Below are 110,020 nucleotides of genomic sequence, written 5' to 3'. Positions count from 1 at the left end.
GCGAGGTCTGGGGCGGGGCGGTCGATCGGCCGGGCTGGAGCATTCCCGCCGGGCTGCGGGCCTCGGCGATCCCGGTTGTTCTGGTCTGTGGCCCACCGGCGGCCGACAAGACAACCTACGTGCAGGACCGGGCCCGGCCCGGCGATGTCGTCGTCGATCTCGACCGATCCCTTGAGGCGGTCGGCGGTCGGGCATGGGAGCACGACGCAGCGAAGGTGAAGGCAGCGTTTCGTCTGCGCGACGAGGCGCTGCGGTCACTGTGCTGCAAGGCCGGTGGCACGGCATGGGTGATCGTCATGGCGCCGTCGCGCGCCGAGCGCCTGGCGTGGTGCGGCGCGCTCGGGGCGCGGACCTCGGTTGTCGTCCTCGATGTCGATGCCGGGACCTGCAAGGCGCGGATCGAGGCGGATCCCGGACGGAGACATGCGCGGGACGCGATGCGCGCGGCTGTGGATCGGTGGTGGCGCGCATTCGACACCTGATCCGCCCCCCCGGGGGGTGGTCGGTTTTTGGGGGCTCGTGCCGGGACACCGGGGGCGGGATCCGTTCTGTTGCGCCGCTGGAATTGGCAAAAAAAGCCCACTTCGAATGGGTGATGGGAGGTTCCCGGATGCGCGGAAGCAAGCCGAGGCTCGATAACGTGATCCCGATGAAGGGGGACATGACGGCGCCGGTGCCGGACCCGATGTCGGAGATGAGCGCGGAGGGGCGGGCGGTCTGGGAGCGCGTCGTTCCGCATGTGGTGCAGAAGGGGCATTGGGATGACAGCTTCGCCGACATGTTCGCGGTCTATTGCGAGGCGGCGGCCGACTTCCTGAAGTTCACCGGCGAGATCGCGGCCTTCGGCGCCTGGTATGAGGTGCAGACCCGGAACGGGATGCAGCAGAAGAAGCGGGCGGTCTGGGGGCTCCGTCAGGATGCGGTCACCACCATGAACCAGCTGGCCGCACGCTTCGGCCTGACGCCCGTCGACGCTGCCCGGCTGAAGTCTGGCGGGCAGCTCGACCTGTTCGACGACCTGATGCGGCAGCTCGATGGAACCGATTGATCACCCGGTGTCGCGCTATGCGCTCGCGGTGGTCGAGGGCCGGGAGATCGCGGGCGAGCTGGTGACGCTCGCCTGCCGGCGCCACCTGCTCGATCTGGAGACGGGGCGTGATCGCGGGCTCCGGTTCGACTGCAAGGCGGCGAGCCGGATCATCAACTTCGCGAAGATGATCAAGCACACGACCGGGCCGAAGGCAGGCCAGCCACTGGCGCTTGAGCCGTGGCAGGCGTTCCGGCACGGCTCGGTGTTTGGCTGGAAGAAGGAGGACGGCCTGCGGCGCTTTCGCTCGACCTATCACCAGGTGGCGAAGAAGAACGGCAAGACCACCGACACGGCGGTGCCGATGCTGTTCACCCAGCTCTTCGACGGTGAGGCCGCACCGCAGGGCTATTGCACGGCGACGACGCGCGACCAGGCGCGTCTGCTGTTCGACGAGCTGCGGCGGATGATCAAGGCCGCGCCGGTGCTGGCGGAGTTCATGGACACGCGCAACAAGCATCTGATCCAGACCGGCCCGACCTCGGGGTTCGTGAAGCCGCTGAGCCGTGACGGCAACGCGGCGGACGGGATCAACCCGCATTTCGTGGCGCGCGACGAGGTGCACCGCTGGACCGACCGCGAGCTTGCCGAGGTGGTGGTGAACTCGATGATCGCGCGGTCGCAGCCGATCGACTGGGCGATCACCACGGCCGGCGCCGACATGGCGACGATCTGCGGCGAGTTGCGGGACTACTCGGCGATGGTGCTGCGCGGCGACATCGAGGATGACACCTTCTTCGCCTATGTGGCGGAGCCGCCGCAGGATTGCGACATCGACGATCCGCGGATCTGGAAGATGGCGAACCCGAACCTCGGTGTGGCGATCGGGGAAGACCGCTTCCGCGAGATGCTGAACGAGGCGCGGGCGATCGCTGGCAAGATGCCGAACTTCCGCCGCCTGCACCTGAACCTGTGGACCGAGGGGGCGCAGAGCTGGATCGAGCGCGACGTCTGGGACAAGGGGGCGGAACCGTTCAATCCCGAGATGCTCTATGGCCTGCCGGCCTGGGTCGGGCTCGACCTGTCGCGGACGACGGACCTCACCTCGATCTGCGTCGCGGTGCCGAAGGACGGGCTGATCTATCTGCTGAGCTACAGCTTCCTGCCGTCGGGACCGAAGGGCTTCATCGCGCGGGCGCAGAAGGAGAAGCGCGAATACATCGCGTGGAACCAGACCGGCTGGCTCGAGGTGCACCGCGGCGGGGTGATCGACGAGGATCAGGTCATCGAGCGGCTGGAATGGATCCGGGCGAAGTTCGATCTGCAGGAGCTGGCCTATGACCGCTGGGGCATGAAGTACGTGGCACGCGAACTCGAGAAGCGCCGCTTCACGCTGGTCGAGCACGGGCAGGGCTATGCCTCGATGTCCTCGCCGATGAAGCGCTTCGAGCAGGCGGCGGCGCAGGTGCGCCTGCGCCACAATGGCAATCCGGTGCTGGCCTGGGCCGTGGGCAACGTCCATCGCGACGAGGACGCGGCCGAGAACGTCAAGCCGAACAAGGCGAAATCGACGAACCGGATCGACCCGGCCGTGGCCGCGATCATGGCTGTCGGGCGGGCCGAGGCGGCCGAGCGCAAGCGCAAGTCGAGGGAGATCGAAACGGTATGAGCCTGATCAGACGTATCTTCGGCGGCGCGGCGGCGGGGCCGGCGCTCGCGCCGCTGCCTGCCGCGCGGACCGAGCCGCCGGTGACGGCAGTTGCCTCGCTTGAGCCGTCCGGCACGGTCGAGCCGCGGGCCTGGCTTTCCGAGCTGGGCTGGTCGGCGCCGAGCCGGGTGAAGGGGCTGCCGCGGGTCTCGGCGGTTCTGGCGGAGCGCCACGCCACGGTGTCGGCATGCTGCAACGTCATCGCCGGGGACGTCTCCAAGGTGCCGCTGAAGATCTGGCGCAAGCACCCGGACGGGCGCGAGGAGCGGATCCGCGGGCATCGGCTGGCCTATCTGCTCAATGTCGAGGCCTCGCCCGGCGTTCCTGCATCGGTCCTGCGCTATGCGCTCGCCTATGCCTTCGCGTTGCGGGGGAACGCTTTCGCCTTTGCGCCGCGCGAGGGTGGCGGCGAGGTCGAGCTGATCGAGACAGTGGCCGAGGAGGGGGTCGCGCGGCTGCGCAACGGCCGGAGCCGGTTCTATGACTTCGAGGACGGCGCCGGGATGCGGCGGCGGGTGTCGTCGCGCGCGATGGTGCATCTGCGGCACATGTCGAAGGACGGCTGGAGCGGGCGGTCGCCGATCGAGGTCGCGGCCGAGAGCATGGGGCTTGCACTCGCCGGGCAGGAGTCGGCGGGGCGGATCCTGACCGGCTCGACGATGCGGGCAGTGATCAAGATGGAAGACGTCTATGACGATGACGAGGCGTGGCGGCGCAATGCGCGCCGGATCCGCAACGCGATCGTCGATCCCGAGGCGAACGGCTTCCCGATCCTCGGGGCGCAGGACGCGGTCGAGGTGCTCGACCTCAAGGCCGGCGATCAGGAGCTGCTCGCCAGCCGGAAGATGGACCGCGAGCAGATCTGCGCGATCTACCGGGTGCCGCCCGCCAAGGTCGGCATTCTCGAAGGCGGGCTGAAGGCCAACGTCGAGCAGGCGGCGATCGACTACCTGACCGACTGCCTGATGTATTGGGCCGGCATGGTCGAGACGCAGATGGCGCTGGCGCTGCTGACCGACGCCGAGCGCGAGGCGGGCATGGTGCTGCGGCACGATTTCGGGGCACTGCTGCGGCCGACGACGAAGGAGCGCTACGAGGCGCTGAAGTCGGCCGTCGGCGGGCCCTTCATGACGCCGAACGAGGCGCGGCAGAAGGAAGGGCTCGCGCCTCAGGCTGACGGCGACCGGCTCAACCCGGCTGCCAACATGACGCGCAAGGATGGCGCGCCGGATCGCACAAGCAAGGAAGGAGGCGGCGCATGAGCGTGCCGAGGATTGCCGGTCTGATCGACGGGCAGATGATGGCGCTTTCGGACCGGCATGCGGCGGTGCTGCTGGCACAGGCGATGCCGGGCGAGGCGGTGCCGCAGGCGGCGCAGCCCGAGCGGTTCGTGATCCAGCGCGGCATTGCGGTGGTGCCGGTCCGGGGGATGCTGACGCCGAACAGCGTGCTGCTCGAATACTATCTCGGCTGGACCACCTATCTCGGGCTCGCCGAGACCCTGCGCGAACTCACCGCGAATGCCGACGTTGCGGCGATCGTGCTCGACGTCGACAGCCCCGGCGGCTTTGTCGTCGGTCTCGAAGGGGCGGCGGAGGCGGTGCGCCGGGCGGCAAAGGCAAAGCCGGTGCATGCACTGGCAAGCCCGCTTGCCGCGTCGGCCGCCTATTGGCTGGCGTGCCAGGCGCGCGACCTGACGGTCACGCCGGGCGGCGTCGTCGGCTCGATCGGCATCGCGCTGAGCGCGAGTGCCTCGGTGGCGCCGGGCACGAACGGGCGTCAGCAGGTCGACATGACCTCGACCAACGCCCGCGCGAAGCGGCCCGACCCGATGACCGACGAGGGCCGGGCAGAGCTGCAGCGGTATCTCGACGCCGGGGAGGCGCAGTTTCACGCGGCGGTGGCGGCGGGGCGGAAGATCCCGCTGGCCGATCTGCCGGGGCGGCTGTCGGTGACCGACGATCCGCGCGACGGCGGGGCGGTATTCTCGCCTGAGGAAGCGGTCGCGCGCGGCCTCGCCGACCGGGTGGAGACGCGCGACGATTTCTACATCCGGGTGCAGGGCGCCTATGCGCCGCGCCCACGCGCGCAATCGCGTGCCTTCGCCGCCCGGGCCCGGGCGGCCGCTGCCCTGGCGCACTGCGCCTGAGCTTTCCCTTCAACCTCTGCACCCAAACCCCGGCGCATGGCGCGTTCACGGGGCACGAACGGCTGCGCGGGTGCCGCAGCACACAGGAGAACACGACATGCCGAAGAACATTGCCGATCTGCGCCGCGCCCGGAAGGCTGCCGCTGACACCATGCAGGCAGCCGCAGACCGGATCGCTGCACTCGAGGAACAGGACGGCGCGCCCGCGCCCGAGGCCATGGCGGCGGCGACCGCGGACTTCGAGGCGGCACAGGCGAGCTTCACGACCGCACAGGCGGCAGTGCAGCGCGCCGAGGCGGTCGAGGCCGCGCAGGCGGCCGCGGCGATCGGCGATGGTGGCGCCGGTTCGATGGCGGGCGGCACGGTTCCCGCCCCGCTGTCGGGGGTGCCGGCGGCGGCGCAGGACCCGGCGTTGAAGGGCGTGGGCTTCGGCTTCGCGGTGCAGGCCCTCGCGCGCAACCGCGGTGATCGCGAACGCGCTGTGGCCGATCTCGACCGGGCCGGTCACAGCGCGATCTCGGCCGCGCTTTCGGGCGCCTCGGAAGCGGCCGGTGGCGTGACGGTGCCGCAGCCGCTTGCGACCGAGGTCATCGACCTGCTGCGGGCGCGCTCGGTGGTGCGGGCGGCGGGCACGCGCACCTTCCCGATGCCGGCGGGCGAGATGCGCCGCGCGAAGCTCCTCGCTTCGGCCACGGCGAGCTATGGCGCCGAGAACGCGGTGATCGCCGCGAGCGAGCCGAGCTTCGGGGCGCTCGACCAGAGCTTCAAGAAGCTGACGGCGTTGGTGCCGATCGGCAACTCGCTGCTGCGCCATTCCGGCGTCGGCATCGCGCAGGTGGTGCGCGACGACATGCTGTCGGTGATGGCGCTGCGCGAGGATCTGGCGTTTCTGCGGGGGCCGGGCGGGGCCACCTCGCCGAAGGGGCTGCGCTACTGGATCCCGGCGGCGCACTGGTCGGAGGGGGTCGCGGCGACCGCGGCCGCGTCGGAGCTGGCGCTGCGCCGCCTGGTCTCGCGCGTCGAGGATGCAGACGTGCCGATGGTGGCGCCGCGCTGGATCATGCGCGCGAGCGCGAAGAACTGGCTTGCCTCGCTCAAGGACGGGGTGGGGCTGGTGCTGTTCCCGTCGATCCAGGCGAACGGCACCCTCTTCGGCTATCCGATCTCGACCACCTCGCAGATCCCCGACAACCTCGGGGCCGGCGGCAACGAGACCGAGATCTACTTCGGCGATTTCAACGAGGCGATGATCGGCGACAGCATGGTGCTGACGATCGGGGTCTCGTCCGAGGCCGCCTATGTCAACGACGTCGGTGATCTCGTCTCCGCCTTCGCCAACGATCTCACGCTGATGCGCGCGATTTCCGAGCACGATTTCGCGCCGGCCCACGACGAGGCCTTCGCGGGCTTCAGCGCGGCCGGCTGGTCGATCTGATCCGGCGCGGGCGCTCCCGGACGGGGGCGCCCGCCGCAACCGATGCCACAAACGAGGATACCGAGATGAAAACCATCGTCACCTTCACGCGCCATTGGGGGCGCTACAATGCCGGCGACACCGCGGGCTTCGAGGCGAAACGCGCGGCCGAGCTGGTGCGCTCCGGCGTCGCCGTCGAAGGGGCCGGGCGGGCGAAGACCGGGAGCGTCACGCTCGACATCGACGTCGCCAATCTTCCCGAGATGCAGGAAGCGATTGCCGGGATCGCGGCGCAGGCCGAGGTGCTGGCGGCGCGGGAAGCCGAGCTTGCGAAGCGGGAGGCCGATCTCGTGGCCCGCGAGGTGGCGCTCGCGGAAACCGAGGCGCCGATCGAACTGGTCGATCCCGAGACCGGCGAGGTCACGGCGGCGCCCCCGCCGGCGGCCGCCCCGACCGAGAAGGGGGCGCCGCCGGCGCAGGGCAAGGCCGCGAAGGGGTAATCCATGCGGATCGTGCCGGATACGGGCTGGTATCAGCCGATCAGCACCGAGGCCTTCGAGGCTGCGCTGCATCTGGACGACCCGGACGATCCGGCGGCTCTGGCTGAGCTCTTCGCGGCGGCGGTCGAGATGGTCGAGCGGGGCGCGCGGCGCAGCATCGGCCCGCGCGAGGTCGAGTTCGTGGTGCCGTTCGCGGCCTGGGGGCGCTGGTGGTTCCCGGTAGCGCCGGTGCAGGCGGTCCTCTCGGTCGAGGTGGAGGACGAGGAGGGGGAGCGGGTTGCGCTTCCCGCCTCGGCCTGGCGGCTGGTGCGGGGCCATGACGAGCCGCAGTTGCTGCGGCTGGGGCCATGGCCTGCCGCGACGCAGGCGATCGTGGTGCGGGCGCGGGTCGGCTTCGACGAGGCGGGCCGGTCGCTGACGCTGCGCCGCGCCGCGATCCTGCTGGCCAAGGAATGGCTTGATGCCGGGACCTCGGCCGAGAGCGGGATCGCGGCGCCGAAAATCAGCTTCGGGGTCGAACGTTTGATCCGGCAGGTGCGCTACTGCCGGCCGAAGGAGGTGGCGTGATGGGGGGATCGACACAGGCGCGGATCCGGTTCGAGCGCGCAACCCGCAGTCCGGACGGGGCAGGCGGGGCGCGCAGGGTCTGGGCTGCGCTCGACCGGCGGCCCGAGGTCTGGGCGCGGGTGCGGGCCGGGAGCGGTGGCGAGAGCTTCGAGGGCGGCCGGGTCAATGCCACGGCGATGGTGGTCTTTCGCCTGCGCCGGCGCTCCGACCTGACGCCGCTCGACCGCATCCTCTGGCAGGGGGTGGCCTACAATATCCGCACCCTGCTGCCGGCGGCGGGCAGCTTCATGGAGATCGAGGCAGAGCGGGGGGTGCCTTCGTGAGTGTGACGATCAAGGGGCTCGATCAGGTCTCGCAGGTTCTGTCCGAGCTGCTGCCGTCGGAGGCGCGTGCCCTGACGCGCGCGACCGTTCAGCAGGTTGCGGCCGATATCGCGAAGGAGGCGACCGAGCTTGCCCCGACGCATGACGGAACGTTGAAGCGCTCGATCAAGGCGCGGCGGCGCAACCCGCGGGGGCGCAACATGTTCGAGTCCGTCGTCTACGTGATGCGGCAGGCCTTCTACTGGCGCTTTCTCGAATACGGGCAGGGGCCGGACGGGGTGGAGCATGCCTTCATGCTGCGGGCCTGGAACGACTACCGGGCGAACGCCTCGGCCCGCTATCTCGATGCGTTCCGCAAGACGCTGTCACGGCGGGTGCAGCGGGCCTTGCGGCGGGGCTGAGCGATGGCGGAGCTTGCAGTTCAGAAAGGGCTTTTCGAGGCCCTGAGCGGGATCGGTCCGCCGGTTTACGACGCCTTGCCCCAGCGGGCGGATGGCGGCGATGCGGCGGAGTATCCCTGCATCGCCGTCGGGGCAGTGGTCCTCGCCCCCTGGGACACCAAGGACAACACGGGCTTCGACTTCGTGGCCCGGGTGCACAGCTGGTCGCGCGATGCTGCGATGAGCGAGGTCAAGGGCCTCCAGCGCAAGATCTATGAGCGGCTCCACCGCGGCGTGATCGCGGTGGAGGGGTATCGGCTGATCGACCTCGGGCGGCGCAGCAGCACCGTGCTGGAAGATCAGGACGGAACATTCCACGGGGTCTGCGAATACCGCGGGCTCATCGAAACCATCAGGACAGGAGACGAGACATGAGCAAGATGGCTGGTCGCAAGATCAAGCTCTATTCGGGAAGCGGTTCCACCAAGGCGCTGGTTGCCGGCGGGCGCGAGCACGGGATCACGATCAACAACGAGCCGATCGATGTGACCGACAAGGGCGACGACGGCTGGCGCGCGCTGCTCGCCGATCCCTCGGTGCGCTCCGTCGATATCAAGTTCGACGGGCTGATGGACGGCGTGGCGCTGGTCGAGCTGTCCCTGGCGGAAGGGACCACGGCGCTGCTCGCGGGCTATACCGTCGAGATCGAGGGCATGGGGTCGATCAGCGGCACCTTCCACCTGTCGAGCATCGAGATCGGGTCGCCGCATGACGATGCGGCCGAGATCTCGGGCACGCTCGCGAGCTCGGGCGCGGTGACCTTCGCCGGGACGGGTGCGTGATGGCGGAGATCCGGATCGACTGGGATGGCAAGACCTGGACCATCCCGGAGACGAAGGCGTTCCAGATCGGCGAGCGGGTGGAAGAGATCGCGCCGCTTGGCGAGATCCTGTCCTGGATGAAGGCGCCGCGCTTCTTCCGCATGGCGCGGTGCCTCGGCGAGATGCTGCGCTTCGCCGGCTGCAAGGTCAGCGATGCCGAGGTGCATCAGCAGCTGGTGTCCTCTCTCGGGGGGCCCGAGGGGACCGGGTATGCGGGGGCGGTCTTTGCCCTCGTCGACCTGCTCATGGGCGATGCGCCGCGCGCCGGCAGCGGGGATGGCGCATCGCCGGGAAAGTCCGATCCTTCGTGAAGGACGCCTACCAGATCGCGGTGCGCGAGTTCCGGCTCCAGCCGAGCGAGTTCTGGAGCATGGCGCCGCGGCATTTCTGGTGGCTGATGGAAACCCTCGGCCCGCGCAGGCGGGGTTCCGGCCTTTCCGAAGATGACAAGCGCGAGATCCTCGGCTGGCTCCGGGGCAATGACAGGGAGGGGTTCTGATGTCCGGAACCGGAGGCGATATCGTCATCACCGTCAGCGGGGACACGAACCCGCTGACGGATGCTGTCACCCGCGCCGAGCGTGTGCTCGGGCGGCTGAATTCGGCGACCGAGCAGTCCGACCGCAAGTTCCGCTCGCTCGCCGGCACGACGACCGAGATCCAGTCCCGGATCGACGGTCTGGTCGGGATGACGGACAAGCTCGCGAAGTCGGCGAAGAACTCGGCGCAGTCCTTTGCCGAGTTCGACGAGGCGAAATCGCGGGTGGATCGGCTGCGGGCCTCGTTCGATCCGCTGTTCTCGGCCTCGAAGCGCTACGAGGCGGCGATGGAAGACCTCGATGCGGCGCAGGCGCGGGGGGTGATCACGCAGCGCGAATACGCCGATCTGGCGCAGCGCTCGGCGAAGGCCTACCTCGGCGCGGCAAACGATGTCAGCGGCAGCTCCTCGCGGCTCGCCTCGCAGGTGCAGAATGCGTCCTATCAGGTCGGCGACTTCTTCGTGCAGATCGCGAGCGGGACGAGTGCCACCAGGGCCTTTGCCCAGCAGTTTCCCCAGCTGATTGGCGGTTTTGGCGCTTGGGGGGCGGCGGTCGGTGCCGCGGTGGCCATCGGCGCGGCAGTTGTGCCGATGCTGATGGGCCAGGAAAAGGAGGCGAAGAAACTCTCCGAACAGATCGACGATCTGGCGTCGAGGACATCCGATTACAAGAACGCGGTGGACAAGGCCCTGCAAAGCCTGCCGGACCTATGGACACAGTTCGGCGCGGGCGCCGCCCGGGCGAAGGAGGTCTACGCTGCCCTGCTTCAGATCGAGAAGCTCGAATACCTCAAGTCGATGCAGGACACGACGACCTCGATCTCGACGACGCTTTCCGGTCTCAAGTCGCAGCTCGATGCGATCAACCGAACCACTCTGCTGCCGGACGAGATCGCGACCGAAAGGGCGGTGGCGCTGAAGGAGCAGATCGCCACTCTTGGCAAGGAGTTCGGCGTCACGACGGTCGAGGCCCAGGGCGTTGTCGACGCCATGAATGCGCTGGATGCGGCAAAGGACAAAGGACCGGCCGCGGTCGCGGCTGCGGCCAGGGTTCTTGCCGATCGCCTGATGGCGGCGCAAGACGCTGCCGATGACATTCCCACTACCGTGATGGATGCCGCGAAGGCGGCGTATCAGCTTTCCGTCGACGCGGGCGAGATTGCGCCCTTGATGGGGGACTCCGCCGCGGCTGCCGAGGATGCCCGATCCAGAACCGACGCCTGGGCAAGCGCGATGAGCGATGTGAAGTCCGAGGTTCTGGGAATCGGGTCTGCGCTTTCATCCATTGGCGGCGGAATGATTTCCAATGCCGCCAAATACGTCGAGCTGAACGCCCGCAGGGCCGGGGCATCTGCCGCAGAAGCCGTGCGTGCGCGCAAGGAATGGGAGATCGACGCTGCCGCGAATGCCGCCAGCATCGGCGGCAGCTGGTATGACAAGTTCCTCGCCGGTGTGAAGGCTGAAGTCGAGAAGAAGGGCCTCGATATCGACGCCGAACTGGCGGCACTCAATGCGTCGGATCGGAAAGACAAGAAGGGCGGCGGTGAAACGAAGGATCCGCTGATGCAAAAGCTGGAGAGCGTGCGCAATGCGCTGGCAAGCCAGGCGGAGCTGGAGCTGGCGGCCTATGCGGCGCAGCAGAAGACGCTCGAGGAAGCGTTGGAGAAACGCAAGCTCACCCAGATCGAATACAACGACATGACCGAGAAGGCGCAGCAGCTGCATGCCGAGAAGATGGCGCAGATCGACGCCTATCGTTACGGCGACGGGTTGCAGAAGACCGGCGCCTTCTTCGGTGACATGGCCTCGGCCATGGCGAGCGGCAACGAGAAGATGCAGAAGATCGCGCAGAAGTTCGCCGCGGTCGAGGCGCTGATCAATGCCTGGCGGGCCTATAACCAGACCCTCGCCGATCCGTCCTTGCCGTTCTTCGCGAAGTTCGCGGCGGCGGCGAGCGTGCTCGCCTCGGGCCTGAATGCGGTGCAGACGATCAAGGGCTCAAGCGGGTCCGGCGGCTCGAAAGGCTCCTCGGCCGCCTCGTCCGCTGCCGCCTCGGCGGCGACGGTCTCGCCGACGCAGGTTGCGAACTACCGGATCACCGGGGACGTGATCGGCCGGCAGACCGGGGCGGAGCTGGTGTCCGCGATCAATGCCGCGATCAAGGACGGGTATCAGATCAATCTGGAGTGGGCCTGATGGCGGTCATCATCGCACCGGGGCATGTCCCGGAACAGCCGCTGACGCATGCGCGCGTCCTGTGGCAGGCGCTGGCGGGGGCGGTCAGCGCGACCTCGGCGGCGGGCGGCTATCCGGCCGAGCGGGCGGCCGCAGTCGACACCGCGAGCTGGTGGCTGCCGGCGGCGGCTCCGGCGAGCTGGAGCATCCGCTATGACGCGGTGCAGACCGTCGATGCCGTCGGCATCGCGGCGCATGAGCTGGCCGGGGCCGAGGTGCGCATCGCGGCGCTGCTGGCGGGCGTCTGGCAGGATCTGGCGACACTGACGCCGGCGGACAACGGCGCGATCCTCGTGCTGCTGCCGCGGGTCGAGACGAGCTCGGTCCGGGTCTCGATCGACAGGGTCGCGCCGGTCGGGGTGATCTACACCGGCCGGGTGCTGGCCCTGCCGGTGCCGGAATACACCGCGCTGCCGATGCTCGACCTGTGCCGGCAGGCGACGCTGACGAGCTATGTCAGCGAGGGCGGTCAGCTGCTCGCCCGCTTCGTGCAGCGCCAGGGCCGCGCCGGCACCTGTGCCTGGCGCCACCTGCCCGAAGACTGGTATCGCGCAACCTTCGACCCGTTCGCGCGCGCGGCGCTGACCGAACCCTTCTTCCTTGCCGCGCGGCCCGGGGGATACCCCGAGGATTGCGTCTATGGCTGGGTCGATGCGCCGATCGTTCCCTCCCGCATGGGGGTGAAGACCTTCCTGTCCGTGAGCTTCGAGGTGCAGGCACATGCCCCGTCAGACTGAGGCGGCTGCCTGTTGCCGGGCGGCCTGCTCGACGGCCTCGGGGTTGATCTCGATCACCGACAGCAGCAGGCGCGCCGCGGGGTCCGGCTTGCGGCGGCCCTGTTCCCAGTTGCTGACCGTGGATGCCGGGATGCCGAAGCGTTTCTCGAATGCCGCGGCGGAGCGGGCCACCTTCTTGCGGATCGCCTTGATCCGTGCGGGCGGCATCGGGTCGACGTTGCGGGTTTCCAGCGCGATCTCGCCGCGCTTCCACGCCAGGGCCTCGCGGAGGCCTTCCTCGATGCCGAGGCCAATGTCGGTGCGTTTGTCAGTCATCGGATAGCTCCTTCAGCACGGCGAGAATGGCCTTTCTGTCGGCGGGTGTCAGGTCGGACTTCTCGTTCTTCGCATAGGCGGTCAGCAGGATCGCCAGATCATCGCCGATCATCAGCAGGTAGATCGCCCGCCCGCCGCCGCTCTTGCCCTTGTTGCGCAACGCGAAGCGGATCTTGCGGACGCCGCGCAGGCCTTCGATCACATCCCCCGCCTCGGGCATGGCGGCGATCGCCTGGTCGATTGCGTCGGCTTCGGCCTCGGTCGCCCGGATGCGTTTGAGATCCTTCAGGTAGCGCTTGGTGCGGACGATTTTCATGGGCTGATATATACGCCAATGGCGTATGAGTTGCAATCCTGATTTGCGCCATTGGCGCAATTCTCTTCTCCTTCGTCGAGCAGGCCGCGGCGCAACCGCGTCCTTCCAGACCCCCCCCCAGAACTTCCGAGGTGCAGGCACATGCCCCGTCAGACTGAACCTGTCCAGATCGTCGAGCTGATCCAGCCCCGCTGCGCGCGGCGGTTCGGGGATGCGATCGAGCCCTATGGCCCGCCGGCTCTGACGAAGGCCAATCTGGATGCGATCGCCGCCGGGGAACTCGATCGGGCGGCGAGCGTGCTCTTTCATGCGCAGGTCGGCTTCCCGGCGCCGTGGAGCGCGGCCGATGGCGTCATCTGGGAACAGGGCGGCGCGGGCGATGGGGCCTATCTCGGCGTGACCGATGGCGCTCTGGTCTTCCGTGCGGGGAACGGGTCGACCGCGGCAGGGACGGAGAAGACGGCCATGGTGTCGGTCGACGGTTCGGCCCTCGCCGGGCTGACGGTTCGGATCCGCGCCGAGATCTCGGTCGGCGCCGGCTCGGTGACGCTGTCCGTGTTCCGCCTCGACGGCCGCCGCCTCCTCGAGGCCCGGCACGTTGCCGCCGCGGGCTTCACCCTTTGGGCGGGCACCGATGGCGGCGCCATCGGCCGCAGCTCGTCGCCGAGCGGCGTTCCGGTCGGGGTGAGCCACGAGACCTTCACCGGGACCATCGGGGAGGTCCATTTCTACGCGGGCGACTTCTCCGGGGGGTGCACCGCCACGACGGCAATGGGGCCGCGGTGCTACAACACCTGGGGCACCTGCCTGGCGCGCAAGGCCTATGACGGCAGCGGCGAAATCGCCTGGCGCTTCGCGAAGCCCGGGCAGGCGCTGCCGCGGCTCTACCGGCACACGGGCGAGACGGTCGGGACCGACCCGCTGCCGCTGCTGAGCTCGGTCTCGGTGCGCTCCTCGAAGATCAACGTCGCGGCGATCCGCAACGGCGAGAAGCCGCTCGGCGTCACCGGCGGCTGCACGGTCACGCTGAGCGATGCTGCCTTCGACGATTACGTCGGCGACTGGTACGTCGCGGAGCGCCGCCGGCGCGACGGCAGCTTCTGGACGAAATGGACCGCGCGCAACCCGTTCTTCGGCACCATGCGGCTGCGGATCCATGAGGGCTTTGCAGGCCAGCCGCTCGAGGAGATGTCGGCGCGGCTCTACCTGCTCGACAGTGTCGACGGGCCCGACAGCGACGGCCGGGTGACGCTGAGCGGCGTGGATCCGCTGCGGCTGACCGACAGCAAGCGGGCGAGCTTCCCGCGCGAGACCGAGATCACGCTCAAGGCGGATCTCGATGCGACCGGCACGGTGGTGCGGGTGGTGGCGCGCGACAGCGCGGATCTTGCGGACAGCTTCGGCAATACCGCGCGGCGCTACATCACCCTCGGTTCCGAGATCATCGGCTATGACGGCTATGCCGACGAGGGCAATGGCATCTACCTGCTGAGCGGCGTCGGGCGCGGCGAGCTTGGCACCGAGGCCGGAACGCATGACGCCGACGACGCCTGCCAGCGCGCCGGTCGCTACGAGCAGATGGACGCCTGGGCGATCGCGCATGACCTCATTGTCGGGCACACGGCGATCCCGGCAGAGTTCGTCGATGCTGCCGCCTGGGAGGCCGAGGCCGGGGTCTATCTGCAGGGCTACCGTTTCTCGCGCACGGTCTCGAAGCCGGTGGCGGTCAATGTGCTGCTCGGCGAGCTGATGCGGGATGGCACCTTCTACCTGTGGTGGGACGAGCGCGCGCAGACCATCCCGCTCAAGGCGGTGCGCCCCGAGGTGGGGACGGCGGTGCTGACCGACGCGACCGACTTCGTCGCCGGCTCGCTGAAGATGGAGCGCGTGCCGGACGAGCGGATCAGCCGGGTGTTCGTCTATTACAACCCGATCGACCCGACCGCCTCGGACGATGCGACGAACTTCCGCCACCTGCGCGGCCGGATCGACGCGGAGGCGGAGCTGGAAGACGCCGGGGCCGAGGTGCTGACGAAGACGATCTACTCGCGCTGGATCGTGGCCGACACCCATGCCGACGAGATGCTGCAGCGCCTGCTGGCGCGGTTCTCGGCGGTGCCGCGCTATCTGACGGCAACGCTGGTCGGGGACGATCACCGCATTGGCGCGGTGGTCGACGTGACCACGCGGCTCGATGTCGACAGCGAGGGCGCCGAGCGCACCCGGCGCTGGCAGATCATCTCGGCGCAGCAGGTCAGGGCGGGGGAGACCACGCAATACCGGCTGCAGGAGTTCATCTATCAGGGCAGCCGCTATGGCGGCTGGATGGCGGATGAAGCCGCCGACTACAGCTCGGAAGTGGCGGCCGAAAGCCTCGTCGTCGGCTGGTGGTCGGATGAGGACGGCCTGATGGCCGATGGCGCCGAGGGGTATAACTGGCAATGAAAGAGGAGATGAGGGCATGACGGCCTGGACCGATATTCCGGACAGCATGATCCAGCAGGGCAAGCCGATCCGTGCCACGGACGGCCGGGCGCTGCGCGACAATCCGGCGGCGATTGCCGCCGGGGCGGACGGCGCCCCCCGGGTTCAGGGCATCGCGCTTGGCGGCGTGTATCTCGGCAGTTTCACCCAGGACGGGAAGAGACCGCAGGCGCTGGTCGGGCTGGACAAGGTCGGGCTGTTGGTGGCCGACGTCATCACCGTAGGTAGCCTTTCTGGCGGGATCGTGCAGATTGCCCTCTCGGGGAATGGTGGGGCGAGTTACGGCGGCTGGATCACCCTCTACACCGAGCCCAGTACGACCGGGGAACATGCCGTCGGGAGGCTGCACATCGACCTCGCGACGGGAGCCTGGCGCGTCAGGCTCCTGTCCTCGGATGGGAGCACGCGGATCACCGAAGGGACGCTGACCCTCCCGCCCGGTGTGAATGCCATCCGGCTGACGAAGGCGAATGATTACGCGGTGACGGTCTACGACTGGTTCGTGCTCGGCGCCCGCAGCTGACACCGTGGCGCGCACAGCCCGGCATACCGCCCGCCTCTGGCGGGCTTTTCTGTTTCTGGAGAACCGCATGCCTTGCATCGTGAGCGGCCCCGTGCGGGCCATCAACGGCGCCATCCTGCCTGGCACCACCGTCGTCGTGGAGCGCCGCGGCGTCTACGGGCAGGACGGCGCCATGGTCCTGCCGGCGCGTCAGGGGGCAATCGTCGGCGCGGACGGCACCCTCTCGGTCGAGCTCTATCCCGGGCCCTACATCGGTCTGGTGCGGCTCGGGCGGGAGCTGTGGGAGTTCCGCCTCAGCGTCCCCGAGGCCGCGCGCGCGGCGCTCGCCGACTGCCTCGATCAGATGCCGGTGCTGACGCCGCTGCTGGTCGTGCAGACCCGGGAGGCCGCCGCCGCAGCCACCGGGGCCGCACAGATGGCAAAGGCGGACGCAGTGGCAACGGCGCAGGACCGGGAGGCCGTGAACGCCACCGCCGCCCGGGTCGCGACCGACACCGCCTCGGCTGCCGCCAGCGCAGCGGCTGCGGACGCGAGCGCCCGGGCGGCAGAGACCGCCGCCGGCGTTGCGGCGGCAAAAGCGGTGGCCGCCGCGGCGGATGCGCTGGCGGCGGCGCAGGACCGGGAGGCCGTGGACGCCGCCGCTGCCCGGGTCGCGACCGACACCGCCTCGGCCGCCGCGAGCGCGTCGGCTGCGGATGCGAGTGCCCAGTCGGCGGAGACCGCCGCCGGGATCGCCAGATCGCCAGCAGCATCGCTCTATGGCGCCTGTGGCGGATCGGCGAATGCGATCACCGTCACCACGGGCCTGTCGGGCATTGCCATCGGCACCGAGATCCGCTTCCGCGCCATCGCGGCGAATACCGGGCCTGCGACGCTCACTGTCGACGGCACCGGCGCAATCCCCTGCCGCACCATCACCGGGGCTGTGCTGCCGGCGGGTTACATCCGCACCACCGTCGATACGGTGGCCCGTTACGACGGCACCTATTGGGTGCTGGGGCGCGAGATCGAGCGCGGCAGCAACGGGGCCGGCGAGTACGAACGCAGGGCCGACGGCGCGCAGATCTGCACCTATTCTGCGGTCGGCGCGGCGGGGCCGATCATGACGGCCGAAGGCGCGATCTGGCGCTCGACGGAATACTCCTGGACCTTCCCGGCAAGCTTCACCGCAACCGGCAATCTTGCGGTGAACGGGTCTTTGCGCACCGGCGCGGCGGCCTGGAACAAGGTCCGGGTGACCGGCATCTCATCGGCGAGCGTGATGCTGTTTGCCGCAAACTCCAACGTCAACAACTTCACCGTCGATTTCAACGCCATCGGCCGCTGGTACTGACCCGAAGGGAGCCCGACATGTTTCTGATCACCCTGAGCCCGATGCGCCGCGACGACACGCTGACGGTCTCTGTCGCCGGCGATGTTCTGGTGCTGAACGGCGAGGCGCTCGATCTCGGCCGGCTCGCCCCGGGCGAGAGCCTGCCCGCCGAGACGCTGGGCAGTGACTGGATCGCCTCGGACATTCTCCGGCACGAGAGCGGCGAGATCGCGCTGACGCTGATCCTGCCGCACGGCGAAAGCGCCCCCGAGGCGACGCGCTTCCCGCAGCCGATCACGGTGACGGCGGACGGCCCGGTGCAGCTGCCGCTGCACGATGATCGGGAGATCTGAAATGATCCCCATGATGTTGAATTTCGTGCCGGCGGACCAAGCTCCGCTCGATTGGAAGGATGGAGGGAAGCTGTTGTCGATCGACCGCCGCGGCGAATGGAATATCGTCTGGTGGTACTCCGGCTGGGCGGGCCCAAATCGGTGGGTTTGCGGCGATGATGGGTGGGGGAGCGACGATCGTGACCTGGAGACGGTGGTGCCGAAATACCTCGCCGAGATCCCGGACATGCCGGACACATGACGGTTCAAAAAATCACACAGACCGACCCGCCTCTGGCGGGTTTTTTTTGTTGCCGGAAAGGGGCATGACGTGAACGACAAGCTGGATCAAATCGCGACGCGGGCGGGCTGGGGGACGATCCCGGGGGCGGTGACGTTCCCGGTGTGGTGGCCCTCGCTCGAGAGCGCCTCGACCCTCGCCTCACAGCTGGTGCCGATCGTGGGCCTGCTGATCGCGGTGGTGAACCTCCTGCTCCTGATCCGCAAATGGCGCCGGGGTCGGGCCTTCTGCACCGACGAGAGCGGCGCCGTCGGCCGGCGCACGGCGGCGGGGCTCGGCGCCGTGCTGGCGCTTGCGGCGGCGGTGATCGCGCCTTTCGAGGGGCGCGAGCTGCGCGCCTACCGCGATATCGTCGGCGTCTGGACGATCTGCGACGGCGACACGCAGCGGGTGCGGCCGGGGCAGGAGGCGACGCCGGCCGAATGCGACAGCCGCCTTGCCGCCCGCGTGGCCGCCTTCGAGCGCGAGATCCGGCCGTGCCTGCCCGCCGGGCTGCCGGCCGAGACCCGGGCGGCGTTCATCTCGGCCGCCTATAACATCGGCAGCCCGGCGTTCTGCAGCTCGAGCATGGCGCGCCGGGCCCGGGCCGGCGATCTGCGTGGCGCCTGCGAGGCGCTGCGGCTGTGGACGAAGGCGGGCGGGCAGGTGGTGCGCGGCCTCGTGCGACGGCGGGAGGCAGAGCGCGCATTGTGCCTGAGCGGGCTGTGAGCCGGGCAGGGGGCGCGCTCGCGCTCTGCCTTGTGCTTGCCGCCTGCGGCGCGCTGCCCGGGAGGGTTATGCTTTCCGCTCGGTGTTGTCAGTTGTCGGGGGCGGCCGGCTTTCCAAAGTACTGTTCAGTCAGCGACGGCTCCTTGTTGTCCGCCTTGTCTGTCGGCCGATCATAATAGTCGAATTTCGTGTCAGTCTTGGGGCGTGGAGCATCCGTCAATTCTCTGCCGATGAGCAGAAGGACCCATCCGAGAACGGACATAAATACAAGCGCAACGTAGATGATCGGTGAGACATGATAATCGCTCACCGATCTGGACGAATAGTGACTGGTTGCGGAGACAGCCCCTCCAATTGACCATGATGCGACACCGATCGCGATCGTCGGTGCCATGACGGCGAGCACCGCACCAACTTTTCCGCCAGCCGTTAATGTCTGTCGATAGATGGCCATCAAATTCACCTCTCAAAAAGCCTCGTAGCGCGAAACGCTATGGGGCTTTTCCCATAGCAACAAAGGAAATGCCATGGTCCAAGTTGGAGGTCTTCGGGCAGGGGGCGCGTTGGCGCTCTGCCTCACGCTTACGGCCTGTGGCGCGCTGCCCGGGCTGCTGAGCGGCCCGAAGGTTGCCGCGAACGGGCAGGCGGCGCGCACCGCGGCGCAGACGCTGGGCACCAGCACGCAGCGCGATCAGGCGATCCGCGCCGCCAGCGCCGGCCGCGATGTCGTACAATCGGCCGACGCCAACACCCTGCGCGCGGGCAGCGTCGGGCGCGTGGTGGTCGAGGGCAACAGCCCGCCCTGGCTGATCCTCGCCTTCGCCGTCGCGCTCCTCCTCGACAGCCCCTTGCGCTGGCCCGAGCAGATCGCGCGGGCGGTCAGGGGGGCGACGGGCGACGCGAGCCTCCTGAGCATCACGCGGCGCCGACCAGCTCGCGCCGGGCGCAATCTCGACGGCGCCTTCATCATCTCGATCAACGACACGCCCGAGATCCGAGAGAACTTCGCCGGGCACCGTGGCACTCGGCCCGTTGCCGTCGGTCGAACATGCGCTCATGCCGCGGCGCAGCTTCCCCGAACCGGTCGGTCGTGGCATTATGCAGCGAAATCCGGGGCGAATGTTGCTGATGCGGGACAAACCGGACACTGATCGCCTTGGAGAGCCCAATGAAATACCTGATGCTGCTTCCCCCGCTCATCTTTTGTACAATCGGGCTGATGCTGGCCTTTCAGATGGTTCCACCCAACGCAACGACAGGTTTCCGCACTGGTAGAACCTTGAGCAATGAGGCGGCATGGTATGCTGTGAATGCGAATGTGGGGTGGAGTTTGGTGCTGTCAGGACTCGTGTCCGCAGTGGTCATCTCGTACGTATTTGCCCTCGACCTCAACCTCTCTGTGAAGTGCTTGATCGCCACCGCAACGCTGGTCTGCGCCGCTATTCTGACTGTGATTGTTGGAACCATGAGCTAAAGCAACCGGCGGCGGTCATGCGGCGGCGCAGCGTCCTGTCCTGTTGAGCAGCGCCTGAAGATCAACCTGGACGGCCCAAGCCGGTCGTTGGCCCGAACCAACGAATGCTGCACTGGCAGCCCGCATTGCGGACATTCGAGCGCTTGCGCCATGCGCTCATTAGGTATTTAAAATAGACTGGGGCGAAGTAGTTGGCTTTGGCCATGGAAGGTGCGGAATGGTCACTCGAATCGAGAAAATCGAAGGCGGAAAAATAGTCCAAACAGCTGAACCAGACAAAGATGGCTACTACCACTGTTACCCGGAAGGCCAGACTATGGCCAAATATATGACCCGCTGTTCAAACTTGGATGAAGCCGCTGAGTTTCTTACCACGAACAAGAGAGGTCGTATTAGAATGAACCCGGACTGGTCCTTGATCGTCGACAACATTCACATTGATGGAAAACCGCGCGAAAGCCTCTGACTTTTCGGCCCCTCACGTTCGTTATGGCACCGTCGACATATTCGGCCCAGAGTGGCCTTCCGACCTCACAATTGGCAACGACCGCTTCGCGCCCTAATCCCAGTTCACGGCGCGCGGGCTCGAAGGCACCATCCGCCCCATCGCGTTCCATCAAAAAACACCTTGGTCGCCGATCACGACGCCGGTGCGTAGAACTGGGCGGTCACCGCCTCGCCAATTAAAACCTACAAACTCAAAATCATCAATCCCAGCGCTTGGCTGACGGCCATGCCCTAGGCAATTGTCAACGACCAAGAATGAATCCCGGATCGGCGACCGCCTGCCATAGAACTACGACTAGGCAGTGTGATCGGCGCGCCGTATACCATGCATCAGGTAATTACAGATCTGAAATCTCTTGCCAGAGCGGATCTTCACTTGAGGAGAGCTCATCAAGGATTGCACTCATCCGGCCTGCCATTTCAGATCGATTGGGAGAATATACCCACCCGTCATCACCCTTAAATCTTGTCAGGATACTTTCGCGAAGCATAATATTCAGAACCTTGTCATACACCTTCCTTCCAGGAAGGCGCCCCAAACCGCGTACAAGAGCCTCCTCCTTTCTCCCAGAACCCTTCTGAAAAAAGGTCTTCTTGACGATTGTTATGAATATCTCTTGTGGCGGGGTCAGGCCGATCTCCCGTATCTTGGATACGTTCACGACCTCCTCAAACCGAGCCCCCTCGAGAAGTGAAATCCCATCGGGCAAAGCGTTCGCTGATGAGATCCCGAACACGCGATCTGCGTATCCGTTAACTACCTTTATACTGCTGTCTTTCGTCGGTGGGAGCATTACATTTCCGAACATGCAATCTACCATAGAAAGCCCCTTGACGTCAGTCTCGGTAAACGAGATTTCGTCGAACACAAGATCTTTCATTTCTACCCCGCCGAAGTCACTATCGCCTGCTTCACGCCTGCAAAGCGCCGAAATCAAATCAGAGAGCAAAACCTTGTTTGACGACCCGCGATTCTCTCTGATGTAGGTAATCAAGTTGCCAGACGTCACCGATGCGTCCCGTGCGAGCAGTCGCTGACCCAACTCCCTCAGGCTATTCTGCCAGGCCTCAGACGCCATCGCGATCCGCTCTTCATTGGTGGAAGCCAGTGACCTTGAAAGGTCAACAGCGCGAAACCCGTCAAGTATATACATATCGACGAATTGAACGTCAGGACTGTCGTTGTCGACGCGCCCTAGGCTTGGAAGGCGTTGAAGCATGACAGCCGCTTGTTCGCTCGGCTTGGAGCCAACCACTGCCTCGAACGCAGCCTCCAAATCGTCCAAGGTGACAGGCCCAACATTACCAGGTTTCGCTCGAGACGCTCTCGCAAGTTTGAGATACACGCCATAAATCGTCTCCGGTGAGAATGAAATGTGGATGCGCGCGTCCCGCATGCAAAGCTGGTCTATAAAGTACTTCCAAAAGTCAAGCTGGTCACTAGACGACGAGAACATCTCGTCGCGTACCGCCTCATCCAACGACGAAATAGTTTGGCAGATCAGAGGCCGCCGCGGAAGCCAGCGCGGAAGGTCTACATCTACTTCGATGTTCTGGAAGTACTCGGCGACTTCGCTCTCTGAGAACTCAGGTCTACTTCGGATAATGATCGCCTCCTTCGGATTCATCCCAAGAGCGGAGAACATTTCTGCCTTGGACGCAAAATAGTGTTCTCTGCCCGCCACTAGTACTCCTCCGGCGCTATCTCGCACAGCCTCACGCACTCCGGACATTGCTTCGTGCCGCATTTCGGATAGTTTCTTTGGATCACTCGTCCACGCCTGAGAGCCGAGTTCATCGAAACCATCCATCAGAACAATAAATGCCTTGGCGTTATACGCTTTTATTGCATCCCCTTCCATTTCTGGAAGCCCGAGATCTGAGAAATGGCGCCGGATCATCTCGCGGGTCTTCTTCAATCCCCAGCTATCGCGCAGATCGATTGACAGTGGGAAAGTGAGCTCATCACTGTTTTTCGATAACTCAAGAAACACCTGCTCAACACAACGACTTTTCCCGCTACCGAATTCTCCGATCAATACAACATTTTTTCTAGCTTTCAGAAGATTAGAAATCTGTTCAATTCCGACTTCTCGCTCGTTTGTTTCATCGTAGTACTTGACGTGCACGAATTGCGTTGTGTCTCGTTCTCCGGTTGCTGGATTGACCGCACTGCCAAATGCGGAAATGCTCCGAGCGATTTGATAGCGCGAATGGTCGAAAAAGATCTTTGCCAAGCTTTCGACTGATACAACGGAAGCGAAGTTATCCTTCCCGATGTCCTTCATGCCTTCGGTTGGTTCTTTACTTAGAACGTTAACCAACTGCGCAAAGATGCCCTTTGCCATCAAGGTGTGCTTTGCTGGCACCAGCTTTGTTGTAACGTCACGGCGGACTTTCTCCAGATTTCGCTCTTCCGTGATTTCGACTAGGATCCAATAATCTGGTCGAACTTTTACGACGCCATCAATATTGATCCCGCCGATACGCTCAGGTCTACATTCTCTGCCGTATGCGTAGCCCGCGATCGCTCTCACTCGCTCTTCAAAGGACGCCCAGGTCTTCTTTTTGTCCACGATTCCCGCCTCTTTACACTGGAGTGCCGCTTTCGCCAGCGTAGCACTCGGGATACCTCATAGTGCAACGTCTTTTTCATGGCGCAAGTGTTCGATCGTAGGCAGGCTATTTGTCGGGGTAGAGGAATTCGTTGAGGACGAACGACAGCGGTCTGTGCGACGGCCCTCCAGTCGGCTTGAGCCGTCCACTACACTCTGCCGAGGTCGTTTTCAGCGCATCACGGTCATATGTGAAGCGAGCAGCGAAAGTCCGCTTTCGCCCTCAGCTGCCGGGGCAGGAGCTCAGGCAGCGAATGGCCGCTCCCCGCCCTCGGCTGCCGGTGGGCCTCAGGCCATGACGGGCCGCCCTCGCTGGCCGCCAGCCCCGCTGAACTGCTGCCGCTCCTAAGTCGTCCTGCCGTGGCCCACGCCATCAGTCGTCGATTGCCTCAATCAGCTCGGGCCCGTCATCGTGCATCGAAAAAGATCGGACGGGGTGATGCACGAGCCTGGCCCCGTCGCCAAGGCCCGCGCCATCGGAATTGCCAAGCCAAGCTTCGCGCTCGTCTGCGTTCAGGATCACCGGCATCCGGTCGTGCAGTCCTGCCATCGCATCAGTCGCGGCGCGGGTCATGATCGTGCAGGTCAACAGGTCGTGCCAGCGGCTTGCCAGCCCGGCAAGGAACAGGTCCTCCTCATTTCCGGCCGAGCGAAAGAAGTGCGGCTGGCGGTGCCCCTTCGGACCGGTCCATTCGTAAAACCCACCCACGGGGACCAGGCAGCGCCCGTGGCGCCAGACCTGCCGAAAGGTCGGCTTGTGCTCCGCGTCCTCGATCCGCGCATTGAAAGTGGTCGCCTTCCAGTCTTTCGGGTCGTTGCCGGCAAACCAGGACGGGATCAGGCCCCAGCGTGCAGTGAGCGCCGTCAGCGGGTGCTTTGCAAGGATCACCACCTCGTCAGTCGGCTTGACGTTGTAGCGCCGGGGGAACGGGGCGATCTTGATCTGCGACATCTCGGCCTCGGTGTTCCGTAGGTTCGGATCGACGAAACGCCCGCACATTTCACTGCTCCCTCTGTTGGCAATCAGCCGCCGGGCAGGCGGCGCGCATCGCGGCGCAGACCCTCGGCACCAGCGCGCAGCGCGATCAGGCGATCCGCGCCGCCAGTGCCGGCCGCGATGTCGGGCAATCGGTCGACGCCAATGCCGTGCGCGCGGGGCAGCGTCGAGCGCGTGGTGGTGCCTGGGCCCTGTGTCCAGATGGCCGAGGTAACTGTTACAGGTAACAGATTGAGCTGTATATGGCGCGTTTGAAGTGGAACGAAACCGGGTATAAAACATCAACAAAACATGAACAATAGCACAAAAGCCGCCCTCCGAAGGCAGAGGCCACAGGTTCGAATCCTGTCGGGTGCACCAAATTTTCCCTTGAAGGCTCTTTTGGCGAACGGGTTTCCGCCCATAACCCGATATTCCCACCTGCAAATTTTACCGGGGTAATTTTTCCGTTGAAGGTCCCCGTGACCGCCTTCCTGCGCGCCAAGATGCCAAGACGCGGAGGTCAGGTCACTGAACCACTTTCATCTTTCATAGGAGACAGCATACGTCCCGTTTGCTGTTCGCACGATATGTCCGAAAGCGGATTCACCCAGATGCATTCCCGCGATCAGCAGGTTTTCCGAACTGGCAATGTCCAGCAGCCTCGTTCGTGTTTCGGCGGCGAGATGCGCATCCTGATCGAACGCAATCGACACGTCAGGGCGCGGAATCTGAATCTCCGGGAAATGGACGATATCTCCCCAGACCAGCAGATTCTGGCCGCCGGATTCGAGACGGTAGCCGGTGTGCCCGGCGGTGTGCCCCGGAAGCGGAACCGCCGTCATACCGGCAAACACCTCGCCGCCCTCGAAGGTGCGCAGCCTGTCGCGATAGCCGTCGAGCGCCTGACGGACCACGAGGAAGTTGCCACGGGCGCGCTCGGGTGCGCGGTTCAGATTGCCGTCATCCTGCCAGAACGCGACTTCGAGGTGGTGGGCGACAAGCTCGGCGTTCGGGAAGACGGCTTCGCCTGACGCGTCCATCAGCCCCCCGACATGATCGGGATGGGCGTGCGTCAAAAGGATCGCGTCGATCTCGGAAGGGTGGATGCCCGCATGCAGCAGATTGGCTTTTAATCGGCCGCCCCACTGCTTGAACCCGCCTGCTCCGGCGTCAATCAGCACCGTGCGACCGCCTCCACGCACCAGGTAGCAGTTGATATGGATCGAGGTGTGATCCGTTATCCCCGCATTTGCCTGCATGCGGGCGGCATCGGCCGGGTCGATATTCGCGAGGAAATCGAAACTGGCGTGGAGATGGCCATCGCTGACGGCGGTGATCGTTAAGTCACCGACGTTTCGGGTCGGTAATGTAAGCTTAGACATCGTGTTCTCCAGTCATCAGCTTAGTTTCGCGCGTGAATGTTCGACGCTTCATAGCCAAAGCAACGGATGCGCGCGGTGAGGCCGGTGTTGCGCCTTATGGCGTCGTCCAGTCCCGCCATGAACTGCGCCATGACTGGCGGCGTCCGAAATGGCTCAAGGCGGTATTGGATTTCCGCGAAAGCGGGGTGGCCCCGGCCATGCCGGACAGCGACATAGACAATATGCACGTTCGCCAATGCGGCCCGGAGAATGCCGGTGCAAAGTTCGGTGCATTGCTCCGTGAGATCTGCGAGCGCTGCGTCCGGCGGCATCCTGTCTGCGGGAATATAGATCGTGACATTCGGCATCGCGATCTACCGTGCCTTCCCCGCAGCAGCGTCACCGTCGCTCGTCAACTGCGCCGTCATCGGCACATAGACATGGGCGCCTTCCGGCAGATGCTCGATGTCAGGCATGTTGCCGCGCTCGATCTTGGCGAGCCAGCGGTGTTCCGGGAACCTCTCCATAGCGATCGCCTGCATCGCATAGGGGGTGAGGCCCAGCCGGATCAGAGGTGCGGGGCCTGTGGCGCTCAACGCCAGATATTCGCCCTCACCAATACCCGGCGCGCGGTCGACGCCGTCATAGAGGTTCCGGTGCCAGTCGGTGATGTGCTGTTGCCAGCGTGCGAAATTGCCGCCGCCCTTCTGGCGGTATTCCGCACCCGTCAGGATGTCGAGGCCGCCGATCGAATGAAGGGCGAGATAGACCGGGCAGCCACCGCTCAGCGCCTTGAACCGCTGCGAGGTGTGGAAGCCGCTCACCGAAATGAGGGCTGGCAGCTTGTCCAGGCTGTAAAAATCGTTCCATTCCGCCTCGCTGCCGGGATCGGCAAAGCTGCATTCCACCGTGTAGATCATTATTCCACCTTCGACCGGAGGATTGTCCTTCCGGTCTTGTTTATCGTTGATATTTTTTCATGATAGACTGCCAATCCATACCGATATATCGACAATGGATCATGCTTCAGTGACCTAATATCAAGGTGACGGCAGATCGATTGCCGAGTCCCCCCTCAGGAACCGCTATGCGCCGCAAGATTCCCAGCAATTCCGCACTCATGGCATTCGAAGCGGCGGCGCGTCATGGCAGCTTCGCCCGCGCAGCCGACGAACTGGCCCTGACCGAAGGGGCGATCAGTCGGCAGATCGGCCGGCTGGAAGCCTTCCTCGGCGTCACGCTGTTCGAGAGAGCCGGCAATCGCGTCCGGCTTTTGCCGAATGGAGAGCGTTATGCGGCTCAGGTCCGCGAGACACTCGACCGGCTGGAGCGTGACAGCCAATATCTGATGGGGCAGCCCGGCGATGGCGCGAGCCTTGACATCGCAATCCTGCCGACCTTCGCCACGCGTTGGCTCATCCCGCGTCTGAAGCCGTTCCAGGAGCGGCATCCGCATATCACCCTGCATCTTGCGGAACGGATGGAGCCATTCGTTCTCGCCGGCAGCGGGTTCGATGCTGCCATCCATTTTGAGCATCCTGCGTGGACGGGCATGCGGACGCACCGCTTGCTGCATGAGGTGCTGGTTCCGGTCTGCCATCCGGCGCTGATCGGGGGCCGGGACCCTGCGGCAGCCCTCGATGCGCTGCCGCGACTCCATCGCCGCCAGAATCCGGACGCCTGGCAACGCTATGCACAGCAAACCGGGATCGCGCTCACCAATCCCGCAGTTGGTGCCCGTTATGATCTTCACTCCATGCAAATCGAAGCCGCGTTGGCCGGTCTCGGCGTCGCGCTTGTGCCGCGCCTCTATGTCGAACCCGAATTGGCGGAAGGTCGCCTGGTTGCGCCCTGGCCCGATGGCATATTGATCGCCAAAACCTTCTGCCTCATCTTGCCGGAGCCGATACGATTGAGCGAAGGGCCTCTCCAGATGTTCGCGAACTGGCTGATCCAGGAAGCACGCCGCCACAGTCCAAGCTTCGATTGACACGGGGCGGCCGAATACTTCGAAGATTCGAGCCAAGCTTAAGGGAGCGCTATGGCGTAGATATGGTTCCCATCTTCACCCGGCGCGGTGCACCGTCTCAAATCTCTCTGAAATGTCTGCCCCCTGTCGCGCCTGTGGTGGGGCGCGCCGATCGACTGTCGATCCGCGGCATGGGCAGGGGTGCGGCAGGCGGTCGCCGGAGGATGCCCTTTGGGATCGTCCACGGTCGTCCATCCGCCTGTCGGCGGAGAAGCCGTGCCGGGCGCCGGGCGCGGCAGCCTTCCAGATGTTGACATGCCTGCTGATAATCTGTCTAGATCGTGTTGTCTTGGTGCCCGCGACTCGTCGCGGGTGAAAAGGGAAGCCGGTGCGAGACCGGCGCTGCCCCCGCAACTGTGAGCGGTGAGCCGACCCCGTTGATCCACTGGCGCATTGCGCCGGGAAGGAGGGGGAGGCGATCGAACCGCGAGCCAGGAGACCTGCCAGGACGCAAGAGACGAACCGGTCGGTGGGCCCGGAGGCGTTGTGCAATGCGGCGCGTCCGCATCTGCCCGCGTCCCTGATCCTGCCGCGCCCCATGGCACAGACAAGGGACCCGAGATGAGCATCACCGTCTATTCGAAACCGGCCTGCGTGCAATGCACCGCCACCACCCGTGCGCTGGCCGCCCGCGGCCTTGCCTTCGACCTCGTCGATCTGACCGAGGATGCCGAGGCGCTCGCCCGGGTCACCGAGCTCGGCTATCGGCAGGCGCCGGTGGTGATGACGGCCGACGATCACTGGGCGGGGTTCCGTCCGGACAAGATCGCGGCGCTGGTCTGAGCCCCGGGGCCGATCGGATGGGCGGGCTTGTCTATTTCTCCTCGCGCTCGGGCAATACCGCGCGTTTCATCCGCGCGCTCGGCCTGCCCGCCGACCGGATCCCGGTCGCGGCCGAGGCGCCGATGCCCGCCCCCCGCGTGCCCTTCGTTCTGGTAACGCCGACCTATGCCGACGGGGCCGGGCGCGGCGCCGTCCCGAGGCAGGTGATCCGGTTTCTGAACGACCCGGAGACCCGCGCGCAGCTGCGCGGCGTGATCGCCAGCGGCAACCGCAATTTCGGCGCGCTCTTCGCGCTTGCCGGCGATGTCGTGGCGCAGAAATGCGCGGTGCCCGTGCTCTATCGCTTCGAGCTGGCCGGCACCCCCACCGATATCGCCCGTGTCACAGAAGGACTGGACAGGTTTTGGAAGACGCAATTCTCGACCGCGATCTGAGCGACGCCGCCCCGGCGCAGGCAGTGCCCGCCGAATGGCAGGGGCTCGACTATCACGCACTGAACGCGATGCTGAACCTTTACGACGACGCGGGCCGGATCCGCTTCGAGGCCGACCGCATGGCGGCGCGGCAGTATTTCCTGAGCCACGTGAACCAGAACACCGTGTTCTTCCACTCGCTCGAGGAAAAGCTGCGCTATCTGGTCGAGGAGGGCTATTACGAGGCCGATGTCCTCGAGCAATATGATGCCGCCTTCATCCCGCGGATCTGGGACGCCGCCTTCCGGGTCAAGTTCCGCTTCCCGACCTTCCTCGGCGCGTTCAAGTATTACACCAGCTATACGCTGAAGACCCGCGACGGGAAGCGCTACCTCGAACGCTTCGAGGACCGGGTGGTGATGGTCGCGCTGACGCTCGCCCGCGGCGACGAGGCACTGGCGCTGCGGCTGATGCACGAAATGCTGGCGGGCCGGTTCCAGCCGGCGACGCCCACCTTCCTCAATGCCGGCAAGGCGCAGCGTGGCGAGCTGATCTCGTGCTTCCTGCTGCGCATCGAGGACAACATGGAAAGCATCGGCCGCGCGATCAATTCGGCGCTGCAGCTGTCGAAACGCGGCGGCGGCGTGGCCTTGATGCTGACCAACATCCGCGAGCAGGGCGCCGCGATCAAGGGGATCGAGAACCAGTCCTCGGGCGTCATCCCGGTGATGAAGCTGCTCGAGGACAGTTTCAGCTATGCCAACCAGCTCGGCGCCCGACAGGGCGCGGGGGCGGTCTATCTGAACGCCCATCACCCCGACATCCTGCGCTTTCTCGACACCAAGCGCGAGAATGCCGACGAGAAGATCCGGATCAAGACGCTGTCCCTTGGCGTCGTCATCCCCGACATCACCTTCGAACTCGCGAAGCGCAACGAGGAGATGTATCTGTTCTCGCCGCATGACGTGGAGAAGGTCTATGGCAAGCCCTTCTCGGAGATCTCGGTGACCGAGCGCTACCGCGAGATGGTCGACAATCCGAAGATCCGCAAGCGCAAGATCAACGCGCGCGCCTTCTTCCAGACGCTCGCCGAGATCCAGTTCGAAAGCGGCTACCCCTATCTCATGTTCGAGGACACGGTGAACCGGGCGAACCCAGTGGCGGGGCGGATCACCATGTCGAACCTGTGTTCCGAGATCTTGCAGGTGAACGAGGCGTCGGCGTTCAACGACGACCTGAGCTATCGCCACCTCGGCACCGATATCTCGTGCAACCTCGGCTCGCTCAACATCGCCAGGGCGATGGATGGCGGTGATCTGGGCGCCACGGTCGAGACCGCGGTGCGGGCGCTGAACGCGGTCTCCGAGATGTCGGCGATCGACTCGGTGCCCTCGATCCGGCGCGGCAACGACGAGAGCCATGCGATCGGTCTGGGGCAGATGAACCTGCACGGCTTTCTTGCCCGCGAGCGCATCCATTACGGCAGCCCCGAGGGCATCGACTTCACCAATATCTATTTCGCGACAGTGCTTTATCATTGCCTGCGCGCCTCGAATGCGCTGGCGCGCGAACGCGGACGCAGCTTCGCGGGCTTCGAGAAATCGAAATATGCCGATGGCAGTTTCTTCGGGAAATATGTGATCCGCGACTGGCTGCCCGAGACCGAGACCGTCGCCGCGCTTTTCGCGCGCTTCGGTGTTGCGGTGCCCACCCGCGCGGACTGGGGGCGCCTGCGCGATGCGGTGATGGCGGACGGGCTTTACAACCGCAACCTGCAGGCAGTGCCGCCCACCGGCTCGATCAGCTACATCAACAACGCCACCTCCTCGATCCATCCGATCACCGCGAAGATCGAGATCCGCAAGGAGGGCAAGATCGGCCGGGTCTATTACCCGGCCGCCTACATGACGAACGAGACCCTCGAGTTCTATCGCGACGCCTACGAGATCGGGCCCGAGGCGATCATCGACACCTATGCGGCGGCCACGCAGCATGTCGATCAGGGGCTGTCGCTGACGCTGTTCTTCAAGGACACGGCCTCGACGCGCGACATCAACCGCGCGCAGATCCATGCCTGGAAGGCGGGGATCAAGACGATCTATTACATCCGCCTGCGGCAGATGGCCCTCGAGGGGACCGAGGTGCAGGGCTGTGTGTCCTGCGCGTTGTGACGGGCGGTCGTGACCGGTGCCGGCCGGGGGCGCTGCCCCCGGACCCCCGGAGTATTTGCGCCAAGAAAAAGGGGCCGAGACAATGAAGGATTTTGCGGGGCGGCCGGTGCCGCGAGCGATCAACTGGAACCGGGTTCAGGACGACAAGGATCTGGAGATCTGGAACCGGCTGACGGTGAATTTCTGGCTGCCCGAGAAGGTGCCGCTGTCGAATGACATCCAGAGCTGGTCGCAGCTGACCGGGGACGAGCAGCGGCTGACGATCCGGGTGTTCACCGGGCTGACGCTTCTGGACACGATCCAGAACACCGTGGGCGCGCCCGCGCTGATGCCCGATGCGGTCACCCCGCATGAGGAGGCGGTGCTGACCAACATCGCCTTCATGGAGGCGGTGCATGCGCGCTCCTATTCCTCGATCTTCTCGACGCTGTGCTCGACCCCCGAGGTCGACGAGGCCTTCCGCTGGTCCGAGGAGAACCCGCATCTGCAGCAGAAGGCGCGGCTGATCCTCGACGAATACGATGCCGCCTCGCAGCCGCTGAAGAAGAAGGTGGCGAGCGTCTTTCTGGAAAGTTTCCTGTTCTACTCGGGCTTCTACCTGCCGATGCACTGGTCGAGCCGGGCGCGGCTGACCAATACTGCCGATCTGATCCGCCTCATCATCCGCGACGAGGCGGTGCATGGCTATTACATCGGCTACAAGTTCCAGCGCGGGCTGGAGCGGCTGAGCGCGGCCGAGCGGCAGGAGATCAAGGATTTCGCCTTCGCGCTGATCTTCGACCTTTATGCGATCGAGTGCCGCTATACCGAGACGCTCTATGACCCGCTCGGGCTGAGCGAAGACGTGAAGGCCTTCCTGCATTACAACGCGAACAAGGCGCTGCAGAACCTCGGCTTCGAGACCCTCTTCCCCGACGAGCTGTGCCGGGTGAACCCGGCGATCCTTGCCGCGCTGAGCCCGAATGCCGACGAGAATCACGATTTCTTCTCGGGCTCGGGCTCGTCCTATGTGATCGGCAAGGCGGTCGCGACGGAGGATGCGGACTGGGATTTCTGAGACCCGGCGGCCCCCGGAAAGGGGGGCTCAGTCGCTCGAATAGGGGGGGAAGCGCGAGCGGTCCGGGTCGGGGCGCAGCGGGCGCCCGGTCATCGGAAAGGCGCGCTGCGGGCAGGCGGGGCGGTCGCAGACCTTGCAGCCCGCGCCGATCGGTGTCGCGCGGGCGGGGCTGCGCAGCTCGACGCCCTGCGCATAGACCAGCCGCTCGGCATGGGCGAGGTCGCAGCCGAGCGCCACGGCGAAGCGTTTCACAGGCGCGCCATAGCCGCCCGCGCCGTGGCTCACCGTGCGCGCCACCCACAGGTAGGACCGGCCGTCGGGCATCTGCGCCACCTGCGTCAGAACCTCGCCCGGGCGCGAGAACGCCTCGTAGACGTTCCACAGCGGGCAGGAGCCGCCGATCCGCGAGAAATGGAAATCGGTCGCCGATTGCCGCTTCGAGATGTTGCCGGCGCGGTCGACCCGGATGAAGAAGAACGGCACGCCACGCGCCTGCGGCCGCTGCAGCGTCGAGAGCCGGTGGCAGGTGGTCTCGAAGCCGACGCCGAAGCGGCGCGCGAGCAGCTCGATGTCATAGCGCTCGGCCTCGGCCGCCTCGATGAAGGCGCCATAGGGCAGGATCAGCGCGCCGGCGAAGTAATTCGCCAGGCCGATGCGCAACAGGCCGCGCGCCTCGTCGCTTTCCATGCCGGCCTCGGCGGTGAGCCGGTCGATCTCGGCACCCTGTTCGAGAAAGGCGATCTGCGTCGCGATCTGGAAGGCGCGCTGACCGGGGCGTAACCGGGCGGACAGGTGCAGCACCCGCGCCGCCGGGTCGTGGCGACGCAGCGCGGGCGCGTCTTCATCAAGCGTGACGCGGATGCCGTGCCGCCCGGCGAGCCGGTCGGTCAGCCCCTCGGCCATCCGCCCGGGGCGCAGGCCGCGGCCGATCGCCTCGGCCGCCTCGTCGAGGCTCGGGATGTAATTGCGCTGCACATAGAACCAGTCGCGCACCGCCTCGAACGGGGCGGGCGTTCCGCCGAGCCCGCCGATGATGCGCCCGTTCATCAGGTCGATTCGCTCGGCGTTCTCGCGCAGCCGCGCCTGCATCGCGATGATCGTGCGGGCAACGCCGGGCATGTTGGCGGCGAGCTCGCGCAGCTCGACCATCGAGGCGCCGGCGCCCTGATCGGCGAGGGCCGCGCGCAGATCGGGGATCAGCCGCGCCTCGTCGGATTCGGAGAAGAGCTGCACATCGAGCCCGAAGACCGCGTTCAGCTTCAGCAGCACCGGCACCGTCAGCGGGCGCTGGTTCTTCTCCATCTGGTTCAGATAGCTCGGGCTGAGTTCAAGCGCGCGCGCCAGCGCGACCTGGGTCATGCCGTGGTCCTCGCGCAGCCGGCGCAGCCGCACCCCCATGAAGGGTTTCTTCATCTTTCGATCCTTCGCAACATTCGCAAAACCCGCAGAAATCTTTCGCAAACATAAGCATTTTCAGTAGTTTAAACGAAGTGCTCAGGTGTGAAAAGGTCTTCCTGCCGATCCAGAGGAAAGCGGCAAAGGAGCCCCGCATGACCCATGTTCCCGACGCCCCGGCGGTGATGGTCGAGATCATCTTCCCCGAGCAGGCAAACCATTACGGCACGTTGTTCGGCGGCAATGCGCTCGCGCTGATGGCGAAGGCGGCCTTCGTCGTCGCGATCCGGCGGGCCCGCGGTGCGGTGGTCATGGCGCGCTCGGACCGGGTGGATTTCGCCACGCCGATCCGGGTCGGCGAACTTCTGGAGCTGCGCTCCGAGGTGATCCGCGTCGGGCGCAGCTCGATGAGCGTTTCGGTCGCGGGCGTGGCCGAGGACCTTGGCACCGGCGCGCGGCGCGCGGTTCTCGCGGGGCGGTTCGAGATGGTGGCGGTGGACGGGGCCGGGCGGCCGCGGGCGATCGCCGAAGACAGTCAGAGGAAGGAGACAAGGGCATGAAAATGCATGAGGTGCGGCGCTATCGCTCCGCCGAACATCTGGCGCGCGAGGACCAGCTGGCGTGGAAGATCGCCGAGGTGGCGGCCGATCCGGTGGCGGTCGAGGCCGATGTGGTCGAGATGATCGTCAACCGGGTGATCGACAATGCGGCGGTCGCTGCGGCGTCGGTCGCGCGCCGGCCGGTGGCCTCGGCCCGGGCGCAGGCGCTGTGCCACCCCTATGCGCCGGGCGCCACGGTCTTCGGCATGGCCGCGGGCACCCGGGTCAGCCCCGAATGGGCGGCCTGGGCGAACGGCACGGCGGTGCGCGAGCTTGATTTCCACGACACCTTCCTGGCCGCCGAATACTCGCACCCGGGCGACAACATCCCGCCGATCCTCGCGGTCGCGCAGCATTGCGGGCTGTCGGGGGCGGACCTCATCCGCGGTCTTGCCACCGGCTACGAGATCCAGGTCGACCTGGTGAAGGGGATCTGCCTGCACGAGCACAAGATCGACCACATCGCCCATCTCGGCCCCTCGGCGGCGGCCGGCATCGGCACGGCGCTGAACCTGCCCGTCGAGGTGATTTATCAGGCGATCCAGCAGGCGCTGCACGTCACCACCACCACCCGGCAAAGCCGCAAGGGCGAGATTTCCAGCTGGAAGGCCTATGCCCCCGCCTTCGCCGGCAAGATGGCGATCGAGGCGGTCGACCGGGTGATGCGCGGCGAGGGCGCGCCGAGCCCCGCCTGGGAGGGCGAGGACGGCTTCATCGCCTGGATGCTCGGTGGGCCCGAGGCGGTCTATCACGTGCCGCTGCCCGAAAAGGGCGAGGCGAAGCGCGCGATCCTCGATACCTATACGAAGGAGCATTCGGCCGAATACCAGTCGCAGGCCTTGATCGACCTCGCACGCCGGATGGGGCCGAAGATCGGCGATCTGTCGCGGGTGCGCTCGATCCTGATCGAGACCTCGCATCACACCCACAACGTCATCGGCACCGGCGCGAACGACCCGCAGAAGATGGACCCGAAGGCCTCGCGCGAGACGCTCGACCATTCGATCATGTACATCTTCGCCGTCGCGCTGGAGGACGGCGGCTGGCATCACGTGGCGAGCTATGCCCCCGAGCGCGCGCAGCGGCCCTCGACGGTGGCGCTGTGGCACAAGATCTCGACCGCCGAGGACCCGGAATGGACGCGCCGCTATCATGCCCGCGACCCGAAGGAGAAGGCCTTTGGCGGGCGGGTCACGGTGACGCTCGACGACGGCTCGAAGATCGTCGACGAACTCGCGCTCGCCGATGCGCACCCGGACGGCGCGCGCCCCTTCGTGCGCAGCAATTACATCCACAAGTTCCTGACCCTGTCCGAGGGCGTGCTGAGCGCGGCCGAGCAGAGGCGTTTCCTCGAGGCAGCCGAGGGGCTGGCAGAGCTGAAGCCGGGCGATCTCGGCCAGCTCAATTTCGCGGTGGAGGCCGACCGGCTCGGCGCGGCCCGGCCCCATGGCATCTTCGACTGGAGGGCGAAATGAGCGGCGAGGTGAGAAAGCCGAAGAAGTCGGTGGCGCTCTCGGGCGTGGTGGCGGGCAATACCGCGCTGTGCTCGGTCGGTCAAAGTGGCAACGATCTGCATTACCGCGGCTATGACATCCTCGATATCGCCGAGACCTGCGAGTACGAGGAAATCGCGCATCTGCTCATTCACGGCAGCCTGCCGACCGAGGCGGAACTGACCGCCTACAAAGCGAAGCTGCGCGCGCTGCGCGGCCTGCCGCAGGCGGTGCGCGCGACGCTCGAGGCGATCCCGGCCGCCGCGCATCCGATGGACGTGCTGCGCTCGGGCGTCTCGGCGATGGGCTGCGCGCTGCCCGAGGCTGCCGATCACAACACACCGGGCGCGCGCGACATCGCCGACCGGCTGATCGCGGCGCAGGGCTCGATGCTGCTCTACTGGTATCACTTCGCGCAGAACGGGCGGCGGATCGAGGTCGAGACCGGGGACGAGTCCATCGCCGGCCATTTCCTGCACCTGCTGCATGGAGGACCGCCCACGCCCGAGCATGTGCGGGCGATGCACACGACGCTGATCCTTTACGCCGAGCACGAGTTCAACGCCTCGACCTTCACCGCGCGCACGATCGCGGGGACGGGGTCGGACGTCTATTCGGCGGTGGCGGGCGCGATTGGTGCGCTGCGCGGGCCGAAGCACGGCGGCGCGAACGAGGTCGCCTTCGAGATCCAGAAGCGCTACCCGAGCCCCGACGCGGCCGAGGCCGACATCCGCGCCCGCGTCGCGGCGAAGGAGGTGGTGATCGGCTTCGGTCACCCGGTCTATACCGTGGCCGACCCGCGCAACGTCGTCATCAAGCGCGTCGCGCGCAGCCTGGCCGAGGAAGCCGGCTCGATGAAGATGTTCTCGGTCGCGGAGCGGATCGAGCAGGTGATGTGGGAGGCGAAGGCGATGTTCCCGAACCTCGACTGGTATTCGGCCGTCTCCTATCACCTGCTGGGCGTGCCGACGGCGATGTTCACGCCGATCTTCGTCATCGCCCGCACCGCGGGCTGGGGCGCGCATGTGGTCGAGCAGCGGCTTGATAACAAGATCATCCGCCCCTCGGCCAACTACACCGGCCCCGAGGACCGCAAGTTCCTGCCGATCGCGCAGCGCGGCGGCCTGCTGACCGCCTATCCGGAGTGAGACCATGCCCTATCTGATCGCAGATGACCTGCCCGGCGACAGCGCCGGGCGCCGCTTCCGCCGCGCGCTCGATGCGCCCGGCATCCTGCGCCTGCCCGGCGCGCACAACGGCCAGGCTGCCTTGCAGGCGAAGGCCGCGGGATTTGACGCGCTCTATCTCTCGGGGGCGGCGATGACCGCCTCGATGGGGCTGCCGGACCTTGGCATCATCACCGTCGACGAGGTCGCCTTCTTCATCCGACAGATCGCGCGGGCCTCGGGGCTGCCGCTTCTCGTCGATGGCGACACCGGCTATGGCGAGGCGCTGAACGTCATGCACATGGTGCGCGTCTTCGAGGAGGCCGGCGCCGGTGCCGTGCATCTGGAAGATCAGCTCTTGCCGAAGAAATGCGGCCATCTGAACGACAAGAAGCTGGCCGCCGCCGCCGACATGGCGGCGAAGGTGGCGGCGGCGGCGCGGGCGGCGCGCGATCTCGTCATCATCGCGCGCACCGATGCGGCGGCGTCCGAGGGGCTCGAGGGGGCGATCGCGCGCGCGAAGCTTTACGTCGAGGCGGGGGCGGACGCGATCTTCCCCGAGGCGCTGACCTCGGTCGAGATGTTCCGCGAGGTCCGTGCCGCGCTGCCCGGGGTGAAGCTGCTCGCTAACATGACCGAGTTCGGCCGCACGCCGGCGCTGAGCGCGGCCGAGTTCGAGGCGCTCGGCTATGACATGGTGATCTGGCCGGTGTCCTCGCTGCGGGTCGCGAACAGGGCACAGGAGCGGCTCTATGCGGCGATCGCCCGCGATGGCGCGACCACCGCGATGATCCCCGAGATGCAGACCCGGCACGAGCTTTACGACATCATCGGGCTCAATGCCTTCGAGGCGCTTGACCGCAGCATCGCGGCCTCGGTCGCGCCTGACTGGAACGCCTGAGCCCCGGCGCGGATGACAGACGGCAAGGCCCGCACTGTGCGGGCCTTGCCCCGGCCCCCGGGGAAAGGGGCGTGCGCTCAGCCGAAGCGCGCAAGCCCGCGCCGCACCGCCAGGCTGATGCCGGCATGGAAGGCGAGGGCGAGCGCCGTCACCACCGTGAGCGCGGCAAAGCTGAGGTCGATCCGCATCCGGCCATTGGCATGGATCATCACCGCCCCGAGCCCTTCCGACCCGCCGACCCATTCGCCGATCACCGCGCCGACCGGCGCATAGATCGCGGCGAGCTTCAGCCCGCTGCCGAGCAGCGGCAGCGCCATCGGGATGCGCAGGTGCCACATCTCGCGCGCTGGGCCCGCGCCCATCGTGCGGGCGAGGTCGCGGCAGGCCGGCGAGGTGCGTTCGAGCCCGTCGAGGAAGGCCGAGGCTACCGGGAAGAAGCAGATCAGCGCCGTCACCACGATCTTCGGCGCCATGCCATAGCCGAGCCAGAGCGTCAGGATCGGCGCCAGCGCGAAGGTCGGGATCACCTGCGAGATCAGCAGCGCCGGTCGCAGCGTGGCGGCAAGCCGTGGCCAGGCCGCCATCGCGACGGCGAGCATGGCGCCGCTGCCGGCCCCCAGCGCGAAGCCTGCCAGCACCTCGGCTAGGGTGCGCAGGGCGGCCCCGGTCAGCACCTCGCGCTGGGCGATCAGCGCTGCGGCGACGGCGCCCGGCCCGGGCAGCAGGAAGGGCGGCAGGCCGGTGGCAAGGATCAGCCCCTGCCACAGCAGCACGAAACCCGCCGCGATTGCGGACGGGGCGAGAAACCGGGTCAGGCGCATGCCGGGGCCTCCGTCAGCCGGGTCAGGAGCGCGCCCTGACAGGCAAGCACCGCCGGGTCGGCGGGCGGGCGCGGGGCAGGGCATGCCGGGGCGGCCTCCTCTGTCAGCCCGGTTTCCGTCATCAGGAAGATGCGATCGGCCAGCCGTGCGGCCTCGGCCGGGTCATGGGTGACGATCAGCACCGTCCGGCCGCGCAGCAGCTCGGCCGCAAGATCCTGCATCGCCAGCCGCATCCGTGCATCGAGCGCCGAGAACGGCTCGTCGAGCAGTACGAGCGCGCGGTCCTCCATCAGCGTGCGGGCCAGCGCCACGCGCTGCCGCTGCCCGCCCGAAAGCGCTGCCGGGTGTTTGTCGCCGTGATCGGCAAGGCCGGTGCGGCGCAAGACCGCGGCGAGCCGGTCGCGGTCCGCCGCCTCGCCGCGCAGCCGCGCCCCGAGCGCCGCATTCTGCCGCGCCGTCAGCCACGGCAGCAGCGCCGGGTCCTGCGCCATCAGCGCGACCGGGGGGCGGTTCTCGACCCGTCCCTCGAAGGTGCCGCCGATCGGCAGGCCGGCGAGCAGCCGCAGCAGCGTCGATTTGCCGACGCCCGAGGGGCCGAGCAGCGCCGTCCAGCGCCCGGGCGCAAGCTCGAGCCGCAGCGGCGGGAAGAGCGTGCGCGCGCCCATCCGCACCGTGCCCGAAAGGAGAACCGGCGCGGCGCTCATGCCCGTCCGAGGCCCCAGAACGCCGCCTCGAGCCGGGTTGCGGTGCCGAAGCGGGCGGCCAGCCCCCGCCAGCGCGGCACGCGCTCGGGGGCGGGGCCGAGGCGGTCGGCCAGCGCGCGGTCGATCAGTGCGCCGGTGTCGCGGCACAGCTGCTGATACTCCGCCCCGCCATAGGCCTCGATCCAGTCGCGATAGGGTGTGTCACCGGCCCCGGCGAGGAGCCGGGCGCCGATCTCGCCATAGCCGAAGACGCAGGGCGCGAGCGCCGCCAGCAGGTCGAGGAAATCGCCCGAATAGCCCGCTTCCAGCACATAGCGGGTATAGGCGAGGTTCTCGGGCGCCTCCTCGGTTGCCTCGATCGCGGCGCGGTCAATGCCGGCCTCGGCGCAGATCCCGACATGCAGCGCCATCTCGGAATGCAGCAGCGCATGCACCGTCGCGCTGATCGCCTGCATCTCGGCAAGGCTCTCTGCCTTGACCACGGCCAGCGACCAGGCACGGGCATAGTGGATCAGATAGAGATAGTCCTGCCGCAGATAGGTCAGGAAGGCGGCGCGCGGCAGCGTGCCGTCTCCCAGCCCCTCGACGAAGGAGTGACGGGTATAGGCGGCCCAGGGGGCGGGGCAGGAGGCGCGCCACAGCGCGAAGGACCGGCCGTAATCGGGGTGGGTTGCGGGCAGGGTCATTGCGGCGCCCCCGGGTCGAGCGCCAGCTGCGACACCGGCAGCACGCTGTCGATCAGCCCGGCGTCCTTCAGGAACATCTCGAAGCCGGCATAGCGGCCGTAATCGAGCGCCGCCGGGCTGTGCGAGAAGCGCGGCAGGGTATCGGCCCAGGCCCGGGTGTTCAGCGCATCGGCAAGGTCGGGGGCACTGGCAGAGAAGGCGGCGAAGGCCTCGGCAGGATGGTTCAGCATGTATTCCGTGCCGCGCTGCACCGCCGCCAGGAAGCGGCGGATGCGGTCGCGGTCGAGCGTCTTCGCATTGGCGACGAAGATCAGCTCGTCATAGCCCGGCACGCCCGCCTCCTCGGGGTAGAAGCAGCGCCCCTCGGTGCCGGCAAGGCGCATCTGGGTCAGCTCGAAATTGCGATAGGCCCCGATCACCGCATCGACCTGGCCGGTCAGCACGGCGGGGGTGAGCGACCAGTTCACATTCACCATCTCGACGTCGGTCAGGTTCAGCCCGGCCGAGTGCAGCATCATCGCGACGGTCGCCTCCTCGACGCCGGAGACCGAGTAGCCGATCTTGCGGCCCTTCAGGTCGGCGAGGCTCTGCACCGGGCCGTCGGCCTTGACCATCAGGCAGTTCAGCGGCGTCGCAATCAGCGTGCCGACGCGCAGCAGCGGCAGCCCCGCGTGCACCTGAAGGTGAAGTTGCGGCTGATAGCTGATCGCCAGATCGGCCTTGCCGGCGGCAACGAGCTTCGGCGGGTCGGCCGGATCGGCCGGCGCGACGATCTCGACCTCGAGCCCCTCGTCGGCGAAGAAGCCCTTCTGCTGGGCGACGATGATCGGCGCATGGTCGGGGTTCACGAACCAGTCGAGGATCAGTGTCATCTTGTCCTGCGCGCAGGCGGGCGCGGCAAGGATCAGGCCGAGCGACAGGGCGGCGGCGAAACGGAAGGATGGCATCATCTGTCTCCTTGGGGGGATGGATCGGCAAGCAGGGCGATCTCGCCCGGCCAATGCGGACGGAGCCGGTCGGCGGCGCGCCAGGCGCGCAGGCCGGTGCGGCAGGCGAAGACGGCGCGCTGGCCCGGCGCGGGGCGCGGGCCGTCCGGGCCGAAATCCTCGACCCGCCGGCGGCGGGCGAAGGCGGCGACGGGGCGGGGGGCCTCGTCGGGATCGCGCAGCTCGATCAGGAAATCGCTTTCGCGCAGCTGCTGCGGCGCGATGAAGCGGTGCGGCGGGCTGTCCGGCTCGGAGGCGGCGTCGAAGCGGAAGGCGGTGCTGTGGAAGCGGTGCAGATCGTGGCGCAGGAAAAGCCCGAGCGGCGAGGGGGAGAGGCGCAGCAACACCGCGAGCGCCATCTGCGCCTGAAGCGCGCCGAGCATCCCCACCACCGGGCCGAGCACTCCGGCGCTGGCGCAGGTGGCAAGGGTCTCGGGCAGGTCGGGAAACAGCGCCCGCAGGCTTGGCGCGCCGCCGCAAAAGCCGCCGACATAGCCCGCAAGCCCGAGCGCGGAGGCCGAGATCAGCGGCCGGCCCGCAGCCAGGCAGCAATCCGACAGGGTATAGCTTGCGGCGAAACTGTCGGCGCAATCGAGCACCAGATCCGCCGCGCCGACCAGGCCGGGCGCGGTTGCTGGATCGAGCCAGCCGCACAGCGGCACGACCTCGGTTGCAGGGTTCAGCGCGCGCGCGACGGCCGCGGCGGCCTCGGCCTTGGGGGTGCCGAGGAAGGGGCCGTAGATCGGCTGGCGGTGGAGGTTTGTTTCCTCCACCCGGTCGGGGTCGATCAGGGTGATCCGGCCGAGGCCTGCGCCAACGAGATATTGCACCACCGGCACGCCGAGCCCGCCCGCACCGACCACCAGCACCTGCGCCGCGGCGAGCCGCGCCTGGCCAGCGATGCCGACCTCGGGCAGCCGGATCTGCCGGGCGTAGCGGTTCATGCCGTCCCCCGCAGCCAGTCGCGCAGCCGCGCCTCGGGATCGGCGTCGAGGGTGATGTCGGTCACCACCGAGACCACATCGGCGCCGGCGGCAAAGGCTTCGGGCGCGCGCGCGACGCTCAGCCCGCCGATCGCGACAAGCGGGATTTCCCCGATCCGCGCCTTCCACTCGCTCAGCTTCCCGACACCCTGACGGTGCCATTTCATCTGCTTCAGCCGCGTCGGCCAGATCGGCCCGAGCGCGACATAGTCGGGGGCGAAGGTCAGGGCGCGGGCGAGCTCGGCCTCGTCATGGGTCGACAGGCCGAGCTTCAGCCCCGCGCCGCGGATCGCGGCGAGATCGGCGCTGTCCAGATCCTCCTGGCCGAGGTGGAGCCAGTCGCAGCCCTCCTCGATCGCGATCTGCCAATGATCGTTGACGACGAGGATCGCGCCGGCGTCGCGGCACAGGTCGCGGGCGCGGCGGATCTCGGCGCGGGTCTCGCCCGGGCTGCGGTCCTTCACGCGCAGCTGCACCAGCTTCACGCCCAAGGGCAGCATCCGGGCGAGCCAGTCGGCGCTTTCGAAGATCGGATAGAACCGCGGCAGTTTTCCGGTCCGGGTCATGCGAGGAAGGCCTTTCCGATGACGGGGGTGGAGGGGGCGGCCATGTCGCGCGGCTCCATCGGATCGGCGCGGCAGGCGGCGCGACCGGCCTCGACCGCCAGCGCCATCGCCCGCGCCATGGCCACGGGATCGCCGGCCTTCGCCACCGCGGTGTTCAGCAACACGGCATCAAAGCCGAGCTCCATCGCCTGCGCGGCATGGGAGGGCAGGCCGATCCCGGCATCGACGACGAGCGGCACCTCGGGGAAATGCGCGCGCAGCGCCCGCAGCCCCCAGAGGTTGTTGAGCCCGCGCCCCGAGCCGATCGGCGCGCCCCAGGGCATCAGCACCGCGCAGCCGGCATCGAGCAGCCGGCCGCAGACGGTCAGATCCTCGGTGCAATAGGGGAAGACCTCGAAGCCCTCGTCGGTCAGGATCCGCGCCGCCTCGAGCAGCGCGAAGACATCGGGCTGCAGCGTGTCGGTGTGGCCGATGACCTCGAGCTTGATCCAGCGCGTGTCGAAAAGCTCGCGTGCCATATGGGCGGTGGTGACCGACTCCTTCACCGTGTGGCAGCCGGCGGTATTGGGCAGCAGGCGGGCGCCGAGCCCGGCGACCAGCGCCCAGAAATCCTGCCCGCCGCCCTGTTCGCGGCGCAGCGACACCGTGGCGATCCCCGCCCGGGAGGCGCGGAACGCCTCGGCGAGGATCGCGGGAGAGGGGTATTGCGCGGTGCCGAGCATCAGCGCGCTCTCGACCTCGGTTCCGTAGAAGACCGGCATCTCAGCCCCCCTGCATCGGCGCGACGACCTCGATCTGGTCGCCCTCCGCCAGCGTGGTCGTGGCGCGCCGCGCGGCGGGCACGAAATCGCCGTTGCGGGCGGTGGCAACCTTGCCGCCAAGGCCCTGTTCGTCGAGAAGTGCTGCAAGCGTGGCGGCGCGGGTCTGCCGCGGCGTGCCGTTCAGCGTGATGTTCATTGCGAAACCTCGTCCATGAACTCGGGAAGAATGCCGGTTTCCAGATGATCGGCGGCCATCGTGGCGACCGCGGGCGAGAGCAGGAAACCGTGACGATAAAGCCCGTTGGCGAACAGCGTTGCGCCGCGGCGCCGCAATCTGGGCAGGTTGTCGGGGAAGGCCGGGCGGGCGTCGGCGCCGGTTTCCAGCACCTCGGCCTCGCCGAAGGCCGGATGCAGCGCATAGGCGGCCGACAGCAGCTCGAGCAGCGAGCGGGCGGTGACGACGCCGCGCCGGTCGCTCTCGATCATCGTTGCGCCGAGCATGAAGATGCCGTCGCCGCGCGGCACGACATAAAGCGGGATGCGCGGATGCAGCAGCCGCACCGGGCGGGAGAGCGACACCTCGGGGCAGCGCAGCACCAGCATCTCGCCGCGCACGCCGCGCAGGTCGGGCAGGGCGTCGCGCGCCGCAAGGCCGCGGGCGTCGATGCTCAGCTCCGGCGTGGGTGCGGGCGGCGTGAGGTGGAAGGCGACGCCACGCGCCACAAGCCGGCGGCGCAGCTCGCTCAGCGCGGCGCGGGGCGAAAGATGGGCCTCGTCGGGATAGAAGAGGCCGGTGGTGAAGCGACCGCCAAGATCGGGCTCGAGGGCGGCGATCGCGGCGCCATCCACCGCCTGATGCCCACGCGAGCGGCGGGCGAAGCGGGTCAGCTCGCCGCGGTCGCGCGACAACGTCAGCACCAGCGTGCCGGTGTGGCTGACGCAGCCGGTGTGGCGGTGCCACCAGTCGATCGCGGCGAGGCCATGGCGCTCCACCGGCTCCTCGGCCGATTCCCGCTCGCAATAGGGGGCAAGCATGCCGCCCGCCCACCAGGAACAGGCATGCGGGCCGGGCGCGGGCTGCGGGTCGACCAGTTCGACCGCATGTCCGCGGGTGCTGAGTTCGGTCGCGATGGCGAGCCCCATGACCCCGGCGCCAAGGATGCGGATCGTCATGCCTGCCACCATTCGTGGAAGTGATGCACCGGGCCGTGGCCGGAGCCGATCTGCAGCCGGTCCGCGGCGGCGATGGCGCCGTGCAGCCAGCGATGCGCGCGGGCGACCGCCTCGGGCACGGCCAGCCCCTGTGCCATCCCCGCGGCGATCGCGGCCGAGAGCGAGCAGCCGGTGCCATGGGTGTTGCGGGTGGCGATGCGCGGCGCGCTCAACAGGTGGCGCTCCGGCCCGAGCAGCAGATCGGCACAGGTGGGGCCGTCGGCATGGCCGCCCTTCATCAGCACCCAGCCGGGCCCGAGTGCGCCAAGGGCGCGGCCCTGCGCTTCGCGGGTCTCGAGATCGGGGGCGGGGGCGGTGCCCAGCAGCTCGGCCGCTTCGGGCAGGTTCGGGGTGAGCACGGTGGCAAGCGGCAGAAGCTCGCTCCGCAGCGCCGCGATCGCGTCGGCCGCAAGCAGCCGGTCCCCGGATTTCGCCACCATCACCGGGTCGACCACCACGGCAAGGTCGCGCCCGCGCAGCCCCTCGGCGACGGTGCGGATCAGCTGCGGATCGCCGAGCATGCCGATCTTCACCGCGCGCACCTCGAGATCGTCGAAGACCGCGGCGATCTGCGCGCGCACGATCTCGGGCGAGAGCGGTTCGACCAAGGTGACGGCGCGGGTGTTCTGCGCGGTGATCGCGGTCAGCACGCTGGCGCCATAGACGCCAAGCGCCGAAAAGGCCTTCAGATCGGCCTGGATCCCGGCGCCGCCGCCGCTGTCGGACCCTGCGATGGTCAATGCGATAGCCGTCATGGCCTCCCCCCAAGATGCCCGACGGACGGATAAGGGGGGCATGCGTGCGGCCAGATCCGGCCGTCACGCTGTCAGCTACCCGTTCCCTCCGCCGGTATGAACCGGATCAGGTTCGATGGGTTAGCTTTCGCCTCTCAGCCCCGGTTGCCCGGCGCACCCCAACGAGTAAGTGCAGCTGTTGTATTGGGCAAAGGGCCGTTCGGCAACCGGTCTTGTGAAATTTCATCGCGGGCGGCGCCGCGCGTCGTGGTCTGCCGGGGGGGCAGACGGGCCGGGCCGCTTCCGCGGGCCGGCCCGAGGCAGTCTCAGAAGGACATGTTGACGCCGAGCTTCAGGGCGTGATGCTCGGGGGTTGCCTTGGTGGCCATACCCGCGTCATCGCGCAGCACCGCCTTGCCGAACTGACGGAATTCCCATTCGCCGAAGACCGACACGCGCTGGCTGAGCTTGTGCTCGACGCCGAGGCCCGCGGTCCAGGCGGTGTTGCGGAAGCTGCCGTCGAAGGCCATGCCGTCGCCCTGGACGGTATAGCCGAACTTGCCGCGTGCCGCGCCGAGCGTGCCATAGACAAGGGTGTTGCGGCTCGCATTCAGCACGCCGGCCTTGACGCGCAGCGACCAGAGCTGATCGAGATTGCTCGCACCGCGGCCGCCGGCCCAGGACAGGTCGGCATCGGCCGAGCTGTCCTCGTAGGAAATCTCCGGCCCGATCACCACCTCGCGGCCAAGCAGGCGGCTTTGCCAGCGATAGCCGAGCTGCACCGCGCCGCCGGGGCCGGCGATGTCGAGCTGGCCCGGGGCCGCGATCTGGCGGCCGGCCGGGTTGGCGATGCCCAGCCGGTCATCGGCACCGAAGACATTGACGAGCGACAGGCCGAGGTAAGGGCCGGTCCAGTCGGTCGCTGCCGGGGCCGCGGCGGGGGCGGGAACCGGGGCCTCGGTCACCGGCGCCGTGAAGCCTCCGGCGAGGGTCTGGGCGGCGGGAAGGAGGGCGCAGAACGCGGCGCCGGCGAGACGGAGTCTTTGATACATGACGGGCTCTTCACTGGTGACAGAAACAAAAACGGGGGTCCGTGGCCGGACGGGTCTGCCTCGCCGCCCGCGTCGGCATGGCGGGGGGAGGTCAGGCGAGGGCGCGCCGGCCGGTCGTAGCGGGCTCACAGCCGCTCGTGCTCCCAAGCCCGGTGTCGCGCTGCATGCGCTCGAACCAGGCGGTTTCCGCAACCGGCGGCGGGCCGGGTGGCGCGGGGATATTCTCGGTGGCGGCGGGGCGCTGCACGATCCAATCGGTCTCGGCGGGCTCGGCCGCGAGCCAGGCCTCGAGCGAGTCGGCGCTCTCGAGCACGAGCGCGATCCCCTCCGCGGCGGCGCGCCGGCTGATCCGGTCGAGCAGGCCGCGTGCCAGCCGGTGGCGGAATTGCGGCCCCTGCTCGTCGTTCAGCAAGATCACGCGCAGCCGCACGAAGCCTTCGTGCCGCAGGCGTCCGGCCAGGCGTTCAAGCGGCGAGGCGCCCGCGGCCCCCTCGATCTCGGCGGGCAGCCCGGAGGCTTGCCGGGCGGGGGACAGGAACAGCACCGCGTCGGAAAGCTGGATGGGGCCGGTCATGCCGGTGCCTGTGCGGGCTGCCAGTGGCACAGAGGCGGTGCTGCGCTCGCCGCTCCCGGCTGCGCCGACAGGACGGCCTGCGGTGATCCTGATTGCATATTTCATCCTCCGAGACTGGTGATCTGATCGACGGGCTGGGTGAAGCCGAGCAACGCGCGCACCGCGCGACCGGCACGCGAGACCGCGACTTCGCTGACATAGACCACGTCGCCATCCTCGAGCGCGAAGGCGTCGGCGGCGAAGATGCCTTCGGGCTGGGTCATGTCGAACGCATAGATCTCGGGTTTCTCAGAGCCGGTCGCGGCATTGGTGCTGCGCAGCACGAAAAGCCCTTTGGCATCGCCCGAATTCGCACTCAATCCGCCCGCCCGGGCCAGCGCCGCAGCCAGCGTCTCGCCGGCGTGCTCAAGCGGCACCGCGCCCTGAGATGAAGAGGCGCCGAGCATCGCGACGCGGGGTTTCTCGGTCGTCACGGTGATCGCGTCGCCCGGGCGCAGGGCGATGTCCTGCCCCGGCACGGTCTGGATCTGATCGAGCCGGGCCCGCCCGCGCTTGCCGGCGCGCATCACCTCGACGGTGACGAGAGCCGGGTCGCCTTGCGCCCCGCCGACCATCGCCAGCGCCGCGCGCAGGCTGCGCTGGCCGTAGTTCAGCGGCACCACACCGCCCCCCGAGGCATTGCCGGAAACCGTCACCGAAAAGCCGCTGCCGGATTCGCGGGTCACGATCACCTGCGGGTTCGGGGTCTGCTCCGCGAGACGCGTCTCGAGATCGCCGCGCAGGTCCTCGAGCCGGCGCCCGTTCGCCTGGATGCGTCCGGCATAGGGCAGGCTGACCGCGCCATCGCCGCCGACCTCGATCGGGCCGATCAGCGTCGGCGCGCGCCCGGTCGAGCCCAGCAGGCCGGCATCGACGGTCTCGAAGATCTGGAATTTGAGCTGATCGCCGGGATGGATGCGGTCGGCATCGACGATGCCGGCGCGGGTGAACTCGGCACCGAAGCGTGCGGGCGTGCGCTGTGACAGCCGCTTTGCCAGGGCGCGGTCCACCGCAACCACCGGGTATTCCGTGCTCCGTTCGACGGCACCGCGCATCGGCGTCGCCGCGGGCAGGCTGCAGCCGGCAATAAAAATCGTCAGGGCGACCGCCCCGAGCCCCGGGCCCTTCCTTCGTTCGTTGTGCATCAGTTTGCGGCACCCGTCGACGCGGCGGATTCGGGGAAACCGGCAGCCTTCCAGAGCACCTCGAGCTCGGGCTCGGCGATCTCGCCCCAGGATTGCACGCGGATCTGGAAACCGTCCGGTGCCACCTGCGTCGCCCGCACGTCGCAGGGCAGGGGCTGCACCAGATGCAGGCTCACCGCCGGCGGCTCGCAGAACGGCAGGCGAAACGGCACCCAGAGCAGGAGCTGCACCTGCGTGCGCCCGACACCGCGCTCGGAGAAGGCCGAATGCGGCTGCGTTCGCAACGTGTCGTGACCGCGCAGCACGAGGGCCTCGGGGCCGGCGTGAAGAACCTCCTGCGCGGCGACCGACTGCTGGGCCGCCGCCTGCCCGGCAAAACAGTCGCGGGCGAGCCAGATCTTGCGCACATGCGCCGGAACGGCATCCTGTGCAGGACGTTTGAGGGGTTGCCAGAAACGCAATTCCATTCCGCACTTCCTTCCTTGATCGCACCTGCCGGCGCGGGAGTGGCGCCTCCGGCGCCGGAAGGCGCCGGAGCGGGCCGATCACAGCCCGAGACGCTGAACGCGATAGCCTTCCTGGCGGCAGATGTTGTCGGCATCCTTCACCGACATCGTGGCGGGGCGATCGGTCGAGCGGTCCCAGTAGACCTGGCTGTGGGTGTAGAGCTGGCAGGTCACGGGCCCCTGCGAGGTTTTCACCGTCACCGGCGGGGTCTCCATCTCCTGCGGCGAGCAGGCCGCAAGCGCCCCCGCAACCGCCAGGAGTGCAAGGCCGCCCCGGATCATCTGCTTGTTCATCTGTGATACTCCTTCGTCTGTTAAAGCTCATGCAAATTCAGAGGGTTGATCTGCCGGTCTCGGGCGGACGGCGGCAGGGAATCTGGGTCCGGCCGAAGGCGCTGTCTGGCGCCTCGGGGACAGGAAAACGCAGGTCGGAGGCGAGGGCTGGCTGTGCTGCTGTTGCCGCCGCGTACTGGGATACGTGCCCTCGTCCCCCGACCTGGTGCTCCCTCCGGGGGGCTTTGTGGAGGGAGGCAATCGAACCATGACACCACTTACGAACCGCACCGCCGTGCCGGAGAGATCCTCGCTACCGGCCATCCCCCAGGGCGCGGCAACAAGCATTCTTTGGGGCTCCGGGCGCTGCCTGCCCGACAACATGCGGGGCAGCTCCGGGTCCGACAGGGCGGCGACCGCCTGCCGAGGCAGACGATACCTGTAGAGCCTAGGTGTCGTTGGAAGGGCGCGGAACTTCGCTAATCGGCGTCGCCGCTGTCGCACCGGAGCGTCGCAGCGCGCAGCTGGCCTGCGCCCCGGTGGCGTGCGTGTTGCCGGGGCGGCGCGGAGGCCGCGGGAGCGTGGTTTTCAGCAGGTGTTCCACCGATCCCGCATAATGATGCGCGAGTCGGGTCTCCACGTGATCGAGCTCGGGCCGGGGCAGGCGGTGCGGAAACGGCACCACCCGATCGCCGACGACCGGCGCGGGCGAGGCCAGCCAAAGCGCGACACCGGCATAGATGAAATCCGGCCGGTCGAGATGCAGCGCATAATAGGGCCTGTCCTCGGCGGCAACAGCGGTCACTGCAGGATCGGACAGAAGGCTGCCGGCGGGCACCATCGCTTCGGTCATGCCGTACAGCAGCTCGCTCCAGGGGGTCGCGGTCAGCAGCCGCGAGCCTGCCGTCAGGCGCAATTCCTCCTGACCGGGGAAAACCAGCGCCAGCGGCCGCAGGGCCTGCACCCGCGAGGCGGGCAGCACCGATATCGCACGGATGGCCTGCACCCCGCGGCAATAGGTGACCACGCGCTGCCCCGGCTCGAGCCGGTCCAGCGGACAAGGGCCGGTTTCCGTCTGTACCGGCGTATTCCCCGCCAGATAGGCGGAGATCCCGAGGGGAAATTCGACAGGGTCAGGCATCGGTTCTGCTCCGTCACCGTTTCGATCCGACAGGTTGGCCTGCCGGCGGGCGCATCACCGCACCAAAGGGGCGGGGCTCGGGCCGGCAAGAGGGGGCTTTCGCAATGCACCTGCGCGGGCACCACCGATGGATCGGAATCCGGTGCCTTCCCGGCCGGGCATCTGCTGCGCCTGCGGGAGGATGACAAATTCCGGCACGCCGGCATATTTCGCTCTGTCGACGCAATGCCGGCGCTGCTTCGCGAAGGGGCAGGCGTTGACTGCAGCGTCTTTCCCGATCTCTGCCTGCAGCGGGCGCGGCGGGCTCATAATTGTAGAATTAATAAAATTGCAGAAATCAGAAAGAAGTCTGGATTCCCTAACGTCAGGGATACAAGGATGGGGGCAGGGAACCCAAAGGGGACATGATGCTCGGAATCGCCGGTCTTGTGTTGGGGGTCGTGGCGTTGCTGCATCTCGGATATGCGCTGTCGGCCCGGCTTCCGGTGGCACTGCGGATGGCCCTGCCCGCCGCGGTTCTGGCGGGGCTTGCCGGGCTGGGGGGGCGGCTTGTGCTCGAGAGGCACGCTCCGGTCAAGGCAATGCTGGCGCCGCTTCTGGAGTTCGGCCTGCTGCTGCCGGGGATGCTCTTGCTGCCGGTGATGGTCGCCTCCTCCGTCGGCGAGCGCGCAGGGGGAGCCACGCAACGTTCGTCCAATATCGGGGCGATGGCGGCAGCCGGTATCGTGTTGTTCGGCCTGCAGGTTGCGCTCGGCGGATTTCTTGGGGCCGCGATCGCCCGCGCGCTGCCGGATCTGGAAGTCTACAACACTTTCGGGCTGGAACTCGTTGCAGGATTCGTCGGCGGGCACGCGACTGCGGGGGTGATCGGCAGCATCCTGCACAAGCTGGGCAACCCGGACTGGGCGCTGGCACAGGCTCTGGCCGTGACTTATGCCTCGATCGGGCTGGTTCTTGGTGTGGCGACGGGACTTGCTGCGGTGGAGCTGCGCCGGCGGCGCAGCGGGGGCGCAGAGGTCAGGCGCGCCGCCGGCACCACTGCTGAGGTATCCCCTGCCGAGCCCGCCGCCCGCCGCCGGCAGCGGTTCGGCGTGACGCTGCTCGTCGTTCTGGCGGGGGTGGCGTTGACGCTCGGGATGCACCGGCTGGCCAGGTGGGCCGGCGTCCCGATGATCGAGAACGTCCCGGTCTGGGTTCTGGGCCTGCTGCTGGCGCGGCTGGTGTGGATTGCGCTGCGCAACAGCCCTGCCGGGCGACAGGTCGATGTCGCGAGCCGGGACCGGATCGCGGGCTATTTCAGCGATCTGGCGGTGGTGGCGGCGCTGCTCAGCCTGCCCGTCGAGATGATCGGCGCCTATGCCCTGCCGGTGGCCGTGATCTCCTGTGTCGGGCTCGTGGCCACGGCGATCGTGGTGGCCGCGTTCTCGGCTCTGGCGTTCAGCAATGCGCGGTTCGAACGGGCCATGCTGATCTACGGGACGGCGACGGGGGTCTACCTGACCGGGCTTTTGTTGCTGCGGGCCGCGGATCCGGACGGGCGCACATCGACTTTGCGGGATGGGTCGCTTGCCTATCCGCTGATGGCGGTGGTGAGCCTTGTGGCCTTGCCCGCGATTGCCGTTCTGGGCATGGCGCACGGACCGGTGGTCATGGGAAGCATGGGAATCGGGATCTGCCTTCTGGGTGTTCTGGCGATGGCGATCAGGCGGCTCTCGGTGACGCAGAGCCTCATGCTGTGAAGAATATCGGGGCCATCTGCGCCGCGAACGTTACAAACTTTTGGTTGTATACCTAAATACTTATAGTGTAATTTGGTCGCATAGCGGAACTCGGCCCTGCCACATCAGGGGTGGCAGAAGAGTTTCGTCCTGTATCAAGTGACGCGCTTTTCCTCATCTTTCCGTTTTGTTTGCGTCTTTCGCTGCGCAGCTGCCGCCTTGGCGTCAGGTGTGTTGCTGACGAGTGTGTAAAAATGGCCAAGACAGCCCACCCGGCATCGCCGGGTGAAGCTGGGTGGCGAACTTGTGCAGGGTTAACCGGAAATCGCAGCGTCGTAGGGAGAGTTAAACCCACCCAAATGGGTTGGGCAGCGAGGGATGATGATGCCGACACCATTGCCGTCGTGGACGACCTCAGGGGGCCATGACATGCCGACTCCAGATGCTCTGACAGAGAATATCCGCTATCTGGTTTCTCTGCTCCCGTCCATTGCCGTGGCTTCGAAACGGATGGGCATAAACCGCCAGCAATTGAACAAATACCTGAATGGCAGCAGTGCGCCGTCACTGCGGACCATGCGCAAGATGGCCACGGTTTTCGAGCTTCCGACCGAGGCGCTGATGCTGCCGTCGCAGGAGCTCCGGCAGCGGCTGACGCGTGGCGCCGGTGCAGGACCTGACCTGGTTCCCGCACCGATGAGCCGGGAAGTCGCGCTGATCCGCAACGCCGCGGCTGAGTGCGAAAAATCCGCCAAGGTGCTTGCGCCCTATTGCGGGCGGTATTTCCGCTACAACTGCGTCCCCGAGATGCCGACATTTGCGCTGCGGACCTGCGCGATCATCTTTCAGCGCGACGGCATGACCTATGCGCGGGTTCTGGAACGGTTTGCCCCCGCCGGCAGCCCCTGGAGCAGCGACGGAGTCCGCAGAACGCTGCATCAGGTGTGCTACGTTCAGGACAGGATCCAGTTCGTCGATTACGGGACGTCGGAGGGGGAGGTGACCCCCGGTTTTTCCCTGTTCTATCCGGTCTATACCTCCGGGGTGCGGCATCTGAGCGGCGTCATGCTGAGCAGTTTCAGCTTCGGGGCGCGCCCGATCTTCACCTCCAACGTCGTCATGGAGCGGCGTCCGGCCGGGGCGAGCCTGCGCGATGACCTGCTCGCGAGCGGCCTCGTCGCACTGAACGATCCGGCGCTTTCGGTTGAGGTGCGCCAGCGTCTGTGCCGTGCCGACGGCACCCCGGCCGTGCACCTCGCAGGGTAGGTTGAAGATCAGATGCACAAAGGATTTCCCGCCAATCTGCGTAGGCTCGTTCACCATTATCCGAGCACTTCCCGCGCCGCCGAGGCGCTCGGCATCAATCGCCAGCAACTGAACAAATATCTGAGCGGACTCAGCATGCCGTCGCTGGCGACGTTGCGAAACATCGCCGCACATTTTGATCTGGAGCCAGACGACCTGCTGTTGCCGGCCGACCGTTTTGCGGCGCGCTGGCGGCCACCGATGCGGATCGAGGGGCTTCCGCCCCGGATGCGGCAGGCGGTTGCGGCGCTGCTGGAAAACATGGCGCAGACCCGCAGCACCCTTTCGCGGTTCTGTGGCTGCTATCACGTCTGCATTCCGCTGCGCACCAATCCCGACAGGATCGGGCGCGCCTACACCGTGATTTCTCAGGAAGGCGATCTCACCCTGGTGAAGACGATCATGTTCGCGACGTCGCGGGGGGAGCTTCCGGGAAGCCGGCAGCCAATCAAGATCGACGGCATCGCGCAGTGGCTGGGGGAGCGCATCTATATCACCGATACGCAAAACGTCGGCCAGCCCAATGCGCGGCTGCAGTCGATTGCGCTCTATCCGCCCGCTCTGCCCTCGATGCCCTTCCTCACCGGCCTGCTGATGACGACGAACAACGCGCGCACGCGGCCGATCTATTCGTCGCCGATCGTGTTCAAGCGCCTTGCCGGAAAGAAGCCGAAGAAGGCGGATATCGAGGCCTGCGGGGTGTTCTACCGAGACGACCCGCGGCTGGACCCGGCGATGATTGCCCTGCTCGACGGCGGATCGTCGTCGCTCTAGGGCTGCCTGCACCGGTCCCGGAGCACTGAGGACGATGGCGCCGGACCAGATGCCGGGAGTCTCGCAATCTTCCCGGGCGGCAATCGGGGCCGGCGACGTGGCCGTGACCCGCGCGCAATTCCGCGCTCGCCAGGAAAACGGGGTGGCCGATGGGCCACCCCGTGTCGTTTCACGCGCTCGGGCGCCTCAGAACGGGATCTCGTCGTCGAAATCCGCGCGGCCGCCGCCTGCGGGGGCTGCGCCGCCGGCGCCGGCGCCACCGCCGTAGGACGGGCCTTCGTCGTAGCCGCCGCCCTGCGCGCCGCCGCGGTAGCCGCCGCCACCGCCGCCCTGGCCGCCACCGTCACGACCGTCGAGCAGCGTCAGCTCGCCGCGGAACGGGCGCAGCACGACCTCGGTCGAGTAGCGGTCCTGACCCGACTGGTCCTGCCACTTGCGGGTCTCGAGCTGGCCCTCGACATAGACCTTCGAGCCCTTGCGCAGATACTGTTCGGCGATCTTCGCGAGATTCTCGTTCAGGATCGCGACCGAGTGCCACTCGGTGCGCTCCTTGCGCTCGCCCGTCGCCTTGTCGCGCCAGGTCTCCGAGGTGGCGATGCGCAGGTTGCACACCTTGCCGCCGTTCGAGAAGGTGCGCACCTCGGGGTCACGCCCCAGGTTGCCCACCAGGATGACCTTGTTCACAGAGCCGGCCATGCAGTTCCTCCGCTGTGGCCGCGCGCGAGCTGCCGCGCGGCGATTCCGATTTGTCCGACCGGGTATAGAACAGCGCTTCCGCCCCGCCTAGGGGCCGGGGGCGGGAAACCGGCCTCAAACCCGGGGTGGAGAGGCCGAACCCGGGGTGGAGGCAGGCAAAAAGCCGCGCCCTCCATCCGCGTGCCGATGGTGCTGCACCGCGGCATCGGCGAGAGCGGCGGCACCGAGCCCGGGCATGTCGCCCCGGCCTTAGGGAGATCGTGATGACCCATTTCCGCAAGTTCACCGCCGCCGCCGTTCTGGCTTCGCTCGTTGCGGGCGCCGCGCTGCCGGCCGCTGCCGCCGGTGTCGATGCCGCGACGCAGGAACAGCTGCGCAGCAAGCTGACCCAGGAAGGCTATGAAGTGCGCAAGATCGGCACCGAGGATGGCCTGATCGAGGTTTACGCGCTGAAGGACGGCAAGAAGTTCGAGCTCTACTTCAACGACAAGCTCGAGCAGGTGAAGAACGGCGCGTCGGAGAACTGAGCCGGGCCGGGGCCGGGGGTGTCTGCCTCCGGCCCGCCCGCAGGAGGACAAGATGACCGCCACGCCCCTTTCCACCCCCGCCGAGCCCCGCCGCGACACGCGGATCTGGGACCCTTTCGTGCGGCTGTTCCACTGGACGCTCGTCGGCTGCTTTGCCGCGAACGCACTCGTCACCAACCCCGAGCACAGCCTGCACCATTACATCGGCTTCACCGTCGTCGGGCTGGTGCTGGCGCGCATCCTGTGGGGGCTGATCGGCACCCGTCACGCGCGGTTTTCCGATTTTCCGCCCTCGGTCTCGGGCGCGATCGAGCAGCTTTCCGAGATCATCCGCGGCCGCCGCCATGTTCATGCCGGCCATTCGCCGCTGGGTGCGCTGATGATCTACAACCTCATCGCGACGCTGCTGGTGATCGGCTTTTCCGGCTGGCTGATGACCACCGACACCTATTGGGGCGTGCAGTGGCCGGAGGATCTGCACAAGGCCGCCGTCACCTGGGCCGAGGTCTCGGTGCTTGCCCATGTCGCCGCGGTCTTCCTCGAAAGCCTGCGGCTGCGGATCAACCTTCCGCGCGGGATGATTACCGGCTACAAGTCGCTGCCAGTGAACGACACGGATAACGGCAGATGACCACCGAGCGGGGGGCTTCCCCCAAGCCGCGCCGTCGGCGCGAGGCCGCGCTGATCGCGCTGATGGCGGTGCAGATTCTCTGCTCCGCCTTCTTTGTTGCCGATGTCATCAGCGACACGATGGAAGCGGGCAGCATCTCGGCGCATCTCGATCTCGAGATGCTGGCGAACCTCGGCCTGATCGCGGGCATCGTGGTCGAGGGGCTGGTGCTGCGCGCCATGCTGGCGCGCGAGGCGCGCTCGGCACAGGCGCTGTCGGTGGCACGCGGCGCGCTCTCCACGCTGATGCAGCAGCGCTTCGAGGCCTGGGGGCTGACCCCTTCCGAGGCCGATGTCGCGGGCTTCACCATCAAGGGCTGCACGATCGCCGAGGTCGCGGCGCTGCGCGGCTCCTCCGAGGCGACGGTGAAGACCCATCTGAATGCGGTCTATCGCAAGGCTGCGGTCAGCGGCCGCGGCCAGCTCGTCTCGCTGTTCATCGAGGACCTGCTCGCCGGTCCGATCGAGGGCGGGGCGGTCGCGGGCTGAGCATCGGCAAGGCTTTGCCGATGGCGCCCGGGGCAGGGCACGCGCGGCGCTTTTCCTTTGCCGCGCTTTGCGTATAATCGCGACCGAAAAACAATTTTTGGTAGGGACGGATGCGGAAGATTGCCGGGGTGGTGACCCTCGGGCTGGCCGTAGCGCTGGCTCCTCTTGACGGAACGCAGGCCCGCGCCGAGGGGCTGCAGCTTTCCGGGGCCTCGACGAAATCGCGCGCGCTGCTGTTTCGCAACCAGACGCGCCTGCTCGACACCCGGCTGGCCGGGCAATATGGCAATTCCTCCCGGCTGCGGCCGAGCGGTGACGACGCGATGATCGGCGATCTGGCCGCGATGCCGCGCTATTCCGGGCGCTACCGCGGCCAGTATCTGCAGGCGGCGAAGACCGCCGCGGCGCATCACGGTGTGCCCGAGGACCTGTTCCTGCGTCTCGTGCAGCAGGAAAGCGGCTGGAATGCCACCGCCGTCTCGCCGAAGGGCGCGACCGGGCTTGCGCAGCTGATGCCGGGCACGGCGGCGCGGCTTGGCGTCGATGCGACGGATCCGCACGAGAACCTCGAGGGCGGCGCGCGCTATCTGCGGATGATGTACGAGCGTTTCGGCAACTGGCGGCTGGCGCTCGCGGCCTATAACGCGGGCCCCGAGGCGGTGGACAAGCACGGCGGCGTGCCGCCCTATGCCGAGACGGTGAATTACGTCCGGGTCATCTACGGCGGCTGAGGCGGCCCGCAGATCCCGCGACACCGACCCGCGACATCCCGATGAAAAAGGCGCGCCTTCCGGCGCGCCTTTTGCTTTCGCACCGCTGTCCCGGATCAGGGGATGATGCGGGTGTACTTGGTGCCGGCGAGCGAGGCACCGGCGATCAGCCCGGCCTGGCCGAAGACCAGCGCAATCACCGGCGCGAGCGAGGTGGTGGTGTCGGTGCCGATCGCGCCGCCACGGTCGGGCAGGGCGTAGCGCGCATCCGCGCCCACTTCCCAGCCGTCGTTGCGGCGGAAGTTGGCGAGCGAATCCTCGGTCATGAAGAACAGCGCATGGGCGAATTGCTGGGCGCCGATCTGGAAGCCGATCGAGGCCGAGGCGGCCGAGTAGTAATCGACCGTCACATTATTGATCCGCAGCGCGCCGCGGCCATAGGAGCCGCCGATGCCAAAGCCCGCCTCGGTCATCAGCGGCATGTAGAGCACGCCGCGCGCCTTGCCCATCAGCTCCTGCGTGCCGGGGTATTTCTGCAAAAGGTAGTCGCGCGTCGCATCGACGCGCGCATCAATCTTCGCCGCCCCGTCCGACCCGATGCCGTTGCCGCAGGCCGCGAGCCCGAGTCCGGCACCGCCGATCGCCAGAAGGGTTCGTCTGGTAAACTGTGTCATCCGCTCGCTCCGCTCATGGTCCCGGGCATTGTGGCTGCCCGCTGGCCACAAAGTATAGGGCAGAAACGCCGTCCTGCAACCGCCGGTTGGGCCGGGGTGCCGGCGCGCCGGGGCTTTCGGCAATCAGGCGCCGATCAGCCGCGCCGCCGCCGGGGCGAAATAGGTCAGCACCCCGTCGCAGCCCGCCCGCCGGAAGGCCATCAGGCTTTCGAGCATGACCTTGTCGTGATCGAGCCAGCCGTTTCGCACCGCCGCCATCGCCATCGCGTATTCGCCCGACACCTGATAGGCATAGGTCGGCACGCCGAAGGCGTCCTTCACCCGCCGGCAGACATCGAGATAGGGCATGCCGGGCTTGACCATCACCATGTCGGCGCCCTCCGCGAGATCGCGCGCGACCAGCCGCAGCGCCTCGTCGCTGTTGGCCGGGTTCATCTGATAGGTCTTCTTGTCGCCCTTCAGCGCCCCCGTCGCCCCGACCGCGTCGCGGAACGGGCCATAGAAGGCCGAGGCGTATTTGGCCGAATAGCTCATGATCGTGACGTTCTGGTGCCCGTCGGCCTCGAGCATGGTGCGCAGCGCGCCGATGCGGCCGTCCATCATGTCCGAGGGGCCGAGGATGTCGGCGCCGGCCTCGGCCTGGGCGCGGCCCATCTTCACCAGGCACTCGACGGTCTCGTCGTTCACGATCACGCCGTCGCGCACCAGCCCGTCATGGCCGTTCGCATTGAACGGGTCGAGCGCAATGTCGGTCATGATCGCGACCTCGGGCACCGCCGCCTTCATCGCGCGGATCGCGCGGTTGGTGATGTTCTCCGGGTCCCAGGCCTCCTCGCAGCCTTCGGTCCGGCACGAGGGGTCGGTGTAGGGAAAGAGGCAGATCGCCGGGATGCCGAGGCTTGCCGCCTCTTCCGCGGCCTGCACCGCGCCGTCGACCGTGCGCCGGAACACGCCGGGCATCGAGCTGACCTCGACATCTGCGCCGGGCACGTCGGTGACGAAGATCGGCCAGATCAGATCCTTGACCGACAGCCGGTTTTCCTGCGCGAGGTCGCGCAGCGCGGGCGTGCTGCGCATGCGGCGCAGGCGGGTCACGGGGAAGGGCGGAATGATCGGGTGCATGAGAAGCCTCCTGTGTCGTCCTTTCGGTGCCACGGATCGGCCCGGGCCACAACCCTGCTCACGCGGCCGTGTCCGCGAAAGCCCCGTTGCCAGAGGTTTTCCCCAGCGAAAACATCGTCTACTGTGCCACTGGCGGGGGCGGACGGGCCCGCCGGGAGAAAGGGCGACGCGGTGCTGCAGAACATCTTCCAGCTGATCGACATGCGGTCTTTTTCCAGCCTGTGGTACTGGATCGCGCTTGCCGTCACCTGGTCGACCACCTCGCACTGGGTGCTGGGCGTGCCCTTCGACATGGTCAGCCGCGCCCGCCGGCACGCGGGCCCCGGGGCCGACGAGCTTGTCACGCTCACCCGCATCAACGTCGCCCGGCTGCTGCTGATCGGGCGCGAGGCGGGGCTGGCGCTGACCCTCGTCGCCTCCTGCCTGCTCAGCCTGCTGGTCGTGCTGGGCTTCGTCTATCATTTCGAATTCGCCCAGGCGGCGGCGCTGATCCTGGTGCCGCTCTCGCTCGTCGGGCTGCTCAGCCTGCGCGCAGCGGAGCGGCTCGAGCCCGGGCTGCAGCCCGGCGGGCTCGATGCCGAGGCGGTGGCGCAGGCGCTGACCCGGCACCGTTTCCGCGTGCAGCTCGTCGGGCTGATGGCGATCTCGGTCACCGCGCTGTGGGGTATGTTCCAGAACCTCAGCCACTATTACGTGGGCTGAGCCCGGCCGGGCTCTTGACACCGCGGACGGGGCGGATACCTCCGGAAGCATGGAACATTTTCTGCTGTCCGGTGCCCCCGAGGGCTATGATGCGAAGCTGGTCGCGAAGGAGCTGTCCCGCGGCCGTCCGGTGATCCATGTCGCCCGCGACGATCGCCGGCTCGAGGCGATGCGTGCCGCGCTCGCCTTCTTCGCGCCCGAGGCGGTGGTGCTGTCCTTCCCGGCCTGGGATTGTCTGCCCTATGACCGGGTCTCGCCCAATCCCGAAATCTCGGCCGCGCGGATGGCAACGCTTGCGGCACTCGCCGCCGGTGTTCCCGGGCCCTTCGTGCTGCTCACCACGCTCAACGCCGCGATGCAGCGCATCCCCGCCCGCGCGCTTGTCGCCGCCTCGAGCTTCACCGCCCGCGTCGGCGGCCCGGTGCGCGAGGAAAAGCTGCGTTCCTTCCTCGTGCGGATGGGCTTTTCGCCGGTTTCCACCGTGTCGGAGCCCGGCGATTATGCGGTGCGCGGCGGCATCATCGACATCTACCCGCCGGGCGAGGCGGGGCCGGTGCGGCTCGACCTCTTCGGCGACGTGCTCGACGGCGCGCGCCGCTTCGATCCGGTCAGCCAGCGCACCACCGAAAAGCTGAAGGCGGTCGAGCTTGCCCCGGTGAGCGAGGTGATCCTCGACGAGGCCTCGATCACCCGTTTCCGGCAGAACTACCGCGTCGAGTTCGGCGCGGGCGGCGCGGACGATCCGCTTTACGAAGCGGTCTCGGCCGGGCGCAAGCACGCCGGCATGGAGCATTGGCTCGGCTTCTTCCACGACCGGCTCGAGACCCTCTTCGACTATCTGCCCGAGGCAAGCGTGATGCTCGACGACCAGGTCGAGCCCGCCCGGATCTCACGCTGGGAAGGGATCGCCGATCAATACGACACGCGGCGCGAGGCGATGACCCGGCGCGACCGGGTCGACACCGTCTACAAGCCGGCGCCGCCCGGGCTTCTTTACCTCGACGAACCCGCCTGGAAGGCGGTTCTGGCAGCGCACCGGGTGCTGCAGCTGCAGGTGCTGCCGGCGCCGCCCGGACCCGGCATCCTGAACGCCGGCGCCCGCATCGGGCGCAATTTCTCGCCCGAGCGCCAGCTTGAGAACGTCAGCCTGTTCGGTGCCTTGAAAGGGCATATCGAAAACCGGCTGCAACAGGGGCCGGTGGTTCTGGCGAGCTGGTCCGAGGGCGCGCGCGAGCGTCTGAAGGGGCTTCTCGAGGACGAGGGGCTCGGCGGCGCGACGCTCATCCGCGACGGGCGCGAGATCTCGGGCCTCGGCCTTGCGGTCTGGACGCTCGACGCGGGCTTCGAGGCCGAGGGGCTGACCGTGATCTCCGAGCAGGACGTGCTCGGCGACCGGCTCGTCAGCCGGCCGAAGAAGCGGCGCAAGGCCGAGAATTTCCTGACCGAGGCGCAAAGCCTGACACCGGGCGATCTGGTCGTGCATGTCGATCACGGCGTCGGCCGCTACAAGGGGCTCGAGACCGTCACCGCGCTCGGCGCGCCGCTCGACTGCGTGCTTTTGGAATATGCGGGCGGCGACCGGCTTTACGTGCCCGTCACCAACATCGAGCTGCTCAGCCGCTATGGCCACGAGGACGGGCTTCTCGACAAGCTCGGCGGCGGCGCCTGGCAGGCGAAGAAGGCCCGGCTGAAGGAACGCATCCGGCAGATCGCCGACCGGCTGATGCGGATCGCGGCGGAGCGGATGCTGCGCCACGCGCCGATCCTCGAGGCGCCGCATCACGAATGGGAGGCCTTCGCCGCGCGCTTCCCCTACAGCGAGACCGAGGACCAGCTGAACGCCATCGACGACGTGGTCGAGGACCTGAAATCCGGCCGGCCGATGGACCGGCTGGTGGTCGGCGATGTGGGCTTCGGCAAGACCGAGGTGGCGATGCGCGCGGCCTTCATCGCCGCCGCCTCGGGCGTGCAGGTGGCGGTGATCGCGCCGACGACGCTGCTTGCCCGCCAGCATTACAAGACCTTCGCCGAGCGCTTCCGCGGCACCGCACTCGAGGTCCGCCCGCTCAGCCGTTTCGTCTCGGCGAAAGACGCCGCGAAAACCCGCGAGGGGCTGGCCGACGGCACCGTCGATATCGTCATCGGCACCCATGCGGTGCTGGCCAAGGCGGTGAAATTCCGCACCCTCGGCCTGCTGGTGATCGACGAGGAGCAGCATTTCGGCGTGAACCACAAGGAACGCCTGAAGGAGATGCGCTCGGAAATCCATGTGCTCACCCTCACCGCAACGCCGATTCCGCGCACGCTGCAGCTCAGCCTGACCGGCGTGCGCGACCTCAGCGTGATCGGCACGCCGCCGGTCGACCGTCTGGCGATCCGCACCTATGTCAGCGAGTTCGACGCGGTCACCGTGCGCGAGGCGCTCCTGCGCGAGCGCTTCCGCGGCGGCCAGAGCTTCTATGTCGTGCCGCGGATCACCGACCTGCCCGAGGTCGAGGAGTTCCTGCGCACCCATGTGCCCGAGGTCAGCTTCATCACCGCACATGGCCAGATGGCGGCGGGCGAGCTCGACGCGCGGATGAACGCCTTCTACGACGGCAAGTATGACGTGCTTCTGGCGACGACCATCGTCGAGAGCGGCCTCGACATCCCGACCGCGAACACGATGATCATCCACCGTGCCGACATGTTCGGCCTGGCCCAGCTCTACCAGATCCGCGGCCGGGTCGGGCGCTCGAAGCTGCGCGCCTATTGCTACCTGACGACGAAGCCGCGCCTGCCGCTGACGCCGCAGGCGGTGAAGCGGCTGCGGCTTCTGGGCTCGCTCGACAATCTCGGCGCGGGCTTCACCTTGGCAAGCCAGGATCTCGACCTGCGCGGCGCCGGCAACCTTCTGGGCGAAGAACAGTCGGGCCATATCAGGGAAGTCGGCTACGAGCTCTATCAGGCGATGCTCGAGGAAACCATCGCGCGGCTGAAATCGGGCGAGCTGACCGAGGCCGAGGGCGACGGCGAATGGTCGCCGCAGATCAACCTCGGCGTGCCGGTGATGATCCCCGAAAGCTTCATCCCCGATCTCGACGTCCGGCTCGGCCTTTATCGCCGGCTCTCGGGGCTGACGACGAAGGTCGAGCTCGAGGGCTTTGCCGCCGAGCTGATCGACCGCTTCGGGGAGCTTCCGCGCGAGGTGAACACCCTGCTGCTGGTGGTGCGGATCAAGGCGATGGCGAAGCGCGCCTATATCGCGAAGATGGACGCGGGGCCGAAGGGCGCGACGGTGCAGTTCCACCGCGACAGCTTCCCGAACCCGGCGGGTCTCGTCGACTTCCTGCAAGGCCAGAAGGGCACGGCGAAGATCAGCGGCAACAAGGTGGTGGTGCAGCGCGACTGGACCTCGGACGCCGAGCGGATCAAGGGCGCCTTCGCCATCGCCAGGGACCTGGCCGAAAAGGTGATCGAGGCGAAGAAGGCTGCAAAGGCCTGAGCCCGGGACCATCCCTCCCGGGATTTGACCGCGCCCGGGACTTGACCGCGATCGGGACGCGAACGCCGCTTCCGCTTCCAATCGCGCCAAATATCCCGGGGGGTGAGGCCGCAGGCCGAGGGGGGCAGCGCCCCCCGTTCTTTGCCACCCGCCGAAAAGGAAAACGGCCCCCGGAGGGGCCGCATCCTGTCACGCTCTCGCGCGGATCATTCCCACTCGATCGTGCCCGGGGGCTTCGAGGTGATGTCATAGGTCACGCGGTTGATGCCCTTGACCTCGTTGATGATCCGCGTCGCGGTCTCGCCGAGGAACTCGTGGGAGAAGGGGTAGTAATCCGCCGTCATGCCGTCGACCGAGGTCACCGCGCGCAGCGCGCAGGCATAGTCATAGGTGCGCCCGTCGCCCATCACGCCCACGGTGCGGACCGGCAGGATCGCGACGAAGGCCTGCCAGATCTCGTCGTAAAGACCGTGCTTGCGGATCTGGTCGATGTAGACGGCATCGGCCTCGCGCAGGATCGCGAGTTTCTCGCGGGTGATCTCGCCGGGGCAGCGGATCGCCAGACCCGGGCCCGGGAAAGGATGGCGGCCGATGAATTTCGCCGGCAGGCCGAGCTCGCGGCCAAGGGCGCGGACCTCGTCCTTGAACAGCTCGCGCAGCGGCTCGACCAGCTTCAACCCCATCTTCTCCGGCAGGCCGCCCACATTGTGGTGCGACTTGATCGTCACCGAGGGGCCGCCCGAGAACGACACGCTCTCGATCACGTCGGGGTAGAGCGTGCCCTGGGCGAGGAACTCGGCGCCCTCGATCTGGTTCGCGTAGTTCTGGAACACGTCGATGAAGAGCCGGCCGATCGTCTTGCGCTTCACTTCCGGGTCCGACACGCCCTCGAGCGCGCCGAGGAAGAGCGCGCTCTCGTCGGCCGCGATCAGCCGCATGTTGTAGTGGTCGCGGAACATGGTGACCACTTCCTCGGCCTCGCCCTTGCGCAGCAGGCCGTGGTCGACGAAGACGCAGGTCAGGTTGTCGCCGATCGCCTCGTGGATCAGCACCGCCGCAACCGAGCTGTCGACGCCGCCCGAGAGGCCGCAGATCACCTTCTTGTCGCCGACCTGTTCGCGGATCTTGGCGATCGCCTGTTCGCGATAGCCCGCCATCGTCCAGTCGCCGGTGAAGCCCGCAAGCCGCACGAAGTTCTCGTAGAGCTTCGCGCCCTTCGGGGTGTGGTGCACCTCGGGGTGGAACTGCACGGCGTAGAAGTGACGCGCCGGATCGGCGGTGATCGCGAAGGGCGCGCCGGGCGAGGTGCCATAGACCTCGAAGCCCGGGGCGATGCGGCTGACATGGTCGCCGTGGCTCATCCAGACCTGCTCACGGCCGTCCTCGAACCAGCCCTCGAGCAGCGGCAGCGCGCGCGCGGTCGGGGTGACATAGGCGCGGCCGAACTCGGCGGTGCCATGGCCGGATTCGACGAGGCCGCCGAGCTCCTGCATCATCACCTGCTGGCCGTAGCAGATCCCGAGGATCGGCACGCCGAGGGTGAAGGCCGATTTCGGCGGACGCGGAGAGCCCTCGCGGGTGACGCTGTCCGGGCCACCCGAGAAGATGATTGCCTGGGGGGCGAAATCGGTCAGAAAGGCGTCGGTGACCTTCTGATAGGGATGGATTTCGCAATAGACGTTGAGCTCGCGCAGGCGGCGCGCAATCAGCTGCGTGACCTGGGAGCCGAAGTCGATGATGAGGAGGCGCTGATGCTGGGTCATGGCGAGGGAATAGGGGGGGATTTCGCCAAAAGCAAGAGCGCGGGGGCGCCGCCCCCGCACCCCCGAGGTATTTGTGGCAAGATGAAGGGAGGGGGGCTGCGGCGCGCCGCGTTCCGGGCAGCGAAAAGGGGCCCGAAGGCCCCTTTCGTCATTTCTCGGGAAGCAGGCCGCGCGGGCTGAAGCGCAGCACGAGGAGCAGGATCAGCCCCATCATCACCAGCCGCATATGCGGTGCCGAATCGACGAGATGCTGTTTCAGCGGCCCGTCCGCAAGCGTCGCGGTGACGACATGCATGATCTGCGGCCCCCAGACCTCGGCCTTGATCCAGACGAACCAGATCAGCATCCCGCCGAGCACCGAGCCCCAGTTGTTGCCGGACCCGCCGACGATCACCATCACCCAGATCAGGAAGGTGTAGCGCAGCGGGTTGTAGGACGACGGCGTCATCTGCCCGTCGAGCGAGATCATCATCGCGCCGGCGAGCCCGATCACCGCGCAGCCGAGGATGAAGATCTGCAGATGGCGGCCGGTGACGTTCTTGCCCATGGCCTCGGCGGCGACCTCGTTGTCGCGGATGGCGCGCATCATCCGGCCCCAGGGCGAGTTGAGCGCCAGCTGCAGCGCCCAGATCAGCACCAGCAGCACCGCGGCGAAAAGCGCGCCGTAGAGCAGCTTGACGGAGATCGTCGAGGCGGTGACCGGGTCGAGGCCGAAGGCCGCGGCGCGCTCGAGAAAGCCCGGGTCGGCCTGCAGATCGACCTCGTAGGGCACGGGCCAGGGGCGCGGGATGCCGGTCACGTTCAGCACACCGCGGTCGAGCCATTCCTCGTTCTTCAGCACCGCGACGATGATCTCGCCGATGCCGAGGGTGGCGACGGCGAGGTAATCCGAGCGCAGACCGAGGGCTGTCTTGCCGACCACCCAAGCGGCGCCGGCGGCAAGCAGCGCGCCCAGAGGCCAGGACAGCAGCGTCGGCAGGCCGAGCCCGCCCAGATAGCCCGCGGAGGCCGGGTTGATCGCCTGGATCGCGGCGACGGCCGGGTCGAAGATGGCGCGGTAGAGGAAGAAGCCCGCGATCAGCACGGCAAGGATCGCAAGCCCCTTCATCCGCGTCAGATGCCGGTTCAGCCAGACCGCGGCCATGATCGTGACGAGCGCGATCGCGAAGGCGAGCAGGATGCCCCAGCCGCCCGCGGAAAAGGCGCCCGGCGTCGGTTTCATCGACACCAGCACCGGGCCGAGCCCGCCAAGCGCGATGAAACCGACGACACCGGTGTTGAAGAGCCCGGCATAGCCCCATTGCATGTTCACGCCGAGCGCGAGGATCGCCGAGATCAGCCCCATGTTGACGATCCCCAGCGCGCCGTTCCAGCCGGTGGTGAAGGCCTCGATGAGGAGCAGCGCCGCCATCGCGGCAAAGAGCAGCGGTGCGCGCAGCTTGCCGCCCCGGGCGGCGCCAGGTTGACGGGTGCTCATACCGATTTCCCCTTGAAAAGGCCGGTGGGCTTGAACAGCAGCACGATGATCAGGATCGTGAAGCTCACGGCGAACTTGTATTCGGTCGACAACAGCTGCAGCAGGTTGTCGGACTGGTAGCCGGGGATCAGATAGATCGCGACCTTCTTCCAGGCATAGGTCACCGCCACCTCGGAATAGGCGATGATGAAGCCGCCGGCGATGGCCCCGAGCGGATTGCCCAGCCCCCCGACGATGGCCGCGGCAAAGACCGGCAGCAGCAACTGGAAGTAATTGAAGGCCTTGAAGCTTTTGTCGAGGCCATAGAGCGTGCCGGCGATCGTGGCGAGCGCCGCGGCGATGATCCAGGTCATCGCGACGACGCGGTTCGGGTTGATCCCCGACAGAAGCGCCATATCCTCGTTGTCGGAAAACGCGCGCATCGACTTGCCGGCACGGGTCCTTGCGAGGAACCAGAACAGCGCTGCCACCACGATCGCCGCGGTGATGACGGTGATCGCCTGGGTGGTGCGGATGGCGAGCGGTTCGGCAAGGCCGGTGGCCTTCTTGAACTCCTGCGCCGAGATCAGGAAGCGTGCGCCATCGGTGAACTTGATCTCGTCGACCCCGATCAGCACGCGGGTGAGGCCGTTCATCACGAACATCACGCCGACCGAGACCATGGTCAGCACCACCGGCGCCGCGCGCACCTTGCGGTAATAGGCATAGACGATGCGGTCGGTGCCGAGCACCAGAAGCGCCGTCGCGGCGATGCCGAAGGGCAGGGCGATCAGCGCCGTCGGCAGCGGACCGAAGCTGAGGCCCGCCGCCTGCAGCGCCCAGGTGACGAGGATGGTGATCGCGGTGCCGAAGGCCATGGTGTCGCCATGGGCGAAGTTCGAGAACCGCAGGATGCCGTAGATCAGCGTCACGCCAAGCGCGCCAAGCGCAAGCTGCGCGCCATAGGCGGTGGCGGGCACCACGACATAGTTCAGGATCGCGACCAGCGCGTTGAGGATGTCCATCTCAGCCCCCCAGGAAGGTGCGGCGGACCTCGGGGTCGGCCATCAGGGCGGCGCCCGTGTCGGTGTAGCGGTTCGCGCCCTGCACGAGCACATAGCCCATGTCCGCAATTTCAAGCGCTTGCCTTGCGTTCTGCTCGACCATCAGGATCGAGATCCCGGTGCGGGCGACCTCGATGATGCGGTCGAAAAGCTCGTCCATGACAATCGGCGAGACGCCCGCGGTGGGTTCGTCGAGCATCAGCAGTTTCGGCTTCGTCATCAGCGCGCGGCCGACGGCGACCTGCTGGCGCTGCCCGCCGCTGAGTTCCCCGGCGTTCTGGTGCCGTTTCTCGCGCAGGATCGGGAAGAGATCATAGACCTGCTCCATCGTGTCGCGGAAATCGTCGGTGCGGATGAAGGCGCCCATCTCGAGGTTTTCCTCGACCGACATCGTCGGGAAGACGTTGTTCACCTGCGGCACGAAGCCCATGCCCTTGCGCACGCGCTCCTGCGGGGACAGGCCGGTGATGTCCTCGCCATCGAGTGTCACCTTGCCCGCGCGCAGCCGCAGCATGCCGAAGACCGCCTTCATCGCGGTCGACTTGCCGGCGCCGTTCGGGCCGACGATCACCGCGATCTGGCCCTTTTCGACCTTCAGCGTGCAATCGTGAAGAATGTCGGCGGCGCCATAGCCGCCGGTCATGCTGGAAGCGTCGAGGAAGCTCATGCGACACCTCCGGGACATCCCATGACGCCTTGTTTGATCAGGAAAAATCCAATCATTGCACGGCCCCCGCCTTGACCTTGTTCTTGAGCCCGCGCCCGAGATAGGCCTCGATCACCGCCTCATTCTGCATGATCGTGTCCGGCGAGCCCTCGGCCAGAACCTTGCCCTCGGCCATCACGATCACCGGGTCGCAGAGCCGGCCGATGAAATCCATGTCATGCTCGATCACGCAGAAGGTATAGCCGCGCTCCTGGTTCAGCCGCACGATGGCATCGCCGATGGTGTTCAGCAGCGTGCGGTTCACGCCGGCGCCGACCTCGTCGAGAAAGACGATCTTCGCCTCGACCATCATCGTGCGGCCAAGCTCCAGAAGTTTCTTCTGGCCGCCAGACAGGTTTCCGGCACGCTCGTCCTTCAGATGGGAAATCGTCAGGAAATCAAGAACCTCGTCGGCCTTCTTCAGAAGCGCCGCCTCTTCCTCGGCGATCCGGCCGCGCTGGAACCAGGCGTTCCACAGCGTCTCGCCGGTCTGCCCGCCCGGAACCATCATCAGGTTCTCGCGCACCGTCATCGTCGGGAATTCATGCGCGATCTGGAAGGTGCGCAGCAGCCCCTTGTGGAACAACTCGTGCGGCGGCAGGCCGGTGATGTCCTCGCCATCCATCGTCACCGTGCCGGAGGTGGGCTTGTGCACCCCGGCGATGACGTTGAACAGCGTGGATTTTCCCGCCCCGTTCGGGCCGATCAGCCCGGTGATGGAGCCCGTCGCGATCTCTAGCGAAGCGCCATCGACGGCATGGAAGCCGCCGAAATGCTTGTGCAGGTTCTCGACCCGTATCATGCAGTCCCCTGTGACCTTCACTCTTTGCGTGAAGAATGCCGTTTTCGGCCTTGTTTCAAAAGGAACAGCCCGGATCGCTCCGGGCCGCCCCCAGGTTCTCCGTGCCGCCTCAGCGGTATTTCACGGTCTCGATCTTGCCGTCCTTGATGGTGATCTCGCGGAAGGTGCCCGCGGATTCCCCCGCACCGATCAGCTCGACCGAGGTGGCGCCGACATAGTCGATGTCCTTGCCTTCGGCCAGCAGCTCGAGGCCCTTCGCCAGCTCGCCGGGCATGATCTTCTCGCCCGGAGCGTTGGCGACGTCCATGATCTTGTCCTTGTAGACCTTCGGATCGGTCGACTTCGCCGCCTGCATGGCGAGCAGCATCAGCGCCGCCGCGTCATAGGCCTCGGCCGAGTAGATGCTCGAACCGTCGAAGCCCGCGGTCTTGGCCAGCGCGATGAACGCATCCTTGCCTTCGCCTTCCGAGGCCGGCATCTGACCGAACGAGCCGTCGAGCTCGGTGCCGAAGTTCTTCTCGAGCGTCGCCGCGACCATGCCGTCGGGCAGCACGAAGGTCGAGAAGGCGCCGGTGTCGAGCGCGCCGCGCAGGATGCCCGAACCGCCCTGATCGACATAGCCCGCCACCACGAGCGCATCGCCACCCGCGGCCGCCAGCGCGCCGACCTCGGCCGAATAGTCGGCCTTGCCGTCCTCATGCGCGGCGACGATGGTCACGGTGCCGCCCTTGGCCTTGAACGCCTCGGCGAAGCTGTCGGCCAGGCCCTTGCCGTAGTCGTTGTTGGTATAGGTCACCGCCACGGACTTGATGCCGTGTTCGAGGATGATGTCGGTCATCACTTCGCCCTGACGCGCGTCCGAGGGCGAGGTGCGGAAGAACAGGCCGTTGTCGTCGATCGTCGAGAGCGCCGGCGAGGTCGCCGAGGGCGAGATCATCACCACGCCGTTCGGCACCGCGACATTGGTCAGCGAGGCGATGGTCTCGCCCGAGCACATGCCGCCGACGATGCCCTTCACGCCTTCCGAGGTCACCATCCGCTCGACGGTCGCGGTGGCCGCGGCGGCATCGACGCAGGTGGAATCGCCGCGCACCGGGGTGACGGTGTCGCCGCCCAGAAGCTTGCCCGAGTCCGAAACTTCCTTCATCGCCAGCTCGGCGCCGGCAGCGATCGGCGGCGCGATCGATTCCAGCGGCCCGGTGAAGCCCATCGAGATCCCCATCTTGATGTCCTCGGCGAAGGCGCCGCCCGCGCACAGCGCGACGGCAGCCGTCGCCAGAAGCAGCTTCTTCATCTGTTCACTCCCCTGTTAGAACATGATTGCGGAAACGTTAGTCCCGCCTTTGGCAAAAGAAAATAGGGCAGCCCGCGGCGGATTGGCCGAAAATCGACCATCTGGGCAAGAATTGGGCGCGTTGACGCAACGGCGCGGCGCATCGCCGGCGCGGCTCAGAACTTTTCTTCCGGAAAGTCGATTCCCGTCAGGTCGCACTCGTCGGCATCAAGCTCGATCACGCTGGTCGCCGATGGCACGCCCGAGGCGCCGCGTTCGCGATAGGGGGTGGTCTGGTATTGTGCGCGGTAGCATTTCGAGAAATGCGAGGGCGAGGTGAAGCCGCAGGCAAGCGCCACATTGATCACGCTCATCTCGGTCTGCATCAACAGGTTGCGCGCCTTTTGCAGGCGGATTTCCATGTAATAGCGCTTCGGCGAGCGGCTCAGGTAGCGGCTGAACAGCCGCTCGAGCTGGCGCGTCGACATGCCGACCTCGGCCGCAAGGCGCGCCGGGCTGATCGGCTCCTCGATGTTCATCTCCATCCGCGCGATCACCTGCGCAAGCTTCGGGTGGCGCACGCCGATCCGGGTCGGGATCGACAGCCGCTGGCTGTCGCGGTCGGTGCGGATCGAGTTGTAGATCAGCTGGTCGGCGATGGTATTGGCCAGCGCCTCGCCATGGTCGAGCGCGATCATCTTCAGCATCAGGTCGACCGAGGCGGTGCCACCGGCGGTCGTCAGCCGGTTGCCGTCGATCACGAAGACCGCCTTCGACAGCGTCACCTCCTCGAAATCCTCGGCGAAGCTGTCCTGATTCTCCCAATGGATGGTGGCGCGCCGGCCGTCGAGCAGGCCGGCCTTCGCCACCGCCCAGGCCCCGGTGCACAGGCCGCCCACCGCCGCGCCGCGCCGCGCCTCGCGCCGCAGCCAGGCGAGGATCGGCTTCGTCGTCGCCTCGGCCACGTCGATGCCGCCGCACACCATCACCGTGTCGTCGCGGGTGACCTCGCCAAGCCCCATGTCGGCGCGCATCACCGTGCCGTTCGAACAGGTCACGTCGCCGCCGTCCTCGGAGGCGAGCTTCCAGTCATAGAGCTTCTCGCCGGAAACCTGGTTCGCCAGCCGCAAGGGCTCGATTGCACTGGCAAAAGCCATCAGCGTGAAGCGGTCGAGCAGCAGGAAGATGAAGCGCCGCGTGCGCCCGCCGGTGGCCAGGCGCAGGATGCCGTGCGAGGGGGCCGGTCGGGAATGGGTGCGGGGTGTCGTGGATGGGATGCGCATTTGCGACCGGGACCTTGTCGTTTCATGCACAGAAAGCAGGGAACGGGGCGTCTCGCAAGAGGGCATCGAAGCAATGCCGCGCGAAGGTCATTTTCGCGCGCGCCTGCGGAAAAACCGGTTTGTTCTCGCTAACGCCTGCCTTATAACCGCGCAACCTGTGAAAGTCCTGGAGGAGAAGATGGTCAAGGGGTGGACGAAGTCCGGCTGGCGCGCGAAACCGCGGGTGCAGATGCCCGACTATCCCGACACGGCGGCGCTTGGCGCGGTCGAGACGCAGCTCGCCAAGATGCCGCCGCTCGTCTTCGCCGGCGAGGCGCGCCGGCTGAAGGCGGATCTGGCGAAGGCCGCGCGCGGCGAGGCGTTCCTGCTGCAGGGTGGGGACTGCGCCGAGAGCTTTGCCGAATTCTCCGCCGACAACATCCGCGACACCTTCAAGGTGATGCTGCAGATGGCGATCGTGCTGACCTGGGGCGCGAAGGTGCCGGTGATCAAGGTCGGGCGCATGGCCGGGCAGTTCGCCAAGCCGCGCTCGGCCGCGACCGAGACGATCGGCGGCGTCGAGCTGCCGAGCTATCGCGGCGACATCATCAACGGCTTCGACTTCACCGCCGAGGCCCGCGTGCCCGATCCCTACCGGATGCTGCAGGCTTATACCCAGGCCGCGGCCTCGCTGAACCTGCTGCGCGCCTTCTCGACCGGCGGCTATGCCGACATCCACCGGGTGCAGAGCTGGATCGCCGGCTTCACCGACGAGGACGAGGCCGCGCGCTATCGCGAGGTGGCCGAGCGCATCGGCGATGCGATGGACTTCATGACCGCGGCCGGGGTGACCTCGGACACCGCGCATGAGCTCGCGAAGGTCGATTTCTACACCTCGCACGAGGCGCTGCTGCTGGAATATGAAGAGGCGCTGTGCCGTGTCGACAGCACCACGGGCATTCCGCTGGCCGGCTCGGGCCACATGATCTGGATCGGCGACCGCACCCGTCAGCCCGACGGCGCGCATGTCGAGTTCTGCCGTGGCGTGCAGAACCCGATCGGGCTGAAATGCGGCCCCTCGACCACGGCCGACGATCTGAAGGTGCTGATGGCGAAGCTGAACCCGGAGAACGAGCCCGGGCGGCTGACGCTGATCGCGCGCTTTGGCGCCGGCAAGGTCGGCGAGCATCTGCCGCGGCTGATCCGCGCGGTGCAGTCCGAAGGTGCGAACGTGCTGTGGTCGTGCGACCCGATGCATGGCAACACGATCAAGGCGGCGTCTGGCTTCAAGACCCGGCCCTTCGATTCCGTGCTGCGCGAGGTGCGCGAGTTCTTCGGCGTGCACAAGGCCGAGGGCACGATCCCGGGCGGCGTGCATTTCGAGATGACCGGCCGCGACGTGACCGAATGCACCGGCGGCGTGCGTGCGGTCTCGGACGAGGATCTGTCGAGCCGCTACCACACCGCCTGCGACCCGCGGCTGAATGCCTCGCAGGCGCTGGAACTCGCCTTCCTCGTCGCCGAGGAGCTGCAGGACCGGCGCGCGCTGCGCAAGGCCTCGGGCCTCTGAGCAGGGCGGCGACAGACTGGCACAAGGACCGCGGCCCGGAGCATCGCTCCGGGCCGTTCCCGTCATATCCTGCGGGATCGGTCTCAGGCGTTGCTGATGACGCGGAACATCGCGCGACGCTCTTCCGGCGAGCAGTCGGAGAGCGGGCGGGCCGCCAGGGGCGTGTCGAACTCGGGCAGGGCGGGCCGGCGGTGGCCGAAGACCGGGGCATCGAGGCCGATCTCCTCGGGGCGGACCGGCAGCGGCAGGGGGCCGGGCGTCGGCGCGCCGGCGATCACCGGCTCGACATGGGCCGCGATCACATCGAAGCGGCGCGGCAGCCGGCCGAAACCGTCGCCCTCGGCAACGAGGCAGCCAAGGGCGCGGGTGATGTCGCCAAGGTCGGATTTCATCGGCAGGATCAGCAGCCGCGCCTCGAGCCGGGGCCGGCCGGGGCCGCTTTCCGAAGCCAGCCGCAGGTCGGCGATCGCCGGACCGCCGAAGACCGCCTCAAGCGCCTCGGTGACATGCTTGCGGCCCTGCGGCGTGAACAGGGCGGTCAGCGGCATGCCCCGCACCTCCATCCCCATCAGCTCGTTCAGGTGCATGCCGGCAAGCCGGAACCGGCCGATGCCCGGCGCGACGCGTTCGAGAATGAAGGCGTATTCGAGGGCGCGCTCGATCCCGCGCGGATCGACATCGGCGCGCGCCGGCACCAGCCGGCCACGGCGCAGCGCCTCCCAATAGGCGCGCAGTTCCGAGGCAACCTGCATGCCGAGCCCCGCCTGCGCCCCGAAGTGGATCACCTTGTCGTCGATATCACGGTCCATCGCATCACCCGTTCCTGCGGCACAGGCGTTCCGCCTCCGCCGCCATCCATTGCAATGCCTCGTGCATTCTGCGGTTATGGGCTTTCAAATGGCCCCGGAGGCGAAATCCTTACCAAAACCTTAATATGCCATTTCCGGGCAAAAAGGGGAAAGAAAGTGTTAAATGGTTAACATCGCATCCGGCCCGCGCACGATCTCGATGACCGGCTTTGCCGCGCGGCAGGGCGGCGGGCTGGGCCATGACTGGGCCTGGGAGATCCGCTCGGTCAATGGCAAGGGCTTTGATCTGCGCCCGCGTCTGCCCGATGTCGAGGGGCTCGAGGCGGCGGTGCGGGCGGCGGTGGCCGCGGTGGCGGCGCGTGGCAACATCTCGCTGACGCTGCGGCTTTCGCGCAGCGAGGGGGCCGAGGGGCTGCGGCTGTCGGAGCCCGGGCTGCAGGCGGCGCTGACGGCGCTTGCACGGGTCGAGGCGGCGGCGGGCGAGCGCGGCCTTGCCCTTGCCCCGACACGGGCGGCCGACCTGCTGGCGCTGCGCGGCGTGATCGAGCAGGGCGCCCCCGAGGTCGCCGATCCGGCGGCGCTGCGCGCGGCGCTGGTGGCCGATCTGGCGCCGCTTCTGGACGATTTCGCCGCGATGCGTGCGGCCGAGGGGGCGCAGATCGGCGCGGTGATCGCGGCGCAGATCGACCGCATCGCGGCGCTGACCGAAGCCGCCGCCGAGGCCGCCGAGGCGCGTCGGCCCGAGACCGCGGCGGCGTTGCAGGCGGCGCTTTCGCATGTGCTCGAGACCGCGCCGGGCGCCGATCCGCAGCGCGTGGCGCAGGAGCTGGCGATGCTGGCGGTGAAGGCCGATGTCACCGAGGAGGTCGACCGGCTGCGCGCCCATGTCCGCGCCGCCCGCGCGCTGCTGGCCGAGGCGGGCCCCGTCGGCCGCAAGCTCGATTTCCTCACCCAGGAATTCGTGCGCGAGTCGAACACGCTGTGCTCGAAGTCGGGCTCGACCGCGCTCACCGCGATCGGGCTTGACCTCAAGGCCGTCATCGACCAGATGCGCGAGCAGATCCAGAACGTGGAGTGAGCCATGACCCAGACCCGGCGCGGCCTTCTGATTATCCTCTCCTCGCCCTCGGGCGCGGGGAAGTCGACGCTGGCGAAGCGGCTGATGACCTGGGACCCGACGCTGACATTCTCGGTCTCGGCCACGACGCGCGCCCCGCGCCCGGGCGAGACCGACGGCATCGAATACTACTTCCGCACCAAGCACGACTTCGAGGCGATGGTGATGGCGGGCGAGATGCTCGAACATGCCGAGGTGTTCGGCAATTTCTACGGCACGCCGAAGGCGCCGGTCGAGGCGGCGATGAAGGCCGGGCGCGACACGCTCTTTGACGTCGACTGGCAGGGCGGGCAGCAGATCCGCCGCTCGAGCCTCGGCAAGGAGGTGATCTCGATCTTCATCCTGCCGCCCTCGATCGCCGAGCTGGAAAAGCGGCTGCGCACGCGGGCACAGGACAGCGACGAGGTGATTGCGGCCCGGATGGCGAAAAGCCGCGATGAAATCAGCCACTGGGCGGAATATGATTATGTGATCGTGAATCACGATGCCGATCAGGCCGAGAGGGAGCTGCGCGAAATTCTCGCCGCCGAGCGCGCGCGGGCGGACCGGCAGCCCTGGCTGAACGACTTCGTGCGCGAGCTGAACAGGGAGTTTGAGGCGCGATGATCTATGAGCTTGACGGCATTCGGCCGGAACTGGGGCAGGGTGCCTGGGTCGCCCCGGACGCGAACCTGATCGGCAAGGTGGTGCTGGAGGACGAGGCCTCGGTCTGGTTCGGCTGCACCTTGCGCGGCGACAACGAGGAGATCCGCGTCGGCCGCGGTTCGAACGTTCAGGAAAACGTCGTGTGCCACACCGACATCGGCTATCCGCTGGTGATCGGGCCCGATTGCACGATCGGCCACAAGGCGATGCTGCATGGCTGCATCATCGGCGCGGGCAGCCTGATCGGCATGGGCGCGACGGTGCTCAACGGCGCGAAGATCGGCCGCGGCTGCCTGATCGGCGCCGGCGCGCTGATCACCGAGGGCAAGGAAATCCCGGATTTCAGCCTAGTGATGGGCGCGCCGGGCAAGGTGGTGCGGACGCTCGACAAGGCGGCGCAGGAGAAGCTGCTGAAATCGGCCGCGCATTACCGCGCCAATGCGGCGCGCTATGCCCGCGGCCTGCGCGCCCTCGGCTGAGCTCAGCCCAGCTCGGGCGGCAGTTCGAGAATGTCGAAATCGCCGCCCTGCCAGATCTGCCGCACCTCGGCGAGGATCAGCCGCGGGTTCGGCAGCGGCGCGCTATAGGCCCGCAGCGCGCCGCGATAGCCAAGCGCGTCGAGCAGCCGCGCGAGGTCGAGGATGTCGTGCTCGGGGCAGAGGAGCGGCGAGATCACCACGTCTGGCACGGTCCGCGCGAGCAATGCCGCATCGACCGCGGCAAGCGGCACGATGGTGATCGCGGCCCCCGATATGCCGCGCAGCGCGAGCGGCAGAGACTGCGACGGCTCCACCACCAGGATGCGTCGTCCCGGCGGAGGCGAATCGGGTCCGTCCCCGGAACGGGGGCGGCCGGCGGAAGGGCCCTTCGAAGAAGGCATCATCACGTCCCGTCACACCGCGCTGCCCGGCACCGGGCGCGCTGGAAAATGGATTGGCAGACGAAGGCTTTGCCCCGGGACGCTTCGCCTGCAACCAGAGAATGACGCATGGTTTACTCCCGCGCGTTTTTGGTCAAGGTTTCGGCGCGCAGAAGGAGCGAAACATGCCCGATTTTTTGACAGCCTCTCTGGTCGACGCCCTGCCGCTTCCGATTTTGCTGGTTAATCGGGCGGAGAGGATCGTTTCGGCCAATCCCGCGGCCCGCCTGCTCTTCGGTCGCGACATCGAGGGGCGCGCTTTCGTCACCGTGCTGCGCCAGCCCGCGCTTGGTCAGGCGCTCGAGGAGGCGCTGCACGATGACCGCCCCGGCCGGGTGCGGCTGCGGATCTCCTCGAACGGGCGCGAGATGGTGGCGATGGCGACCGTCTCGCCGCTGCCGCCGGGCGAGGAGATCGGCCTGCCGCAGGGCGGCGCGGTGGTGGCGATCGAGGATGTCACCGCGCTCGAGGAGGCCGAGGTGATGCGGCGCGATTTCGTCGCCAATGTCAGCCACGAGCTGCGCACGCCGCTGACCGCATTGATGGGCTTTGTCGAGACCCTGCGCGGCGCGGCGAAGGACGACCCGGTGGCGCGCGACCGCTTCCTCGCGATCATGGAGCGCGAGGCGGGGCGGATGAACCGGCTGGTGGGCGACCTGCTGTCGCTGAGCCGGGTCGAGGCCGAGGAGCGGCGCCGCCCGACCTCGGATGTCGATATCTCGGCGGTGCTGAAAGGCGCAAAGCAGACCTTGCAGCCGCTCGCCGAGGCGCGCGGCGTCGCGCTGATCCGCGAGGGCGAGGACGGCGTGATGCGGGTGAAGGGCGATCCCGACCAGCTCACCCAGATCTTCGCCAACCTGATCGAGAATGCGATCAAATACGGCGGTTCGGGCGGCGAGGTGCGGATCAATGTCGCCCGCATCGCGCATGAGCCGGTGCTGCGCGGCCCGGCGCTGCGGGTCGAGGTGAGCGACAGGGGCGAGGGCATCGAGTCGATCCACCTGCCGCGCCTGACCGAACGGTTCTACCGCGTCGACACCCACCGCTCGCGCGAACAGGGCGGCACCGGGCTTGGTCTCGCGATCGTGAAGCACATCGTCGCCCGCCATCGCGGCCGGCTGAAGATCGAAAGCGAGAAGGGCAAGGGCAGCCGGTTCAGCGTGATCCTGCCGGCAAGCTGAACGCCAGCGCGAGCGGCAGATTCCGGCCCAACCCCGCGCCCTGCCATGAATTCTTTACGATCCTCTGGTCGAGTGCCGCAGAAACGGGCAAAGCCGAAACCGCCGGGCCACAGGTGGGGACTGCCTTTCTGTCCGGCTTGACGGCGTGCCGCCCGCATCCCATCAAGGGGTTAACAACGTGCGCGAAAGGTGTGATCGTGAAAGATGTTATCGCCCCCACCGTCGAGACCCTGCGGGAAGAAATCCTGCGCCACCTGATCTATACGATGGGCAAAGATGCGGGGCATGCCTCGGTCTACGACTGGCGCATGGCGCTGAGCTTCGCGATCCGTGACCGGATCGTCGAGCCGTGGTTCGCCGCGACGAAGCAGACCTGGGAACAGGGGCACAAGCGCGTCTACTACCTGTCGATGGAATTCCTGATCGGCCGCATGCTTGAGGATTCGGCGATCAACCTCGGCATGCGCGCGGCCTGCCGCGAGGCGATCGAGAGCCTCGGGCAGGACTGGCGCGCGGTGGTCGAGGACGAGCCGGATGCGGCGCTCGGCAATGGCGGGCTGGGCCGTCTGGCGGCATGCTACATGGAAAGCATGGCGACGCTCGGCTGCCCGGGCTATGGCTATGGCATCCGCTACGAGCACGGGTTGTTCCGTCAGCGCTTCGAGGGCGGGCAGCAGGTCGAAACCCCCGAGGACTGGCTGAAGCAGCGCCACCCCTGGGAATTCGAGCGCCCCGAGGCGGCCTATGAGATCGGCTTCAAGGGCGGCGTCGAGACCCGCAACGGCAAGACCGTCTGGGTGCCGGCCGAGACGGTGATCGCCGAGGCCTTCGACATGCCGGTGATCGGCTGGCAGGGCAAATGGGCGAACACGCTGCGGCTGTGGTCGGCCAAGCCCACGACGCTCTTTGACCTCGCGCGCTTCAACCATGGCGATTACACCGCCGCGGCCGAACCCGAGACGCTTGCCCGCACGCTCAGCCGCGTGCTTTACCCCGACGACACCACCTATCAGGGCAAGGAGCTGCGGCTGAAGCAGGAGTATTTCCTGACCGGCGCGGCGCTGCATGACATCATCCGCCGGCATCTGGCGGGGGGCTACAAGCTGGCCGATCTGGCGAAGCATGTGGCGATCCAGATGAACGACACCCACCCGGCGATTGCCGGGCCGGAGCTGGTGCGGATCCTGACCGATCTTTACGACATGCCCTTCGACGATGCGATTGCGACGGCGATCGAGTGTCTGGGCTATACCAACCACACGCTGCTGCCCGAGGCGCTCGAACGCTGGGCGACCTATCTGATGGGCTCGGTGCTGCCGCGGCACATGCAGATCATCGAGCAGATCGACGCCTGGCACCTGCGCACCAACCCCTCGCGGCCGCATTACGTCGGCATCGTGAAGCATCACGAGGTGCGGATGGGCGAGCTCGCCTTCGTCACCGCGCATAAGGTGAACGGCGTCTCGGCGCTGCACACCGAGCTGGTGAAGCAGAACCTCTTCCCCGAGCTGCACAAGCTGCACCCCGACCGGATCGTGAACGAAACGAATGGAGTCACCCCGCGGCGCTGGCTGCGGATGGCGAACCCGGCGCTGTCGCATCTGATCAGCGACACGATCGGCGAGGGCTGGGAGGCCGATCTCGACCGCCTGCGCGAGCTGGAACTCTCGATCGAGGACAAGGGCTTCCGCGACGCCTTTGCGGCGGCGAAACGGGTCAACAAGGAAGCGCTGTCGAACTGGATCGCGCAGACCCAGGGGGTGAAGGTCGACCCCGATGCGATCTTCGACGTGCAGATCAAGCGCATCCATGAATACAAGCGCCAGCTGCTGAACATCCTGCAGACGATCGCGCAATGGCACGAGATCCGCAACGATCCGACCGCCAACTGGCAGCCGCGGGTGAAGATCTTTGGCGGCAAGGCCGCGCCGGGCTATCAGGCGGCGAAGGAAATCATCCGCCTGATCAATGACGTGGCGGCCGTGGTGAACGACGACCCCTATGTCGATGGCCGGCTGAAGATCATCTACCCGCCGAATTACAACGTCTCGATGGCGGAACGGCTGATCCCCGCCTCGGACCTCTCCGAGCAGATCTCGACCGCGGGCAAGGAAGCCTCGGGCACCGGCAACATGAAATTCGCGCTGAACGGCGCGCTGACCATCGGCACGCTCGATGGCGCGAATGTCGAGATCCGCGAGCAGGTCGGGCCGGAGAATTTCTTCCTGTTCGGCCTGACCGCGCAGGAGGTGATGAAGCACCGCGAGGACCCCGAGCATGCCCGCCACGCCATCCTCGAGAGCCAGACGCTGCAGGACGTCTTGCAGATGATCGCCGAGGGCCGTTTCAGCCCCGACGAGCCGACCCGCTATCACGGCCTCGTCCACAATATGTGGCACTCTGACTATTTCCTTGTGGCCTCGGATTTCGAGGCCTACCGTGAATCTCAGGCCGAGGTCGACAAGACCTTTGCCGAGCCGGATAAATGGTGGCGCATGGCGGCTATGAACACCGCGCGCATGGGTTTCTTCTCCTCTGACCGAGCCATTCGTGGTTACATGACCGATATCTGGGGGACTGAGTCCGCCCTCTGAGGAATTGCATGAGCTTGATTGACAGATCCGAAGCCGAGGCGCTGGTCGAAGGCCGGCACAGTGATCCGTTTTCCATATTGGGGCTGCACCGGACAGCAAAAGGCAACAGGATCGTGGCCCTCGTGCCGGATGCGCAGCGGCTCTGGGCGGTGGGGGCGACGGAGGTCGAGCTCGAACAGGTCCTGCCGGGGCTTTTCTGTGGCAAGTGGAACGAACCGCTCTACCGGCTGCGGGCGCAGAACGCGCAGGCGACCTGGGATTTCGAGGATCCCTATCGGCTGTCTCCCGTGCTCGGCTCGATCGACGAATACCTGATCGGCGAGGGCACGCATCACCGGCTGTGGGAGGTGCTCGGCGCGCATGTGATGACGCATGAGGGCCATCGCGGCGTGCATTTCGCCGTCTGGGCGCCGAATGCGCAGCGCGTCTCGGTGGTCGGCAACTTCAACAACTGGGACGGGCGGCGCCACCAGATGCGGCAGCGCGGCGCAAGCGGGGTGTGGGAGATCTTCCTTCCCGGGCTGGTGCCGGGCGACATCTACAAATACGAGATCCTCGGCGCCGAGGGCAAGCTGCTGCCGACGAAGGCCGATCCGGTCGGCTTCGGCGCCGAGCATCCGCCGGCGACCTCCTCGATGGTGCGCGAGCTGGACCTGCATCCCTGGGGCGACGGGCTGTGGATGAACCGCCGCGCGGACACCCAAGACGTGCATGCGCCGGTGTCGATCTACGAGGTGCATCTGGGCTCGTGGCGGCGCGTGTGGGAAGAGGCCGGACGCCCGCTCAGCTACTACGAGCTTTCCTCGCAGCTTCTTGATTACGTTGCAGATCTTGGGTTCACCCATGTCGAGCTGCTGCCGATCACCGAGCACCCGTTCGACGGCAGCTGGGGCTATCAGCCGATCGGTCTCTATGCGCCCACCATCCGCCACGGCCGGCCCGAGGAATTCGCCGCCTTCGTCGATGCGGCGCACCAGCGCGGGCTTGGCGTCATCCTCGACTGGGTGCCGGGCCATTTCCCCACCGATGACCACGGGCTGCGGCGCTTCGACGGCACCCCGCTTTACGAACATGCCGATCCGAAGGAAGGCTTCCACCGCGACTGGAACACGCTGATCTACAACTTCGGCCGGCGCGAGGTGGCGAACTATCTCGAGGCGAACGCGCTGTTCTGGCTCGAGCAGTACCACCTCGACGGGCTGCGCGTGGATGCCGTGGCCTCGATGCTCTACCGCGACTATTCCCGCTCCGAGGGCGAATGGGTGCCGAACCGCTATGGCGGGCGGGAGAATCTCGAGGCGATCGAGTTCCTGAAACAGGTGAACACACTCGCCTATGGCAAGTCGCCGGGGATCATGACCGTGGCCGAGGAGAGCACCGCCTTTCCCGGGGTGACAAGCCCGGTGCACCGCGGCGGGCTCGGTTTCGGCTATAAGTGGAACATGGGCTGGATGAATGACACGCTGCGCTATTTCAGCCGTGATCCGATCCATCGCCGCTGGCATCACAACGAGCTGACCTTCGCAAGTTCATATACTTACAGCGAAAACTTCATCCTTCCGATCAGCCATGACGAGGTCGTGCACGGCAAGGGCTCGATGATCGGCAAGATGCCGGGCACTGCCGCCGAGAAATTCGCCAATCTGCGCGCCTTCTATGCCTTCCAATGGGCACACCCGGGCAAGAAGCTGCTGTTCATGGGGCAGGAATTTGCCCAGTGGCAGGAATGGGACAGCGGCGCCGCGCTCGATTGGGCGCTGCTCGACGCGCCGCTGCATGCCGGGATGCGCAATCTGGTGCGCGACCTGAACCGGATCTACCGCGAGACACCGGCGCTGCACTGGGGCGATTGCGACCCGCGCGGCTTCAGCTGGATCGAGGCCGACGATGCCGAGCATTCGCTTTACGTCTTCGAGCGCAGCGCGCCGGGGCAGCGCCCGGTGGTCATCGCCGCCAACCTGACGCCGGTCGAGCGCACGACGCGCATCGGCCTGACCTGCGCCGGCAGCTGGCGCGAGATCCTGAACACCGAGAGCGGCCATTACGGCGGCGCCAACTGGGGCAATCTCGGAGAGATCGTTGCGGATGAAATTCCATGGATGCGCAAGGAGTTCAGCGCTGAAATTTACCTGCCGCCTCTGGCGGTGGTGATGTTCACGCCGGACTGACGCGAGAAGAAGGAGGGGGAAATGAACATGCAGCCCAATCAGAGACTCTCGTCGCAGGCCATGGCCTTCATCCTGGCCGGTGGCCGCGGCTCGCGGCTCAAGGAACTGACCGACCGCCGCGCCAAGCCCGCCGTCTATTTCGGCGGCAAGACCCGGATCATCGACTTCGCGCTGTCGAACGCGCTGAACTCGGGCATCCGCAAGATGGCGATCGCCACGCAATACAAGGCCCACAGCCTGATCCGTCACATGCAGCGCGGCTGGAACTTCTTCCGCGCCGAGCGCAACGAATATCTCGACATCCTGCCCGCCTCGCAGCGGGTGAGCGAGAGCAAGTGGTACATGGGCACCGCCGATGCGGTGGCGCAGAACATCGACATCATCGAGGATTACAAGGTCAAGTATGTCGTGATCCTGGCGGGCGACCACGTCTACAAGATGGATTACGAGATCATGCTGCGCCAGCATGTCGAGACCGGCGCCGATGTGACCATCGGCTGCCTGACCGTGCCGCGCACCGAGGCCTCGGCCTTCGGCTGCATGGCGGTCGATGCACGCGGCCGGGTGACGGACTTTCTCGAGAAGCCGAAGGACCCGCCGGGGATGCCGGGCGATCCGACGCATACGCTCGCCTCGATGGGGATCTATGTCTTCGACTGGGCGTTCCTGCGCGACCTTCTGATCCGCGACAGCGAGGACCCGAATTCGAGCCATGATTTCGGCCACGACCTGATCCCGCAGATCGTGAAGAACGGCAAGGCGATGGCGCATCGCTTCTCGGAAAGCTGCGTCAAGACCGGGCTCGAGACCGAACCCTACTGGCGCGACGTCGGCACCGTCGATGCGTTCTGGCAGGCGAATATCGACCTCACCGAATTCACCCCGAAGCTCGACCTTTACGACAACGAATGGCCGATCTGGACCTATGCCGAGCTGGTGCCGCCGGCGAAGTTCATCCATGACGAGGACGGCCGGCGCGGCTCGGCGGTCAGCTCGCTGGTCTCGGGCGACTGCATCGTCTCGGGCTCCGAGGTGCGCAACTCGCTGCTTTTCACCGGCTGTCGGGCGCACAGCTGGTCGAGCCTCGATCACGTCGTGGCGCTGCCCTATGCCGATATCGGCCGCAAGGCGGAACTCAGCCGCTGCGTCATCGACCGCGGCGTGCAGATCCCCGAAGGCCTGATCGTCGGCGAGGATCCGGACGAGGACGCGAAATGGTTCCGCGTCACCGAGGGCGGGGTCGTGCTGATCACCCAGGCGATGCTGGACCGTCGGGCGGCCACGCTCGCGTAAGACCGGCGGCGACCTGCGGGTCGCCCCGCCATCATCCCGAACAAGGCGAGAGGGAGACGCATGAAACGGGTTCTTTCGGTGGCTTCGGAGGCCGTCCCGCTGATCAAGACGGGCGGGCTGGCCGATGTGGTGGGGGCGCTGCCGGCGGCGATGGCCGGGCAGGGCTGGCACATGCGCCTGCTGGTGCCGGGCTATCCGGCGGTGATGGCACGCATCGGCCGCAGGGATATGGTCTGGGCCGAGGAGAATTTCTTCGGCGGGCTTGGCGAGGTCTATCTGGGCACTGTCGACGGCATCGAGGTGATGGCGCTTGATGCGCCGCATCTGTTCGACCGCGCGGGCGGCCCCTATTCCGATGTCCATGGCGACTACTGGGACAATCCCGAGCGCTTCGCCGCGCTCAGCTGGGCCGCGGCGGTGATCGCGCGCGACGGCGTCGAGGGCTGGAAGCCGGAACTGCTGATCGCCCATGACTGGCAGGCAGCGCTGGCGCCGGCCTATCTGCGCTATTGGCGCGTCGATCTGCCGACGGTGCTGACGATCCACAACATCGCCTTCCAGGGCCGCGTCGGCACTGCGAAGATGGATGCGCTGCGGCTGCCGCATGAATGGTTCCACCCCGACGGCTACGAGTTCTGGGGCGACATCTCGATGCTCAAGGCGGGGATGATGGCGGCGAACGCGATCACCACGGTCAGCCCGCGCTATGCCGAAGAGCTGATGCGCGGCGAATTCGGCCTCGGCCTCGACGGTGTGATCCGGGCGCGGGCGAATGCCGTGCACGGCATCCTGAACGGCATCGACCAGAGCGTCTGGGACCCGGCGGCAGATCCTGCGGTGGTGCCGTTCTCGGCGTCCCGGCTGGCCGCGAAGGGCCGCAACCGCGACGCCCTGCTGGCGGAGTTCGGCCTTGATCCGACCCTGCCCGGGCCGCTCGCGGTGCTGGTCTCGCGGCTCACGCCGCAAAAGGGCATCGACCTGCTGCCGCAGGTGATCGACGAATTCGTCCGGCTGGGCGGCGGGCTGTGCGTGCTCGGTTCCGGCGATGGCTGGGCCGAGCAGGAGATGCGCGCCCTTGCCGAGCGCCATCCCGGCCGCGTCGGCGTGCGCATCGGCTATGACGAGGGGCTGAGCCACCGCATGTTCGCCGGCGGTGATGCGGTGCTGGTGCCCTCGCGTTTCGAGCCCTGCGGCCTGACCCAGCTTTACGGGCAGCGCTATGGCTGTGTGCCGGTGGTCTCGGCCGTGGGCGGGCTCTTCGACACCGTGATCGGCGCCATACCGGCGACCGAGGCGGCGAATGCGGCGACCGGCGTGGTGTTCCATCCGGTTGACGCGCTTGCGCTGCGCCAGGCATTGCGTAAGCTGGTGTCCTTGTATCAAGACAGTAAGGGGTGGAGCGCGATGGTGCGGCGCGGGATGAAAGCCGACTGGGGCTGGGGCCGTTCGGCCGCTGCCTATGCGGCCCTGTTCGACAGTCTCGTGCAGCGGTGATGATCCTCGCCGGAGACCCCTGCCGCCCGGGTGCCACACCCGTTGCGGGCGGGGTGAATTTCGCGGTCTTCGCGGCCCATGCCGAGAAGGTCGAGCTCTGCCTGTTCCGCGACGGGCTCGAGGAACGGATCGAGCTGCCCGAACGCTCGGGCGAGATCTGGCACGGTTTCGTGCCCGGGCTCGAGACCGGGGCGGAATACGGCTATCGCGTCTCTGGCCCCTGGGCGCCCGAGATGGGGCATCGCTACAATGCCGCCAAGCTGCTGATCGACCCCTATGCGCGCGAGCTGACCGCGCCGCTGCACTGGGACCCGCTGATGCAGGGCGGCGGCGGGCCGATGCGCCCCGACCGCCGCGACAGCGCCCCGGTGATGCCGCGCTCGCGGGTCTGCGCGGTTGAGAAACTGCTTTGGCACCGCCCCGCAACCCCTTGGCCAGAAACGGTGATCTACGAAGCCCATGTGAAAGGCCTGACGATGCGGCACCCGGATGTGCCGGCCGCGCTGCGCGGCACCTTCCGCGGTGTGGCGGCCGAGCCGGTGATCGCCCATCTGCGCGCGCTCGGCGTCACCGCGATCGAGCTTTTGCCGGTCTGCGCCTTCATCGACGACCGCTTCCTCGTCGAGAAGGGGCTGCGCAACTACTGGGGCTATCAGCCCGCGGCCTTCTTCGCCCCCGAGCCGCGCTATGGTACGCGCGAGGATTTCCGCGCCATGGTGCGCGCGCTGCATGCGGCAGGCATCGAGGTGATCCTCGACGTCGTCTTCAACCATTCCGGCGAGGGCGACGGCGCGGGCCCGACGCTCAGCCTGCGCGGCGTCGACAACGCCGCCTTCTACCGGCTGTCCGAGGGCGGGCGCGCCTATGTCAATGACACCGGCACCGGCAACACGCTGAACCTCTCGCATCCTTTCGTGCTGCGCATGGTGATGGACTGCCTGCGCCACTGGGTCGAGGAGATGGGCGTCGACGGCTTCCGCTTCGACCTCGCCGCGACGCTCGCCCGCGATGCGACCGGCGGCTTCAACGGCGATGCGGCCTTCCTCTCGGCGCTGCGTCAGGATCCGGTGCTGTGCGGCGTGAAGCTGATCGCCGAGCCCTGGGACATCGGCCCGGGCGGCTATCGGCTGGGCGGATTTCCGCATCCGTTCTCGGAATGGAACGACCGTTTCCGCGACGGGATGCGGCGGTTCTGGCGCGGTGATGCCGGGCAGATGCCGGAACTCGCGCGCCGCATCTCGGGCTCGGCCGAGATCTTCGATCACGCCGGCCGCCCCGCGACGGCGAGCCTGAACTTCCTCACTGCTCACGACGGTTTCACCCTGCAAGACCTTGTGTCCTTTGACGAAAAGCACAACGAGGCGAATGGCGAGGCAAACCGCGACGGCCATAACGAGAACTATTCTCAGGCGCTTGCCGACCCCGCCGCGCAGCTTGGGCGCAAGCGCGCGCTGCTTGCGACGCTGATGATCTCGCAAGGCGTGCCAATGCTTCTGGGCGGTGACGAGATCGGCAACAGTCAGGGCGGCAACAACAATGCCTATGCTCAGGACAACCCGATCGGCTGGATCGACTGGCCGCGCGCCGATACCGCGCTTGCGGCCTTTGTCGGCCGGCTCACGGCGATCCGCCGCGCCCATCCGGTGCTGCGCCAGCGCCGCTTCCTGCATGCCAAGCTGCGCGCCCAGGACGGCATGCGCGACCTGATCTGGTGGCGCCCCGACGGCATCGAACCCTCGCAGCGCGACTGGCTCGATGCGCAGGAGCGCTGCCTGTGCGCCGAGATCCGGGGCGCCGCCGAGGGCTTTGAGGGCGAGGCCGCGCGCGAGGCGGTCTTCGTCATCTGCAACGCCGGGCCGGCGACCGAGGTGGTGCTGCCGGCGGGCCGCTGGACCCGGCTGCTCGACACTGCCGAGCCCGAGGCCCCCGAGGCCCCCCATACCGCGGCGGTGACTTGCGTCGCCGCGCAATCTGTTCAACTGTTCGCCCGGCCTACGGCTCAAGAGGAGCACCCATGACGATCCATCCCACCACGCCCTTCGAGGGGCAAAAGCCCGGCACCTCGGGCCTGCGCAAGAAGACCCCGGTCTTCATGCAGCCGAATTTCCTCGAGAATTTCGTGCAGTCGACCTTCGACGCGATCGGCGGCGTGGAGGGCAAGACGCTGGTGCTTGGCGGCGACGGCCGCTATTTCGGCGCCGCGGCGGCGCAGACCATCCTGAAGATGGCGGCCGCGAACGGCGCCGCGCGGGTGATCGTCGGGCAGGGTGCCTGGCTCTCCACGCCCGCCGCCTCGAACATGATCCGCGCGCGCAAGGCGGATGGCGGGCTGATCCTCTCGGCCAGCCACAACCCCGGCGGCCCGAACGCGGATTTCGGGGTGAAATACAACAGCGCGAACGGCGGCCCGGCGCCCGAGGCGGTGACCGACGCGATCTTTGCCCGCACCAGGACGATCAGCGAATACCGCAAGCTCGACGTCGCCGATGCCGACCTGTCGGTGCCCGCAGAGCGGATCATGGGCGCCATGGTCGTCGAGGTCGTCGATCCCGTCACGGCCTATGCGGACCTCATGGAAACGCTCTTTGATTTCAAGGCTCTGCGTGGTCTTTTTCATGACGGCTTCACGATGCGCATGGATTCGATGTGCGCGATCACCGGCCCCTATGCGAAAGAGATCTTCGAGCACCGGCTGGGCGCTGCGCCGGGCACGGTGGTGCATGGCACGCCGCTGCCCGACTTCGGTGGCATGCACCCCGATCCGAACCCGACCTGGGCGCATGAGCTGATGGCCGAGCTGATGGGCGCCGAGGCGCCCGATTTCGGCGCGGCCTCGGACGGCGACGGCGACCGCAACATGATCCTCGGCCGCGGCATCTATGTCTCGCCCTCGGACAGTCTGGCGGTGATCGCGGCGAATGCGACGCTGGTGCCGGGCTATGCCGGCGGGCTGAAGGGGGTGGCGCGCTCGATGCCGACCTCGACCGCGGTCGACCGGGTGGCCGCGGCGCTCGGCCTCGACTGCTACGAGACGCCGACGGGCTGGAAGTTCTTCGGCAATCTGATGGATGCCGGCCGGGTCAGCCTGTGCGGCGAGGAAAGCTTTGGCGCCGGCTCCGACCATGTGCGCGAGAAGGACGGGCTCTGGGCGATCCTGATGTGGCTCAACATCATCGCCGTGCGCGGCCAGTCGGTGGCCGAGATCATGGCCGGGCATTTCGCCCGTTATGGCCGGAACTACTATTCCCGCCACGATTACGAGGCCCTGCCGACCGAGGTGGCAACTGCCATGCTCGACGCGCTGCGCACCCGTCTCGACAACCTGAAAGGCTTGTCTTCGCAAGGGCTTGTAGTCGAAAGTGCAGATGAATTCTGCTACACCGACCCGGTCGACGGCTCGGTCTCGGCGCATCAGGGCTTCCGCATCCTCTTCGAGGGCGGCTCGCGCGTGGTGCTGCGGCTGTCGGGCACCGGCACCGAGGGGGCGACGCTGCGCGTCTATCTCGAGCGCTATGTCGCGGGCCCCGAGGGCCTGAGCGAGGACCCGCAGGCGGCGCTTGCCCCGATCATCGCCGCAACCGAGGAGATCGTCGGCATCAAGGCCCGCACCGGCCGGCCGGGGCCGAGCGTCATCTCCTGAGACTTAGGTCGAATAGGCAAAACCCGACGCGCGGATAGGCTCACGCCATGATCCGCGCGTTTTTCATATGGTTCTTGCTCGCCACACCGCTGCTTGCGGCGCCGCTGACGCGCGCGGCGCTCGAGCCGATGATCGTCGCCCCCTATGCGCTTGGTGCGCCGGTCAATGACAAGGGCGTCTGGACGCTGCTGAACTCGGGCGGCGGCGAGGCCGGATATGTCTTTGAAACCGGGCCGCTGGCGCCGCTTCCGGGGTTTTCCGGCCAGCCCATCGACATGCTGGTGATGCTCGATCGCGAGGGCCGGTTCATCGACGTGCGGCTGGTCTCGCAAAACGAGCCGATCTTCGTCTCCGGGCTGGGCGAGGCGCCGTTCCGCGCCTTTCTCGAGCAATATCGCGGCCATGCGATCAGCGAGCCGCTGGTGGTGGGCACCCCCTACGGCTCGGGCGGTGCGGCTTCGGACAACGTCTATCTCGACGGGGTGACGAAGGCGACGGCCTCGGTGCGGATCGCACATGAATCGATCCTCGCCGCCACGCTCGCCGTCGCGCGCGAGAAGATGCAGGGCATCTCGGCCGGGCCGCCACCGCGGCCGGACCCCGCGCAGAACCAGGAGCTTGACTGGAAAGATCTTCTGGATCAGGGCCTTGTGACCCGTCTTGTGGTGAGCGAAGGGCAGCTCGACGTGGCTTTCGCCGGCACCCGCTGGGCCGGTGATGGCACGGGCGGCGACCCCGACACGCCGTTCATCGACCTTTACGCGATCGACCTTGGCCCGCCGGCGATCGCGCGCGCGGTGCTGGCGCCCGGCACCTTGGCCGAGGTGCAACGCTTCACCGCCCGCGCGCCCGATGACGAGCTTTACCTGCTGATCGAGGCCGGGCGGCACGGGCTCGTCTCCGAGGATTTCGTGCGCAATACCGCGCCCGACCGGATCTCGGCCACGCAGGACGGTTTGCCGCTGGCGCTGCGCGATGCCGACATCTTGCCGGATCTCGCGAAGGATGTGCCGCAACATCTTGACGATGCAACGAGAATGATCGTCCGGCTCGACCGCCGTCTGGGCTTCGACCCGACGCGGGAATGGCAGCTGTCGCTGCAGGCGGTGCGGCTGCACGGCCAGTTCCAACCCGAGGTCGGCGAGACCCATTTCACCGTGGCACTGCGCACGCCCGAGCGCTTCTTCCTGCGGCCCGAGGCGCCGAAACCGCTGTCGCCCTTCGGCGAGGCGCTGCGCAACCGGGCGGTGGATCTGGTGGCGCTGGCCGGCTTCCTCGCCGTGCTGATCGCGGCACTTCTGGCGCAATCGCGATTGGCGGGGCTGCGCGCCTTCACCCCGGTGCGTCTGAGCATCCTTGCCTTTGTCATTGGGTTCATTGGCTTTTGGGGGCAGGGGCAACTCTCTGTCGTGACCATCCTTGCGGTCATCCGCGGTGTGACGACGGGCGGGCTCGAGGTGCTGCTCTACGATCCCTTCGGCCTGCTGGTCTGGGCGGCGGCGATCCTCGGCTTTCTGCTCTGGGGGCGCGGCTTCTTCTGCGGCTGGCTGTGCCCCTTTGGCGCGCTTCAGGAATTCGCCCATCATCTCGGGCGTTTGCTGCACCTTCCTCAGGTGGAACCACCGGCAAGCCTGGCGCGTGCGCTGCTCTGGACCGGGCCGGCAGCGCTCATTGCACTGATCGCCGTGGCGATCGCGGCGCCCGAACACGCCGAAACGGTGGCCGAGGTCGAGCCCTTCAAGACCGCGATCACCGTGCATTTCGACCGGCCCTGGCCCTATGTGCTTTGGGCGGGCGGCTGGCTCGCCGTTTCGATGGTCTGGTTCAAGGGCTTCTGCCGCTCGCTCTGTCCGCTTGGCGCGGCGATGCGGGTGGGCGGACTTATCCGGCTGCGGCGCTGGATCCCGCGGCGGGCGGAGTGCGGAACGCCGTGTCAGCTGTGCCGCGTCCGCTGTCGCTACGGCGCCATCGCGAAGACCGGAGAGATCCGCTATTCCGAGTGTTTCCAATGCCTTGATTGCGTGAAGATCCATGACGATCCGGGCACCTGCGTGCCGCTCGTCCTGGCCGCGCGGCGCGAGCGGAGGGTGAAATGAAGCGACGGCGGTTCTTGCAGATCTGCGCGGGGGCGGCGCTGACCGGCCGGCCCGCTGCGGCGAGCGACTGGCGCGGGCAGGCCTTCGGCGCCGATGTCTCGCTGAAGCTTGCGGGCGAGGCGCCGATGGCCGCCGTTCTGGCCGAGATTGCAGCGATCGAGGCTACCTTCTCGCTTTACCGCGAGAGCGAGCTTACACGGCTCAACGCCACCGGCCGCGGGCCGGGGTCGGAACGGATGCGCGCGGTTCTGGGCTGCGCCGCGCGGGTTCATGCGGCGACCGCGGGCGCCTTCGATCCGACGGTGCAGCCGCTCTGGCAGGCGCTGGCGCGCGGCGAAAGCGGGGCGGCAGAGCGTGCAAGCATCGGCCTTGAACGCATTGAGATTTCGTCTGAAATTCGGCTTGGCGCAGGGCAGGTGCTGACCCTCAACGGCATCGTTCAGGGCTATGCCGCCGACCGCATCGCCGCGCTGCTGGCGGCGGCCGGTCTGCGCGCCTGCCTGATCGACATGGGTGAATATGCCGCGATCGGCGGGCCCTATCGGCTGGGTATCGAGGACCCCGCGGCGGGGCTTCTGGGCAGCCGCCAGATCGGTGCGGGCGCACCGCGGGCGATGGCGACCTCAAGCCCCGCGGCCCTCGTGCTGCCGGGCGGCAGCCATATCCTCGGGCCGCGGGGCGAGGCGCCGCGCTGGTCCACCGTCAGCGTCGAGGGCGACAGTGCGATGCTCTGCGATGCCGCCTCGACCGCCTTCGTGCTGATGGACGTCCCCGCCATCGAAAAGGCCCGCGCCGAGCTGGGGCTCGGCGCGGTGACACTGATCGACTTTGATGGAAACCTGAGTGTGATCTAAGGGTTGACAGGCGGGGCTCAACCCCGCTTCAACGCTCCGGCGGCCGAAAATCGACGCCGTAACCGGCGAAGATTGCCGCAATCCGGCCGTCTTCCAGCCCTGCCGCCACGGCGTCGTCAACCGCATAGGCGAGCGGCCGGTGCTGCAGCGAGATCGCCGCGCCGAGCGTCCATTTCGACTTCGCGAGCCCCAGCAACGGCGGCTCATGCACCGCAAGCCCCGGCGCAAGGCTCGCATCAAGCTCGGCGCGCGGCCCCATCACCGCCATCACCTCATGCGCCGAAAGCCCGGCCATCGCAGCCGCCGTGCTCTTGTAGCGATGCACCTTGTCGGCCGTCGCCCCATGCGCCACCGAAGTCAGGAAGAAATCCGAGATCGAGTCATTCTCGACCCCCACCGGATCGAAGCGGAACACCGCCGGCACCGGGCCCTTCTCGGGGTAATCCGCCGTGCCATAGGCGATCGCCAGCCGCTCGACCGCATATTGTCCGGTGAACACCACCTGATCGAAACGGCACGCGTAATCAACGTCATAGGGCACGTGCAGCATGACGTCAGAGACCCGGCCGCCCACCGTCGCCCCCTTGTAGACGTAATTCAGCAGGTCGGCGTCCAGCGTCTCGCTCGACGTCACCAGACGGATGCGCGCCGTCACCCCGAGATCGGCGGCGATCAGATTGGCAAGGTCGACGTCGATGCCGCGCGGCGTGCCATCCTCCGACCAGGACCAGGGGCGGAAATCGTCATAGAGCGCGAATTCCATCCAGCCGTCCGCGCGGATCTGGTCGAGCGAACGGCCGATGTCCTGGGCAAAGGTATTTTGCAGCTTCTGGTCCGGGGCGACGCCCTTGCAGGCGGCATGGGCAAGGCCGGGCACAAGACCCAGCCCGCCCAGCACCGCCGCAAGAACCAGCCCCCGCCGTGACAGGCGCGCCATGGCTCACTCCGCCGCGGAGAGGCCGATGGTCAGCACCTCGGCGGCGTGCTTGAAGCTGGCCGGGTCCGGGGTGAGGGCGGCGGCGGCGCGGCTGACCGCGCTGTCGGCCACCGGCGCGCCCGAGGCGGTGGCGACCTGCGCCCCGATCTCGCTCAGCTCGGCCTTGATCGCCGCCTCGTCGCCTTCGCCCTTCATCAGCTCGTCGCGGATCGCATGGAGCCGCGCCGAATGGGCATCCAGCGCGCCGTCCTCGGGCCGGGTCTCGATATAGGTGCGGATCGCCCAGCCGGCCTTCTGCCCCAGAACCTCGCCGAAGGCCGGCATCTTGGTGGTGCCGTTCTGGGTGAAGCCGTGCTGGAAGCGTTCGACGAACCATTCGTCGCCGCTCTCGTTCGCCTCGAGATAGCGCAGGTCGGGGGCCAGACCGCCCGACACGGCGCCCAGACCGTGGCAGCGCGCACAGTTCTGGTTGAAGCCGGAATCGCCGATCTGTACGGCCTTGGCCCAGACCTCTTCGCCCGCCGTCTCGGCGCGATAGGGGTTTTCGGTCAGCCAGTCTTCGCCCACATCGGGCAGGGCATCGGTGTTCACCGGCTGCGGTGCCACGTCGCCATGCGCCCAAAGCTGCGCGGGGGCGATCAGCCCGGCCATGGTCAGTGCCGCCAGCAGGCGGCGGGTGCGGACATCGAGCATGTCTCCCTCCCTCTCGATCCTCGTGTTTCCCGACATAAGCTGCGTTGCGGCATCACGGCCATTCGACCTTCGTCGGGATCTGCGGCGACTCTGCCTGATCCGCGGGGGGCGGCGTATTGGCCATTGGTCTAATAGGCCCCGCACGGCCTGCCCCCTAGGGTGGATGGCGGAGGGCCCGCACCCTTGCGCGGGCGGGGAGGACGGAATGTTTCATCGGATCGGCCGCGTCTTTGCGGCGCTGGCGCTCGGCCTTGGCCTGGGCGCCGCTCAGGCACAGGATCTGCCGGTGCTGACGGTGGCCGCACTCGAGGGCGGCACGGTCAGCTGGGAACTCGACACCATCCGCCATTACGGGCTGGACCGGGCGGCGGGGTTCACGCTTGCGGTGATGCCGGTCGCGGGCAACCCCGCGGCGCAGGTGGCGCTGCAGGGCGGCGCGGCCGACGCGATCGTGACCGACTGGTTCTGGGTCGCGCGGATGCGGGCGACGGGACAGGATTACCGCTTCCTGCCCTATTCGAAGGCCGTCGGCGGCATGTTCGTGCGCAACGACAGCTCCGTCCGGGAAGTCACCGATCTGAAAGGGAAAAAGATCGGCATTGCGGGCGGGCCGCTCGACAAGAGCTGGCTTGTGCTGCGGGCCTGGGCGCTGCAGGCGGGCGGCTTCGACCTGGCGAAGGAGACCGAGCAGGTCTTCGGCGCGCCGCCCTTGATCCTGCAGGCGGGGCTGTCGGGCGAGGTCGATGCGGCGATCAACTTCTGGCATTTCAACGCGAAGATGCAGGCCGCGGGGATGCGGCAGCTGATCTCGGTGTCCGAGGCGGCGCAGGCGCTTGGCCTCGATCCCGAAACGCCGCTGCTGGGCTATGTCCTCTCGGGCAAGCTGGTCGAGGAAAAGCCCGCACTGGTGGCGGCGCTGGCGCAGGCCTCGCGCGCGGCGAAGGACCGGCTGGCCAATGATGACGCCGCCTTCGACCGGCTGCGGCCGCTGATGAAGGCGCAGGACGAGGCGCAATATGCGGCGCTGGTCGCGGGCTATCGCGCCGGCATCCCGGCACCGGGCCCGGTCGACGAGGCGGCGGCGGCGAAGATGTTCGCGCTGATGGCGGTGCTGGGCGGGGCCGACCTCGTGGGCCCGGCGACGGCGCTGCCGCCCGGCGTGTTCCTGCCGGACTGAACCGATGAGCAGCGTGGCACGCACGGGGCTTGGACAGACGGCGCGCAAGGGGGCGGCGCCGAAACCGCCCTCGCTGCGCGGCATGTTCCGTGCGCTGGCCTCGCTCGCCGTGCTGGTGCTGCTCTGGGCGGGGCTGTCGGCGCTTCTCGCCGATCCGCTGCGCGCCCCCGGGCCGCAACAGGTGCTGCCGGCGCTCTGGCAGGGCATCGTCTCGGGCGCGATCCTGCCTGACCTTGCCGCCACGTTGCGCCGTGTCGGGCTGAGCTTTGCCATCGCCATGGCCACGGGCACGGCGGCGGGGATCGCCCTTGGCCTGATGCCGCGGCTCGACCGCTGGCTCGACCCCTGGCTGACCGTGTTCAACACCATCCCGGCGCTGGTCACCATCGTGCTGTGCTACCTCTGGATCGGGCTGAACGAGAGCGCCGCGATCGCCGCCGTGGCGCTGAACAAGGTGCCGCTTGTGACGCTGATGCTGCGCGAGGGGGTGCGGGTGCTCGCCCCCGACCTTGCCGCGATGGCGCAGGTCTACCGGATGGGGCCACTCGCGCGGCTGCACCACATCGTGCTGCCACAGCTTGCGCCGCATCTTGTGTCGGCGGCGCGCGCGGGGCTGGCGCTGATCTGGAAGATCGTGCTGGTGGTCGAGTTTCTGGGGCGTTCGGACGGCATCGGCTTCCGCCTTCATCTCGACTTCCAGATGTTTGATATCACGGGCGTTCTGGCGAATGCGCTGGCCTTCGTCGCGGTCATGCTGGCGCTCGAGGCGCTGCTGATCGCGCCCTTGGCCGCCCGCGCCGCGCGATGGAGGGACGCATGATCTCCCTCGACCTCTCCGCAAAAAGTTTCGGTGCGACCCAGGTGCTCGGCCGGGTGCGGCTGCGCGTCGAACCGGGCGAGGTGCTGGGCATCTCGGGGCCTTCGGGCGCCGGCAAAAGCACGCTTCTGCGCATCCTTGCCGGCATCGACCGGCGCTTCGAGGGTGTGCTCGACGCGCCCGGCCGCCGCGCCATGGTGTTCCAGAGCCCGACGCTGATGCCCTGGCGACGGGTGATCGACAATGTCACGATCCCGACCGGTGCAAGCCCCGCCGCGGCGGCCGAGATGCTCGCCCGCGTCGGTCTCGCGGGGCTCGAGCGGCGCTGGCCCGGGCAGCTTTCACTCGGTCAGGCGCGGCGGGTGGGCATCGCGCGCGCCTTCGTCGGCCGGCCGGACCTGCTGATCCTCGACGAGCCCTTCGCCTCGCTCGATGCCGAGCGGATCGAGGATCTGCTCGCCCTCACTGCCACGCTGATTGCCGAGACCCGGCCGGCAGTGGTGCTGGCGTCCCACGCCGAGCACGAACTGGCGACGCTCGCCACCCGCCGCGCGCGGCTTGACGGCCGGCCGGCGCGGCTGATCGAGGATCAGCGCGAACGGGTGCGGGCCGGCTCGTAGCCCTGCAGCGCGAACCCGAAGAAAACGGCGAAGGCCAGCACCGTCCAGCCAAGCGCGGCAAGGTTCAACTGGCCGTAAAGCGCAAAGCGCACAAGTTCGACAGCATCGGTGAAAGGGTTGATTTTGCAAAGGGTTGCGAGGAGAGGTGAACTCTCCTGCATCTTCCACAGCGGATAGAGCGCGGTCGACAGGAAGAACATCGGGAAGATCACGAAATTCATCACCCCGGCGAAGTTCTCAAGCTGACGGATGCGGGCCGAGAGAAAGAGCCCGAGCGCGCCCAGCATGACCCCGGCCAGCGCCAGTGCGGGCAGCGCGGAGAGGTATCCGATGGCGCTGAACTTCAGCCCGTAAAACCAAGCGATGGCAAGAAAAACCGCCACCTGCAGCAGGCCGACCATGGCCCCGGCCAGCAGTTTTGCACCCAGCAGGAACCAGCGCGGCCAGGGCGCAGTCAGCATCAGCCGCATCGTGCCGCTTTCGCGATCGTTCACCAGAGAGAGCGAACTCTGCATCCCGGAAAACAGCAAGATCATCCCGCAAAGCCCCGGAACGATGTAGGTTTCATAACTGATATAGGTCTTGTAGGGCGGAATGATCGACAGCCCGAGCGCCGCCCGGAACCCGGCGGCGAAGACGAAGAGCCAGACCAGCGGCCGCACCAGCGCGGCGAAGAAGCGCTCGCGTTGCGTGACGAAGCGGGCAAGCTCGCGGGCGATGATGGCGCGGGCGGCGATCAGGGCCTTCATGCCGCGGCTCCGGTCCGGGCGAGGAACCACTCGGCCAGCGGCGTTGCGCCGGTGACCGCATCGACCCGACCTGCGGCGGCCACGCGGCCCTGATGCAGCAGCACCAGATCGTCGTCCGGGCGCAGCTCGTCGACCAGATGCGTCGCCCAGAGCACCGAGATCCCCTCGGCCGTCAGCGCATGGACATGGGCGGTGATCGCGGCGCGGGCCGGAGCGTCGAGGCCGACGGTGGGCTCGTCAAGCAGCAGGAGCCGCGGCGCATGGATCAGCGCGCGGGCAATCTCCATCCGCCGCCGATGCCCGCCGTTCAGCGCCGCAACCTTTTCGCCGGCGCGTTCCTCCATGCCCAGCCGGGCGAGAGACGCGGCGATCCGTTCGCGCGCCACCGCTCCGGAAAGCCCCTGCAAAGCCGCGAAATAATTGAGATTTGCGAAGACGGAGCGGTCGAGGTCATAGGTCGGCGCCTGATAGACGACGCCGATCCGGGCCAGCGCCGCGCGTGGGCTGCGGCCAAGGTCGTGCCCGCCGACGGTGACGACGCCCGGCGCCGGGCGGATCAGCCCGGTCAGCACCGCCATCAGCGTCGACTTGCCCGCGCCATTGGGGCCGAGGAGGGCGCAGAACCGCCCCTCGGGCACGGTGAAGGACACGTCGCGCAGCGCAGGCTTGCGGCCCCAGTCGTGGCTCAGCCCGGCGACGCGCAACGCTTCAGTCAATGGTGATCTCCAGCCGTTGCTCGGCGCCGGTGGAGCCGGGAATGGCCAGGCTGTAGCGCCCGGGTTTCACCGCGACGAAGCCGATCTCCATCGTGCCGGCGCGGTCGAATTCGACCGAATGCAGACCCATCGGGCGGATCTCCAGCCCCTTGATGACAACCTCGTCCACCCAGATCGCGCGGAAGAAGTCGGCACCGGAAAGGCCAATCTCACCAGAGCCATCGGCGGTGATCTTCACCTCGTAATAGCGACCCGACTTGAGCGCCCAGGGCCCACCGAGCGGCTCGCCCACCGAAAGGATCACCTCGGGCAGGTCCGACTTGTTCGGCCCGGCGAGCAGTCCCGCCGGCGGCGCGGCATCGTCGTCGTCATCCTCGGCGAGCGCCGGATGGGCGAGCGTCAGGCTCAGGCAACACATCAGGAAAGCAATGGAACGCATTGAAATACCTTTCTTCGTCAGGGAGACGGGCGCGCAGCGGCGCCCCAGGGGAAACGGCCGACCTTGATCGTCGCCACGGGCTCGAGGCTTGCCATGTCGATCACCGTCACGTCGCCCGAAACGCCGTTGGTGGTGAAGAGCTTGGTCTGGTCGGGCGAGAGCGCCATGTGCCAGACGCGGCGGCCGACGAGGATGTAGCGCTCGACCTCCAGCGTCTTTGCATCGACCACGGCGATGTGGTTCGCCGGGCCGAGGGCGATGAAGACCTTCGTCGCGTCGGGCGAGAAGAGCATCCCCACCGGCTGGATCTTTTCGGCCCGCACCCCCTTGATCGCGAAGGAAATCTTTCCCTTCTCGAGCTGCGTTGCGGCGTCGAACACCGCGACCGTGCCGCCGATCTCGGAACTCACCCAGAGCTCGGTGCCGTCGGGGCTGAACTCGGCGTGGCGCGGGCGCGAGTCGACCAGAGAATTCGCAATGATCTTGTGGGTTTGCGTGTCGATCCAATGGGCCATGTTGGTGGTTTCGGAGGTCGTCACCTGGACCTTGCCATCAGGCGAGATGCCCATGCCCTCGGGCTCGACGCCGACGTCGATCTGCGCCACCACCTTGCGGGTCTGGGTGTCGACCACCGTCGTCACCGCGTCATTCTCGTTCGCGATGTAGAGAAGCCGGTCGTCGGGGGCGAGGACGAACTGTTCGGGATCGTCGCCCGAGGGCAGGTCGTGCAGGACCTTGCCGGTCTCGGGGTCGATCACCTGCACCGCGTTGCTGTCCGAGGCGCAAACGTAGAGGTATTTGAAATCCTTCGAAAAGGTGATGCCGCGCGGGCGTTCGCCGACAGGATAGGTCGCCTTCACCGAAAGCGTGTCGACGTCGATCACGCTCAACGTGTCGTCCATCTCGTTCGTCACCCAGATCTCATCGGCGAGGGCCGGCGAGGCGAGCAGGGTGGTGAGCAGCAGGGTCCGGATCATTTCGCGCCTCCGAAGGCAGTGCACTGGGTTTCGGGCCGGTCGGGGCCGAGGGTGTCGAGCTCATTCGTGGCGTGGAGGAAGCCCTCGAACGGGGCCTGTGCCACCACCGCGCGTTCGGTGACGATCGGGATCGGCTGGCGCAGCTGGCCGTCCCAGTCTCGAAAGCCGAGCGGGCGGCCGAGAAAGCCGCCGATGCGGGCCTTGTCGGACAGGAGATAGCCGCGCAGCGTGGCAGCATCGCTGGCCCTGGTGCGGGTCGCGGCCTCGCCGATTGCGGCGACGGCGACCCAGGCGGCGTAGTCATCGGCGGTCATCGCGCGCCCGGCAAGGTCGCGAAAGCGGTTTTGCAGCTGCGCGGCGCCATTCTGCTCGACCACGCCGGCCCAGCCGACGGGCTTTGCCCCCTCGGAGCCCGCAAGCGGACGCGGCAGCCAGGTGTTATAGGCGACATAGCGGGCGAAATCGCCGGGCTCGTCGGCCACCAGCAGCAGGTCGTGCTCGGGCAGGTCCTGGGTGAAAAGCGGCACCTCGGCCGCCGCGGCCCGGCGCATGTTGGCGTCGAAATCCCAGGTCTTCCCGGCGGCGAGCGACAGGCCGAATTTCGTCAGTGACGCCCGCAGCGCGGCGGCATAGGCGCGGTCCTCGGGCAAGGTGCCCTCGATTATCGCCAGATGCGTCCAGCGCTTCGTCACGATGAACTGCGCCAGCGCATCGGTCCGCATCGCATAGGAGGGCAGGGTGTGCAGCACATTCGCCCGGCAGTCGGTGCCGCGCAGCGCCTCGTCCGGCGCCTCGGTGTTGAAGATCAGCGCGCCCTGCGCCTCGGGCAGATCGGCGAGCGCCAGCAGATCGGCCGCGGGCGCGCGCACGACGAGAACCCGCGCGCCGTCGGCCAGCGCCGCCTTCGCCGCCGGCAGGAACGCGGCTTCGGGCGGCACCACGGTCTCGACCAGGCGATAGTCCTGCCCGGTGAATTTGCCGGTCGTGGCGATATCGGTCAGCGACAGCCGCGCGCCGTCGAGGCCAAGCGTCGCGGGCTCGGCCTGCATGTTCGACAGCACCGGCGGCGGCACCACCTGCCGCTCGAGCCAGTCGATCCGCAGCATCTCTGCCTGCGCACCGGTCGCGCCCGCAAGCACGCCGGCCAGCACCCCTGCCAGCATCCGTTCCATGATGTCCTCCCTCGGCTCAAGGTGGGCGGCCGGGTCGCGTGCCCGCAATACGACCAATGTCTAGGTCGGGCGCGGGCCCGCGCGCGCTAGGCTGGCGGCGGGAGGACTCGCGATGAAGACATGGATGCTTGCAGCGATCACGTCGGCGCTGGCGCTGCCGGGCTTCGCCGAGGAACCCGACGGCGATCTCAATCCCGAGGAGCTGACGATCGAGCGCGTGCTGCGCGACGTCGGCCGCGGCGAGACCTCGATGACGAATTGCGCGACGGGCTATTTCATCACCAAGTCGGGCCGCCATGTCGAGGCGCGCGGCCTGTTCGAGCGCTGCGCCGCGGATGGCTGGACCGGGGCGATGACCTGGATGAGCCAGCTTGACGACAACGGGCTTGGCGGGCCGCTCGATCCGCAGGCGGCGGCCGAATGGGACCGGCAGGCGGCCGAGGCGGGCGACCCGGTCGGCGCCTTCAACTTCGGGCTCGACCTGATGCGCGGGCGCGGCGTGGCGCGTGACGCGGCGCGGGGCAGGGCGATGGTCGACCGCGCCGCCGAGGCGGGGCTGCCGGTCGCGCGCCGGCTGCGGGAGGCGGATTATGACCTCGACGCGGTGACGCCTGATGCGGACAACTGGAAATATGCGCCGCTGTCGTGAAAACCGCGACCAAAGTCGCATGGCCGGTTTGACCTGCATCAAGCCCGCCGGTGGCGTCCCCGGCCTAACCTTCCCCCAGCTCAGACACAGGAGAAAGCGCATGTTTCCCAAAGCCTTCGGCGCCGCAGCGGCGCTGTGCCTCGCGGCCCTTGGCGGGGCCGCCACGGCGGCCGACACCACCGACGCGGTGAAGATCGCCGCTGGCAAGGCCTATTTCGACAGCACCTGCCACCGCTGCCATTCGGTCGATGCCGACAAGAAGAGCTATGGCCCGCTGCTTGATGGCGTGGTCGGCCGCCGCGCCGGCACCTTCCCGGGCTATCCCTATTCCGAGGCGCTGCAGAAGGCGGGCTTCGTCTGGACGCCCGGCGCACTGCGCGCCTGGATGGAGGCGAACGACAAGTTCGTGCCGGGGACCAAGATGCGCCATGTCGGCATCGAGGATCCGACGGTGCAGGACTTCATCGTCACCTACCTCTCGACCCTCAGGAAATAACGGGTTTTCCGGGGTTTCTGGGCGTGTGCGGAGCCTCCGCGCGCGCCCCTTTCTTGCTGCGCCGAAACCCCGTCGGAGGGTCGTAAGACCAATGGACAATATACCTCTCGCGCCGCTCACCGATACTTGAACCCGAGTCCGCCCCCGGTGCGCAGTGCCCGGCCGGCGGGCAGGGAGTGATCGGGAGATCGGGAGGACGACTGCGATGAACCGTTTTGTTCTGGCCACGGTGCTGGCCATCACCTGTCTCGGCACGGCGGCGATGGCCGGGGTGACCGAGGAGGACCTGCTGAAGGATCAGGAAAGCACCGAGAATGTGCTGACCAACGGGATGGGGCGTAACCTGCAGCGCTACAGCCCGCTCGAGATCCTGAACAAGGACAACGTCAAGAACCTGGTGCCGGCCTGGGCGTTCTCGCTCGGGGGCGAGAAGCAGCGCGGTCAGGAAAGCCAGCCGCTGGTCTACGACGGGATGATGTTCATCACCGGCTCGTATTCGCGCATGTATGCGATCGACCTGAAGACCGGCAAGGAAGTCTGGCAATATGACGCCCGTCTGCCCGAGGGCATCCTGCCGTGCTGCGACGTCATCAACCGCGGCGCGGCGATCTATGGCGACAACATCTATTTCGGCACGCTCGACGCACGCATCCTCGCGCTCGATCTGAAGACCGGCAAGGTCAAGTGGAACAAGAAGATCGCCGATTACAAGGAGGGCTACTCCTACACCGCGGCGCCGCTGATCGTGAACGGGCTCGTGGTCACCGGCAATTCGGGCGGCGAATTCGGCATCGTCGGCGAGGTGCAGGCGCGCGACGCCGAGACCGGCGAGCTGGTCTGGACCCGGCCGATGATCGAAGGCAACATGGGCACCTACATGGGCAAGGAAAGCACCATGACGGGCACGCTCAATGCGACCTGGCCGGGCGACATGTGGAAGACCGGCGGCGGCGCGACCTGGCTGGGCGGTTCCTATGACGCCGACACCGACACGCTGATCTTCGGCGCGGGCAACCCGGCGCCCTGGAACAGCCACCTGCGCAACGCCGGTACGCCGGTCGAGGGCAACACGGGCGACAACCTCTATGCCGCAAGCCGCGTCGGCATCGACCCGAAGACCGGCGAGATCAAGTGGCACTTCCAGACCACGCCGCGCGAGGGCTGGGACTTCGACGGCGTGAACGAGGTCGTGGGCTTCGTCGACAAGGACGGCAACAAGCGCTATGCGACCGCCGACCGCAACGGCTTCTTTTATGTTCTGAACCGCGAGGACGGCAAGTTCGTCTCGGCCCATCCCTTCGTCAAGGAGATCAACTGGGCCAAGGGCATCGATGAGAACGGCCGGCCGATCTACAACGAGGAAAACCGCCCCGGCGCCCCCGATGCCGCGGCCGAAGGCGGCAAGGGCCAGCAGGTCTTCGCCGTGCCCTCGTTCCTCGGCGGCAAGAACTGGATGCCGATGGCCTACAACCAGAAGACCGGCCTGTTCTACGTGCCCTCGAACGAATGGGGCATGGACATCTGGAACGAGCCGATCAGCTACAAGAAGGGCGCGGCCTATCTGGGCGCGGGCTTCACCATCAAGCCGCTGTTCGAGGATTACATCGGCTCGCTGAAGGCGATGGACCCGAACACCGGCGAGGTGAAGTGGGAATACAAGAACTCGGCTCCGCTCTGGGGCGGGGTGATGTCGACCGCGGGTGGCCTCGTCTTCACCGGCAACCCCGAGGGCGAATTCATCGCCTTCGATGCCGACACCGGCGAGAAGCTGTGGTCGTTCCAGACCGGCTCGGGCATCGTCGGCCAGCCGATCACCTGGGAACAGGATGGCGAACAGTATGTCTCGGTCATGTCGGGCTGGGGTGGCGCGGTGCCGCTCTGGGGCGGCGAGGTCGCGAAGAAGGTCAACTACCTGAACCAGGGCGGCATGGTCTGGACCTTCAAGCTGCCGAAGCAGCTCGCCTCGGCGAACTGATCGTCACGAGTGGCCTTGGTTGGGGGCGCGGGGGAAACCTCGCGCCCTTTCGTCTGCGCGCTGCTCCGACCAAAGGACAGTATGGCGCACCGGCGGGGCTTGCTAGGGTGAGGGCAAGCCCGCAAGATCGGGAAAGACGACGACAGGATCACACGATGACCCATTCCGCCCCCGGCCTCCATCGCGGCGAGTTCCGCTCGGCGCTGATCGTCGATGACCATCCGCTGTTCTGCGACGCGCTCGGCATGACGCTGCAGGCGGTGGCGGGGATCGGGGAGATCGCCCAGGCCGACCGGCTGTCGGTGGCGCTCGCGCGGATCGAGGGGCAGGGGCCGCGCCCCGATGTCATCGTGCTCGACCTCAACCTGCCCGATGTGAACGGGCTCGAGGGGCTGATGAGCCTGCGCGCGGCGGCGCCCGATCTGCCGATCGTCGTCGTCTCCTCGGTCGACGAGCCGCGGGTGATCCGCGCGGCGATCCTGGCGGGCGCGGCGGGCTTCGTGCCCAAGCATTCGAAGCGTGAGCTGTTCCGCGCGGCCTTTGCCGCGATCGCGCGCGGCGAGACCTTCGTGCCCGAAAGCACCGGCGAGACGCTGGCCGAGGGCAATGGCATGACGCCGCAGGACGAGGCGATCCGCCGGCTCAGCGCGCTCACCCGGCAGCAGGCGAACATCCTCGAACAGATCTGCGCCGGCAAGATGAACAAGCAGATCGCCTATGACCTGTCGATCGCCGAGACCACGGTCAAGGCCCATGTCACCGCGATCATGCGCAAGCTCGGCGTCTACAGCCGCACCCAGGCGGTGCTGCTGGCACGCGAGGCGCAGACGACGGGGGCATTGCCCGGAAGCTGGCAGTCGCGCTAGGCTGCGTGAGGGAGGACCTCATGCCAGAACAGCAGATCACCGGAGCCGCCGCGCCGGAGCCGTTGCCGTGCCCGGTATCCGCCTCGGCGCCCGCCGGGGCGGAAAACCTGATCGCGCGGCTGGCCCGGGACCTCGGCCCCGGGCCCTTCGCGCAGGTCTTCCTGTTTGCCAGCCCCGCGGCCGATCTCGGCTCGCTCTGCACCGCCGCCGAAGCGGCCTTTCCGCGTGCGCTGGTGTGCGGCTGCACCACGGCGGGCGAGCTGACCGGGGCGGGCTATGACGAAGGGCAGGTGGTGGCCTTCGCGCTGCCGCAGGCGGGCTTCGAGGTCGAGATGCTGCTGATCGAGAACCTCGACCGGCTCGATCCGAAGGCGCTGATCGGCGAGGTGCTGCGCGCCCGCCAGAGCCTTGGCCGGCGCGCGGGCGCGGCGATCCACGAATTCGCCGTGCTGCTTGTCGACGGGCTCTCGGGCGAGGAAGACCGGCTGGTGGCGCAGCTTTCGGGCGCCCTTGGTGCGGTGCCGATCGTCGGCGGCTCGGCGGGCGATGGCGGCGACTTCCGCCGCACCGAGATCTGCGCGCGGGGAAGGGTGCTCGGCAATGCCGCGATCCTCAGCCTGGTGCGCTCGTCCTGCGCGGTGCAGCCGTTCTCGCTCGATCATCTGCAGCCGACCGGGCGGCGGATGGTGGTGACCGGCGCCGATCCTGCGCGCCGCATCGTCACCCGGATCAATGACGAACCCGCGGCGCAGGAATATGCGCGCCTGCTCGGCCTTGCACCCGGGCAGCTGTCGTCCTTCGTCTTCGCCTCGCATCCGGTGCTGGTGCGCGCGGGCGGGCGCCACCACGTGCGCGCGATCCAGTCGGTCGGTCCGGACGGCGCGCTGATCTTCTTTGCCGCGATCGCCGAGGGGCTGGTGCTGACACTTGCCGAGCCCACCGACATCGCCGAGCACCTCGAACGTGAACTCGCGGCGCTGGCCCGCGACGGCGCGCCCTCGGCGATCCTCGGCTTCGACTGCATCTTCCGCCGGATCGAGGCGACGGCGCGGCAACGGGTGCGGGCGGTCTCGGAAACCCTTGCCCGCCACCATGTCACCGGCTTTTCGACCTATGGCGAACAGATCGGCGCGATGCACGTCAATCAGACGATGACGGGCCTGGCCTTCTTCCCGCCGGGAGAGCGGCGATGAGCGGGCAGGGGATCGACGCCGATCTGGCGCTGTCGCTGGTCGATCCGGCCGACAGCCTGGCGCGGCAGAACGAAAAGCTGCTGACCATCGCCGGCGCGCTGATCCGTCATGCCGAGGAGATGACCGAGGACCGCGGCACCGGCTTTGCCCAGTTCCAGCGTGCCGCGATGCTCGAGGAACAGGTGCGCGAGCGCACCCGCGACCTCGAACGCGCGCTTGACCTGCTCAACGCCTCGAACGCGCGGCTCGCCGACGCCAATCGCGAGACCGAGACGACGCGGCAGAACCTTGCCGCCGCGGTCGAGACGCTGCAGGAAGGCTTTGCGCTCTTCGACAGCAGCGAAATTCTGGTGATGTGCAACACGCGCTTCAACGCGCTTTTGCCCGACATCCGCGATCAGCTGATGCCGGGGCTGCATTTCTCGGACTATCTGCGCACCGTGGCGCGCTCGCGCCATCTCGGCCTGGCCGAGGGCATGACCCCCGAGAGCTGGATCGAGATGCGCCGGTTGCGCCACGAGCAGCACCATTTCATCCTGACCCAGAGAATGGGCGCGGACCGCTGGGTGCAGGTCTCGGAACACCGCACCCAGGATGGCGGCACGGTGATCTTGCAGACCGAGGTGACCGATCTGATCCGCGCCGAGCGGCGCGAGCGCGGGCGGATGCTCGACGATCAGGCGGCGGTCTTGCGCGCCACGCTCGAACACCTGAACCTCGGGGTGTGCATCTTCGACGCGCGGCTGCATCTGCTGGGCTGGAACGAGCGGATGGCCGATTACCTGACCTTGCCGCGCAACCGGCTGCGCACCGGGATGCATTTCGACACGCTGCTGGAACAGGTGCGCAACCAGTTCATCTTCCCGAACGGGCTCAGCGCCTATCGGCTCGCCGACTGGGTGCGACGCGCCCGCCGGCGCGACCATTTCCAGATGGAGGTGCGCCACGAGGGCGGGCAGATCTACGAGATCTTCGCGCAGGAGCTGCCCGACGGCGGCTTCGTGATCTCGCTCGCCGATGTCACCGCGGAACGCTCGGCGCTGGTGGCGCTCGAGCGCGCGAACGAGACACTCGAGGCGCGGGTGGCCGAGCGCACGCTTGAACTCGAGGATGCGCTCGAGCGGGCCGAGCGGGCGAATGCCTCGCGCTCGCGCTTCGTCGCGGCAGCAAGCCACGACCTGTTGCAGCCGCTCTCGGCGGCCAAACTCTATCTGACCTCTCTCGGCGACGATGCGATCAGCCCGGCCGCACGCGGCACGCTGGAAAAGGCGCAAAACGCGCTGTTGTCGGTCGAGGGCATCCTCGGTGCACTGCTCGACATCTCGCGCCTGGAATCGGGCCGCGTCGCGGTCGACATGGCGCCGGTGGCGCTCGGGCCGATGTTCCGCGCGCTCGCCGACGAATTCACCCCGATTGCGGCGCTGAAGGGGATCGGTCTGGTGATCCGGCCGACGGAAGCCGTGGTGATCTCCGACCGGGCCTATCTGCGGCGGATCCTGCAGAACCTGATCTCGAACGCGATCCGCTACACCGAGCGCGGCCGCGTCGCGGTGCTGACGCGCCGGCGCGGCCCGATGCTGCGCGTCGAGGTGCGCGACAGCGGCACCGGCATCGCCGAGGAGGATCAGGAGCTGATCTTCCGCGAATTCCACCGGCTGAACGCCCATGCCTCGGCCTCGGAGGGGATGGGGCTTGGCCTTGCCATCGTCGAGCGCGCGGCGGCGGTGCTTGGCCATCCGCTCGGCCTGCGCTCGGCGCCCGGCTGCGGCTCGACCTTCAGCGTCCGGCTGCAGCCGGTGGCGGGCCCGGTGCCGCGGCCCGAGGGGCCGGCGCCGGTCGAGATGCGGGACGCCGAGGCGCGCGATCTGCTGGTGCTGCTGGTCGAGAACGACGCGGCGCTGGCGGGCGCGATGGTGCAGCTGCTGGAGAAATGGGGGGTGACGGTGCTCGACGTCGCGAGCGGCGAAGAGGCGCTCGAGCTGATCGACGCGACCGGGGTCGAGCCTGACATCTGCCTGATCGACTTCCAGCTCGGCGACGGCATCGACGGGCTCGACTGTCTGGCGGCGCTGCGCGCAAGGCTGGGCGATGTGAGCGCGCGGATCGTCACCGCCGACCGCAGCGAGGCGCTGCAACGCCGGGCGACGGCGATGGCGGCGCAGATCATGGCAAAGCCGATCCCGCCATCGGATCTGGCGACCGTGCTGTTCGGTCGTCAGCGCCGTGGCTGAACCCGCAGCGGGGTCCCTTTTCCCGGGGTATCCGTTTGGCCAATAATTGGTAAAAGGTAAAGTGCCGTGCGAAAATCGCACATCTCGTAGTAGACACAAGGGGGTGAGGTTGTCAACGCCTTTGGCGCAAATTCTGGCGTGAACATAAACAGAACAGGTTAACACGCACGATGACAACGCATTATGAGGTGAAAACAACCTCTGGTTGAACTGCGTCGTTTGCAGGCACGATCCATCCGGGGGATGCAGTATCACCATTCCCTCCCTTGAGGGAGGGGGATCAACCCCCCTTGCGCTACGCCCCCCAGTCATGGGGGGCTGCGCATAGGCGGCACCGGGGACACTCAGCAGCGCGCGCAGAGCGAACGGAGAGCAAGCACCGTGCTACCTGCCGAACCGTGCCCCGGGCCAACACAGGACGCTGGCGTTGCGCCAGCTCAACCACGCCCCCGGCCCCTACAGCCCTTAATGAAGAGAGCGGGGCCGGGGGCTTATTTCTTACGATCACACCACGGGACAAAGGCCCGTGAACCACCCCCCTTGGATTTGGTATCCTTGGGACGCTCCTTGCAGACCGTCTTTCGCGGGTCATCCAGCATGTCCCGCACCTCCTCCCGTCGCCGGGAAGGTGAGGCGGGCGAGCTTCGTGCCTCGCTCGCGGCAGTCGGGATTGATACCGCTTCCGCGCTCAGCACGGCGCTCGGCAAGTGACGCTCGGCCCGGAGTCGAGCGATATTGCCAGACGCCGGCCTCGTCCTCGAAGCGTTCAATACCTCGCTCGGCAAGCGCCGCTTCGGTAAGGAATCCGAGGCACCAATCGCAGGCGACAGCGGCGCCGCATCGCCGGGCAAAATCACGACGCGCGCTTTCGCCGGCTGCTTGAGAGCGCCGCCGCTCAATCTCGACTTCGAGGGGGTCCTCTTCTTCGTCGGTTTGTGGGCCATTCAGGATCTCCAAATCTGCCTCGCGCTCACGACACGAGGCAAGCAAAGAGGGCCACTGCGGCGCAGGCGCGCCGGTGGCCCATACAACGCGCCTGTTCAGCGCGACGAGAGCCCAGAGCGTTTTCTCACGAAAGGCACCGCTCGGGACGTAATAGCCGTGAAAATCGGGTATCCTCAGCTCCACGGCAGGAAGCACCGCGCGCATCGCGTCAAGCGCTTCCATCTTCGAATAGAGCCACGCCTCCCCGATCGCGGGGCGCTTGCTCATTCGAAACAGACCAGTGGCGAAATTCTCGGCCTTCGCCTCGCGCATAGTGTCCTGCGACTTTTCGCCGGTAAACTGGTCTTTCAAACAATAAGAGAGAACATAATTCATGCCGCCCTGATCGGGCTCCTGCACAGTCACGAAACCGAAAGGCCACATGGACCAATGAAGGCGCTTCTTCCGCTTCCCAATAGTCAGCATGTCCGCGAGCCGCGTCAAAACACCATACCGCCCGCGCACCTCGCCGAGCGCCGTCACCTCAAAATTGGAATACAGGATCATATGCCAATGGCAGCGCCCATTCCGGTCGCCCTGCTCCCCAGCAACCAAGAAGCGTAGCACCGGCACAAGGTTCCACCGCTTCCGCTTGGCCTGCCGCCGCGCCGCAGCGCGCAGCCGCCCCATAAACGCCTGAACATCAGCATACGCGAACATTCGCGCACCGTCTCGCCCCTCGGGGGTCTCGTCCGAATAGGTCAACGCCAGCACAAGACAATGCTCATGCTGGGTTTTTTCCATCATCGCCCGCGCCACCCAATTATGGCGGCGCGTCGAGATGCACTGATCGCACGTGCGACAGGCGAAGACCTTGCCGTCTTTCTCAATAGGTCGAGTGCACATGAATTAGTCTCTTTAATTGCATACAGGAACAAGGGATGCTGAGCCCCCCACCCGCCCACTGTTCCAGATGGGCGGGCAGGGCAGGGCGACGGCTACAGCCAGTCGCCGCTTTCGACGTGAAAGCCCGGGCAGAGTTTCGGGGCATAATCATTATGCCCCGAAACCTGCTTGATACCGTCGATCTCGCGCAGCTTGGCCTTGACGGCCTGCGCCTGCGCGGCGGTAAACCAGTCATCGAACCGCCCGATATGGGTCACCTGCTGACTTTCAATCAGCAGAAAGCCCAGCGTGCCGGTGTTATGACCGAGAACATGGGCGCCGGTCATCGTGAACGGGCGCCCCGAATACCAGGTGCCATCGGGCATGAAGAGCCCGTGATAGCCAAAGCCATGCTTGAACCCGCGCTCGGTGTGCCAACGATTGACCGTGGCGAACACCTGAAACGGCCCCATATGGGCGAATTGCCCGGTCCTGATCGCCGCGCAATGCAAGACCACCTCGCGCACAGGGGCGCGAGCCTTTCCTTGCAAAATCATGTGATTACCTCAGCTTTTTAAAGTGCCCGCCCGCCGTGACCTCATAGTCACAGAGCAGGCCAACGAAAGAGCCATGCTGCTCAATCTCGACGCGATAGGTCCTCGCGACGATCCGCGCCGCGATCTGCACGGCCTCTAGGAAGTCGGGCGGCAAGGCCTCGCCGTGGTCATGGCTGACCACGACGAAACCACCAGTGAAGGGCTCGCGCACCCACTTGGCCGGCCAGCCGTGCTTGACCAGCATCTTGACAATGAGTGTCGCGAGGTATTCCAGCGCGCCCCGATCTTTCGGGACACGCCAGATCCTCTTCACATAGCGCCGGCTACTCACCCACCTGCGCCGTCGCCTCCGGCGTCTCGATCACCTCGGGATCGGACTCGACCGGCGCTTTCGGCATACGCTCGACCTGCGCGAGGGCGCGCTCACGCGCCTCCACCCGCGCCGTCGCCGCCTGCATCCGCGCCATGGTGAGGCGCATCTCGCGCTCCATCCGGC

General features: G+C 67.3%; 112 protein-coding genes and 2 riboswitches (1 of these 114 cut by a window edge). Of the genes, 65 read left to right on the top strand and 47 right to left on the bottom strand.

Annotation, left to right across the window (positions count from 1 at the left end; translation table 11 throughout):
- The 16 genes from EOW66_RS15260 to EOW66_RS15185 form a co-directional block, all read left to right on the top strand.
- A protein-coding gene (locus EOW66_RS15260; RefSeq protein WP_128157162.1) for an HNH endonuclease crosses the window boundary here: on the top strand, window positions 1-482 show its 3' portion. It extends 358 nt beyond the left edge of the window; only the last 482 of its 840 coding nucleotides appear in the window; its start codon lies off the left edge, out of view; it ends in the stop codon at window positions 480-482.
- A 128-nt stretch (window positions 483-610) separates the two neighbouring features.
- Window positions 611-1,048 (top strand): P27 family phage terminase small subunit, encoded by a 438-nt coding sequence (locus tag EOW66_RS15255; protein ID WP_128157161.1) that lies wholly within the window; start codon window positions 611-613, stop codon window positions 1,046-1,048.
- Window positions 1,035-2,696: a terminase large subunit gene (locus EOW66_RS15250; protein WP_128157160.1), complete on the top strand. Its 1,662-nt coding sequence runs from the start codon at window positions 1,035-1,037 to the stop codon at window positions 2,694-2,696. Before EOW66_RS15255 ends, EOW66_RS15250 begins: the two co-directional genes overlap by 14 nt.
- The gene (locus EOW66_RS15245; RefSeq protein ID WP_128157159.1) at window positions 2,693-3,997 is read left to right on the top strand and encodes a phage portal protein; all 1,305 of its coding nucleotides are present in this window, start codon (window positions 2,693-2,695) and stop codon (window positions 3,995-3,997) included. Before EOW66_RS15250 ends, EOW66_RS15245 begins: the two co-directional genes overlap by 4 nt.
- Window positions 3,994-4,884, top strand: a complete 891-nt coding sequence (locus tag EOW66_RS15240; RefSeq protein WP_128157158.1) for a S49 family peptidase — start codon at window positions 3,994-3,996, stop codon at window positions 4,882-4,884. Before EOW66_RS15245 ends, EOW66_RS15240 begins: the two co-directional genes overlap by 4 nt.
- 97 nt (window positions 4,885-4,981) lie before the next feature.
- Window positions 4,982-6,319 carry a phage major capsid protein gene (locus tag EOW66_RS15235; RefSeq protein ID WP_128157157.1) on the top strand — a complete coding sequence of 446 codons (1,338 nt, stop codon included), beginning with the start codon at window positions 4,982-4,984 and terminating at the stop codon, window positions 6,317-6,319.
- Window positions 6,320-6,384: 65 nt separating this feature from the next.
- Complete coding sequence (locus tag EOW66_RS15230) at window positions 6,385-6,798, top strand: hypothetical protein (RefSeq protein ID WP_128157156.1); 414 nt, start codon at window positions 6,385-6,387, stop codon at window positions 6,796-6,798.
- 3 nt (window positions 6,799-6,801) lie between these two features.
- Window positions 6,802-7,365 (top strand): head-tail connector protein, encoded by a 564-nt coding sequence (locus tag EOW66_RS15225; RefSeq protein WP_128157155.1) that lies wholly within the window; start codon window positions 6,802-6,804, stop codon window positions 7,363-7,365.
- A complete protein-coding gene (locus EOW66_RS15220; protein ID WP_128157154.1) occupies window positions 7,365-7,688 on the top strand; it encodes a head-tail adaptor protein in 324 nt (107 codons plus the stop codon). Before EOW66_RS15225 ends, EOW66_RS15220 begins: the two co-directional genes overlap by 1 nt.
- Window positions 7,685-8,089, top strand: coding sequence for an HK97-gp10 family putative phage morphogenesis protein (locus tag EOW66_RS15215; protein WP_164881148.1), 405 nt, complete (start codon window positions 7,685-7,687; stop codon window positions 8,087-8,089). The genes EOW66_RS15220 and EOW66_RS15215 overlap by 4 nt, the downstream gene beginning before the upstream one ends.
- Before the next feature lie 3 nt (window positions 8,090-8,092).
- The gene (locus EOW66_RS15210; protein WP_128157152.1) at window positions 8,093-8,503 is read left to right on the top strand and encodes a DUF3168 domain-containing protein; all 411 of its coding nucleotides are present in this window, start codon (window positions 8,093-8,095) and stop codon (window positions 8,501-8,503) included.
- Window positions 8,500-8,910 carry a phage tail tube protein gene (locus EOW66_RS15205; protein WP_128157151.1) on the top strand — a complete coding sequence of 137 codons (411 nt, stop codon included), beginning with the start codon at window positions 8,500-8,502 and terminating at the stop codon, window positions 8,908-8,910. Before EOW66_RS15210 ends, EOW66_RS15205 begins: the two co-directional genes overlap by 4 nt.
- Window positions 8,910-9,260 (top strand): hypothetical protein, encoded by a 351-nt coding sequence (locus tag EOW66_RS15200; protein WP_128157150.1) that lies wholly within the window; start codon window positions 8,910-8,912, stop codon window positions 9,258-9,260. Before EOW66_RS15205 ends, EOW66_RS15200 begins: the two co-directional genes overlap by 1 nt.
- The gene (locus EOW66_RS15195; protein ID WP_128157149.1) at window positions 9,257-9,448 is read left to right on the top strand and encodes a hypothetical protein; all 192 of its coding nucleotides are present in this window, start codon (window positions 9,257-9,259) and stop codon (window positions 9,446-9,448) included. Before EOW66_RS15200 ends, EOW66_RS15195 begins: the two co-directional genes overlap by 4 nt.
- Window positions 9,448-11,682: a hypothetical protein gene (locus EOW66_RS15190; RefSeq protein WP_128157148.1), complete on the top strand. Its 2,235-nt coding sequence runs from the start codon at window positions 9,448-9,450 to the stop codon at window positions 11,680-11,682. Before EOW66_RS15195 ends, EOW66_RS15190 begins: the two co-directional genes overlap by 1 nt.
- Window positions 11,682-12,458, top strand: a complete 777-nt coding sequence (locus tag EOW66_RS15185) for a hypothetical protein (protein WP_128157147.1) — start codon at window positions 11,682-11,684, stop codon at window positions 12,456-12,458. The genes EOW66_RS15190 and EOW66_RS15185 overlap by 1 nt, the downstream gene beginning before the upstream one ends.
- Here EOW66_RS15185 and EOW66_RS15180 read toward each other — a convergent pair.
- Window positions 12,450-12,773 carry a helix-turn-helix domain-containing protein gene (locus EOW66_RS15180; protein ID WP_128157146.1) on the bottom strand — a complete coding sequence of 108 codons (324 nt, stop codon included), beginning with the start codon at window positions 12,771-12,773 and terminating at the stop codon, window positions 12,450-12,452. The two genes, EOW66_RS15185 and EOW66_RS15180, sit on opposite strands and share 9 nt — an antisense overlap.
- Window positions 12,766-13,149, bottom strand: coding sequence for a type II toxin-antitoxin system RelE/ParE family toxin (locus tag EOW66_RS20700; RefSeq protein WP_239017603.1), 384 nt, complete (start codon window positions 13,147-13,149; stop codon window positions 12,766-12,768). The genes EOW66_RS15180 and EOW66_RS20700 overlap by 8 nt, the downstream gene beginning before the upstream one ends.
- A gap of 81 nt (window positions 13,150-13,230) precedes the next feature.
- Here EOW66_RS20700 and EOW66_RS15170 point away from each other — a divergent pair, with 81 nt between their 5' ends.
- From EOW66_RS15170 to EOW66_RS15145, 6 genes are all read left to right on the top strand, one after another.
- Window positions 13,231-15,534 (top strand): hypothetical protein, encoded by a 2,304-nt coding sequence (locus EOW66_RS15170; protein ID WP_128157145.1) that lies wholly within the window; start codon window positions 13,231-13,233, stop codon window positions 15,532-15,534.
- A gap of 16 nt (window positions 15,535-15,550) precedes the next feature.
- A complete protein-coding gene (locus EOW66_RS15165; RefSeq protein WP_128157144.1) occupies window positions 15,551-16,096 on the top strand; it encodes a hypothetical protein in 546 nt (181 codons plus the stop codon).
- Window positions 16,097-16,163: 67 nt separating this feature from the next.
- Window positions 16,164-17,429: a hypothetical protein gene (locus EOW66_RS15160; RefSeq protein ID WP_128157143.1), complete on the top strand. Its 1,266-nt coding sequence runs from the start codon at window positions 16,164-16,166 to the stop codon at window positions 17,427-17,429.
- Window positions 17,430-17,446: 17 nt separating this feature from the next.
- On the top strand, window positions 17,447-17,761 hold the full coding sequence (locus EOW66_RS15155; protein ID WP_128157142.1) for a hypothetical protein: 315 nt from the start codon (window positions 17,447-17,449) through the stop codon (window positions 17,759-17,761).
- A gap of 1 nt (window position 17,762) precedes the next feature.
- A complete protein-coding gene (locus EOW66_RS15150; RefSeq protein WP_128157141.1) occupies window positions 17,763-18,002 on the top strand; it encodes a hypothetical protein in 240 nt (79 codons plus the stop codon).
- Window positions 18,003-18,071: 69 nt separating this feature from the next.
- Window positions 18,072-18,749, top strand: a complete 678-nt coding sequence (locus EOW66_RS15145) for a lysozyme (protein WP_206363715.1) — start codon at window positions 18,072-18,074, stop codon at window positions 18,747-18,749.
- Window positions 18,750-18,837: 88 nt separating this feature from the next.
- Here EOW66_RS15145 and EOW66_RS15140 read toward each other — a convergent pair whose 3' ends face one another.
- Complete coding sequence (locus EOW66_RS15140) at window positions 18,838-19,203, bottom strand: hypothetical protein (protein WP_128157140.1); 366 nt, start codon at window positions 19,201-19,203, stop codon at window positions 18,838-18,840.
- A gap of 109 nt (window positions 19,204-19,312) precedes the next feature.
- On the opposite strand from EOW66_RS15140, the gene EOW66_RS15135 reads away from it, so the two are divergent.
- From EOW66_RS15135 to EOW66_RS15125, 3 genes are all read left to right on the top strand, one after another.
- Window positions 19,313-19,900 carry a bacteriophage spanin2 family protein gene (locus tag EOW66_RS15135; RefSeq protein ID WP_128157139.1) on the top strand — a complete coding sequence of 196 codons (588 nt, stop codon included), beginning with the start codon at window positions 19,313-19,315 and terminating at the stop codon, window positions 19,898-19,900.
- A 17-nt stretch (window positions 19,901-19,917) separates the two neighbouring features.
- The gene (locus EOW66_RS15130) at window positions 19,918-20,223 is read left to right on the top strand and encodes an SdpI family protein (RefSeq protein WP_128157138.1); all 306 of its coding nucleotides are present in this window, start codon (window positions 19,918-19,920) and stop codon (window positions 20,221-20,223) included.
- Window positions 20,224-20,440: 217 nt separating this feature from the next.
- Window positions 20,441-20,689 (top strand): hypothetical protein, encoded by a 249-nt coding sequence (locus tag EOW66_RS15125; protein WP_128157137.1) that lies wholly within the window; start codon window positions 20,441-20,443, stop codon window positions 20,687-20,689.
- 379 nt (window positions 20,690-21,068) lie between these two features.
- On the opposite strand, the gene EOW66_RS15120 is transcribed toward EOW66_RS15125, so the two are convergent.
- The 5 genes from EOW66_RS15120 to EOW66_RS15100 form a co-directional block, all read right to left on the bottom strand.
- Window positions 21,069-23,306 (bottom strand): hypothetical protein, encoded by a 2,238-nt coding sequence (locus EOW66_RS15120; RefSeq protein ID WP_128157136.1) that lies wholly within the window; start codon window positions 23,304-23,306, stop codon window positions 21,069-21,071.
- A gap of 412 nt (window positions 23,307-23,718) precedes the next feature.
- Window positions 23,719-24,345, bottom strand: coding sequence for an SOS response-associated peptidase (locus EOW66_RS15115; protein ID WP_128157135.1), 627 nt, complete (start codon window positions 24,343-24,345; stop codon window positions 23,719-23,721).
- 518 nt (window positions 24,346-24,863) lie between these two features.
- The gene (locus EOW66_RS15110) at window positions 24,864-25,706 is read right to left on the bottom strand and encodes an MBL fold metallo-hydrolase (protein ID WP_128157134.1); all 843 of its coding nucleotides are present in this window, start codon (window positions 25,704-25,706) and stop codon (window positions 24,864-24,866) included.
- 20 nt (window positions 25,707-25,726) lie between these two features.
- Window positions 25,727-26,053: a hypothetical protein gene (locus EOW66_RS15105; protein WP_128157133.1), complete on the bottom strand. Its 327-nt coding sequence runs from the start codon at window positions 26,051-26,053 to the stop codon at window positions 25,727-25,729.
- A gap of 6 nt (window positions 26,054-26,059) precedes the next feature.
- Window positions 26,060-26,605 (bottom strand): sugar ABC transporter, encoded by a 546-nt coding sequence (locus tag EOW66_RS15100; protein ID WP_128157132.1) that lies wholly within the window; start codon window positions 26,603-26,605, stop codon window positions 26,060-26,062.
- A 167-nt stretch (window positions 26,606-26,772) separates the two neighbouring features.
- Here EOW66_RS15100 and EOW66_RS15095 point away from each other — a divergent pair, with 167 nt between their 5' ends.
- The 5 genes from EOW66_RS15095 (at window position 26,773) to nrdF (ending at window position 32,138) form a co-directional block, all read left to right on the top strand.
- On the top strand, window positions 26,773-27,675 hold the full coding sequence (locus EOW66_RS15095) for a LysR substrate-binding domain-containing protein (protein ID WP_128157131.1): 903 nt from the start codon (window positions 26,773-26,775) through the stop codon (window positions 27,673-27,675).
- A gap of 312 nt (window positions 27,676-27,987) precedes the next feature.
- A riboswitch (cobalamin riboswitch) is annotated at window positions 27,988-28,176 on the top strand.
- Between the two features lie 99 nt (window positions 28,177-28,275).
- Window positions 28,276-28,497, top strand: a complete 222-nt coding sequence (nrdH, locus tag EOW66_RS15090) for a glutaredoxin-like protein NrdH (protein ID WP_113898703.1) — start codon at window positions 28,276-28,278, stop codon at window positions 28,495-28,497.
- A 17-nt stretch (window positions 28,498-28,514) separates the two neighbouring features.
- On the top strand, window positions 28,515-28,931 hold the full coding sequence (nrdI, locus tag EOW66_RS15085; RefSeq protein WP_128157130.1) for a class Ib ribonucleoside-diphosphate reductase assembly flavoprotein NrdI: 417 nt from the start codon (window positions 28,515-28,517) through the stop codon (window positions 28,929-28,931).
- 68 nt (window positions 28,932-28,999) lie between these two features.
- Window positions 29,000-31,081 carry a class 1b ribonucleoside-diphosphate reductase subunit alpha gene (gene nrdE, locus EOW66_RS15080; protein WP_239017612.1) on the top strand — a complete coding sequence of 694 codons (2,082 nt, stop codon included), beginning with the start codon at window positions 29,000-29,002 and terminating at the stop codon, window positions 31,079-31,081.
- An 82-nt stretch (window positions 31,082-31,163) separates the two neighbouring features.
- Window positions 31,164-32,138, top strand: coding sequence for a class 1b ribonucleoside-diphosphate reductase subunit beta (nrdF, locus tag EOW66_RS15075; RefSeq protein ID WP_128157128.1), 975 nt, complete (start codon window positions 31,164-31,166; stop codon window positions 32,136-32,138).
- A 27-nt stretch (window positions 32,139-32,165) separates the two neighbouring features.
- On the opposite strand, the gene EOW66_RS15070 is transcribed toward nrdF, so the two are convergent.
- Complete coding sequence (locus tag EOW66_RS15070) at window positions 32,166-33,551, bottom strand: short-chain fatty acyl-CoA regulator family protein (protein ID WP_128157127.1); 1,386 nt, start codon at window positions 33,549-33,551, stop codon at window positions 32,166-32,168.
- Window positions 33,552-33,688: 137 nt separating this feature from the next.
- Between EOW66_RS15070 and EOW66_RS15065 the strand changes: the two genes are divergently transcribed.
- Genes EOW66_RS15065 through prpB form a run of 4 tightly spaced genes read left to right on the top strand, consistent with a single transcriptional unit; the run spans window position 33,689 to window position 37,692 of the window.
- The gene (locus EOW66_RS15065) at window positions 33,689-34,093 is read left to right on the top strand and encodes an acyl-CoA thioesterase (RefSeq protein WP_128157126.1); all 405 of its coding nucleotides are present in this window, start codon (window positions 33,689-33,691) and stop codon (window positions 34,091-34,093) included.
- Window positions 34,090-35,607, top strand: a complete 1,518-nt coding sequence (locus tag EOW66_RS15060) for an MmgE/PrpD family protein (RefSeq protein WP_128157125.1) — start codon at window positions 34,090-34,092, stop codon at window positions 35,605-35,607. Before EOW66_RS15065 ends, EOW66_RS15060 begins: the two co-directional genes overlap by 4 nt.
- Entirely contained in the window at window positions 35,604-36,773 is a 1,170-nt protein-coding gene (prpC, locus tag EOW66_RS15055) for a bifunctional 2-methylcitrate synthase/citrate synthase (RefSeq protein ID WP_128157124.1), read from the top strand. Before EOW66_RS15060 ends, prpC begins: the two co-directional genes overlap by 4 nt.
- Window positions 36,774-36,777: 4 nt before the next feature.
- Window positions 36,778-37,692 carry a methylisocitrate lyase gene (gene prpB / locus EOW66_RS15050; protein WP_128157123.1) on the top strand — a complete coding sequence of 305 codons (915 nt, stop codon included), beginning with the start codon at window positions 36,778-36,780 and terminating at the stop codon, window positions 37,690-37,692.
- 77 nt (window positions 37,693-37,769) lie between these two features.
- Here the strand turns inward: prpB and EOW66_RS15045 are convergent, their stop codons facing one another.
- The 16 genes from EOW66_RS15045 to EOW66_RS14970 all read right to left on the bottom strand — a co-directional run bounded on the left by EOW66_RS15045 (window position 37,770) and on the right by EOW66_RS14970 (window position 49,875).
- Complete coding sequence (locus EOW66_RS15045) at window positions 37,770-38,513, bottom strand: ABC transporter permease (RefSeq protein ID WP_128157122.1); 744 nt, start codon at window positions 38,511-38,513, stop codon at window positions 37,770-37,772.
- Window positions 38,504-39,217, bottom strand: a complete 714-nt coding sequence (locus tag EOW66_RS15040; protein WP_128157121.1) for an ABC transporter ATP-binding protein — start codon at window positions 39,215-39,217, stop codon at window positions 38,504-38,506. Before EOW66_RS15040 ends, EOW66_RS15045 begins: the two co-directional genes overlap by 10 nt.
- Complete coding sequence (locus EOW66_RS15035; RefSeq protein ID WP_128157120.1) at window positions 39,214-39,903, bottom strand: TenA family protein; 690 nt, start codon at window positions 39,901-39,903, stop codon at window positions 39,214-39,216. Before EOW66_RS15035 ends, EOW66_RS15040 begins: the two co-directional genes overlap by 4 nt.
- Window positions 39,900-40,850, bottom strand: a complete 951-nt coding sequence (locus tag EOW66_RS15030; protein WP_128157119.1) for an ABC transporter substrate-binding protein — start codon at window positions 40,848-40,850, stop codon at window positions 39,900-39,902. Before EOW66_RS15030 ends, EOW66_RS15035 begins: the two co-directional genes overlap by 4 nt.
- Entirely contained in the window at window positions 40,850-41,833 is a 984-nt protein-coding gene (locus EOW66_RS15025) for a HesA/MoeB/ThiF family protein (protein WP_206363714.1), read from the bottom strand. The genes EOW66_RS15030 and EOW66_RS15025 overlap by 1 nt, the downstream gene beginning before the upstream one ends.
- Complete coding sequence (locus EOW66_RS15020) at window positions 41,830-42,438, bottom strand: thiamine phosphate synthase (RefSeq protein WP_128157118.1); 609 nt, start codon at window positions 42,436-42,438, stop codon at window positions 41,830-41,832. The genes EOW66_RS15025 and EOW66_RS15020 overlap by 4 nt, the downstream gene beginning before the upstream one ends.
- Window positions 42,435-43,199, bottom strand: a complete 765-nt coding sequence (locus EOW66_RS15015; protein WP_128157117.1) for a thiazole synthase — start codon at window positions 43,197-43,199, stop codon at window positions 42,435-42,437. The genes EOW66_RS15020 and EOW66_RS15015 overlap by 4 nt, the downstream gene beginning before the upstream one ends.
- A 1-nt stretch (window position 43,200) precedes the next feature.
- Window positions 43,201-43,395 carry a sulfur carrier protein ThiS gene (gene thiS / locus EOW66_RS15010; protein ID WP_128157116.1) on the bottom strand — a complete coding sequence of 65 codons (195 nt, stop codon included), beginning with the start codon at window positions 43,393-43,395 and terminating at the stop codon, window positions 43,201-43,203.
- Window positions 43,392-44,372, bottom strand: a complete 981-nt coding sequence (locus EOW66_RS15005) for an FAD-dependent oxidoreductase (protein WP_128157115.1) — start codon at window positions 44,370-44,372, stop codon at window positions 43,392-43,394. The genes thiS and EOW66_RS15005 overlap by 4 nt, the downstream gene beginning before the upstream one ends.
- A complete protein-coding gene (thiD, locus tag EOW66_RS15000) occupies window positions 44,369-45,166 on the bottom strand; it encodes a bifunctional hydroxymethylpyrimidine kinase/phosphomethylpyrimidine kinase (RefSeq protein WP_128157114.1) in 798 nt (265 codons plus the stop codon). The genes EOW66_RS15005 and thiD overlap by 4 nt, the downstream gene beginning before the upstream one ends.
- Window positions 45,167-45,232: 66 nt before the next feature.
- Window positions 45,233-45,337, bottom strand: a riboswitch (TPP riboswitch).
- Window positions 45,338-45,471: 134 nt separating this feature from the next.
- The gene (locus EOW66_RS14995) at window positions 45,472-46,197 is read right to left on the bottom strand and encodes an outer membrane protein (protein ID WP_128157113.1); all 726 of its coding nucleotides are present in this window, start codon (window positions 46,195-46,197) and stop codon (window positions 45,472-45,474) included.
- A gap of 91 nt (window positions 46,198-46,288) precedes the next feature.
- Window positions 46,289-46,771 (bottom strand): hypothetical protein, encoded by a 483-nt coding sequence (locus tag EOW66_RS14990; protein WP_128157112.1) that lies wholly within the window; start codon window positions 46,769-46,771, stop codon window positions 46,289-46,291.
- A 101-nt stretch (window positions 46,772-46,872) separates the two neighbouring features.
- A complete protein-coding gene (locus EOW66_RS14985) occupies window positions 46,873-47,865 on the bottom strand; it encodes a polysaccharide biosynthesis/export family protein (protein ID WP_164881147.1) in 993 nt (330 codons plus the stop codon).
- An 89-nt stretch (window positions 47,866-47,954) separates the two neighbouring features.
- Window positions 47,955-48,422, bottom strand: coding sequence for a hypothetical protein (locus tag EOW66_RS14980; RefSeq protein WP_128157110.1), 468 nt, complete (start codon window positions 48,420-48,422; stop codon window positions 47,955-47,957).
- Window positions 48,423-48,500: 78 nt separating this feature from the next.
- Entirely contained in the window at window positions 48,501-48,755 is a 255-nt protein-coding gene (locus EOW66_RS14975) for a hypothetical protein (protein WP_128157109.1), read from the bottom strand.
- A gap of 427 nt (window positions 48,756-49,182) precedes the next feature.
- Window positions 49,183-49,875, bottom strand: coding sequence for a Hint domain-containing protein (locus EOW66_RS14970; RefSeq protein WP_128157108.1), 693 nt, complete (start codon window positions 49,873-49,875; stop codon window positions 49,183-49,185).
- Window positions 49,876-50,282: 407 nt separating this feature from the next.
- Here EOW66_RS14970 and EOW66_RS14965 point away from each other — a divergent pair, with 407 nt between their 5' ends.
- From EOW66_RS14965 to EOW66_RS14955, 3 genes are all read left to right on the top strand, one after another.
- Window positions 50,283-51,614, top strand: coding sequence for a hypothetical protein (locus EOW66_RS14965; RefSeq protein WP_128157107.1), 1,332 nt, complete (start codon window positions 50,283-50,285; stop codon window positions 51,612-51,614).
- 408 nt (window positions 51,615-52,022) lie between these two features.
- Window positions 52,023-52,859, top strand: coding sequence for a helix-turn-helix domain-containing protein (locus EOW66_RS14960; protein ID WP_164881146.1), 837 nt, complete (start codon window positions 52,023-52,025; stop codon window positions 52,857-52,859).
- Between the two features lie 12 nt (window positions 52,860-52,871).
- A complete protein-coding gene (locus EOW66_RS14955; protein WP_128157105.1) occupies window positions 52,872-53,672 on the top strand; it encodes a helix-turn-helix transcriptional regulator in 801 nt (266 codons plus the stop codon).
- A 186-nt stretch (window positions 53,673-53,858) separates the two neighbouring features.
- Here the strand turns inward: EOW66_RS14955 and ssb are convergent, their stop codons facing one another.
- Window positions 53,859-54,368, bottom strand: coding sequence for a single-stranded DNA-binding protein (gene ssb, locus EOW66_RS14950; RefSeq protein ID WP_128157104.1), 510 nt, complete (start codon window positions 54,366-54,368; stop codon window positions 53,859-53,861).
- Between the two features lie 263 nt (window positions 54,369-54,631).
- On the opposite strand from ssb, the gene EOW66_RS14945 reads away from it, so the two are divergent.
- The 4 genes from EOW66_RS14945 (at window position 54,632) to EOW66_RS14930 (ending at window position 56,784) form a co-directional block, all read left to right on the top strand.
- Window positions 54,632-54,895 carry a PepSY domain-containing protein gene (locus EOW66_RS14945; protein WP_113900263.1) on the top strand — a complete coding sequence of 88 codons (264 nt, stop codon included), beginning with the start codon at window positions 54,632-54,634 and terminating at the stop codon, window positions 54,893-54,895.
- A 52-nt stretch (window positions 54,896-54,947) separates the two neighbouring features.
- On the top strand, window positions 54,948-55,526 hold the full coding sequence (locus EOW66_RS14940) for a cytochrome b/b6 domain-containing protein (protein ID WP_128157103.1): 579 nt from the start codon (window positions 54,948-54,950) through the stop codon (window positions 55,524-55,526).
- Window positions 55,523-56,053 carry a helix-turn-helix transcriptional regulator gene (locus tag EOW66_RS14935; RefSeq protein ID WP_128157102.1) on the top strand — a complete coding sequence of 177 codons (531 nt, stop codon included), beginning with the start codon at window positions 55,523-55,525 and terminating at the stop codon, window positions 56,051-56,053. The genes EOW66_RS14940 and EOW66_RS14935 overlap by 4 nt, the downstream gene beginning before the upstream one ends.
- 110 nt (window positions 56,054-56,163) lie before the next feature.
- The gene (locus EOW66_RS14930) at window positions 56,164-56,784 is read left to right on the top strand and encodes a lytic transglycosylase domain-containing protein (protein WP_128157101.1); all 621 of its coding nucleotides are present in this window, start codon (window positions 56,164-56,166) and stop codon (window positions 56,782-56,784) included.
- A 95-nt stretch (window positions 56,785-56,879) separates the two neighbouring features.
- On the opposite strand, the gene EOW66_RS14925 is transcribed toward EOW66_RS14930, so the two are convergent.
- A complete protein-coding gene (locus tag EOW66_RS14925; protein WP_128157100.1) occupies window positions 56,880-57,437 on the bottom strand; it encodes a lipid-binding SYLF domain-containing protein in 558 nt (185 codons plus the stop codon).
- 123 nt (window positions 57,438-57,560) lie between these two features.
- Entirely contained in the window at window positions 57,561-58,559 is a 999-nt protein-coding gene (hemB, locus tag EOW66_RS14920) for a porphobilinogen synthase (protein WP_128157099.1), read from the bottom strand.
- Between the two features lie 171 nt (window positions 58,560-58,730).
- On the opposite strand from hemB, the gene EOW66_RS14915 reads away from it, so the two are divergent.
- Both EOW66_RS14915 and mfd read left to right on the top strand, forming a co-directional pair.
- On the top strand, window positions 58,731-59,261 hold the full coding sequence (locus EOW66_RS14915; protein ID WP_338054885.1) for a component of SufBCD complex: 531 nt from the start codon (window positions 58,731-58,733) through the stop codon (window positions 59,259-59,261).
- Between the two features lie 49 nt (window positions 59,262-59,310).
- Window positions 59,311-62,745: a transcription-repair coupling factor gene (gene mfd / locus EOW66_RS14910; RefSeq protein WP_128157098.1), complete on the top strand. Its 3,435-nt coding sequence runs from the start codon at window positions 59,311-59,313 to the stop codon at window positions 62,743-62,745.
- A 206-nt stretch (window positions 62,746-62,951) separates the two neighbouring features.
- On the opposite strand, the gene guaA is transcribed toward mfd, so the two are convergent.
- The 7 genes from guaA to EOW66_RS14875 all read right to left on the bottom strand — a co-directional run bounded on the left by guaA (window position 62,952) and on the right by EOW66_RS14875 (window position 71,092).
- The gene (guaA, locus tag EOW66_RS14905) at window positions 62,952-64,508 is read right to left on the bottom strand and encodes a glutamine-hydrolyzing GMP synthase (protein ID WP_128157097.1); all 1,557 of its coding nucleotides are present in this window, start codon (window positions 64,506-64,508) and stop codon (window positions 62,952-62,954) included.
- Window positions 64,509-64,656: 148 nt separating this feature from the next.
- Complete coding sequence (locus tag EOW66_RS14900; RefSeq protein WP_128157096.1) at window positions 64,657-65,985, bottom strand: branched-chain amino acid ABC transporter permease; 1,329 nt, start codon at window positions 65,983-65,985, stop codon at window positions 64,657-64,659.
- Window positions 65,982-66,989, bottom strand: a complete 1,008-nt coding sequence (locus EOW66_RS14895) for a branched-chain amino acid ABC transporter permease (protein WP_128157095.1) — start codon at window positions 66,987-66,989, stop codon at window positions 65,982-65,984. Before EOW66_RS14895 ends, EOW66_RS14900 begins: the two co-directional genes overlap by 4 nt.
- A 1-nt stretch (window position 66,990) precedes the next feature.
- Window positions 66,991-67,695 (bottom strand): ABC transporter ATP-binding protein, encoded by a 705-nt coding sequence (locus EOW66_RS14890; RefSeq protein ID WP_128157094.1) that lies wholly within the window; start codon window positions 67,693-67,695, stop codon window positions 66,991-66,993.
- Between the two features lie 52 nt (window positions 67,696-67,747).
- Window positions 67,748-68,536: an ABC transporter ATP-binding protein gene (locus EOW66_RS14885; protein ID WP_128157093.1), complete on the bottom strand. Its 789-nt coding sequence runs from the start codon at window positions 68,534-68,536 to the stop codon at window positions 67,748-67,750.
- A gap of 109 nt (window positions 68,537-68,645) precedes the next feature.
- Window positions 68,646-69,830 (bottom strand): ABC transporter substrate-binding protein, encoded by a 1,185-nt coding sequence (locus tag EOW66_RS14880; RefSeq protein ID WP_128157092.1) that lies wholly within the window; start codon window positions 69,828-69,830, stop codon window positions 68,646-68,648.
- 155 nt (window positions 69,831-69,985) lie between these two features.
- Entirely contained in the window at window positions 69,986-71,092 is a 1,107-nt protein-coding gene (locus EOW66_RS14875; RefSeq protein WP_128157091.1) for a GlxA family transcriptional regulator, read from the bottom strand.
- Between the two features lie 178 nt (window positions 71,093-71,270).
- Here EOW66_RS14875 and EOW66_RS14870 point away from each other — a divergent pair, with 178 nt between their 5' ends.
- Window positions 71,271-72,641 carry a class II 3-deoxy-7-phosphoheptulonate synthase gene (locus tag EOW66_RS14870; protein WP_128157090.1) on the top strand — a complete coding sequence of 457 codons (1,371 nt, stop codon included), beginning with the start codon at window positions 71,271-71,273 and terminating at the stop codon, window positions 72,639-72,641.
- Between the two features lie 83 nt (window positions 72,642-72,724).
- Here the strand turns inward: EOW66_RS14870 and EOW66_RS14865 are convergent, their stop codons facing one another.
- On the bottom strand, window positions 72,725-73,450 hold the full coding sequence (locus tag EOW66_RS14865; RefSeq protein WP_128157089.1) for a PAS domain-containing protein: 726 nt from the start codon (window positions 73,448-73,450) through the stop codon (window positions 72,725-72,727).
- A gap of 163 nt (window positions 73,451-73,613) precedes the next feature.
- On the opposite strand from EOW66_RS14865, the gene EOW66_RS14860 reads away from it, so the two are divergent.
- Genes EOW66_RS14860 through EOW66_RS14850 form a run of 3 tightly spaced genes read left to right on the top strand, consistent with a single transcriptional unit; the run spans window position 73,614 to window position 75,691 of the window.
- A complete protein-coding gene (locus EOW66_RS14860; protein ID WP_239017602.1) occupies window positions 73,614-74,528 on the top strand; it encodes a YicC/YloC family endoribonuclease in 915 nt (304 codons plus the stop codon).
- A 3-nt stretch (window positions 74,529-74,531) separates the two neighbouring features.
- Window positions 74,532-75,173: a guanylate kinase gene (gene gmk, locus EOW66_RS14855; RefSeq protein ID WP_128157088.1), complete on the top strand. Its 642-nt coding sequence runs from the start codon at window positions 74,532-74,534 to the stop codon at window positions 75,171-75,173.
- Window positions 75,170-75,691, top strand: a complete 522-nt coding sequence (locus EOW66_RS14850; protein ID WP_128157087.1) for a gamma carbonic anhydrase family protein — start codon at window positions 75,170-75,172, stop codon at window positions 75,689-75,691. Before gmk ends, EOW66_RS14850 begins: the two co-directional genes overlap by 4 nt.
- Before the next feature lie 2 nt (window positions 75,692-75,693).
- On the opposite strand, the gene EOW66_RS14845 is transcribed toward EOW66_RS14850, so the two are convergent.
- Window positions 75,694-76,008 (bottom strand): hypothetical protein, encoded by a 315-nt coding sequence (locus tag EOW66_RS14845; protein ID WP_113900245.1) that lies wholly within the window; start codon window positions 76,006-76,008, stop codon window positions 75,694-75,696.
- Window positions 76,009-76,256: 248 nt separating this feature from the next.
- Here EOW66_RS14845 and EOW66_RS14840 point away from each other — a divergent pair, with 248 nt between their 5' ends.
- The 9 genes from EOW66_RS14840 to EOW66_RS14800 all read left to right on the top strand — a co-directional run bounded on the left by EOW66_RS14840 (window position 76,257) and on the right by EOW66_RS14800 (window position 91,451).
- Window positions 76,257-77,312 (top strand): sensor histidine kinase, encoded by a 1,056-nt coding sequence (locus EOW66_RS14840; RefSeq protein ID WP_128157086.1) that lies wholly within the window; start codon window positions 76,257-76,259, stop codon window positions 77,310-77,312.
- Between the two features lie 197 nt (window positions 77,313-77,509).
- Entirely contained in the window at window positions 77,510-79,906 is a 2,397-nt protein-coding gene (locus EOW66_RS14835) for a glycogen/starch/alpha-glucan phosphorylase (RefSeq protein ID WP_275402047.1), read from the top strand.
- Window positions 79,907-79,914: 8 nt separating this feature from the next.
- On the top strand, window positions 79,915-82,074 hold the full coding sequence (gene glgB / locus EOW66_RS14830) for a 1,4-alpha-glucan branching protein GlgB (protein WP_128157085.1): 2,160 nt from the start codon (window positions 79,915-79,917) through the stop codon (window positions 82,072-82,074).
- A gap of 21 nt (window positions 82,075-82,095) precedes the next feature.
- On the top strand, window positions 82,096-83,367 hold the full coding sequence (gene glgC, locus EOW66_RS14825) for a glucose-1-phosphate adenylyltransferase (RefSeq protein ID WP_128157084.1): 1,272 nt from the start codon (window positions 82,096-82,098) through the stop codon (window positions 83,365-83,367).
- A 60-nt stretch (window positions 83,368-83,427) separates the two neighbouring features.
- Window positions 83,428-84,861 (top strand): glycogen synthase GlgA, encoded by a 1,434-nt coding sequence (glgA, locus tag EOW66_RS14820; RefSeq protein ID WP_128157083.1) that lies wholly within the window; start codon window positions 83,428-83,430, stop codon window positions 84,859-84,861.
- Window positions 84,861-86,879, top strand: a complete 2,019-nt coding sequence (gene glgX, locus EOW66_RS14815) for a glycogen debranching protein GlgX (RefSeq protein WP_128157082.1) — start codon at window positions 84,861-84,863, stop codon at window positions 86,877-86,879. Before glgA ends, glgX begins: the two co-directional genes overlap by 1 nt.
- A complete protein-coding gene (locus EOW66_RS14810; protein ID WP_128157081.1) occupies window positions 86,876-88,501 on the top strand; it encodes an alpha-D-glucose phosphate-specific phosphoglucomutase in 1,626 nt (541 codons plus the stop codon). Before glgX ends, EOW66_RS14810 begins: the two co-directional genes overlap by 4 nt.
- Window positions 88,502-88,548: 47 nt before the next feature.
- Window positions 88,549-90,597, top strand: coding sequence for a 4Fe-4S binding protein (locus EOW66_RS14805; protein ID WP_128157080.1), 2,049 nt, complete (start codon window positions 88,549-88,551; stop codon window positions 90,595-90,597).
- Window positions 90,594-91,451, top strand: coding sequence for an FAD:protein FMN transferase (locus EOW66_RS14800; RefSeq protein ID WP_128157079.1), 858 nt, complete (start codon window positions 90,594-90,596; stop codon window positions 91,449-91,451). The genes EOW66_RS14805 and EOW66_RS14800 overlap by 4 nt, the downstream gene beginning before the upstream one ends.
- A 28-nt stretch (window positions 91,452-91,479) precedes the next feature.
- Here the strand turns inward: EOW66_RS14800 and EOW66_RS14795 are convergent, their stop codons facing one another.
- Window positions 91,480-92,388, bottom strand: coding sequence for a substrate-binding periplasmic protein (locus EOW66_RS14795; protein ID WP_128157078.1), 909 nt, complete (start codon window positions 92,386-92,388; stop codon window positions 91,480-91,482).
- Between the two features lie 3 nt (window positions 92,389-92,391).
- Window positions 92,392-93,081, bottom strand: coding sequence for a cytochrome c-550 PedF (gene pedF, locus EOW66_RS14790; protein ID WP_128157077.1), 690 nt, complete (start codon window positions 93,079-93,081; stop codon window positions 92,392-92,394).
- A gap of 205 nt (window positions 93,082-93,286) precedes the next feature.
- On the opposite strand from pedF, the gene EOW66_RS14785 reads away from it, so the two are divergent.
- The 3 genes from EOW66_RS14785 to EOW66_RS14775 are packed head-to-tail and all read left to right on the top strand — an operon-like array spanning window position 93,287 to window position 95,695.
- Entirely contained in the window at window positions 93,287-94,258 is a 972-nt protein-coding gene (locus EOW66_RS14785; protein WP_128157076.1) for an ABC transporter substrate-binding protein, read from the top strand.
- Between the two features lie 4 nt (window positions 94,259-94,262).
- On the top strand, window positions 94,263-95,078 hold the full coding sequence (locus EOW66_RS14780) for an ABC transporter permease (RefSeq protein WP_239017601.1): 816 nt from the start codon (window positions 94,263-94,265) through the stop codon (window positions 95,076-95,078).
- The gene (locus tag EOW66_RS14775; protein WP_128157075.1) at window positions 95,075-95,695 is read left to right on the top strand and encodes an ABC transporter ATP-binding protein; all 621 of its coding nucleotides are present in this window, start codon (window positions 95,075-95,077) and stop codon (window positions 95,693-95,695) included. Before EOW66_RS14780 ends, EOW66_RS14775 begins: the two co-directional genes overlap by 4 nt.
- Here the strand turns inward: EOW66_RS14775 and EOW66_RS14770 are convergent.
- The 5 genes from EOW66_RS14770 to EOW66_RS14750 are packed head-to-tail and all read right to left on the bottom strand — an operon-like array spanning window position 95,665 to window position 99,748.
- Window positions 95,665-96,444: an ABC transporter permease gene (locus tag EOW66_RS14770; RefSeq protein ID WP_128157074.1), complete on the bottom strand. Its 780-nt coding sequence runs from the start codon at window positions 96,442-96,444 to the stop codon at window positions 95,665-95,667. The two genes, EOW66_RS14775 and EOW66_RS14770, sit on opposite strands and share 31 nt — an antisense overlap.
- Window positions 96,441-97,160, bottom strand: coding sequence for an ABC transporter ATP-binding protein (locus tag EOW66_RS14765; protein WP_128157073.1), 720 nt, complete (start codon window positions 97,158-97,160; stop codon window positions 96,441-96,443). The genes EOW66_RS14770 and EOW66_RS14765 overlap by 4 nt, the downstream gene beginning before the upstream one ends.
- On the bottom strand, window positions 97,153-97,599 hold the full coding sequence (locus EOW66_RS14760) for a hypothetical protein (RefSeq protein ID WP_164881145.1): 447 nt from the start codon (window positions 97,597-97,599) through the stop codon (window positions 97,153-97,155). Before EOW66_RS14760 ends, EOW66_RS14765 begins: the two co-directional genes overlap by 8 nt.
- Before the next feature lie 17 nt (window positions 97,600-97,616).
- Window positions 97,617-98,576: a YVTN family beta-propeller repeat protein gene (locus tag EOW66_RS14755; RefSeq protein ID WP_128157072.1), complete on the bottom strand. Its 960-nt coding sequence runs from the start codon at window positions 98,574-98,576 to the stop codon at window positions 97,617-97,619.
- Complete coding sequence (locus EOW66_RS14750; protein ID WP_128157071.1) at window positions 98,573-99,748, bottom strand: ABC transporter substrate-binding protein; 1,176 nt, start codon at window positions 99,746-99,748, stop codon at window positions 98,573-98,575. The genes EOW66_RS14755 and EOW66_RS14750 overlap by 4 nt, the downstream gene beginning before the upstream one ends.
- A 112-nt stretch (window positions 99,749-99,860) precedes the next feature.
- On the opposite strand from EOW66_RS14750, the gene EOW66_RS14745 reads away from it, so the two are divergent.
- The 6 genes from EOW66_RS14745 to EOW66_RS14720 all read left to right on the top strand — a co-directional run bounded on the left by EOW66_RS14745 (window position 99,861) and on the right by EOW66_RS14720 (window position 107,158).
- Window positions 99,861-100,397 (top strand): tetratricopeptide repeat protein, encoded by a 537-nt coding sequence (locus EOW66_RS14745; protein ID WP_128157070.1) that lies wholly within the window; start codon window positions 99,861-99,863, stop codon window positions 100,395-100,397.
- 100 nt (window positions 100,398-100,497) lie between these two features.
- The gene (locus EOW66_RS14740; RefSeq protein WP_128157069.1) at window positions 100,498-100,893 is read left to right on the top strand and encodes a c-type cytochrome; all 396 of its coding nucleotides are present in this window, start codon (window positions 100,498-100,500) and stop codon (window positions 100,891-100,893) included.
- A gap of 205 nt (window positions 100,894-101,098) precedes the next feature.
- Window positions 101,099-102,868: a PQQ-dependent methanol/ethanol family dehydrogenase gene (locus EOW66_RS14735; RefSeq protein ID WP_128157068.1), complete on the top strand. Its 1,770-nt coding sequence runs from the start codon at window positions 101,099-101,101 to the stop codon at window positions 102,866-102,868.
- Between the two features lie 155 nt (window positions 102,869-103,023).
- A complete protein-coding gene (locus EOW66_RS14730; protein ID WP_128157067.1) occupies window positions 103,024-103,734 on the top strand; it encodes a response regulator in 711 nt (236 codons plus the stop codon).
- A gap of 20 nt (window positions 103,735-103,754) precedes the next feature.
- Window positions 103,755-104,927 (top strand): FIST N-terminal domain-containing protein, encoded by a 1,173-nt coding sequence (locus EOW66_RS14725; protein WP_128157066.1) that lies wholly within the window; start codon window positions 103,755-103,757, stop codon window positions 104,925-104,927.
- Entirely contained in the window at window positions 104,924-107,158 is a 2,235-nt protein-coding gene (locus EOW66_RS14720) for a hybrid sensor histidine kinase/response regulator (RefSeq protein WP_128157065.1), read from the top strand. The genes EOW66_RS14725 and EOW66_RS14720 overlap by 4 nt, the downstream gene beginning before the upstream one ends.
- 588 nt (window positions 107,159-107,746) lie before the next feature.
- Here EOW66_RS14720 and EOW66_RS14715 read toward each other — a convergent pair.
- From EOW66_RS14715 to EOW66_RS14705, 3 genes are all read right to left on the bottom strand, one after another.
- Entirely contained in the window at window positions 107,747-108,988 is a 1,242-nt protein-coding gene (locus EOW66_RS14715) for a rolling circle replication-associated protein (protein WP_164881144.1), read from the bottom strand.
- A 92-nt stretch (window positions 108,989-109,080) separates the two neighbouring features.
- Window positions 109,081-109,494 carry an N-acetylmuramoyl-L-alanine amidase gene (locus tag EOW66_RS14710; RefSeq protein WP_164881143.1) on the bottom strand — a complete coding sequence of 138 codons (414 nt, stop codon included), beginning with the start codon at window positions 109,492-109,494 and terminating at the stop codon, window positions 109,081-109,083.
- 34 nt (window positions 109,495-109,528) lie between these two features.
- The gene (locus EOW66_RS14705; protein WP_128157062.1) at window positions 109,529-109,768 is read right to left on the bottom strand and encodes a hypothetical protein; all 240 of its coding nucleotides are present in this window, start codon (window positions 109,766-109,768) and stop codon (window positions 109,529-109,531) included.
- Window positions 109,769-110,020 lie beyond the last annotated feature (252 nt).

The organism is Paenirhodobacter huangdaonensis, from assembly GCF_004022465.1.
GTDB lineage: Bacteria > Pseudomonadota > Alphaproteobacteria > Rhodobacterales > Rhodobacteraceae > Rhodobacter > Rhodobacter huangdaonensis.
The sequence above is the reverse complement of the archived record's forward strand: the minus strand, read 5'-3'. Positions and strand labels throughout refer to the sequence as shown.

What these genes read in the sequence shown, in the direction of transcription:
- ssb (WP_128157104.1), bottom strand. Translation starts at nt 54,368, where the DNA reads ATGGCCGGCTCTGTGAACAAGGTCATCCTGGTGGGCAACCTGGGGCGT.
- EOW66_RS14840 (WP_128157086.1), top strand. Translation starts at nt 76,257, where the DNA reads ATGCCCGATTTTTTGACAGCCTCTCTGGTCGACGCCCTGCCGCTTCCG.
- EOW66_RS14770 (WP_128157074.1), bottom strand. Translation starts at nt 96,444, where the DNA reads ATGAAGGCCCTGATCGCCGCCCGCGCCATCATCGCCCGCGAGCTTGCC.
- EOW66_RS15015 (WP_128157117.1), bottom strand. Translation starts at nt 43,199, where the DNA reads ATGCCGGTCTTCTACGGAACCGAGGTCGAGAGCGCGCTGATGCTCGGC.
- EOW66_RS15235 (WP_128157157.1), top strand. Translation starts at nt 4,982, where the DNA reads ATGCCGAAGAACATTGCCGATCTGCGCCGCGCCCGGAAGGCTGCCGCT.
- EOW66_RS15095 (WP_128157131.1), top strand. Translation starts at nt 26,773, where the DNA reads ATGCGCCGCAAGATTCCCAGCAATTCCGCACTCATGGCATTCGAAGCG.
- EOW66_RS15100 (WP_128157132.1), bottom strand. Translation starts at nt 26,605, where the DNA reads ATGATCTACACGGTGGAATGCAGCTTTGCCGATCCCGGCAGCGAGGCG.
- EOW66_RS15045 (WP_128157122.1), bottom strand. Translation starts at nt 38,513, where the DNA reads ATGCGCCTGACCCGGTTTCTCGCCCCGTCCGCAATCGCGGCGGGTTTC.
- EOW66_RS14730 (WP_128157067.1), top strand. Translation starts at nt 103,024, where the DNA reads ATGACCCATTCCGCCCCCGGCCTCCATCGCGGCGAGTTCCGCTCGGCG.
- EOW66_RS14785 (WP_128157076.1), top strand. Translation starts at nt 93,287, where the DNA reads ATGTTTCATCGGATCGGCCGCGTCTTTGCGGCGCTGGCGCTCGGCCTT.
- EOW66_RS14960 (WP_164881146.1), top strand. Translation starts at nt 52,023, where the DNA reads ATGCCGACTCCAGATGCTCTGACAGAGAATATCCGCTATCTGGTTTCT.
- EOW66_RS14865 (WP_128157089.1), bottom strand. Translation starts at nt 73,450, where the DNA reads ATGGACCGTGATATCGACGACAAGGTGATCCACTTCGGGGCGCAGGCG.
- EOW66_RS15070 (WP_128157127.1), bottom strand. Translation starts at nt 33,551, where the DNA reads ATGAAGAAACCCTTCATGGGGGTGCGGCTGCGCCGGCTGCGCGAGGAC.
- EOW66_RS14925 (WP_128157100.1), bottom strand. Translation starts at nt 57,437, where the DNA reads ATGACACAGTTTACCAGACGAACCCTTCTGGCGATCGGCGGTGCCGGA.
- EOW66_RS14945 (WP_113900263.1), top strand. Translation starts at nt 54,632, where the DNA reads ATGACCCATTTCCGCAAGTTCACCGCCGCCGCCGTTCTGGCTTCGCTC.
- EOW66_RS14880 (WP_128157092.1), bottom strand. Translation starts at nt 69,830, where the DNA reads ATGAAGAAGCTGCTTCTGGCGACGGCTGCCGTCGCGCTGTGCGCGGGC.
- EOW66_RS14795 (WP_128157078.1), bottom strand. Translation starts at nt 92,388, where the DNA reads ATGGCGCGCCTGTCACGGCGGGGGCTGGTTCTTGCGGCGGTGCTGGGC.
- thiD (WP_128157114.1), bottom strand. Translation starts at nt 45,166, where the DNA reads ATGACGGCTATCGCATTGACCATCGCAGGGTCCGACAGCGGCGGCGGC.
- EOW66_RS15220 (WP_128157154.1), top strand. Translation starts at nt 7,365, where the DNA reads ATGGGGGGATCGACACAGGCGCGGATCCGGTTCGAGCGCGCAACCCGC.
- EOW66_RS14885 (WP_128157093.1), bottom strand. Translation starts at nt 68,536, where the DNA reads ATGATACGGGTCGAGAACCTGCACAAGCATTTCGGCGGCTTCCATGCC.
- EOW66_RS15065 (WP_128157126.1), top strand. Translation starts at nt 33,689, where the DNA reads ATGACCCATGTTCCCGACGCCCCGGCGGTGATGGTCGAGATCATCTTC.
- EOW66_RS14955 (WP_128157105.1), top strand. Translation starts at nt 52,872, where the DNA reads ATGCACAAAGGATTTCCCGCCAATCTGCGTAGGCTCGTTCACCATTAT.
- pedF (WP_128157077.1), bottom strand. Translation starts at nt 93,081, where the DNA reads ATGCTCGATGTCCGCACCCGCCGCCTGCTGGCGGCACTGACCATGGCC.
- EOW66_RS15180 (WP_128157146.1), bottom strand. Translation starts at nt 12,773, where the DNA reads ATGACTGACAAACGCACCGACATTGGCCTCGGCATCGAGGAAGGCCTC.
- EOW66_RS15110 (WP_128157134.1), bottom strand. Translation starts at nt 25,706, where the DNA reads ATGTCTAAGCTTACATTACCGACCCGAAACGTCGGTGACTTAACGATC.
- EOW66_RS14745 (WP_128157070.1), top strand. Translation starts at nt 99,861, where the DNA reads ATGAAGACATGGATGCTTGCAGCGATCACGTCGGCGCTGGCGCTGCCG.
- EOW66_RS15170 (WP_128157145.1), top strand. Translation starts at nt 13,231, where the DNA reads ATGCCCCGTCAGACTGAACCTGTCCAGATCGTCGAGCTGATCCAGCCC.
- EOW66_RS15140 (WP_128157140.1), bottom strand. Translation starts at nt 19,203, where the DNA reads ATGGCCATCTATCGACAGACATTAACGGCTGGCGGAAAAGTTGGTGCG.
- thiS (WP_128157116.1), bottom strand. Translation starts at nt 43,395, where the DNA reads ATGAACATCACGCTGAACGGCACGCCGCGGCAGACCCGCGCCGCCACG.
- EOW66_RS15060 (WP_128157125.1), top strand. Translation starts at nt 34,090, where the DNA reads ATGAAAATGCATGAGGTGCGGCGCTATCGCTCCGCCGAACATCTGGCG.
- EOW66_RS14775 (WP_128157075.1), top strand. Translation starts at nt 95,075, where the DNA reads ATGATCTCCCTCGACCTCTCCGCAAAAAGTTTCGGTGCGACCCAGGTG.
- EOW66_RS14990 (WP_128157112.1), bottom strand. Translation starts at nt 46,771, where the DNA reads ATGACCGGCCCCATCCAGCTTTCCGACGCGGTGCTGTTCCTGTCCCCC.
- EOW66_RS15125 (WP_128157137.1), top strand. Translation starts at nt 20,441, where the DNA reads ATGGTCACTCGAATCGAGAAAATCGAAGGCGGAAAAATAGTCCAAACA.
- prpB (WP_128157123.1), top strand. Translation starts at nt 36,778, where the DNA reads ATGCCCTATCTGATCGCAGATGACCTGCCCGGCGACAGCGCCGGGCGC.
- EOW66_RS14805 (WP_128157080.1), top strand. Translation starts at nt 88,549, where the DNA reads ATGATCCGCGCGTTTTTCATATGGTTCTTGCTCGCCACACCGCTGCTT.
- EOW66_RS14735 (WP_128157068.1), top strand. Translation starts at nt 101,099, where the DNA reads ATGAACCGTTTTGTTCTGGCCACGGTGCTGGCCATCACCTGTCTCGGC.
- EOW66_RS14930 (WP_128157101.1), top strand. Translation starts at nt 56,164, where the DNA reads ATGCGGAAGATTGCCGGGGTGGTGACCCTCGGGCTGGCCGTAGCGCTG.
- EOW66_RS15245 (WP_128157159.1), top strand. Translation starts at nt 2,693, where the DNA reads ATGAGCCTGATCAGACGTATCTTCGGCGGCGCGGCGGCGGGGCCGGCG.
- EOW66_RS14715 (WP_164881144.1), bottom strand. Translation starts at nt 108,988, where the DNA reads ATGTGCACTCGACCTATTGAGAAAGACGGCAAGGTCTTCGCCTGTCGC.
- EOW66_RS14750 (WP_128157071.1), bottom strand. Translation starts at nt 99,748, where the DNA reads ATGGAACGGATGCTGGCAGGGGTGCTGGCCGGCGTGCTTGCGGGCGCG.
- EOW66_RS15230 (WP_128157156.1), top strand. Translation starts at nt 6,385, where the DNA reads ATGAAAACCATCGTCACCTTCACGCGCCATTGGGGGCGCTACAATGCC.
- glgB (WP_128157085.1), top strand. Translation starts at nt 79,915, where the DNA reads ATGAGCTTGATTGACAGATCCGAAGCCGAGGCGCTGGTCGAAGGCCGG.
- EOW66_RS15115 (WP_128157135.1), bottom strand. Translation starts at nt 24,345, where the DNA reads ATGTGCGGGCGTTTCGTCGATCCGAACCTACGGAACACCGAGGCCGAG.
- nrdH (WP_113898703.1), top strand. Translation starts at nt 28,276, where the DNA reads ATGAGCATCACCGTCTATTCGAAACCGGCCTGCGTGCAATGCACCGCC.
- EOW66_RS14895 (WP_128157095.1), bottom strand. Translation starts at nt 66,989, where the DNA reads ATGGACATCCTCAACGCGCTGGTCGCGATCCTGAACTATGTCGTGGTG.
- EOW66_RS15025 (WP_206363714.1), bottom strand. Translation starts at nt 41,833, where the DNA reads ATGAACCGCTACGCCCGGCAGATCCGGCTGCCCGAGGTCGGCATCGCT.
- EOW66_RS14935 (WP_128157102.1), top strand. Translation starts at nt 55,523, where the DNA reads ATGACCACCGAGCGGGGGGCTTCCCCCAAGCCGCGCCGTCGGCGCGAG.
- EOW66_RS14970 (WP_128157108.1), bottom strand. Translation starts at nt 49,875, where the DNA reads ATGCCTGACCCTGTCGAATTTCCCCTCGGGATCTCCGCCTATCTGGCG.
- EOW66_RS14985 (WP_164881147.1), bottom strand. Translation starts at nt 47,865, where the DNA reads ATGCGCGGTGCCGTCGAACGGAGCACGGAATACCCGGTGGTTGCGGTG.
- EOW66_RS14870 (WP_128157090.1), top strand. Translation starts at nt 71,271, where the DNA reads ATGGTCAAGGGGTGGACGAAGTCCGGCTGGCGCGCGAAACCGCGGGTG.
- nrdF (WP_128157128.1), top strand. Translation starts at nt 31,164, where the DNA reads ATGAAGGATTTTGCGGGGCGGCCGGTGCCGCGAGCGATCAACTGGAAC.
- mfd (WP_128157098.1), top strand. Translation starts at nt 59,311, where the DNA reads ATGGAACATTTTCTGCTGTCCGGTGCCCCCGAGGGCTATGATGCGAAG.
- EOW66_RS14995 (WP_128157113.1), bottom strand. Translation starts at nt 46,197, where the DNA reads ATGTATCAAAGACTCCGTCTCGCCGGCGCCGCGTTCTGCGCCCTCCTT.
- EOW66_RS14755 (WP_128157072.1), bottom strand. Translation starts at nt 98,576, where the DNA reads ATGATCCGGACCCTGCTGCTCACCACCCTGCTCGCCTCGCCGGCCCTC.
- EOW66_RS15200 (WP_128157150.1), top strand. Translation starts at nt 8,910, where the DNA reads ATGGCGGAGATCCGGATCGACTGGGATGGCAAGACCTGGACCATCCCG.
- EOW66_RS15040 (WP_128157121.1), bottom strand. Translation starts at nt 39,217, where the DNA reads ATGAGCGCCGCGCCGGTTCTCCTTTCGGGCACGGTGCGGATGGGCGCG.
- EOW66_RS15165 (WP_128157144.1), top strand. Translation starts at nt 15,551, where the DNA reads ATGACGGCCTGGACCGATATTCCGGACAGCATGATCCAGCAGGGCAAG.
- EOW66_RS15185 (WP_128157147.1), top strand. Translation starts at nt 11,682, where the DNA reads ATGGCGGTCATCATCGCACCGGGGCATGTCCCGGAACAGCCGCTGACG.
- EOW66_RS14965 (WP_128157107.1), top strand. Translation starts at nt 50,283, where the DNA reads ATGCTCGGAATCGCCGGTCTTGTGTTGGGGGTCGTGGCGTTGCTGCAT.
- EOW66_RS15250 (WP_128157160.1), top strand. Translation starts at nt 1,035, where the DNA reads ATGGAACCGATTGATCACCCGGTGTCGCGCTATGCGCTCGCGGTGGTC.
- EOW66_RS14780 (WP_239017601.1), top strand. Translation starts at nt 94,263, where the DNA reads ATGAGCAGCGTGGCACGCACGGGGCTTGGACAGACGGCGCGCAAGGGG.
- EOW66_RS14890 (WP_128157094.1), bottom strand. Translation starts at nt 67,695, where the DNA reads ATGAGCTTCCTCGACGCTTCCAGCATGACCGGCGGCTATGGCGCCGCC.
- hemB (WP_128157099.1), bottom strand. Translation starts at nt 58,559, where the DNA reads ATGCACCCGATCATTCCGCCCTTCCCCGTGACCCGCCTGCGCCGCATG.
- EOW66_RS14940 (WP_128157103.1), top strand. Translation starts at nt 54,948, where the DNA reads ATGACCGCCACGCCCCTTTCCACCCCCGCCGAGCCCCGCCGCGACACG.
- glgX (WP_128157082.1), top strand. Translation starts at nt 84,861, where the DNA reads ATGATCCTCGCCGGAGACCCCTGCCGCCCGGGTGCCACACCCGTTGCG.
- EOW66_RS15035 (WP_128157120.1), bottom strand. Translation starts at nt 39,903, where the DNA reads ATGACCCTGCCCGCAACCCACCCCGATTACGGCCGGTCCTTCGCGCTG.
- EOW66_RS15005 (WP_128157115.1), bottom strand. Translation starts at nt 44,372, where the DNA reads ATGACGATCCGCATCCTTGGCGCCGGGGTCATGGGGCTCGCCATCGCG.
- EOW66_RS15155 (WP_128157142.1), top strand. Translation starts at nt 17,447, where the DNA reads ATGTTTCTGATCACCCTGAGCCCGATGCGCCGCGACGACACGCTGACG.
- prpC (WP_128157124.1), top strand. Translation starts at nt 35,604, where the DNA reads ATGAGCGGCGAGGTGAGAAAGCCGAAGAAGTCGGTGGCGCTCTCGGGC.
- EOW66_RS15190 (WP_128157148.1), top strand. Translation starts at nt 9,448, where the DNA reads ATGTCCGGAACCGGAGGCGATATCGTCATCACCGTCAGCGGGGACACG.
- EOW66_RS14810 (WP_128157081.1), top strand. Translation starts at nt 86,876, where the DNA reads ATGACGATCCATCCCACCACGCCCTTCGAGGGGCAAAAGCCCGGCACC.
- EOW66_RS14900 (WP_128157096.1), bottom strand. Translation starts at nt 65,985, where the DNA reads ATGAGCACCCGTCAACCTGGCGCCGCCCGGGGCGGCAAGCTGCGCGCA.
- EOW66_RS14860 (WP_239017602.1), top strand. Translation starts at nt 73,614, where the DNA reads ATGGTTAACATCGCATCCGGCCCGCGCACGATCTCGATGACCGGCTTT.
- EOW66_RS15240 (WP_128157158.1), top strand. Translation starts at nt 3,994, where the DNA reads ATGAGCGTGCCGAGGATTGCCGGTCTGATCGACGGGCAGATGATGGCG.
- gmk (WP_128157088.1), top strand. Translation starts at nt 74,532, where the DNA reads ATGACCCAGACCCGGCGCGGCCTTCTGATTATCCTCTCCTCGCCCTCG.
- nrdE (WP_239017612.1), top strand. Translation starts at nt 29,000, where the DNA reads ATGCTGAACCTTTACGACGACGCGGGCCGGATCCGCTTCGAGGCCGAC.
- EOW66_RS14875 (WP_128157091.1), bottom strand. Translation starts at nt 71,092, where the DNA reads ATGCGCATCCCATCCACGACACCCCGCACCCATTCCCGACCGGCCCCC.
- EOW66_RS14980 (WP_128157110.1), bottom strand. Translation starts at nt 48,422, where the DNA reads ATGGAATTGCGTTTCTGGCAACCCCTCAAACGTCCTGCACAGGATGCC.
- glgC (WP_128157084.1), top strand. Translation starts at nt 82,096, where the DNA reads ATGAACATGCAGCCCAATCAGAGACTCTCGTCGCAGGCCATGGCCTTC.
- EOW66_RS15210 (WP_128157152.1), top strand. Translation starts at nt 8,093, where the DNA reads ATGGCGGAGCTTGCAGTTCAGAAAGGGCTTTTCGAGGCCCTGAGCGGG.
- EOW66_RS15255 (WP_128157161.1), top strand. Translation starts at nt 611, where the DNA reads ATGCGCGGAAGCAAGCCGAGGCTCGATAACGTGATCCCGATGAAGGGG.
- EOW66_RS14705 (WP_128157062.1), bottom strand. Translation starts at nt 109,768, where the DNA reads ATGCTGGTCAAGCACGGCTGGCCGGCCAAGTGGGTGCGCGAGCCCTTC.
- EOW66_RS14800 (WP_128157079.1), top strand. Translation starts at nt 90,594, where the DNA reads ATGAAGCGACGGCGGTTCTTGCAGATCTGCGCGGGGGCGGCGCTGACC.
- EOW66_RS14720 (WP_128157065.1), top strand. Translation starts at nt 104,924, where the DNA reads ATGAGCGGGCAGGGGATCGACGCCGATCTGGCGCTGTCGCTGGTCGAT.
- EOW66_RS15020 (WP_128157118.1), bottom strand. Translation starts at nt 42,438, where the DNA reads ATGACCCGGACCGGAAAACTGCCGCGGTTCTATCCGATCTTCGAAAGC.
- guaA (WP_128157097.1), bottom strand. Translation starts at nt 64,508, where the DNA reads ATGACCCAGCATCAGCGCCTCCTCATCATCGACTTCGGCTCCCAGGTC.
- glgA (WP_128157083.1), top strand. Translation starts at nt 83,428, where the DNA reads ATGAAACGGGTTCTTTCGGTGGCTTCGGAGGCCGTCCCGCTGATCAAG.
- EOW66_RS14740 (WP_128157069.1), top strand. Translation starts at nt 100,498, where the DNA reads ATGTTTCCCAAAGCCTTCGGCGCCGCAGCGGCGCTGTGCCTCGCGGCC.
- EOW66_RS14725 (WP_128157066.1), top strand. Translation starts at nt 103,755, where the DNA reads ATGCCAGAACAGCAGATCACCGGAGCCGCCGCGCCGGAGCCGTTGCCG.
- nrdI (WP_128157130.1), top strand. Translation starts at nt 28,515, where the DNA reads ATGGGCGGGCTTGTCTATTTCTCCTCGCGCTCGGGCAATACCGCGCGT.
- EOW66_RS15160 (WP_128157143.1), top strand. Translation starts at nt 16,164, where the DNA reads ATGCCTTGCATCGTGAGCGGCCCCGTGCGGGCCATCAACGGCGCCATC.
- EOW66_RS14975 (WP_128157109.1), bottom strand. Translation starts at nt 48,755, where the DNA reads ATGAACAAGCAGATGATCCGGGGCGGCCTTGCACTCCTGGCGGTTGCG.
- EOW66_RS15105 (WP_128157133.1), bottom strand. Translation starts at nt 26,053, where the DNA reads ATGCCGAATGTCACGATCTATATTCCCGCAGACAGGATGCCGCCGGAC.
- EOW66_RS15130 (WP_128157138.1), top strand. Translation starts at nt 19,918, where the DNA reads ATGAAATACCTGATGCTGCTTCCCCCGCTCATCTTTTGTACAATCGGG.
- EOW66_RS15030 (WP_128157119.1), bottom strand. Translation starts at nt 40,850, where the DNA reads ATGCCATCCTTCCGTTTCGCCGCCGCCCTGTCGCTCGGCCTGATCCTT.
- EOW66_RS15150 (WP_128157141.1), top strand. Translation starts at nt 17,763, where the DNA reads ATGATCCCCATGATGTTGAATTTCGTGCCGGCGGACCAAGCTCCGCTC.
- EOW66_RS15225 (WP_128157155.1), top strand. Translation starts at nt 6,802, where the DNA reads ATGCGGATCGTGCCGGATACGGGCTGGTATCAGCCGATCAGCACCGAG.
- EOW66_RS14850 (WP_128157087.1), top strand. Translation starts at nt 75,170, where the DNA reads ATGATCTATGAGCTTGACGGCATTCGGCCGGAACTGGGGCAGGGTGCC.
- EOW66_RS15205 (WP_128157151.1), top strand. Translation starts at nt 8,500, where the DNA reads ATGAGCAAGATGGCTGGTCGCAAGATCAAGCTCTATTCGGGAAGCGGT.
- EOW66_RS14760 (WP_164881145.1), bottom strand. Translation starts at nt 97,599, where the DNA reads ATGCGTTCCATTGCTTTCCTGATGTGTTGCCTGAGCCTGACGCTCGCC.